Source organism: uncultured Marivita sp., from assembly GCF_947488135.1.
GTDB lineage: Bacteria > Pseudomonadota > Alphaproteobacteria > Rhodobacterales > Rhodobacteraceae > Marivita.
On the sequence record NZ_CANKYW010000007.1, the window covers coordinates 111,833 to 223,906 of the forward strand.

Annotated in this window: 109 protein-coding genes (2 of these 109 only partly in view); 31 read left to right on the forward strand and 78 right to left on the reverse strand. The window is 62.8% G+C overall.

Translation table 11 applies throughout. The features are described from left to right. Both Q1B16_RS17720 and Q1B16_RS17725 read left to right on the forward strand, forming a co-directional pair. Positions 1-749 carry the 3' portion of a phosphoglycerate kinase gene (locus tag Q1B16_RS17720; RefSeq protein ID WP_299791967.1) on the forward strand. It extends 427 nt beyond the left edge of the window, so only the last 749 of its 1,176 coding nucleotides appear in the window; its start codon lies beyond the left edge, outside the window; it ends in the stop codon at positions 747-749. Between the two features lie 140 nt (positions 750-889). Next, positions 890-1,192, forward strand: a complete 303-nt coding sequence (locus Q1B16_RS17725) for a septum formation initiator family protein (RefSeq protein ID WP_299791970.1) — start codon at positions 890-892, stop codon at positions 1,190-1,192. 60 nt (positions 1,193-1,252) lie between these two features. Here the strand turns inward: Q1B16_RS17725 and Q1B16_RS17730 are convergent, their stop codons facing one another. Next, positions 1,253-3,013: a type I secretion protein gene (locus tag Q1B16_RS17730; RefSeq protein ID WP_299791973.1), complete on the reverse strand. Its 1,761-nt coding sequence runs from the start codon at positions 3,011-3,013 to the stop codon at positions 1,253-1,255. A gap of 291 nt (positions 3,014-3,304) precedes the next feature. Here Q1B16_RS17730 and pdhA point away from each other — a divergent pair, with 291 nt between their 5' ends. From pdhA to Q1B16_RS17750, 4 genes are all read left to right on the forward strand, one after another. Next, complete coding sequence (gene pdhA / locus Q1B16_RS17735; RefSeq protein ID WP_299791976.1) at positions 3,305-4,318, forward strand: pyruvate dehydrogenase (acetyl-transferring) E1 component subunit alpha; 1,014 nt, start codon at positions 3,305-3,307, stop codon at positions 4,316-4,318. A gap of 334 nt (positions 4,319-4,652) precedes the next feature. Further along, positions 4,653-6,035: a pyruvate dehydrogenase complex E1 component subunit beta gene (locus Q1B16_RS17740; RefSeq protein ID WP_299791979.1), complete on the forward strand. Its 1,383-nt coding sequence runs from the start codon at positions 4,653-4,655 to the stop codon at positions 6,033-6,035. Beyond that, positions 6,032-6,286, forward strand: coding sequence for a hypothetical protein (locus Q1B16_RS17745; protein ID WP_299791982.1), 255 nt, complete (start codon positions 6,032-6,034; stop codon positions 6,284-6,286). The genes Q1B16_RS17740 and Q1B16_RS17745 overlap by 4 nt, the downstream gene beginning before the upstream one ends. Before the next feature lies 1 nt (position 6,287). Then, entirely contained in the window at positions 6,288-7,592 is a 1,305-nt protein-coding gene (locus tag Q1B16_RS17750) for a pyruvate dehydrogenase complex dihydrolipoamide acetyltransferase (RefSeq protein WP_299791985.1), read from the forward strand. Between the two features lie 112 nt (positions 7,593-7,704). Here the strand turns inward: Q1B16_RS17750 and cysE are convergent, their stop codons facing one another. After that, entirely contained in the window at positions 7,705-8,514 is an 810-nt protein-coding gene (cysE, locus tag Q1B16_RS17755; protein ID WP_299791988.1) for a serine O-acetyltransferase, read from the reverse strand. Between the two features lie 65 nt (positions 8,515-8,579). Here cysE and Q1B16_RS17760 point away from each other — a divergent pair, with 65 nt between their 5' ends. Continuing rightward, the gene (locus tag Q1B16_RS17760; RefSeq protein WP_366140170.1) at positions 8,580-8,936 is read left to right on the forward strand and encodes a TraR/DksA C4-type zinc finger protein; all 357 of its coding nucleotides are present in this window, start codon (positions 8,580-8,582) and stop codon (positions 8,934-8,936) included. Here Q1B16_RS17760 and Q1B16_RS17765 read toward each other — a convergent pair. From Q1B16_RS17765 to Q1B16_RS17870, 22 genes are all read right to left on the reverse strand, one after another. Then, positions 8,846-9,238: a hypothetical protein gene (locus tag Q1B16_RS17765; RefSeq protein ID WP_299792351.1), complete on the reverse strand. Its 393-nt coding sequence runs from the start codon at positions 9,236-9,238 to the stop codon at positions 8,846-8,848. The genes Q1B16_RS17760 and Q1B16_RS17765 overlap by 91 nt on opposite strands. Next, on the reverse strand, positions 9,211-13,164 hold the full coding sequence (locus Q1B16_RS17770) for a glycoside hydrolase/phage tail family protein (RefSeq protein WP_299791991.1): 3,954 nt from the start codon (positions 13,162-13,164) through the stop codon (positions 9,211-9,213). Before Q1B16_RS17770 ends, Q1B16_RS17765 begins: the two co-directional genes overlap by 28 nt. Before the next feature lie 5 nt (positions 13,165-13,169). Further along, on the reverse strand, positions 13,170-13,613 hold the full coding sequence (locus Q1B16_RS17775; protein WP_299791993.1) for an NlpC/P60 family protein: 444 nt from the start codon (positions 13,611-13,613) through the stop codon (positions 13,170-13,172). Next, on the reverse strand, positions 13,610-14,497 hold the full coding sequence (locus Q1B16_RS17780) for a DUF2163 domain-containing protein (protein WP_299791995.1): 888 nt from the start codon (positions 14,495-14,497) through the stop codon (positions 13,610-13,612). Before Q1B16_RS17780 ends, Q1B16_RS17775 begins: the two co-directional genes overlap by 4 nt. Further along, positions 14,497-15,129, reverse strand: a complete 633-nt coding sequence (locus Q1B16_RS17785; protein ID WP_299791997.1) for a DUF2460 domain-containing protein — start codon at positions 15,127-15,129, stop codon at positions 14,497-14,499. Before Q1B16_RS17785 ends, Q1B16_RS17780 begins: the two co-directional genes overlap by 1 nt. Before the next feature lie 12 nt (positions 15,130-15,141). Continuing rightward, entirely contained in the window at positions 15,142-15,792 is a 651-nt protein-coding gene (locus Q1B16_RS17790; protein WP_299791999.1) for a phage tail tape measure protein, read from the reverse strand. Then, positions 15,785-15,994, reverse strand: a complete 210-nt coding sequence (locus Q1B16_RS17795; RefSeq protein WP_299792001.1) for a rcc01693 family protein — start codon at positions 15,992-15,994, stop codon at positions 15,785-15,787. Before Q1B16_RS17795 ends, Q1B16_RS17790 begins: the two co-directional genes overlap by 8 nt. Then, positions 15,991-16,311: a gene transfer agent family protein gene (locus tag Q1B16_RS17800; RefSeq protein WP_299792004.1), complete on the reverse strand. Its 321-nt coding sequence runs from the start codon at positions 16,309-16,311 to the stop codon at positions 15,991-15,993. The genes Q1B16_RS17795 and Q1B16_RS17800 overlap by 4 nt, the downstream gene beginning before the upstream one ends. 2 nt (positions 16,312-16,313) lie before the next feature. Then, positions 16,314-16,730, reverse strand: a complete 417-nt coding sequence (locus Q1B16_RS17805) for a phage major tail protein, TP901-1 family (protein WP_299792007.1) — start codon at positions 16,728-16,730, stop codon at positions 16,314-16,316. A gap of 36 nt (positions 16,731-16,766) precedes the next feature. Next, positions 16,767-17,177, reverse strand: a complete 411-nt coding sequence (locus tag Q1B16_RS17810) for a DUF3168 domain-containing protein (RefSeq protein WP_299792010.1) — start codon at positions 17,175-17,177, stop codon at positions 16,767-16,769. Continuing rightward, positions 17,174-17,512 carry a head-tail adaptor protein gene (locus tag Q1B16_RS17815; protein WP_299792013.1) on the reverse strand — a complete coding sequence of 113 codons (339 nt, stop codon included), beginning with the start codon at positions 17,510-17,512 and terminating at the stop codon, positions 17,174-17,176. The genes Q1B16_RS17810 and Q1B16_RS17815 overlap by 4 nt, the downstream gene beginning before the upstream one ends. After that, positions 17,509-18,102 (reverse strand): head-tail connector protein, encoded by a 594-nt coding sequence (locus tag Q1B16_RS17820; RefSeq protein ID WP_299792016.1) that lies wholly within the window; start codon positions 18,100-18,102, stop codon positions 17,509-17,511. The genes Q1B16_RS17815 and Q1B16_RS17820 overlap by 4 nt, the downstream gene beginning before the upstream one ends. Positions 18,103-18,268: 166 nt before the next feature. After that, a complete protein-coding gene (locus Q1B16_RS17825; protein WP_299792019.1) occupies positions 18,269-19,450 on the reverse strand; it encodes a phage major capsid protein in 1,182 nt (393 codons plus the stop codon). A 29-nt stretch (positions 19,451-19,479) separates the two neighbouring features. Then, positions 19,480-20,022, reverse strand: a complete 543-nt coding sequence (locus Q1B16_RS17830) for an HK97 family phage prohead protease (RefSeq protein ID WP_299792022.1) — start codon at positions 20,020-20,022, stop codon at positions 19,480-19,482. Positions 20,023-20,033: 11 nt separating this feature from the next. Next, on the reverse strand, positions 20,034-20,261 hold the full coding sequence (locus Q1B16_RS17835; RefSeq protein WP_299792025.1) for a hypothetical protein: 228 nt from the start codon (positions 20,259-20,261) through the stop codon (positions 20,034-20,036). Beyond that, positions 20,254-21,429 carry a phage portal protein gene (locus tag Q1B16_RS17840; protein WP_299792028.1) on the reverse strand — a complete coding sequence of 392 codons (1,176 nt, stop codon included), beginning with the start codon at positions 21,427-21,429 and terminating at the stop codon, positions 20,254-20,256. Before Q1B16_RS17840 ends, Q1B16_RS17835 begins: the two co-directional genes overlap by 8 nt. A gap of 268 nt (positions 21,430-21,697) precedes the next feature. Next, complete coding sequence (locus Q1B16_RS17845; protein WP_299792031.1) at positions 21,698-23,065, reverse strand: terminase family protein; 1,368 nt, start codon at positions 23,063-23,065, stop codon at positions 21,698-21,700. After that, complete coding sequence (locus Q1B16_RS17850; protein WP_299792034.1) at positions 22,983-23,330, reverse strand: hypothetical protein; 348 nt, start codon at positions 23,328-23,330, stop codon at positions 22,983-22,985. The genes Q1B16_RS17845 and Q1B16_RS17850 overlap by 83 nt, the downstream gene beginning before the upstream one ends. Before the next feature lie 248 nt (positions 23,331-23,578). Beyond that, the gene (locus Q1B16_RS17855; protein WP_299792037.1) at positions 23,579-24,316 is read right to left on the reverse strand and encodes a sulfite exporter TauE/SafE family protein; all 738 of its coding nucleotides are present in this window, start codon (positions 24,314-24,316) and stop codon (positions 23,579-23,581) included. Positions 24,317-24,353: 37 nt separating this feature from the next. Next, positions 24,354-25,514: an endolytic transglycosylase MltG gene (gene mltG / locus Q1B16_RS17860; protein WP_299792040.1), complete on the reverse strand. Its 1,161-nt coding sequence runs from the start codon at positions 25,512-25,514 to the stop codon at positions 24,354-24,356. A 3-nt stretch (positions 25,515-25,517) separates the two neighbouring features. Continuing rightward, positions 25,518-26,780 carry a beta-ketoacyl-ACP synthase II gene (fabF, locus tag Q1B16_RS17865; RefSeq protein ID WP_299792043.1) on the reverse strand — a complete coding sequence of 421 codons (1,263 nt, stop codon included), beginning with the start codon at positions 26,778-26,780 and terminating at the stop codon, positions 25,518-25,520. 264 nt (positions 26,781-27,044) lie between these two features. Further along, a complete protein-coding gene (locus Q1B16_RS17870; RefSeq protein ID WP_299792046.1) occupies positions 27,045-27,851 on the reverse strand; it encodes a glycosyl transferase in 807 nt (268 codons plus the stop codon). A 218-nt stretch (positions 27,852-28,069) separates the two neighbouring features. On the opposite strand from Q1B16_RS17870, the gene rsgA reads away from it, so the two are divergent. Next, positions 28,070-29,104, forward strand: a complete 1,035-nt coding sequence (rsgA, locus tag Q1B16_RS17875; protein WP_299792049.1) for a ribosome small subunit-dependent GTPase A — start codon at positions 28,070-28,072, stop codon at positions 29,102-29,104. 138 nt (positions 29,105-29,242) lie between these two features. Here rsgA and Q1B16_RS17880 read toward each other — a convergent pair whose 3' ends face one another. Continuing rightward, positions 29,243-30,421, reverse strand: coding sequence for an MFS transporter (locus Q1B16_RS17880; protein WP_299792052.1), 1,179 nt, complete (start codon positions 30,419-30,421; stop codon positions 29,243-29,245). Continuing rightward, positions 30,421-30,834 (reverse strand): nuclear transport factor 2 family protein, encoded by a 414-nt coding sequence (locus Q1B16_RS17885; protein WP_299792055.1) that lies wholly within the window; start codon positions 30,832-30,834, stop codon positions 30,421-30,423. The genes Q1B16_RS17880 and Q1B16_RS17885 overlap by 1 nt, the downstream gene beginning before the upstream one ends. 184 nt (positions 30,835-31,018) lie before the next feature. Here Q1B16_RS17885 and Q1B16_RS17890 point away from each other — a divergent pair, with 184 nt between their 5' ends. Next, the gene (locus tag Q1B16_RS17890) at positions 31,019-31,825 is read left to right on the forward strand and encodes a LuxR C-terminal-related transcriptional regulator (RefSeq protein ID WP_299792058.1); all 807 of its coding nucleotides are present in this window, start codon (positions 31,019-31,021) and stop codon (positions 31,823-31,825) included. A gap of 269 nt (positions 31,826-32,094) precedes the next feature. Here Q1B16_RS17890 and Q1B16_RS17895 read toward each other — a convergent pair whose 3' ends face one another. The 5 genes from Q1B16_RS17895 to Q1B16_RS17915 all read right to left on the reverse strand — a co-directional run bounded on the left by Q1B16_RS17895 (position 32,095) and on the right by Q1B16_RS17915 (position 38,640). Next, positions 32,095-33,258 (reverse strand): M20 aminoacylase family protein, encoded by a 1,164-nt coding sequence (locus tag Q1B16_RS17895; protein WP_299792061.1) that lies wholly within the window; start codon positions 33,256-33,258, stop codon positions 32,095-32,097. Positions 33,259-33,335: 77 nt separating this feature from the next. Next, positions 33,336-34,685, reverse strand: a complete 1,350-nt coding sequence (locus Q1B16_RS17900; RefSeq protein WP_299792063.1) for an FAD-binding oxidoreductase — start codon at positions 34,683-34,685, stop codon at positions 33,336-33,338. Further along, the gene (gene argE, locus Q1B16_RS17905; protein WP_299792066.1) at positions 34,682-35,848 is read right to left on the reverse strand and encodes an acetylornithine deacetylase; all 1,167 of its coding nucleotides are present in this window, start codon (positions 35,846-35,848) and stop codon (positions 34,682-34,684) included. Before argE ends, Q1B16_RS17900 begins: the two co-directional genes overlap by 4 nt. 4 nt (positions 35,849-35,852) lie before the next feature. Continuing rightward, entirely contained in the window at positions 35,853-36,788 is a 936-nt protein-coding gene (locus Q1B16_RS17910; protein ID WP_299792069.1) for an endonuclease, read from the reverse strand. Between the two features lie 31 nt (positions 36,789-36,819). Continuing rightward, positions 36,820-38,640 (reverse strand): ABC transporter ATP-binding protein, encoded by a 1,821-nt coding sequence (locus Q1B16_RS17915; RefSeq protein WP_299792072.1) that lies wholly within the window; start codon positions 38,638-38,640, stop codon positions 36,820-36,822. Positions 38,641-38,900: 260 nt separating this feature from the next. Here Q1B16_RS17915 and Q1B16_RS17920 point away from each other — a divergent pair, with 260 nt between their 5' ends. From Q1B16_RS17920 to Q1B16_RS17935, 4 genes are all read left to right on the forward strand, one after another. Beyond that, positions 38,901-40,607: a peptide ABC transporter substrate-binding protein gene (locus Q1B16_RS17920; protein ID WP_299792075.1), complete on the forward strand. Its 1,707-nt coding sequence runs from the start codon at positions 38,901-38,903 to the stop codon at positions 40,605-40,607. A 112-nt stretch (positions 40,608-40,719) separates the two neighbouring features. Further along, positions 40,720-41,757: an ABC transporter permease gene (locus Q1B16_RS17925; RefSeq protein WP_299792078.1), complete on the forward strand. Its 1,038-nt coding sequence runs from the start codon at positions 40,720-40,722 to the stop codon at positions 41,755-41,757. Then, positions 41,750-42,730, forward strand: a complete 981-nt coding sequence (locus tag Q1B16_RS17930) for an ABC transporter permease (RefSeq protein ID WP_299792081.1) — start codon at positions 41,750-41,752, stop codon at positions 42,728-42,730. The genes Q1B16_RS17925 and Q1B16_RS17930 overlap by 8 nt, the downstream gene beginning before the upstream one ends. Positions 42,731-42,945: 215 nt before the next feature. Beyond that, entirely contained in the window at positions 42,946-43,998 is a 1,053-nt protein-coding gene (locus tag Q1B16_RS17935; protein WP_299792084.1) for a YeeE/YedE family protein, read from the forward strand. Positions 43,999-44,001: 3 nt separating this feature from the next. Here the strand turns inward: Q1B16_RS17935 and Q1B16_RS17940 are convergent, their stop codons facing one another. From Q1B16_RS17940 to scpA, 7 genes are all read right to left on the reverse strand, one after another. Continuing rightward, the gene (locus tag Q1B16_RS17940; RefSeq protein ID WP_299792087.1) at positions 44,002-44,367 is read right to left on the reverse strand and encodes a hypothetical protein; all 366 of its coding nucleotides are present in this window, start codon (positions 44,365-44,367) and stop codon (positions 44,002-44,004) included. 35 nt (positions 44,368-44,402) lie between these two features. After that, the gene (locus tag Q1B16_RS17945) at positions 44,403-45,434 is read right to left on the reverse strand and encodes an endonuclease/exonuclease/phosphatase family protein (protein ID WP_299792089.1); all 1,032 of its coding nucleotides are present in this window, start codon (positions 45,432-45,434) and stop codon (positions 44,403-44,405) included. A 10-nt stretch (positions 45,435-45,444) separates the two neighbouring features. Continuing rightward, positions 45,445-46,128, reverse strand: a complete 684-nt coding sequence (locus tag Q1B16_RS17950; protein WP_299792091.1) for a molecular chaperone DjiA — start codon at positions 46,126-46,128, stop codon at positions 45,445-45,447. A gap of 42 nt (positions 46,129-46,170) precedes the next feature. Beyond that, complete coding sequence (locus Q1B16_RS17955; RefSeq protein WP_299792094.1) at positions 46,171-46,650, reverse strand: GNAT family N-acetyltransferase; 480 nt, start codon at positions 46,648-46,650, stop codon at positions 46,171-46,173. Continuing rightward, on the reverse strand, positions 46,647-47,261 hold the full coding sequence (locus Q1B16_RS17960; RefSeq protein WP_299792097.1) for a VOC family protein: 615 nt from the start codon (positions 47,259-47,261) through the stop codon (positions 46,647-46,649). The genes Q1B16_RS17955 and Q1B16_RS17960 overlap by 4 nt, the downstream gene beginning before the upstream one ends. A gap of 12 nt (positions 47,262-47,273) precedes the next feature. Continuing rightward, positions 47,274-47,648 (reverse strand): nuclear transport factor 2 family protein, encoded by a 375-nt coding sequence (locus Q1B16_RS17965; RefSeq protein WP_299792101.1) that lies wholly within the window; start codon positions 47,646-47,648, stop codon positions 47,274-47,276. 167 nt (positions 47,649-47,815) lie between these two features. After that, positions 47,816-49,945, reverse strand: coding sequence for a methylmalonyl-CoA mutase (gene scpA, locus Q1B16_RS17970; RefSeq protein ID WP_299792345.1), 2,130 nt, complete (start codon positions 49,943-49,945; stop codon positions 47,816-47,818). Positions 49,946-50,046: 101 nt separating this feature from the next. Between scpA and Q1B16_RS17975 the strand changes: the two genes are divergently transcribed. Next, positions 50,047-50,532 carry a DUF4174 domain-containing protein gene (locus tag Q1B16_RS17975; RefSeq protein WP_299792104.1) on the forward strand — a complete coding sequence of 162 codons (486 nt, stop codon included), beginning with the start codon at positions 50,047-50,049 and terminating at the stop codon, positions 50,530-50,532. Between the two features lie 72 nt (positions 50,533-50,604). Here the strand turns inward: Q1B16_RS17975 and Q1B16_RS17980 are convergent, their stop codons facing one another. The 6 genes from Q1B16_RS17980 to Q1B16_RS18005 all read right to left on the reverse strand — a co-directional run bounded on the left by Q1B16_RS17980 (position 50,605) and on the right by Q1B16_RS18005 (position 56,067). After that, complete coding sequence (locus Q1B16_RS17980; RefSeq protein ID WP_299792107.1) at positions 50,605-52,605, reverse strand: acetyl/propionyl/methylcrotonyl-CoA carboxylase subunit alpha; 2,001 nt, start codon at positions 52,603-52,605, stop codon at positions 50,605-50,607. 132 nt (positions 52,606-52,737) lie between these two features. Then, a complete protein-coding gene (locus tag Q1B16_RS17985; RefSeq protein WP_299792110.1) occupies positions 52,738-52,953 on the reverse strand; it encodes a hypothetical protein in 216 nt (71 codons plus the stop codon). Positions 52,954-53,290: 337 nt separating this feature from the next. Beyond that, the gene (locus Q1B16_RS17990; RefSeq protein WP_299792113.1) at positions 53,291-53,650 is read right to left on the reverse strand and encodes a hypothetical protein; all 360 of its coding nucleotides are present in this window, start codon (positions 53,648-53,650) and stop codon (positions 53,291-53,293) included. Between the two features lie 63 nt (positions 53,651-53,713). Beyond that, on the reverse strand, positions 53,714-53,860 hold the full coding sequence (locus Q1B16_RS17995) for a hypothetical protein (protein ID WP_299792115.1): 147 nt from the start codon (positions 53,858-53,860) through the stop codon (positions 53,714-53,716). Positions 53,861-54,077: 217 nt separating this feature from the next. After that, positions 54,078-54,485 (reverse strand): DUF6497 family protein, encoded by a 408-nt coding sequence (locus Q1B16_RS18000; RefSeq protein WP_299792118.1) that lies wholly within the window; start codon positions 54,483-54,485, stop codon positions 54,078-54,080. A 49-nt stretch (positions 54,486-54,534) separates the two neighbouring features. Further along, on the reverse strand, positions 54,535-56,067 hold the full coding sequence (locus Q1B16_RS18005) for an acyl-CoA carboxylase subunit beta (protein WP_299792121.1): 1,533 nt from the start codon (positions 56,065-56,067) through the stop codon (positions 54,535-54,537). A gap of 176 nt (positions 56,068-56,243) precedes the next feature. On the opposite strand from Q1B16_RS18005, the gene Q1B16_RS18010 reads away from it, so the two are divergent. After that, the gene (locus tag Q1B16_RS18010) at positions 56,244-57,473 is read left to right on the forward strand and encodes a multidrug effflux MFS transporter (RefSeq protein ID WP_299792124.1); all 1,230 of its coding nucleotides are present in this window, start codon (positions 56,244-56,246) and stop codon (positions 57,471-57,473) included. 53 nt (positions 57,474-57,526) lie between these two features. After that, positions 57,527-58,924, forward strand: coding sequence for a helix-turn-helix transcriptional regulator (locus Q1B16_RS18015; protein WP_299792127.1), 1,398 nt, complete (start codon positions 57,527-57,529; stop codon positions 58,922-58,924). 186 nt (positions 58,925-59,110) lie between these two features. Here Q1B16_RS18015 and Q1B16_RS18020 read toward each other — a convergent pair whose 3' ends face one another. From Q1B16_RS18020 to bchE, 8 genes are all read right to left on the reverse strand, one after another. Then, the gene (locus Q1B16_RS18020; protein WP_299792130.1) at positions 59,111-59,929 is read right to left on the reverse strand and encodes an IS110 family transposase; all 819 of its coding nucleotides are present in this window, start codon (positions 59,927-59,929) and stop codon (positions 59,111-59,113) included. Positions 59,930-60,114: 185 nt separating this feature from the next. Further along, complete coding sequence (locus tag Q1B16_RS18025; RefSeq protein ID WP_299792348.1) at positions 60,115-60,705, reverse strand: N-acetylmuramoyl-L-alanine amidase; 591 nt, start codon at positions 60,703-60,705, stop codon at positions 60,115-60,117. 68 nt (positions 60,706-60,773) lie between these two features. Next, positions 60,774-61,532: a hypothetical protein gene (locus Q1B16_RS18030; RefSeq protein ID WP_299792132.1), complete on the reverse strand. Its 759-nt coding sequence runs from the start codon at positions 61,530-61,532 to the stop codon at positions 60,774-60,776. Between the two features lie 22 nt (positions 61,533-61,554). Beyond that, entirely contained in the window at positions 61,555-63,039 is a 1,485-nt protein-coding gene (gatA, locus tag Q1B16_RS18035) for an Asp-tRNA(Asn)/Glu-tRNA(Gln) amidotransferase subunit GatA (protein WP_299792135.1), read from the reverse strand. After that, positions 63,039-63,326: an Asp-tRNA(Asn)/Glu-tRNA(Gln) amidotransferase subunit GatC gene (gene gatC / locus Q1B16_RS18040; RefSeq protein ID WP_299792138.1), complete on the reverse strand. Its 288-nt coding sequence runs from the start codon at positions 63,324-63,326 to the stop codon at positions 63,039-63,041. The genes gatA and gatC overlap by 1 nt, the downstream gene beginning before the upstream one ends. Before the next feature lie 118 nt (positions 63,327-63,444). Next, positions 63,445-64,638 (reverse strand): GAF domain-containing protein, encoded by a 1,194-nt coding sequence (locus Q1B16_RS18045; protein WP_299792141.1) that lies wholly within the window; start codon positions 64,636-64,638, stop codon positions 63,445-63,447. Positions 64,639-64,827: 189 nt separating this feature from the next. Further along, positions 64,828-65,463 (reverse strand): bacteriochlorophyll 4-vinyl reductase, encoded by a 636-nt coding sequence (bchJ, locus tag Q1B16_RS18050; protein WP_299792144.1) that lies wholly within the window; start codon positions 65,461-65,463, stop codon positions 64,828-64,830. After that, positions 65,429-67,093, reverse strand: a complete 1,665-nt coding sequence (gene bchE / locus Q1B16_RS18055; RefSeq protein WP_299792147.1) for a magnesium-protoporphyrin IX monomethyl ester anaerobic oxidative cyclase — start codon at positions 67,091-67,093, stop codon at positions 65,429-65,431. The genes bchJ and bchE overlap by 35 nt, the downstream gene beginning before the upstream one ends. A gap of 136 nt (positions 67,094-67,229) precedes the next feature. Between bchE and Q1B16_RS18060 the strand changes: the two genes are divergently transcribed. Then, positions 67,230-67,922, forward strand: a complete 693-nt coding sequence (locus tag Q1B16_RS18060) for a metal-dependent hydrolase (RefSeq protein WP_299792150.1) — start codon at positions 67,230-67,232, stop codon at positions 67,920-67,922. A gap of 110 nt (positions 67,923-68,032) precedes the next feature. Here Q1B16_RS18060 and Q1B16_RS18065 read toward each other — a convergent pair whose 3' ends face one another. Together Q1B16_RS18065 and Q1B16_RS18070 are read right to left on the reverse strand one after the other, a co-directional pair. Further along, positions 68,033-69,976, reverse strand: a complete 1,944-nt coding sequence (locus Q1B16_RS18065; protein WP_299792153.1) for an OmpA family protein — start codon at positions 69,974-69,976, stop codon at positions 68,033-68,035. Between the two features lie 175 nt (positions 69,977-70,151). Further along, entirely contained in the window at positions 70,152-71,441 is a 1,290-nt protein-coding gene (locus Q1B16_RS18070) for an O-acetylhomoserine aminocarboxypropyltransferase/cysteine synthase family protein (protein WP_299792158.1), read from the reverse strand. A 226-nt stretch (positions 71,442-71,667) separates the two neighbouring features. Here Q1B16_RS18070 and Q1B16_RS18075 point away from each other — a divergent pair, with 226 nt between their 5' ends. Further along, positions 71,668-72,657, forward strand: a complete 990-nt coding sequence (locus tag Q1B16_RS18075) for an NAD(P)H-quinone oxidoreductase (RefSeq protein WP_299792161.1) — start codon at positions 71,668-71,670, stop codon at positions 72,655-72,657. A 69-nt stretch (positions 72,658-72,726) separates the two neighbouring features. Here the strand turns inward: Q1B16_RS18075 and Q1B16_RS18080 are convergent, their stop codons facing one another. The 11 genes from Q1B16_RS18080 to glpD all read right to left on the reverse strand — a co-directional run bounded on the left by Q1B16_RS18080 (position 72,727) and on the right by glpD (position 83,673). Further along, positions 72,727-73,320, reverse strand: coding sequence for a YeeE/YedE thiosulfate transporter family protein (locus tag Q1B16_RS18080; RefSeq protein ID WP_299792164.1), 594 nt, complete (start codon positions 73,318-73,320; stop codon positions 72,727-72,729). A 3-nt stretch (positions 73,321-73,323) separates the two neighbouring features. Then, on the reverse strand, positions 73,324-73,872 hold the full coding sequence (locus tag Q1B16_RS18085) for a YeeE/YedE thiosulfate transporter family protein (RefSeq protein WP_299792166.1): 549 nt from the start codon (positions 73,870-73,872) through the stop codon (positions 73,324-73,326). A gap of 127 nt (positions 73,873-73,999) precedes the next feature. Further along, positions 74,000-75,490: a glycerol kinase GlpK gene (gene glpK, locus Q1B16_RS18090; protein WP_299792170.1), complete on the reverse strand. Its 1,491-nt coding sequence runs from the start codon at positions 75,488-75,490 to the stop codon at positions 74,000-74,002. A 237-nt stretch (positions 75,491-75,727) separates the two neighbouring features. After that, positions 75,728-77,440 (reverse strand): ABC transporter substrate-binding protein, encoded by a 1,713-nt coding sequence (locus tag Q1B16_RS18095; protein WP_299792173.1) that lies wholly within the window; start codon positions 77,438-77,440, stop codon positions 75,728-75,730. A gap of 76 nt (positions 77,441-77,516) precedes the next feature. Further along, positions 77,517-77,789 carry a DUF2160 domain-containing protein gene (locus tag Q1B16_RS18100; protein WP_299792176.1) on the reverse strand — a complete coding sequence of 91 codons (273 nt, stop codon included), beginning with the start codon at positions 77,787-77,789 and terminating at the stop codon, positions 77,517-77,519. An 11-nt stretch (positions 77,790-77,800) separates the two neighbouring features. Next, positions 77,801-78,085, reverse strand: a complete 285-nt coding sequence (locus tag Q1B16_RS18105; protein WP_299792179.1) for a hypothetical protein — start codon at positions 78,083-78,085, stop codon at positions 77,801-77,803. A gap of 41 nt (positions 78,086-78,126) precedes the next feature. Beyond that, positions 78,127-78,999: a carbohydrate ABC transporter permease gene (locus Q1B16_RS18110; protein WP_299792182.1), complete on the reverse strand. Its 873-nt coding sequence runs from the start codon at positions 78,997-78,999 to the stop codon at positions 78,127-78,129. A gap of 3 nt (positions 79,000-79,002) precedes the next feature. Beyond that, positions 79,003-79,872, reverse strand: coding sequence for a sugar ABC transporter permease (locus tag Q1B16_RS18115; protein ID WP_299792184.1), 870 nt, complete (start codon positions 79,870-79,872; stop codon positions 79,003-79,005). Next, the gene (locus Q1B16_RS18120; protein ID WP_299792188.1) at positions 79,872-80,969 is read right to left on the reverse strand and encodes an ABC transporter ATP-binding protein; all 1,098 of its coding nucleotides are present in this window, start codon (positions 80,967-80,969) and stop codon (positions 79,872-79,874) included. Before Q1B16_RS18120 ends, Q1B16_RS18115 begins: the two co-directional genes overlap by 1 nt. Positions 80,970-80,978: 9 nt before the next feature. Continuing rightward, positions 80,979-82,067 carry an ABC transporter ATP-binding protein gene (locus tag Q1B16_RS18125; RefSeq protein WP_299792191.1) on the reverse strand — a complete coding sequence of 363 codons (1,089 nt, stop codon included), beginning with the start codon at positions 82,065-82,067 and terminating at the stop codon, positions 80,979-80,981. Between the two features lie 10 nt (positions 82,068-82,077). Then, on the reverse strand, positions 82,078-83,673 hold the full coding sequence (glpD, locus tag Q1B16_RS18130; protein ID WP_299792194.1) for a glycerol-3-phosphate dehydrogenase: 1,596 nt from the start codon (positions 83,671-83,673) through the stop codon (positions 82,078-82,080). Positions 83,674-83,913: 240 nt separating this feature from the next. Here glpD and Q1B16_RS18135 point away from each other — a divergent pair, with 240 nt between their 5' ends. Next, positions 83,914-84,675 (forward strand): DeoR/GlpR family DNA-binding transcription regulator, encoded by a 762-nt coding sequence (locus Q1B16_RS18135; protein ID WP_299792197.1) that lies wholly within the window; start codon positions 83,914-83,916, stop codon positions 84,673-84,675. Here the strand turns inward: Q1B16_RS18135 and Q1B16_RS18140 are convergent. After that, positions 84,672-85,700, reverse strand: a complete 1,029-nt coding sequence (locus Q1B16_RS18140) for a LacI family DNA-binding transcriptional regulator (protein WP_299792200.1) — start codon at positions 85,698-85,700, stop codon at positions 84,672-84,674. The genes Q1B16_RS18135 and Q1B16_RS18140 overlap by 4 nt on opposite strands. Before the next feature lie 144 nt (positions 85,701-85,844). On the opposite strand from Q1B16_RS18140, the gene Q1B16_RS18145 reads away from it, so the two are divergent. From Q1B16_RS18145 to Q1B16_RS18180, 8 genes are all read left to right on the forward strand, one after another. Then, on the forward strand, positions 85,845-86,030 hold the full coding sequence (locus tag Q1B16_RS18145) for a hypothetical protein (RefSeq protein WP_299792203.1): 186 nt from the start codon (positions 85,845-85,847) through the stop codon (positions 86,028-86,030). Positions 86,031-86,051: 21 nt separating this feature from the next. After that, positions 86,052-87,209, forward strand: a complete 1,158-nt coding sequence (locus tag Q1B16_RS18150) for a TRAP transporter substrate-binding protein (protein WP_299792206.1) — start codon at positions 86,052-86,054, stop codon at positions 87,207-87,209. Positions 87,210-87,320: 111 nt separating this feature from the next. Then, positions 87,321-87,833, forward strand: coding sequence for a TRAP transporter small permease (locus tag Q1B16_RS18155; protein WP_299792209.1), 513 nt, complete (start codon positions 87,321-87,323; stop codon positions 87,831-87,833). A gap of 14 nt (positions 87,834-87,847) precedes the next feature. Beyond that, positions 87,848-89,173: a TRAP transporter large permease gene (locus Q1B16_RS18160; RefSeq protein ID WP_299792212.1), complete on the forward strand. Its 1,326-nt coding sequence runs from the start codon at positions 87,848-87,850 to the stop codon at positions 89,171-89,173. Between the two features lie 12 nt (positions 89,174-89,185). Further along, on the forward strand, positions 89,186-90,493 hold the full coding sequence (hisD, locus tag Q1B16_RS18165; RefSeq protein WP_299792214.1) for a histidinol dehydrogenase: 1,308 nt from the start codon (positions 89,186-89,188) through the stop codon (positions 90,491-90,493). After that, positions 90,486-91,247 carry an SDR family oxidoreductase gene (locus Q1B16_RS18170; RefSeq protein ID WP_299792217.1) on the forward strand — a complete coding sequence of 254 codons (762 nt, stop codon included), beginning with the start codon at positions 90,486-90,488 and terminating at the stop codon, positions 91,245-91,247. The genes hisD and Q1B16_RS18170 overlap by 8 nt, the downstream gene beginning before the upstream one ends. Beyond that, complete coding sequence (locus Q1B16_RS18175; protein WP_299792219.1) at positions 91,244-92,224, forward strand: alcohol dehydrogenase catalytic domain-containing protein; 981 nt, start codon at positions 91,244-91,246, stop codon at positions 92,222-92,224. The genes Q1B16_RS18170 and Q1B16_RS18175 overlap by 4 nt, the downstream gene beginning before the upstream one ends. Positions 92,225-92,248: 24 nt before the next feature. Continuing rightward, positions 92,249-92,662: a universal stress protein gene (locus Q1B16_RS18180; RefSeq protein ID WP_299792222.1), complete on the forward strand. Its 414-nt coding sequence runs from the start codon at positions 92,249-92,251 to the stop codon at positions 92,660-92,662. Positions 92,663-92,674: 12 nt separating this feature from the next. Here Q1B16_RS18180 and Q1B16_RS18185 read toward each other — a convergent pair whose 3' ends face one another. From Q1B16_RS18185 to Q1B16_RS18200, 4 genes are all read right to left on the reverse strand, one after another. Continuing rightward, the gene (locus Q1B16_RS18185; RefSeq protein WP_299792225.1) at positions 92,675-93,604 is read right to left on the reverse strand and encodes a mechanosensitive ion channel family protein; all 930 of its coding nucleotides are present in this window, start codon (positions 93,602-93,604) and stop codon (positions 92,675-92,677) included. A gap of 184 nt (positions 93,605-93,788) precedes the next feature. Next, positions 93,789-94,556, reverse strand: a complete 768-nt coding sequence (locus Q1B16_RS18190; protein ID WP_299792229.1) for an ATP-binding cassette domain-containing protein — start codon at positions 94,554-94,556, stop codon at positions 93,789-93,791. Further along, positions 94,556-95,617 carry an ABC transporter permease gene (locus Q1B16_RS18195; RefSeq protein ID WP_299792232.1) on the reverse strand — a complete coding sequence of 354 codons (1,062 nt, stop codon included), beginning with the start codon at positions 95,615-95,617 and terminating at the stop codon, positions 94,556-94,558. The genes Q1B16_RS18190 and Q1B16_RS18195 overlap by 1 nt, the downstream gene beginning before the upstream one ends. A 94-nt stretch (positions 95,618-95,711) precedes the next feature. Continuing rightward, positions 95,712-96,731, reverse strand: coding sequence for a sugar ABC transporter substrate-binding protein (locus Q1B16_RS18200; protein WP_299792236.1), 1,020 nt, complete (start codon positions 96,729-96,731; stop codon positions 95,712-95,714). 194 nt (positions 96,732-96,925) lie between these two features. Here Q1B16_RS18200 and Q1B16_RS18205 point away from each other — a divergent pair, with 194 nt between their 5' ends. Beyond that, the gene (locus Q1B16_RS18205; RefSeq protein ID WP_299792239.1) at positions 96,926-98,125 is read left to right on the forward strand and encodes an ROK family transcriptional regulator; all 1,200 of its coding nucleotides are present in this window, start codon (positions 96,926-96,928) and stop codon (positions 98,123-98,125) included. A gap of 9 nt (positions 98,126-98,134) precedes the next feature. Here Q1B16_RS18205 and Q1B16_RS18210 read toward each other — a convergent pair whose 3' ends face one another. The 6 genes from Q1B16_RS18210 to Q1B16_RS18235 all read right to left on the reverse strand — a co-directional run bounded on the left by Q1B16_RS18210 (position 98,135) and on the right by Q1B16_RS18235 (position 105,919). After that, positions 98,135-98,398, reverse strand: a complete 264-nt coding sequence (locus Q1B16_RS18210) for a hypothetical protein (protein WP_299792242.1) — start codon at positions 98,396-98,398, stop codon at positions 98,135-98,137. 3 nt (positions 98,399-98,401) lie between these two features. Next, positions 98,402-101,194: a bifunctional [glutamine synthetase] adenylyltransferase/[glutamine synthetase]-adenylyl-L-tyrosine phosphorylase gene (locus Q1B16_RS18215; RefSeq protein ID WP_299792245.1), complete on the reverse strand. Its 2,793-nt coding sequence runs from the start codon at positions 101,192-101,194 to the stop codon at positions 98,402-98,404. 478 nt (positions 101,195-101,672) lie between these two features. Next, complete coding sequence (locus tag Q1B16_RS18220; protein ID WP_299792248.1) at positions 101,673-102,881, reverse strand: beta-ketoacyl-[acyl-carrier-protein] synthase family protein; 1,209 nt, start codon at positions 102,879-102,881, stop codon at positions 101,673-101,675. A 6-nt stretch (positions 102,882-102,887) separates the two neighbouring features. Continuing rightward, positions 102,888-103,148, reverse strand: coding sequence for a phosphopantetheine-binding protein (locus Q1B16_RS18225; RefSeq protein ID WP_299792251.1), 261 nt, complete (start codon positions 103,146-103,148; stop codon positions 102,888-102,890). A 39-nt stretch (positions 103,149-103,187) separates the two neighbouring features. Next, positions 103,188-104,279: a UDP-3-O-(3-hydroxymyristoyl)glucosamine N-acyltransferase gene (gene lpxD, locus Q1B16_RS18230; RefSeq protein ID WP_299792254.1), complete on the reverse strand. Its 1,092-nt coding sequence runs from the start codon at positions 104,277-104,279 to the stop codon at positions 103,188-103,190. Positions 104,280-104,308: 29 nt separating this feature from the next. Further along, positions 104,309-105,919, reverse strand: a complete 1,611-nt coding sequence (locus Q1B16_RS18235) for a L,D-transpeptidase family protein (protein WP_299792257.1) — start codon at positions 105,917-105,919, stop codon at positions 104,309-104,311. A 343-nt stretch (positions 105,920-106,262) separates the two neighbouring features. On the opposite strand from Q1B16_RS18235, the gene Q1B16_RS18240 reads away from it, so the two are divergent. Continuing rightward, the gene (locus Q1B16_RS18240) at positions 106,263-106,832 is read left to right on the forward strand and encodes a DUF882 domain-containing protein (protein WP_299792259.1); all 570 of its coding nucleotides are present in this window, start codon (positions 106,263-106,265) and stop codon (positions 106,830-106,832) included. An 85-nt stretch (positions 106,833-106,917) separates the two neighbouring features. Here the strand turns inward: Q1B16_RS18240 and Q1B16_RS18245 are convergent, their stop codons facing one another. Together Q1B16_RS18245 and Q1B16_RS18250 are read right to left on the reverse strand one after the other, a co-directional pair. Beyond that, positions 106,918-108,873, reverse strand: coding sequence for an autotransporter domain-containing protein (locus Q1B16_RS18245; protein WP_299792262.1), 1,956 nt, complete (start codon positions 108,871-108,873; stop codon positions 106,918-106,920). Positions 108,874-109,052: 179 nt separating this feature from the next. After that, positions 109,053-110,420, reverse strand: coding sequence for an aspartate aminotransferase family protein (locus Q1B16_RS18250; RefSeq protein WP_299792265.1), 1,368 nt, complete (start codon positions 110,418-110,420; stop codon positions 109,053-109,055). A 120-nt stretch (positions 110,421-110,540) separates the two neighbouring features. Here Q1B16_RS18250 and Q1B16_RS18255 point away from each other — a divergent pair, with 120 nt between their 5' ends. After that, positions 110,541-111,218 (forward strand): GntR family transcriptional regulator, encoded by a 678-nt coding sequence (locus tag Q1B16_RS18255; RefSeq protein ID WP_299792268.1) that lies wholly within the window; start codon positions 110,541-110,543, stop codon positions 111,216-111,218. Beyond that, positions 111,218-112,074 carry the 5' portion of a LysR family transcriptional regulator gene (locus tag Q1B16_RS18260; RefSeq protein ID WP_299792271.1) on the forward strand. The gene runs 100 nt beyond the window's last position, so 857 of the gene's 957 nt are visible here — the first part of the coding sequence; its start codon is at positions 111,218-111,220; the stop codon falls past the right edge of the window. Before Q1B16_RS18255 ends, Q1B16_RS18260 begins: the two co-directional genes overlap by 1 nt.

Consider the following 112,074-nt stretch of genomic DNA (forward strand, 5'->3'; position numbering starts at 1 on the left):
CGGCTGCGCACCGCGCCCATGCCTCGACCGAGGGTGTCGCGCATCTCCTGCCCTCCTGCGCCGGGCGGTTGATGGAAGCGGAACTCAGGGCGCTGGAGAAAGCGTTGGGACATCCCGAACGCCCTGTCGTGGCCGTGGTCGGCGGCGCCAAGGTGTCGACCAAGCTCGACCTTCTGTCGAACCTCGTGGAAAAGGTCGATATCCTGATCATCGGCGGCGGCATGGCCAATACCTTTCTCGCGGCAAGCGGCATCGACGTGGGCAAATCGCTCTGCGAGCATGATCTGGCCGACACCGCCCGGGCCATCGCCGAAAAGGCGACGACCACCGGGTGCGAGATGCTGTTGCCGCGCGACGTGGTGGTGGCGCGTGAATTCAAGGAAGGCGCCGAGGCGCAGGTGGTCAAGACCGAAGACTGCCCGGCCGACGCGATGATCCTCGACGCCGGGCCCGACAGCGTGGCGCATATCTGCCAGGCCTTCGACAGGGCCAGGACGCTGATCTGGAACGGACCGCTGGGGGCGTTCGAAATCCCGCCCTTCGACGCCGCGACCAATGCGGCGGCGGCTTATGCGGCCGGGCTCAGCCGGTCGGGCAAGCTCGTGTCCGTGGCCGGTGGGGGCGACACGGTTGCCGCGCTCAACAAGGCGGATGCGGCGGAGAGCTTTACCTATATCTCCACCGCCGGCGGCGCGTTCCTGGAGTGGATGGAAGGCAAGACCTTGCCGGGTGTCGCCTCCTTGGGCTGATCCACGCCGGACCGGCGGGTCCTGAAAGCCACACTGGGCGGTTTGCCGCGGAAAAACCGCGTGCGGGGAATTCCATCGGGGGTTGCCCTGTGCCATCGTCGCGGCACGCGCCCGACAAGAGGCGCGGTTCGAGGTAGCAGATGACGCAACACCGCACACGACCGGCGCTTGGCGCCCTTGTCTATTTCGCAGGCTCGTTCTGTATCGGGGTCTATTTCATCTTTGCCGCCGTGCAGGGTGATTACGGCGTGTTTCGCCGCGCCGAGATCATGAATGAGACCCGTCAGCTGGAGGCCGAGCTTTCGGAACTGCGCGCCGAGGTCGCCCGGATGGAGAACCTCACCCGTCGCCTGTCGGACACCTATCTCGATCTGGACCTGCTGGACGAACGCACGCGCGATATGCTGGGCATGATCCGCACCGACGAAATCGTAGTGCGCTAAGAGCGTAAGGAAATGTTCGGGGGCGCTGTAGCGCCGGAAAGCGTGTCTCACCCCCGTTTGTCACATGAATAGTGCCATCAGCCCCAAGATCGGCAGCGCCGCGATCAGATCGCCCAGCCCCTCCATGCCGCCCTCGTCGTCCTCGGCTTCGCTGTCTTCCAGCGCTTCGGCCTCTTCCATTGCCAGAAACTCATCCGTGCCCGCTGTTGCCGCCACTGTGGGGAACGGGAACTCCGTTTCCCCGTCTTCGACGGCGCTTTCTTCGAGGAACGGGTCGATCATCGGCTCGGGCAGCGCCTCGGGCGCGTCGTCCGAGATTACGTTCTGGAAGTCCTCTGACGGGGTGAAGCCGAACATGCGCACCTGCATGATCTCGCCCTCGTCCATCTGGACCGACAGCATCGTCCCATCCAGAAGCGTCGCCGGATCGATGTCTTCGACCACCGCGTCCGATGCGTTCGATCCGGCAGCAGCCCCTTCGGCAACGCCGAGCACTGAAATCTCGACCCGACCGGTGTCCGAGACCAGCCCCGAGAAATCGACGCTCGTATCCGCCCCACCCTCTTGTGTTGCCGCGACGTAGAACAAAAGCTCGTCCGGTTCCCAGAACCCGTGCACCGCGATCCCGTCTTCCTCCACCTCGGTATCGGCTCCGGCCTCCGGCGTGAGATCGAGCGCGACTTTGCCCGGCAGGGCCTCTTGCATCATGTTGAACATCGCGCCACCGGGTGTCAGGTCAGCCTGCCCGTCATCCACGCTCAGCGTGTTGGGGGTGTTCTGGATCAGCGGCCAGACATGCGCCTGTTCGACATCGTAGCGCAGAAACTCCTCCATGATGTTGATCATCTCGTGCGACTGGTAGAGCCCGTAGTCGGAGTTGCGGTCGAGAGACCCGGTATTGCCGGCGGTGTTCCATTCGGTCACGGCGATCTGCGCATCGGGCATCTGTTCGCCCCAGGTTTCGTCCGTGGTGTTGAGGAAAAAGCTGCGCTGCCCCTCGTTGACCTGACCGCGTGAATAGACATGCACCGCCACCTGATCGACCGCCTGTTGCTCGGCTTCGGTGTCGAATTCGGACAGGATCATTTCGTTCGCGACCTGGGTCCAGTTGACCTCGCCCGAGCTGAAGAGGCTGTCTTCCCCGAGGTTCAGACCGTAGCTTGCGTTGAGGTCCGCGATGATGTCCGCACCGCTCATGTCATCGCTGAATTGATCGTTCAGGCGCGCGAAATTGAAGTTGGCTCCGGACTGCACGATGATATCGGCACCCGAGCCTTGCGCGTCCAGTTCGTCATTGACGATCACCGCCATTTCGCTGGCGAGCCGCCCGTATTCGACCGACGACATCTGCCCGCTGCCCCAATATTCGTTGCCCAGCTCGAACGCTTCGATCTCGGCATCGCCATGCACGCCGTTCACCACGTCCCGCACGAAGCCGCGCAACGCATCCTCGTCAATGGCGGCGAAGCGATCACCATTGGCATCGGCCGTGTCGGACAGCAGGTTGCGCGTGGGGATGACGATGGTGACTGATAGCCCTTCTTCGCCTGCATAGGCCAGCGCCTCGTTCAACGGGATGAAGTCGCGCAGTTCCCCGGTGTCGCGGTCGGTGACCACGGAGGCATTGGGATCGGTGATGTCGAAATAGCGTTCGGTCAGCGACCCACCCGGATAGCGGAACGACCCGACACCCAGTTCCTCGATCAGGCGGTCGTAATCCCCGCCCTGTTCCAGCGAGGACCGTGTTGCAAGCACATTGGCGCCGAACAGCCCCTGTGACGCCTGAGAGCCCATAAAACCGAAGGCCGCGATTTCTGGCATAATTGTGTCCCTGATTGAGCAACGGCCTTAATCTCTCCTTATTTCCGCCCAGATGTCTGTAGATTTGGTTAAAACCGCCCGATTTGGGCCACAATTGTTCCAAACTTCGGAACAGTCCGCCCCGCCGCTTCGCCATTGTTTTGCCATATCCGCTAAGGGCCACTGCCGGAGGTGCCGAATCACCGTCGGCGTCCGCACCGGCTGCCAAGATCGCCTCTTGCCTTTGGGCAAATGTTGATCGTAGGCTTCGAGAAAAGGTTTAACACTAAACAGTTTCGCAGGGAGGCGCCCATGGCGGCACGGAAATCCAAGGCCGAGGCGGCACGCGTATCCAATGTCTCGTCAGAAGAGCTGACCGCCTATTACCGCGACATGCTCCTGATCCGCCGGTTCGAGGAAAAGGCGGGCCAGCTTTACGGCATGGGCCTGATCGGCGGCTTCTGTCACCTTTACATCGGGCAGGAGGCCGTCGTTGTCGGGCTCGAGGCCGCCGCCGAGGACGGCGACAAGCGCATCACCTCCTACCGCGATCACGGCCATATGCTGGCATGCGGTATGGATCCGAACGGCGTGATGGCCGAACTGACCGGGCGCGAGGGAGGCTATTCCAAGGGCAAGGGCGGCTCCATGCACATGTTCTCCAAGGAAAAGGATTTCTACGGCGGGCATGGCATCGTCGGCGCGCAGGTGCCGCTTGGCGCGGGTCTGGCCTTTGCCGACAAGTACAAGGGCACCGACCGCGTGACCTTTACCTATTTCGGCGATGGCGCCGCCAACCAGGGCCAGGTTTACGAGACCTTCAATATGGCGGCGTTGTGGGCCCTGCCGGTGATTTTTGTCATCGAAAACAACCAATACGCCATGGGCACGGCGCAGAAACGCTCCACCTCGACCCCCGATCTGCACACGCGTGGCGAGGCCTTCGGCATCCCCGGCGAGGCGGTGGACGGGATGGATGTGCTGGCAGTCAAGGCGGCGGGCGACAAGGCCGTGGCACACTGCCGCTCCGGCAAGGGGCCCTATATCCTCGAAGTGAAAACCTACCGCTATCGCGGCCATTCCATGTCCGACCCGGCCAAGTACCGCACCCGCGAAGAGGTCCAGAAGATGCGCGAGGAACGCGACGCCATCGAACATGTCCGTGAGATGCTGCTCACCGGCAAACACGCGACCGAAGACGACCTCAAGGCCATCGACAAGGAGATTAAGTCCATCGTCAACGCCAGCGCCGATTTCGCCCGCGAAAGCCCGGAACCGAGCTTGGATGAGCTTTGGACGGATATCTATGCAGAGGAGGCCGTGTGATGCGGACAGTTTTGACTGTCGCTTTTTGCGCTCTCGGCAACACAGTTGTAGCAGAAATGCCTAGGTATGACGTGGAAAGTCATTGTACCTCTGTGGCCTCATTCAGCGGCGACTACAGCGCATCCCTTTTCAACGGATGCATTGACATGGAGCAATCGGCTTATAATGCCCTGAAACAGAATTGGGAGAGACTGCCAGAGACGATGCAGTCTCATTGCAATTCGGTTGCCTCATTCAGCGGAGCAGGTTCTTACTCACTTCTCGAAGGCTGCGTTCGAATGGAATTGGAAGCAAGCAATTCGAGCAAAACCTTTAAGTATTAGGAGGCCGTGTGATGGCGACCGAAGTTCTCATGCCCGCCCTCTCGCCCACCATGGAAGAAGGCACGCTGGCCAAATGGCTGGTCAAGGAAGGCGACACCGTTTCGGCGGGTGACATCATGGCCGAGATCGAGACCGACAAGGCGACGATGGAGTTCGAAGCCGTGGACGAGGGCATCGTCGGCAAGATCCTTGTCGCGGAAGGCACCGAAGGCGTGCGGGTGAACACCCCCATCGCGGTGCTGGTCGAGGATGGCGAAAGCGTGGAAGACGCCGAATCGACCGCCCCGCCGCAGCAGCTTGTGGCCAAGGACAAGGCGCAAAGCTCGGAAGACCAGCCTGCCGCCGGCATGGACCACCCCGACCCCGCCCGCGTGATCGCCAAGGCCGAAGCGCCGTGGCCTGAAGGCACCAAGACCAAGCAGACGACAGTGCGCGAGGCGCTCCGCGATGCGATGGCCGAGGAAATGCGCCGCGACGAGGATGTGTTCCTCATGGGTGAGGAAGTCGGCGAATACCAGGGCGCCTACAAGATCAGCCAGGGTCTGCTGGACGAATTCGGCGCGCGCCGGGTGATGGACACGCCGATCACCGAACACGGCTTCACCGGCATTGCGGTGGGTGCCGCCTTTGGCGGTTTGCGCCCGATCGTCGAATTCATGACGTTCAACTTCGCCATGCAAGCCATTGACCAGATTATCAATTCCGCCGCCAAGACGCTCTACATGTCAGGCGGTCAGATGGGCGCACCAATGGTGTTCCGGGGTCCGAACGGCGCCGCCGCCCGCGTCGGTGCGCAGCACTCACAGGATTACGCGGCGTGGTACGCGCATATTCCGGGGCTGAAGGTGGTGATGCCCTACTCGGCCTCCGACGCCAAGGGACTGCTGAAGACCGCGATCCGCGATCCGAACCCGGTGATCTTCCTGGAGAACGAAATCCTCTATGGCAAAACCTTCGAGGTGCCCGAGCTCGAGGATTACACGGTGCCCTTCGGCAAGGCCCGCATCTGGCGCGAGGGCGCGGATGTCACCATCGTGAGCTTCGGCATCGGCATGACCTACGCGATGGACGCCGCCGAAAAGCTCGCTGGCGAAGGGATCGAGGCCGAGGTGATCGACCTGCGCACCCTGCGTCCGATGGATTACGACACGGTGATCGCGTCCGTCCAGAAGACCAACCGCTGCATCACGGTCGAGGAAGGTTTTCCCGTTGGCGCCATCGGCAACCATCTGTCGGCGGTGATCATGGAGCGCGCGTTCGACTATCTGGACGCGCCGGTGCTGAACCTGACGGGCAAGGACGTACCGATGCCCTATGCCGCAAACCTCGAAAAACACGCGCTGGTGACAACCGCCGAGGTGGTCGAGGCCGCGAAAAAGGTCTGCTACAAATGACCGACGCCCTGACCGTCCGCACCCGCGACGTCGCGCGCGAGGCCTACAGGGTGGAGACCCCGGCGGGGGCTGCCTTCGTGCCGGAATGCCTGATGGACAGGTTTCCGAACGAGGCCCGCCCGTCGCACCAGACGGCCTATGAATGGATCGGCGCACATCGGCGTCAGATCACTAGGGCCGTCGAAGCCCTCAACGCCGGCAAGACGCCGAAAGCCCCCTATGACCTCATCACCCTGATCGAGGAGACCTGACATGCCCATCGAGATACTCATGCCCGCCCTGTCCCCCACGATGGAGGAAGGCACGCTTGCGAAATGGATGGTCAAGGAAGGCGACACGGTGTCCTCTGGCGACGTCATCGCAGAGATCGAAACCGACAAGGCGACGATGGAATTCGAAGCCGTCGATGAAGGCGTGATCGGCAGACTTCTGGTCGACGAGGGCACGGCGGATGTGAAGGTGAACACACCCATCGCCATGCTGCTGGAAGACGGCGAAAGCGCCGACGACCTTGGCGCGCCGTCCGCGCCGAAAGAAGAACCGGCCTCGTCTCATGTCGCTCCTGCCGAGCCGTCGGAGGCGACAGCTCCCGCGCAAGGCTACGGTCGCGGCGGGGCACCAAAAACCGAAACCGCCTCTGGTGACCGCATCTTCGCCTCCCCCCTCGCCCGCAGGATCGCGGCCGACAAGGGCTTGGACCTGAGCCAGATAAAGGGCTCCGGCCCGCGCGGCCGCATCGTGAAGGCGGACGTGGAGACTGCATCGCCGCAGTCCTCCGCGCCGATATCCGCGCCAGCCGAATCCGCACCTGCCTCGGCCGGAAAACCGGTCGATGCCAGCGCCATTGCCAAGATGTACGAGGACCGCGCCTATACCGAAATCCCGCTCGACGGTATGCGCAAGACCATCGCCGCGCGGCTCACCGAGGCGAAACAGACCATCCCGCATTTCTACCTGCGCCGGTCCGTGACCCTCGACCCGCTTCTGGCCTTCCGGTCACAACTCAACACGCAGCTTGAAAAGCGCGGCGTGAAGCTGTCGGTCAACGATTTCATCATCAAGGCCTGCGCGCTGGCCCTGCAACAGGTCCCTGCGGCCAATGCCGTCTGGGCAGGCGACCGCATCCTGCAACTGGAGCCGTCGGATGTCGCCGTCGCCGTCGCCATCGAAGGAGGGCTGTTCACGCCAGTCCTGAAGGACGCACACCAGAAATCCCTTTCGGCCCTGTCGGCAGAGATGAAAGACCTTGCCACCCGCGCCCGCGACCGCAAACTGGCACCCAACGAATATCAGGGCGGGAGCTTTGCCATCTCCAACCTCGGCATGTTCGGGATCGAGAATTTCGACGCTGTCATCAACCCGCCCCACGGCGCGATCTTGGCCGTGGGCGCAGGGATGAAGAAACCGGTGGTCGCAGAAGACGGCAGCGTCACAGTCGCCACGGTGATGTCGATGACCCTTTCGGTGGATCACCGCGTGATCGACGGCGCGCTGGGGGCAGAGCTGCTGGAAGCCATCGTGGACAACCTCGAAAATCCAATGGCCATGCTCGCCTGACCCCTGGTTTCTTTGGGCTAAAAATACCTCGGGGGAGTCGCGAAGCGACGGGGGCAGAGCCCCCTGTTTCCGTCACCGGAAACTCCGCGATGCGTCAACGCATCGCCCCTCGTCAGGCCCCCGAGCGCAGGATCTGGTCCATGCTGATCGACGGCTGCGAACAGCCTGCTTCCCCGACGATGCGCGCCGGGACACCTGCCACGGTCTTGCAGGGCGGCACTTCTTCCAGAACAACCGATCCAGCCGCCACGCGCGAGCAATTCCCGACACGGATATTGCCCAGCACCTTGGCCCCGGCCCCGATCAGCACACCGTCACCGATCTTGGGATGACGGTCTTCCTCTTCCTTGCCGGTCCCGCCCAGCGTCACGGAATGCAGCATCGACACGTTGTCCCCCACCACAGCGGTCTCACCGATGACGATGGAGTGCGCGTGGTCAATCATGATCCCCTGCCCGATCTTCGCCGCCGGGTGAATATCGACGCCGAACGCCTCGGAACACCGCATCTGCACGAAATAGGCCAGATCGGTCCGCCCCTGCCGCCAGAGCCAATTGCCGACGCGGTAGCACTGCACGGCCTGGAAGCCTTTGAAAAACAATAAGGGTTGCAAGAACCGATGGCACGCCGGGTCGCGCTCGTAGACCGCCACGATATCGGCCCGTGCCGCCATGGCAAGGTCCGGATCGGACGCGAACGCCTCGTCGCAAATCTCACGCAGGATCTGCTCGGTCATCTCACCGTTGGCCAGTTTCAGCGATATCCGGTAGCTCAACGCGCGTTCGAGGCTGGGATGGTGCAACACTGAATAGTGGATCATTCCGCCGAGCAACGGCTCCTTGGCGACGGCCTCATCCGCTTCCTTGACGATGCGGCCCCAGACCGGGTCGACCGATGCGAGTTTCGCGCGTGTTTCCGCCATGCCTTCTCTCCTTTGACGCGTAGAACATAGCAGATAGGATGCAATATCGAAAACGCAAAGCTGTGATGGCGAGGATCACCGGTTTGAATGACGCCGAGGTTGAAGATTTCCGGAAACTGATCGTACAACGCCTGAGCGATCTCGATGCCGAAGACGCGCTTGGCCGCGAGGGGCAATCCGTCGTGTCATTGGACCAGCAGGCTGTTGGGCGCTTGTTCCGACAGGATGCGCTGCTGGGCCAGTCGATGGCCAAGGCAACGCAGGCCCGACGCGATGGGCACCGTAGGGCGCTGACGGCCGCGCTGGAACGATTGAACCGCGGGGATTTCGGTTATTGTGAGGAGTGTGGCGAGGACATCGCTGTCAAACGGCTAGAATTCGATCCTTCCGCACGCCGCTGCATCAGTTGCGCCTCCGGCTGAGACTGCCGCTCCAACAACGCCGAAAGCACACAGAGCCATGCCTCAAGACCGACCTGCGTCTGGAACGAGATGTGACCGTGCCGGTCGTATTGCAAGGCCGCGGCCATGAGGCTCCCATCTCCGTAAACCGGATGTGCGGCATGATGCGTAGCACGGTACCGCGCCGCCCGTTCGGCATCGGCGATCAAGCCGACCATGACCGCGTGCCGCCGCGACGGAACAACGCTGGCCACCACGGACACGGCGGCCAGCACATCGTTGTAGATGACCGGCGTCACGCGGACCACGCGATCCGCGCCCACGGTCCGGGTCCGAACCGGTCCGAAACCTGCGCCACCTCGAAGATCGCCGCGCCGGTGAAGCCGTCTTCGGCCTGCATGGCCGCCGTATAGGTCCAACCCGGCTGCATCACCTCCACGTCTCGCAAGACGCTGCCGCCGGACGTGACACGCACGCGATACGCCTCGCGATCCTCGCCCAGCGGAATGTCCGGCAAGTCCCACCCATCCGCTTCAATACGTGCGCGACGAATCCAGGTCAGACGCATATCGGGTCCGGTTGCCCTCAGGTTCAGGTGCACTGGGCTGAGAGGCCGCAATCCGTTGCCCGCAAAAGCCTGAACCACATGGCGATACGCCGCGTGATCATACGGCTTGTCCGCCGGTCCGATCCGGTAATGCCGCTCTTGCCCGCGCAAGGAAACTGGCATCGCGATCTGCCGGGGCGTGCCGTCCAAAAGGACGAAATACGCGCCCGCCGCCAATGTTGCCGGACTCAACGCATCGGTCCCGACCTGCCCGCGCAGCAAGTGGCTAAGACGCCAGACGCCGACGTCAATCAATTCGGCACTCTTGAACTGGATCACTTCCCACGCATCCGGATCACCCGTTCCGATTGCGGCAAGGTTCGCACCGCCCAGAAGCCCCGCTTCACTCACCGAGGACAGGCTGCCGGTGGTCAAGGAAACCTCCAACTGCGTGCCCAGATCGACCAGGCCGCTCGGAGCACGGTTCACCGCGGTCAGGGTGACTCCGACCGTAGAGGCCACCCCAATCAATGAATTGAGCCCATACCCCGTATCCTCCGCCGCGTCGTAGACTGCCACGTCTCCCGGCCATAGATCGGATGTCACCGCGAGATGCGGCGCATGGGGTACTTCGTCACCCCGGATGAGCGGCAAATCGAGGAACAACGGCAACACCGGACCGCTTGCGGTAAAGCGGCGCGCGGGCGTCGGATCGTCCGGGAAATCCGCCGGATGATAGACCTGCGGCTCGATCCGGACCGCTTCGATCAGCTGATGGGTCGTTTGCTCGACCCGGTCGATACGCACGGTCATGTCGCCCGCCTCGCCTGGCAATCGGACGACATCGCCCGCACCCAACGCGTGCTGCGACAGTGGAAGCGCGAACCGCACCCCGTCCCGTGCCACACGCGCCTCGCTGAGCCAGCGTTCGACGGCCTGCCGCCCCTCGGGCCGTGTCAACAGGATCGGCACTTCGCTCTCCGCCACCGCATGTGTGGCCTCGTCCGGCAGCACGGATTCCTCGGCGATATTGCGATAATCCCCGTCGGATTCGACAAAGTTCAACCGGACCCGCCCCGACATCTCGGCCTCGGAGCTGCGCGATTGCGCGACGTCCGACCCCAGATCGTCATGCAAGGCAAGCTGCGACATGTCCAGATCGACCACCCGCGCCGCGTTGCGGTTGCGGAACACGAGGACGCCGTCCCGTTCGATCGCGTCGAACCCGTAGGCGATCATCAAGGGCTGCAACGCGCGCCGCGCATCCGCCACATCTGGCGCAAGATAGCCGCGTACAAAGCCGTACAGCGCGCTGACATCATAGTCCCGCAGACCCGAACGCTCGCAAATCTCGGCCACGACCGACGCCAATGTGCGGCCCGACACCCGTCCATTGATCCAATGTCCGCGCCGGTAGTTCGGCCCGTCAGACCACATTTCGTCCACGTTCGGAAACCACGGGTAGGGTCGCGCGTCCCAGGCCCAGACGTAGACCCGCGCCATGTCGATCATCGGCTCGCCGTAGACGTCAGACACCGGATTATGTTCCGGATCGCCCCAGTATCCCAGCATCGCGCGCAGGTACTGATGCTGGATCAATTCGTCCCGCAACCCGTTGGAATACTCAGGCAGAGTGCTTTCCGAGCTTTTGGGATCGAGAAACTTGTTCGGCTCATTGGTGGCCTTGTCGACGGCGGCACAGCCGATCTCCGTGAACCAGATCGGCTTGCTTTCGGGCACCCACGCGGTTGGCATGGCTTCCCGGACACCGCCGACCCGATCGTGATGCGGTTGCGACCACCAGTTGCGAATATCCTTGTAGCGATAGACCCACGGCTCACCGTAGGCGCCATCCGTGATCGCCGCGCGCTGCTGAAGGTCCCGCGCCTCTTGCGACGGGTAGTACCAGTCGTACCCCTCACCACCCGCCACATTGGCGCGCAGATAGTCGAGATTGTAGATCGACCCCCATTCCGCATCGGCGTGATCCGCACCGTCCCGCCAGTCGGACAGGCGCATGTAATTGTCGATGCCGATGAAATCGATATTCGGATCGGCCCAAAGCGGATCGAGGTGAAAATAGACGTCCCCGCTGCCATCCTGCGGATGATAGCCGAAATACTCGGACCAGTCGGCGGCGTAGCCGATCTTCACATCCGGTCCGAGGATCGCCCGACAATCCGCCGCCAGGCTCCGCAACGCCTCGACCGCCGGGAATCCCGACACGCCCCGCAACTGCGTCAGGCTGCGCATTTCCGACCCGATGCAGAAGGCCGTCACGCCTCCCGCAAGCGCACAAAGATGCGCCTGGTGCAGGATGAACCGGCGATAGCCCCAATCCTGCGGGATCTCAGTGTCCTCGCCATCGTCATCACCCGGCAAATCATTGGTTTCGGCTGCAAACCGGATCACCCCGTCTTCCACGGAAAAATCCCCGATCTGCGCCGTTCCGAAAAACGCGGCAATCTGATCGTCCACGGCAGCTGTGCCGGACGGATCCCCAACCTGCCCCGGCGCCACGCTGGCCGTGATCCGCCCGCGCCAAGGCAGTTTCGGCTGACCGATCTCCCCCGTCCACGGATTAGGAAGCCCGTTGCCCGGCATCTGTTCCATCAGGATGAACGGGTAGTAAAGAACCTCCAACCCCTTATCCGTCATGTCCCGGATGGCCTGCACCACCGACGCGTCACAGGGTGTTCCTCCATACACCGGACGCCCGTCCTCGACCGGCACCAAACCAGCATCGGCGCGCTCCAATCCGCTGACCGTCCACGGCATGTCGGCGCTGTCACGCTGGGTCTGCTCCACCTTCGGCTGGATCACACACTCCCCACAGCGCAGATCGCTGCCGAACCAGCTCACCACCAGCGACGCCGACCCGCAATCCGGCACCTCGTCCTGCAAATGCTTGAGAGACGTCACGAAATCGGGCCGGTCCGACGGGCTGTTGACGTTTATGACGTCCGACTTGCCCGCACCGCCATCCAGCGCAACCGGCTCGGTCGCCAGCGCATACTCACCCGTCCCGGGGATCATCGCCACCCCGCGGATATTGAACGGCACGTCCTCGGGATCGTCCTGCACCGGCCGCGTCACTTCGAAGGAAAACTGCGGCACGCGGTTGCCGAACCGCTCCAGATCAAGGTCCTCAAAGACGACATACGCCGTGCCGCGATAGGCGGGCACCATGCCCACACCCTCAACAGCTTCCATCTTCGGATCCGGCTGTTGATCGCGCGATCCGGGATACATCCGCATCGTCACGTCATAGATCGAGATCTCGGCCCCATCCGCCCAGATCCGGTTCACGCTGGTGATCTCACCTTCGCAAAGTGCAACCGCGAGGCTGACCGAATAGCTATATTCCTTGATCGTCGGCTGCTGCGACGGCCCCTTTCCGCCACCGCCCGATTTCGACACCTTTTCCTTGAACTGCGTGGCCCAGATGATGTGTCCGCCGACCCGCATCCGTCCGTAGACCTGCGCGATCGGCTGGCCTTCCCCGGCGGTGCTCAATCGCAGCCGGTCCAGCCTCCCGGTCTCGATGGTGCGCCCGCCGGCCCCCAGTATACGCTGATCGATCGCACGACCCAGAGTAGCCCCCGCAAACCGCCCCACCGCCGTCATCGACAGCCCGAGCACCGATCCGCCAAGACTGCTGCCCAGCGCCGCGCCCGCAGCCGAAAGAACCAGTGTCGCCATTCCTCTTATCCTTCCTGAAGGTCCGCGAACGCAAACCGCGCCACGATACGCCGCTGCCACGGCGCGCTGAGCGAGGTCTCAAGAACCCCGTTCCCCGAATACGCGTGAACAAACCGCGCCAACGCGCCGATCCGCGTCTGTATCCCAAGATGTTTCGCGATCCCGCGATCCCGCATCCGGAACAGGATCACGTCGCCCTCGCTCTCGTCATCGACGTGTTTGGCCGCCATCCGTTGAGACAAAGCCTGCCAGAGAACCTCGTCCCCCTGCGGCTCACCCCAATCCTGCGTGTAGCTCGGAACGGACCCTGGCTCGCAGCCGTAAAGCTCGCGCCAGACCCCGCGCAGCAGGCCAAGACAATCAGCCCCGGCGCCGCGCAGGCTCGCCTGATGCACATAGGGCGTCCCGATCCATCCACGCGCCGCGGCCACGATCTCCAGCCGCGTCATCGCAAGCTCCCGCCGCCGCGCGACTTGGCCATCGTCGGATGGATCATGACCCATTCCTCTTGCGGAATATCGGGAAAACCCTGAAAATTGAGAACGTTGTCGAATTTGGCGCGACAGGTCTCGAACCGCTTGTCGCACCCGACAATCAGCTTGAGCCTGTCGCCCACAGCCAAACTGGCCCGCAAAGGCTCCCAAAGGTCGATCCCACGCGACCCATCATCGTAAAGCACGTCCCGCTTGATCGCCGCCCAAAGCCCTTCGGCGGCCCCACTGATCACCGTCATCCGCCCGCGCTGAAACCAGCCGGGCTCAAACCCGGACGCACCGACCACGGTCAGCGCCCCCGTGGCGCCGACCTCCGTCACCGTCACCTCGGCCCACATGCCATCGGCAGTGGTATCCACACCGCAAGACGCATCGCCCAGTACCGCCAGGCAAGGGGCCTGATACACCCGACCCACCGGACGGTTGAGCCATTCCGTCAGTCCACGCAGCTCTGCCGAAAACGCACCGCCGCTGCGCGTGATGTCCCCCAAGGATCCGCGAAACAGCAGCTTGCGTTCAGACACATCCGCCCAGTTCACCAGCCAGGCCGTTACCTCGGCCCCATCGAACCGCCCCGCGGCGATATCCGCCTCGGTGACACTGGCATCGCTCAAAGCGCCGATGGCCTCGGTATTGTCCACCGACAGCCCCGTGCCCTGCTGGATCGCCGCAGCGCTCATCCCGGTATCTGCCCGAAAGACGACACCGTCAAAACTCAGGTCGCGGTCGTGGTCCGTAAACCCGAAGCGCCGCCCGTCCTTGCGCGTCACCTCCCAGGCGCGCGCCACCGTCGTGACCCCCGTGGCCAGATGCGCGGCCAGCGCCTCAGCGCCCGGCATCAGACCCGAAGCTCCACGACAGGCACATCCGGAACGTCACCCGCCTGGAACGTCGCCGCACTGGTGTGAATGCGGTCCGTATCGAACCGCACCGGCACGTCGAATTCGAACCCGGCGGTGATCGACACCCCCGCCGGAGGGGCGACGACGAAAGTCACGACACCGGTCGCGGGCTCAACGTCGAAATCCGCCCCCTCGACCTGCGGAACGCCGTCAACGGCGACCATCACTGTTCCGGCCACCGGCTTGGCCACCGGTCGCGCATAGTCGGCCCCGCCCGAGGCATAGAGCTTGCTCAACTGAAACTCTGTCACCAATCCATCCCCGGTCCCGATCACCTGGTCCGTCGCCGCCACCTGTGCCGACGGCTTGCACGATTTGAAATCCGCCCAGTCCTTCCAGCGGAACCCGTACATCTGCCCGCGCCGCGCTTCGAAAAACGCGATCAGCGTGTCGATATCGTCCATCGACCGCAGCCCGATCCCCGCGTCATACCGCCTGCGCGAATGCGCCCACGGCGTATTGCGCTCTTCGAACCCGCTGGCCAGCGTGACCACGTCCGTCCGCCGCTCCGGCCCACCGATGGAGCCGAAACTCAAGGCCGTCGGAAACCTCACCTCATGAAACTGCATGACCAATCCTCCTCACAGGTTCCGCTGACCGGACCCAAGCACCCGGCCCATCTGCGCCGCGATCTGGCTTTGCGACCGCCGGAACCCCTGCACATCGGGCGTCGAGATATTCATGACCACGTTCACCGCCCGCCCGCCGCCGCCCGCGCGCACGCCCAGCTTGCCATCGGCACCCCGCGCCAACGGCATGATCGCCTCCGGTCCCGCCTCGCCCATCAGGCCGACACCGCCCCGCATCGGAAAGGTCGTCGGCCCATGCACGACACCGCCATCCGCAAAGGGCATCACCCGCGCTTGGGCAAAACTCCCGCCATTGGCAAAGGGCAGCAGGTTGCTGATTCCCTGCATCACCATCCCGCTCAGGTGCTCTTTCACCGGGTTCACTGCCGCGCGGTAACTCGCGCCGATCATCGACTGCGCAATCGTGCCCAGCGCATCCGACAGCTTCATCCCGTCGAACACGACCCCGTCGATGGCCTTGCTCAGCCCCCGGTTCAGCGCACCTTCGAGCTTCGACGCCCCCTTGCCCGTCTCCGAGAGCGAGTCGCGCACCTTGGCCATTTCGGCCTGGAAGCCGCCCGCCATCGTCGAGGCCCCCACCAGCGCCTCTTCCAGCGCACTCACCTGCGCCTCGAACCCGTCGATCCCGTCCAATTCAATCATTCTGTTCTCCCCGGTCGTCCGACCGATTGTCCGGATACGCCGCCATCAGCGCGTCCAACCCGCTCCGCCTCAAAGGGGCCGCACCACCGCCCCCCAAAAGCAGGTGCAGCTCCGCCGGTGTCAGCGCCCAGAACTCCTCCGGGCGCAGTCCTAACCCGCGCATCCCGGCGCGCATCAAACCGGGCCAGTCGAACCGGCTCACGCCTCGCCCACCGGCACAAAGGCCCGTGCCAGCAATTCCGCCGCCACCCGCGCCGCCATCAGTGGCCCGCCCTCGATCTCCGCTGCCAGCAGGTCCGCCGCCGTCCCGCGCCAACCACCACCGCGCAAACCCGCCACGATCAACGCCAATACATCCCGGCTCGAACAGGCGCTGCCCTCGAACCGCGCCACCAGATCAACCAGCGTGTCCGCCCCCAATCCGGCCTCAAGCTCCGCCAGCGCCCCCAGCGTGAGACGCAGCACATGCGGCTCGCCGTCGATCACCAGCGTCACCTCTCCACGCCAGGGGTTCGCCATGCTCAGACCGCCGCCGTGAAGGAAACCGCGCCCGCCGACGCCAGCGACAACTCGTATGTCGCCTCGCCATTATGAGACCCGGCATATTCCAGCCCCGTCACCTGGAACGGTGCCTGAACCACGCCGAAATCCGGGATGATGACCTGGAACGCAGGCGTCTGACTGTCGAAGAAAATCTGTCGCGCGCGCTCATCAGTGCTGGCATCCTTGAACACGCCCGCACCCGAGATCGCCACGCTGCGCACGCCCGCACCCGCCAGCAATTCGCGCCAGCCGCCCTCGCTTTCCAGCGACGTGACATCCACCGCTTCGGCATTGAAACTGATCCGCGTCGCCCGCAGCCCGGCCAGCGTTTCGAACGTGCCGCTGCCATCCACATCGACCTTGATCAAAAGGTCTTTTCCGTTCTGAGCACCCATCGCCCACACTCCCTTTTCCAAAAAACCAAGACGTCCTCAGACGTCGTCCTCGACCCGCGCCCGGAAGATCAGGTCGACCCGCCGCCGCCCCGCCTTTTCCCGCTGCGCCACGGCCCGCTTGAAGTTCAGCGCCACCAATCGGCCCCGCTCGAGCACCATTTCCGCGTCGATCAGCGCGTCACAGATCGCCGCCGACACTTCCTTGGCGGTCTGGAACCCCGCATCGTCCGAGATCACCGACACGACGAACTCGTGCCACGCCCCGCGCCCGGTCTTGTCGCTCGCATCCACCGCCCGCTCCGGGCCCAGCGCCACGTAAAGGTCCGGCAATCGCCCTTTGGGCACCGCGTCATAGACCCGGTTGCCGACCAGAACCGACAATCCCGCGTCGTTCTGCAATTCCTGGTACACCGCGCCCTGCAACGCTGCCGCCACCGCATAACTCATGTCGCCAACTCCTCGTCACAGATGCAGGACAGGAACCGCCCGCCGGGATCGGCCTCTGTCACCGAATTGATCCGAAACACCCGCGCCCCATCGCGGAACCGCTGTTCAGGCAGGGGCCGTGCCGAATGGCCCTGCGGTGCCGCGCGCACGGTGATCCGAAACCCGGTCACGGAAACCTGCCCGGCCTCGCCGACGCTCTCCCGACCCGAGCGGGGCTTCACCTCGCCCCAGATCACGCCCAGCGCGACCCAGCTCTCGTGCTGTCCGCCCGCGCCATCTGGCACCGCCTCCAGCCGTTCAAGCACAAGCTTCGAGGTCAGCCTCGGACCGCTCATGCGCCAAACCCCAGCCGCACCGGGCGATAGCGCGCGATCAGGCTGGTGACACCGAACGGCATACAGCCCTGCCCCAACGCGGTTTCGTCGCGGTACTCGTAGTAATGCGCGGCCAGCAGCATCACGGCCTGCGCCAGATCGGCGGGCAGATCGCCAAAGGCCTCCGCCATCCCCGCCCGGAACCGGACCTCCACGCTCCCATGTTCGGGGATCGACGGCAGGCACGCGCCCATCGGGCACAGCTTCGGGGCCTCGCCATCGGCGACCAGAACATACCGCGCCGGATCGACGACCGCGCCCGCGCCGAACGCATCGACCAGCGTGACCTGGCTCACCGCACGCACCGGCCCAATCGGCAACACCTGGCCCGTCACGTCCCGCCAGCGATGCAGGTTGCACAGGAAATCCCGCACCAACAGCGCCTTGCCGGTCCGCGCCTCGACCGCCGCAATCGCCGCGCGCAGAAACCCGCCCAGCAACCCGTCCTGAAGCCCGTCTTCCACGAACCCGCTGCCCAGTCGCAAATGGTCTCGCAAACGCGCCACCGGCAAAGCCGCTTCGGGTATCTGGCTTTCTTCAATCAAATACATCTTCAGTTCTCCGCAAACCTATCCCTCGGTGGGGCCGACCTGTTGTCGGACGCGCGCCGCCGCCGTTGCTCGGACGGAGGGGAGCGGCTAGACAACGCCGGCACTCCGGCGCGCGCCCCATGAGGAAGACGGCCCGCACCGCCTTCCCCATGTCCGCCATCACCGTTTAGGCAACGGCAAAGCGCAGCAGCTTGATCGCAGCGAAATCGCTCACGTCACCGCCCACACGCTTGGTCGCGTAGAACAGCACATGCGGCTTGGCGCTGAACGGATCGCGCAGCACGCGCAGATCGGGGCGTTCCGCGATGGTGTAGCCCGCACGGAAATCGCCAAAGGCAATCGCGTCAGCGCCTGTGCCGATATCCGGCATGTCCTCGGCAACCAGCACCGGATAGCCCAGCAGTCGCGCAGGCTCGCCCGACGTGAACCCGTCCGACCACAGATGACGGCCATCCGCATCCTTCAGCTTGCGCAGCGCACCGGCGGTCTTGGAGTTCATCACGAAGGCCGCATTCGCGCGGTATTCCGCCCCCAGCGCGTAGACCAGCTCGATCAGCGCATCGCCGTTGCCGATATCGCCGTCCACACCCGTCGGGATGTAGCCAAGGTTACCCCAGGTCCAGACATCGTTGTCCACCGCCCCGTGGTTCAGGATACCGCGCGGCTTGTCATTGCCGTCCCCAGTGATGAAGGCCCCCGCCTCGGCGCGGCTGAACGTGTCCGCGATCCGGCCCGCAAGCCAGGTCTCGATATCGAACGCCGTATCGTCCAGCAAACGCTGGCTGGCCTTGGGCATCGCGCTCAGCTCATGCAGCTTGATCGAAATGCGGTCGATGGTCGGCGTTCCGGTCTCGGTGCGCGCACCGATCTCGTCGGCCCAGCCCGCGCCGGTGTCGCCCTGGTCGATCAGAACGTCATAGCTCGACGCCTCGACATTGACGACCGACGCCACCGCCCGCAGCGACGCCGACGAATTCAGCACGCCGTGGATGGTCTCGGATGTCACCGGGTCGATCAGGAACCCGCCATCCCCGTTCACCACCGTGGACATGGATTTCACATCCATCTCCAACCCGCGCAGCGCATCGTCGTCGCCGGTGCGCAGATAGGCGTCGAACGCCTTGAAATGCATGTCTTGGGTGCTCACACCACCCGCCAGCGCAGGACGCCCCGCAAAGGCTGTCTTCTTGTCGATCTTGGTCATTCGCTCTTCCTGTTCCTGTAGCTTTCTGTCGAAGTCTTCCCGCTGGCGGCGCAGATCGCCCACCAACCCTGCCAACGCGGCACCCACCTGGGTGAACGGAGACACATCTTCCCCGCTCCGCGACGTTGTCCCGGTCTCACTCATCCCGATTTTCCCATCTCTGAAGGGTGGCCCTACCCGTCCACCAATATCCGGCGCGCCTCTTCGATCAGGCGTGCCATCTCCCGCAGATCCACCGCCTCCGGGGTCTCCCCCTTGGCCGCAACCCGCGCACTGGGCAGCATCGGAAAGGTCACAAGCGACACCTCCCACAGCTCCAGTTCCGTCAGAACCCTGCGGCCCTGCTTGTCCTTCGTCGCGGCTTTGGTGCGATAGCCGATCGACAACCCGTCAATCGCGCCCGCCGCCACAAGCGCTGCGGCCTCCCGGCCCCGCGCCACGCTGTCCAGCAACCGGCCCTTCACGTACAATCCCGTTGCGTCCTCTCGCACCTCGTCCCAGATGCCGATGGGCTGCGCCGGATCGTGCTGCCACAGCATCTTGACCGCGCGACCACTTTCGGCCAGCCGCTTCAACGACGCGCCGTAAGCCCCTGTTGCCACGACATCATTGCCCTGGTCGCACTGCCCGAACCGCGACGCGTAGCCTTCGATCACGCAGCCATCCGTCACGGTCACATCCGCATCGAACCGGCAAAACTTCCGTTCCAAATCCATCCTGTTCTCCCTCATGGCGTCACCTGAACAAATTTCAGGAACACATCCGCCAACACCGCGGCGGCGACGCCATAGACCGCCAGCCACATCCGCCGCTCCAGCCGCTCGATCGCGCCCTCGATCCGATCCAACCGCGACGAAATCCCCTCGAACCGCAAAACTGTCACCCGCTCATGCGCGTCCAACCGCAGCGCAGGCGCGCAATCGAACGGCTCGTACCCCCCGCGCGCGTCATTCATCGGCCAGCACCGGCAGACCCAACAGCGCCCGCTTCTCGGCATTCGTCAGGAACTCCGCCCCCGCGACCCGCGCCCATTGCGCATCCCGCTCCGCCGCCAGCGCAGGCACCTGGTCCAGATCGGGCTTGAGCACCACATCCGCCCCGATATGCCCCGACAGCCACACACTCACCGCCGCGGACACCCGCGACACCAGCGGCAACACTGTCAGCCGGTAAAACGCCCGATGCGCCTCGGCATAATTGGCAAACGTCGCCTCGCCCGGAATGCCCAAGAGCATCGGAGGCACCCCGAACGCCACCGCGATCTCGCGCGCGGCCGCTTCCTTGGTCTTCTGGAACTCCATGTCCGAGGGCGAAAACCCCATCGGCTTCCAGTCCAGCCCGCCTTCCAGCAGCATCGGCCTCCCCGCATTGCGCGCGCCCATGTGATGCGACTCGATTTCCTCGACCAGCCGCTCGTACTGGTCGTTGCCCATCCCCGACACACCATCCGTGCCGCGATAGACAATCGCCCCCGAGGGCCGCGCCGCGTTGTCCAGCAATCCCTTCGACCACCGCGAGGCCGCGTTATGCACGTCCAACGCCTGCGCCGCCGCCACCATCGGGCTCAGCCCGTAATGGTCGTCCTGCGGGTGAAACGCCTTCACGTGACAGACAGGTGCCGGGCCCTCACCCATCTCGAACCGATGCGCCTTGCCGCCAACACCGTACTCATAGGCCACAGGCCAACCATCTTGCCCCGGCACCAGCTTCATCCGGTCCGACCGCAGCACATGCAGCTCACCGGGAACACCACCGGCACCCACCGCTTCGAAATACCCGTCGCCAGACAACAAAAGCTGCCCGTAAAACGCCTCGAACAACTCCGCCTGCCCCTGCACGGGGTTCGGACGGCGCAACAGGTCCAGCACCGGATGAACCTCGTAGCGTTGCTGCGCATCCTGCAACACCAAGGGCACCGCCGCCGACGCTTCCGCGATCAGCTTGACCGCGCGAAACCCCACCGGGTTCCCGACAAATCCCGTGCGCGTTAGGGACGACGTATCCCGCGCCGACCACGCCACGCGGCCCATGTTCTGCCAGGCCACGACCGGCCCGGTGGCACTTGCCTTGGCCTCGACCCCGGCCTCTTGCTTGCGTCCTCGCCGAAAGACATCCCACACCATGCTGACCATGCTCCTCGCAATTCCATTTCGTTCCGGCACAGCCGGGACGGTCTCTCGAACCGTCCCGACCGGCCACCTGCCAAAGGCCCAAGCCCCCAAAGGCCCCTGGCGCCCCAGACACGGCTCCCTCGTCCGCAGCCCGCCGTATCGAAGGGCCCCGCTCCCAATTCACCGTTTCCGTCTAACCCTGCTGCGGTCCCACACCGCGTCGTTTTGATGAAACCAACCTACCGATCAAAGGTTAACGGCTGGAAACCATACCGTGCGCTCACCGTTGCAACGTCCGAACACGCGGCACACGCCATTCCGCCGCCCGTGCAATGACCAGATCGGTCAGCGCCCAGACCAGCGCATCCAGCCGGTCTGGCGATCCAGCGCCCTCGAAGCCCGTCCGCGTCATCCGGCACATTTCGTCCTCCAAAGCGTCGAACACCCCGTGATGCGCCACGCGCCCCTGCTCATACAAAGCCGCCACAGGCTCCGCTCGCGCGCCCTTGGATTTCGACGCGTGCACCCGAACCACCGGCACCAGCGGATCGACCTGCCGCAACACGGCTTCCACCATGTCGCCGCCCTGGTTGACCTCGGCCACCAGCGCCTGCGCCCCCCAGCGTTCCATCGCCGTAATCGCACGCCGCGCCCAAACCAAGGGCGACACCCCCTGCACCGACGCATCCTCCAGCACCACCGCCCGCCAATCCTGCGGCGGCCCGTCCGTCACAACGCCGGCCACCACGATCCCGCAGGCATCCGACCGCTTGGACGACCCCGCAGGCGGGTCCACCGCAACCACGATCCTGTCGAACTCCGGCAACGCTTCGCAACGCGACTGCTCCAAGGTCTCAAGCGACCACAACGCGCCATCCACCTGGTCCAGCAGATCACCGTCCAATTCCTGCCGCCCCAACCGCGTGCCCGCGTACCGTTCGCGCACCTCGTCCAGAAACGACGACGCCAGATAGGCCCGGTTCGCCTCGGTCGGCGCGTGCGTCACCACGGTCGAAGGCGACGCCAGCAAGGCCTTCAGAACCCCCACGTTGCGCGGCGTCGTCGTCACGCAAATGCGCGGATGCGACCCCAGCCGTAGCGTGAACTGCAACATGTCCCAGGCTTCCTGCGCACGCTTCCACTTGGCCAACTCATCCACCCAAGCCGCGTCGAATTGCGGCCCGCGCAAGCTTTCGGGGTCATGCGCCGAACAGGCCACCGCCTCCGCGCCATTGGGCCACCGCAACGTCCGTCGCGTTGCCAGCCACTCGGGTCGCCGGTCGGGCGGCGCACAGGCCATGATCCCGCTATCGCCGAAAATCATCACTTCGCGCACCTGGTCCAGTGTTTCGCCCACCAGCGCCACGCGCCGGGCCGCGCCCTTGTCCAAGGGCCGCGCGCCCTCGACCATGCTGCGCACCCATTCGGCACCGGCGCGGGTTTTCCCCGCGCCGCGCCCACCAAGGATCACCCAAGAACGCCAGTCCCCCTCTGGGGGCAACTGGTGCGGATGGGCCCAGAACTCGAACAGGTACGGCAACGCCAGAAGCGCCCCGTCCACCTCTTCAAGACTGGTCAGAAACGCGTGCCTCTCGGCAACACTTGCGGAGGCGATCAAGTCGGCACCCGACCGCAACCCGTGCCGCATCGAGGTCAAGCCCGTAGGCCCCCGCAATACCGGCATGTTCTCGGCGATGTCGTTCAATCTGAACCTCCGTTTCCTTGGCGTGTTTCAGCCAGGCACGCAGATCGGCAAGCGCCTTGGCCGCCTCACTCGACGTGCCGGTTTCCCCGGCCTCCACCTTTTCGCGCAGGTCCGCCACCATCTTGCGAATGGCCCGCAATTCCTGCGCGATGGCCTCGCGCTCGGTCTCGAGCGCGCTGCTCTCTTCTTCCGCAGTGATCAAAACCATGCGATCCTTGCCTCCTGTGCTGAATGGATCTCCGTCCATTGACGCACCGGCAGAGCACGAAGCTGTCGCCCGTGATCTGATGATGCCTAGCAGGCATGAAGCACATGACAGGAAAACCGGTAAGACGCGCCTAACGCCGCGCGCGACGGCTTAAGACTTCGACAAGATTTGCCGAAGTCCACCACTAAATCCATGAGAGAGCCACAAATTGAAGTGATTCAGCTTTGCTTAACCACAAAGCACGTCGCTCAGAACAACCCGCGCCGCAACAGGTTCAGCCCCAAAAGCAGGAACACGTAAAGCACCACCTTGCGGAATTTCTCGTTCGACATCCGCGTCCGCAACCGCGCCCCGAGTGAGAACCCAAGCAAGGTCGGAATGACCAGACCCAGCGACACCACCGCAAGGTCCGGCGTCAGAAACCCCTGCTGGATGTACGCCGTCACGAACGGCAAACTCCCGATGAACAAAAGCAATCCGGTGGCCCGCACGAACTCGTCCTTCGGCACCTGACGCGAACTCATATACATGATGACCGGCGCCACCCAGACACCGGACAAACCGCCCAGAATGCCCGAGATGGTCCCGAACCCAAGCTGTGCGACCCCGTCGAACCGGTCCGGGATCCGTGGCATGACAAACCGCAGGTTCAGCAGCGCAAAAGACACGATCGACAGACCGAGCGCCAGAAAAATCACCCGGTCGGACACCTCTGCCGACAAAGAGACCGTCAGAAAAACGCTCACCGCCAGGGCCAGCGCGAAAATCCAGTAGCGGCTGAACGCGCCCCGGATGTCGCCCATGCTCCAGACCTGCCAGGCGTTCGACACCACGATCGGCCCCAGCCCCAGCGCAATCGCCGTGCGCGGGTCGATCACCATGGTCAACATGCTGATCGCCGCCGTCGGCAATCCGATGCCCACAAGACCTTTGACCGAACCGGCGATCACGAAGACCACCGCTCCGATCAGCAGCAGCTCGGTCATGCCCATCGGGCAAGACCACGGTCAGGTGTGAAAAAGCTCAATTGTCCCGCTGCGCCTCAAGCGCTCGGTACGCCGCCACGTTCTCATTATGCTCCGCCAATGTGACCGCGAAATTGTGCCCATCCGCCGGATCGAGCGTCTTTGCCACGAAGAAGATGAAATCCGTGTCCTCCGGGTTCAGCGCCGCCTCGATGCTGGCCCGCCCCGGATTGGCGATCGGGGTGGGAGGCAGACCGTCGATCACATAGGTGTTCCAAGGCGTCTCGCGCCGCAACTCGCTCTGACGCAGACCGCGGCCCAGCACGCCTTCTCCGCGCGTGATCCCGTAGATCACCGTCGGGTCGGTCTGAAGCCGCATGCCCTGCTCAAGACGATTGTTGAACACGCTGGAGACAAGGAACCGCTCTTCCGGCGTGCCTGTTTCTTTCTCGATGATCGACGCAAGAATCAACGCCTCCTCCGGGCTGTCCAGCGGCAACCCGTCTTGCCGGTTCGCCCAGGCCTCGGCCAGAATGCGCTCCTGCGCCGACTCCATCCGCGCCAGCAACTCGGACCGGCTGCCGCCCGGCGTGATCTCATAGCTATCGGGCGCCAAGGACCCCTCGGCCGGGACCTCTTCGATCTCGTCCTCCAGAACGTCGATCTGCCCCAGCTCCTGCACGATCTGCCAGCTGGTCACACCCTCTGCCAGCGCCACGCGGTAGCGCGTATCCGCCTCCGCCTTCACCTCGGCATATTCCTCGGGCGCCGCGCCTTCCGCCGGATCGAACTCGGCAATCTCCTCGAACCGGCCCGTCGCCGGGTCAAGCTCGCGCACCTGCACGGTCGCGCTTGTGATGCCGATCCGGTAAACCACCTCGGTGCCGCAGGTGCTCGCCCCGCCGCGCGTGACGATATCGACGATCTGCTGCATCGACGCGCCTTCCGGCACCAGGAACGACCCGGCCTTTAGCTCCGATGTCTTGCCCGCGTACTCCGCCCCGATCCTGAGCAGCGCGGCACTCGACACCGCGCCATCGTCGGCCAGGCTCTCGGACACGCGGCGGAAATTCGATCCACGCTCCACCTGCACGCAGATCGGCTGTTCCAACGGCCCTTCCGAGACATAGGTGTTCTGCGCCCAGATCAGCGCGCCGCCGAACAGGAAAACGAGAACGACAAGAAAAGTCAGCGCGTTGGACGCGATGTGACGCCACATGATCTAGCGATCCATCCGACCGAAAACGACACTGGCATTGGTTCCGCCAAACCCAAAGCTATTGGACAGGGCATACCGGATCTCGCGTTCACGCTTGGCGTTTGGCGCCAGATCGACAGGCGTGTCCACCGCAGGCGTATCGAGGTTCAGCGTCGGCGGCGCCACCTGATCGCGGATCGCCAGGATCGAGAAAATCGCCTCGATCGCCCCCGCAGCCCCCAGCAAGTGCCCGGTGGCCGATTTGGTCGACGACATCGTGACCTTCGAGGCCGCATCCCCCATCATCCGCTCGACCGCACCCAGCTCGATAACATCCGCCATCGTCGAGGTGCCATGCGCGTTGATGTAATCCACGTCCTTGGGCTCGATGCCCGCATGCTTCAATGCCGCGCGCATCGACCGCTCGCCGCCTTCGCCGTCCTCGGAGGGCGCGGTGATGTGATAGGCGTCGCCCGACAGCCCGTATCCACAGACCTCGGCATAGATCTTGGCACCCCGAGCCTTGGCGTGCTCGTATTCCTCAAGCACCACGATGCCAGCACCTTCGCCCATGACGAACCCGTCGCGGTCCGCGTCATAGGGACGGCTCGCCGCCTGCGGATCGTCGCCCCGCTTGGTCGACAGCGCCTTACATGCGTTGAATCCGGCAATTCCGATCTCGGAAATCGCCGCTTCGGCCCCGCCCGCGATCATGACATCGGCATCGCCAAACATGATCAACCGCGACGCATCACCAATCGCGTGCGCGCCCGTCGAACAGGCCGTCACAACCGAATGGTTCGGCCCCTTGAAGCCGTACTTGATCGACACATTGCCCGAGATCAGGTTGATGAGCGCACCGGGGATAAAGAACGGCGACACCCGCCGCGGCCCCTTGTCCCGGATCAGAAGCGCCGTCTCGGCAATCGAATTAAGCCCGCCGATCCCCGATCCGATCATCACACCGGTGCGCAACCGGCTTTCCTCGTCCTTGGGCATCCAATCCGCATCGCGCACCGCCTGATGCGCCGCCGCCAGACCGAAGAGTATAAACTCATCCACCTTCCGCTGCTCTTTTTTCTCGAGGTAGGTGTCGGGGTTGAATGTCCCGTCGCTGCCGTCACCATAAGGCACTTCGCAGGCATAGGTCGTGGCAAGATGGCTTGCATCGAACTTGGTGATCGTGCCCGCCCCGGACTGCCCGTCCAGAATGCGGCTCCAGCTCGCCTCGACCCCGTCGGCCAGCGGTGTCACCAATCCCAAGCCTGTCACAACTACTCGACGCATGGTGTTGCCCTTCCCTCGAATGCACTTGCCCGCTCTTACCCCGTTCGCGCCGGAAGCCGCAAGAGTCGAGCCGACCCCGTGGACATTCTTCTCAGCCTCCGCCGCAGAGCCCCGATGTTTCCGTCAACGGAAACAGACGATGCGTCAACGCATCGCCACACCCCCAAACTATAGTGGAAAACCCACACGGCGCACCCCGACAAACCGTCCCCAAGACCCTGTTTCCGTCAACGGAAACACACGATGCGTCACCGCATCGTCGCGCTAGCCCCACCGCGCGCCCAGATCGGTCTTGGCCCGGTCCACCCAGTGCTCCTGCAACCACGGCGTCGGCTTGGCGTACCGGATAAACGACCCGCGATATCCCGCGATCGCTTCGGGCATCTTCGGTCGTCCATGGAAACAGACCACTTTCGCCTCTTCGGGCAGGCGCGCCGCGTGCAGGTAATTGCCCGGAAACGGGTTGCAGTCGTACTTGAAGCTCACCACCCAATTATCTGGGATATATGCGAAAACACCGTTTCCCATTGCCTTGTGCGACGTGTAGCGCTGCTCCGATCCCCGCGCGATTTCAACCTCGCGATAGGCGTCCGCCGCAAGATCGTCATAGAGGAACCCATGCACCGCCGGATCATACCGAAACACCGATCCGTGCCCCGTGGGCCGCCCCTTGCGCGCTTCGGTCCAGTCATGCCGCATGACCACATGCCCCGGTGCCAGCGTCAGGAGATCGTCCAGCGATCCGGTGATGACCACGTCCAGATCGAAGCCCAGAACCGGCCCCTCCAGATCCGGGATCAGCCCCGGCCTGAACAGCGAAACCTTGCGCATCGCCCCCTGCCGGTTGGCGACTTTCAGCGCGGCGGCCATCGGCTCGGCAAAGGGCTCCACCGGCAGGTCCAGCACCTCGACCTCCGGATGCAATCCCTCGGCATGGTCCGTCATGCACAGAAACCGCACCGGACAGGACAGGTTGCGCCGCACCCCGGAATAGAGCCGGTTCACGTATTCCGGCCCGAAAAGTGTGCCCCACTTGATGCAGGCGACTGTGGCGATGGATGGCATGGTCATGCGTCCGCTTAGCAACGGTTTGGCCGAATGACCAGATGCCGCTTGGCGCGGTTCAACTGCGCACGTATAATATCCCCCAATCGAAGCTGAGATGCAGGAGGACATGATGGAGATTGTGCGCACCCTGCGGGTGTCAGGCTGATCGCCGCACCCGGCCAGACACGAGGCCTGAACATATGCTCCACCGGGGCAGGTTTCTCAGCGACAGGAACAAAACCTTGACCACGTATACCCTCGCCGATCTTGGATGGTCGGACCATTTCGCACGTCAACTGACCGAAGACGACGCAGACCTCATCCCCGCCCGCATTTCCGAGGTGCATCGTAGCCAGCTCGTTGCCCTGACCGAAGCGGGCGAATTGCGATTGACCCCGGCCGAGGCCGCCGGTGCATATGCCGTAGGCGACTGGGTGCTGACCGACGGCGCTTCCGCGCTGCGGCGGCTCGATCCGGTGACCGACCTGCACCGCCGCGCCGCCGGTCACGCCGTCGGCAGTCAGCGCATCGCGGCCAATGTCGATACCGTCGGCCTGGTCACAAGTTGCAACGCCGATTTCAACGTCGCCCGCCTGGAACGGTATCTGGCTCTGGCGCTGGCCTCGAACGCATTGCCGCTGGTGATCCTGACCAAGGCCGACCTCTGCGACGACCCCGACAGCTTCAAACGACAGGCCGAACGCCTGTCACCACTTGTCACCGCGATCACGATCAACGCCAAGGATCCCGAGGACGTGAAGCGCCTCAACCCCTGGTGCAGCAAGGCGCAGACGCTGGCCCTGCTCGGCTCCTCCGGCGTCGGCAAGACCACCCTGCGCAACGCGCTGGCAGGTGAGACCGAAGCCACTCAGGACATCCGCGAGGATGACGCCAGAGGCCGCCACACGACGACACACCGCGCCCTGCGCCCCACCTTGGCGGGCGGCTGGCTCATCGACACGCCGGGGATGCGCGAATTGCAGTTGTCCGGCACCAGCGAAGGGCTGGAAGAGCTTTTCGACGACATCGAAACCCTCGCCGCCCAGTGCAAATTTTCGGATTGTGCGCACGAAAGCGAACCCGGTTGCGCCGTCAAGGCAGCCTTGGCTTCAGGCGCCCTCGACCGCGCCCGCTTCCTGCGCTGGCAAAAATTGAACCGTGAAGATCAATACAACTCCGAAACCATCGCGGCCGCCCGCGCCCGCCAGAAATCCTTTGGCCGCGTCGTCAAAGAAGCAATGGCCAAAAGCCGCCACAAGCGCGGGTACGAGGATTAAAAAGCAATCATTGGACCGCTGGGCTGGCCGAATTCATCTGACAGCATAATTGAAGTGTCGCTCACCCAAAGCGCGGTGCGCGCTTTGGGCCCAAGATGACACATGCTGCAATCTGAACGAATGTCGGCGTTTATGCGATCACGACGAGCCCGCCTTTCGCAAAACCATGCCGTAGTCTTCTCGGATGAATTTGAACGCAACCGCGAATGGAACGACGCTCGCGAAGAGGACCATGGCCAGCCAGATCGGACCTTGAGGTTGCCCCGTTGCATCCAGGATCGCTCCGGCTGTTGGTGGCGTGGCAAGCATGAAGGCGTAATAAATCGTGAAGAAGACCCCCATGCCAAAAGCGCGTACCTCTGACCGTAGGGCCAGACCGGCAAGCGCCATGATGACACCAGCGGGCGCCATCCCGATCAACCCGAAGAGCAAGCTTGCCGTAAGCCCGGCGCCAGGGTAACTCAGCAACCAAAGGGCGATCACTGCACCGGTCATGCATACCGACAAGACGAGATTGCGGCGGCCAAACCGATCAACAATCTGACCGCATAACGCCCCAGAGCCGATCATCAACCAACTCGCGATACTAATGACCGCCGCGGCGGCAATTGCCGTCTGTCCAAGGTCCTCCAAAACCTTTGGGCCGAAAGACAAGTACGTCACATAGGCCGCATTGAAAGCACCCCAAGCTCCACCAGCACAGAACACCAAACGCCACTCCTGCCGGGTCAATCGCGCCGCGCCGCCTGGTTTTGCGGTGGGCAGGTCGCCCGGCGCGCGATAGAAGAGATAAACTGCCGCCGCTGCGAGCAGGCAATAGGCGGATGCAATGTGGAACGGCACCCGCCAGCCATAAACTTCGCCCAGCCAGACATGCCCCACTTGTCCCATCGCGATGCCGAAAGGCCAGGACATGACGAGGATGCTCATTGCGGTTGCGATCTCGTGGCCTTCGAACCAATCGACGACCATCTTGGTGAGATAGAGATTGATGATGAGAAACCCGATACCAGCGACCACACGTCCGGCCCCGATTCCGGTGCTGCCACCCGCAAGCCCTGAGACGAGTCCCCCCACGGTCAAGGCCATCAGCCCCAGAACCGCCATCTCGCGATCCGAAATCAGCCGTCCAAGGTACCCCGCCGGAAGTGCGAGGATCAGCCCCGGAGCCATGAAAATCCCAATCAGCAGGCCAACGCTTGCGTAGTCAAGACCGAAGGCGATGGTCAGGCTATCGCCCACAGAGGCCAGCGTCTGGAACTGAAATCCAGTCCCGATCCGGGCAAGAAAGAGCAGAGCGAGGATGCGCCAGCGCATTACGCCCAACCGAGCCCACGCAGCGCCTGCACATCGTTCCAGATCTTGGTCATATGGCTGATCTTGTCGCCGTCGAATTGCATCACATAGGCATAGTCGGACACCACGGCCTTTCCGGTCGGCGCCGCTGGCCCGCCCGGTCCCGTCTGCGTGCCATGGAATTCGGCAGTTGCCACAGCGGTGGCACGCGCCTCATCCATCGCGAAGGACGTGAGCTTGTAGCGTCCATCAGGCACTGGGGTCAGCAACCCCTTCATCCACTCGCAATACTCTGCAAGCGTCCTGGTTTCGGCCAGAGAGTCAGCTTGGCACGCGAAAGTCGCGCCTTCTGTGCACCAGTCTTGGCAGACATCCCATCCTTTGCCGGTTTCGCAGGCATCAAAGAAAGCTTTTGCGGTATCGAACTGAGTCATCTGGGTATCCTCCAAGCTGGTTTTCCAGAAGCAGCTTAAGAGAAAGTCAGGCAGTCGAAGTATCGTGCAGATGCATTATTCTGCGAAGACGTGGTGCAGTATTTGACTACAGCATTTGCTGGATTGCGTGTTGTGTCGACACTGCTCACACTGTCTCTCAAGGATTTTTTGCAAGGCGGCGGCCATGTCAGCACAAATCGAATTAAGTCCACGGGAACTGGAAATCGCACAATCCTATGCAAGTGGTGCGACGTACCAAAGGATCGCAGACACCCTTTGCATTGCGCCATCCACGGTGCGCACGCATCTCGCGACGATCTACCGAAAACTCGAAGTGTCGTCCAAACAGGAACTGGCCACGCGACTGAGCGGCGAAGTCCCGCAGCCTCGCAATCAGTCTGAAATGGCTGCTGTCATCTCGGAACTGGCTCTGAGCCTCGAAGAAGCGATCAGTCGTGAAAAAGCACTCAGTGAGGTGCTACGGATCATCGGGGCAGCAAAAGGCAACTTGGACGCCGTGATGCCCTTGATCCTCGGCCATGCGCTTGAATTGTGTGACGCGGAATATGGCATCCTTTTCGAGTACGGGCAGAACGGGAAATTCCACGCAACATTCACGCTCGGGATTCCGTCTGATTTCGAGACATGGTTCGAAGATAAAGGCTGGTTCGCCGTGAGCCCTGAAACAGGCCTCGGCCGCATGGATGCCCAGCGTGACGTCATCAATATATTCGACGTGAAATCGGAGGCTGTCTACAAGACCAATGATCCCTTACGCCATGCAACCGCCGATTTGGGCGGTGCACGATCCTTCGTCGCCATACCGATGTTGGCCGCTGACGACCTGGTCGGTGCATTTGCACTGTACAGACAGACCGTCCGTCCATTCTCAGACGATGCCACCAGACTGGCGCAGCTTTTTGCAGCACAAAGCGTGATCGCGCTGGAGAATGCGCGGATGATCAGAACCATGCAGGACGCGAGCGATTGATACGGAAACCCTCAGAACCCCACAGTGATTAACGAGGCGCGCGCCCCTGACAAGCTTGCTGCCTTACTGGATGAAAGAGGACCGTGCGAAAGCGACCAATGCTTTCAGCCCAGCGAAAGTCTCGTGAGTCCGCCCAGCGGTCATTTTGTTTCCTAAACCGAAAACGATCTCGCGCGGTTAGGACTTTGAAAACAGCTCGCCAATCCAAACAAAATAAGCAATACGGCGGGCCACCACAGCCTGCCGTGCCAAAATCTCCGTCGCAAAGGTTAAGCCGCAGGCATCCGCCGCTCGACGATCTCGGCCCACCACGAGCAACCCGCCGGGATCGCCTCATCGTTGAAGTTGTACTCCGGGTGGTGCACCGCTGCCGTGTCGCCGTTGCCGACAAGGATATACGCTCCGGGACGCTCTTCCAGCATGAAGGCGAAATCCTCGCCGCCCATGACCAATGGCGCGTCGTCGCAGGCTCCCGATACCGATTTCGCCACCTCCGCCGCGAATTCCGTCTGTTCCTCGTGATTGACCATGACCGGGTAGCCCCGGTGGTAATCGACCGTCACGGACCCGCCGAAGGTGGATGCGATCCCGGCGCAGATGTCCTTGATCCGGCGCTCCGCCAGATCGCGCATCTCGGTGGACAGCGTGCGCACCGTTCCTTTGAGATGCACCCGCTGCGGGATCACGTTAAACGCCTTTGACGAGGTCTCGAACGACGTCACCGACACCACGACCTGGTCGATCGGATCGGCATTGCGGCTGGCGATGGTCTGAAGTGCCAGCACCGCCTGCGAGGCCATCACCGTCGTGTCCACGGTCTCGTGCGGCTTGGCGGCGTGGCCACCTTTGCCCTCGAAGGTGATGTCGAACTGATCGGTCGCGGCAAAGAACGCGCCAGGCCGGATCGAGAAACTGCCCACCGGATGGCCGGGCCAGTTGTGCATCCCGTAGACCTCCTGGATGCCCCAACGCTCCATCAGCCCATCCTCGCACATCTCGCGTCCACCGCCGCCGCCTTCTTCGGCGGGCTGGAAGATCACCACGACAGTCCCGTCGAAATTGCGCGTCTCGGCCAAGTACTTGGCCGCTCCCAAGAGCATCGCGGTATGCCCATCATGCCCACAGGCGTGCATCGCGCCATCGGTCTTGGAGGCATAGTCCAAACCCGTCTGTTCATGGATCGGCAACGCGTCCATGTCGGCGCGCAAGCCTATGACCTTGCCCGAAGAATCGGTCTTGCCCTTGATCACGCCAACGACACCCGTACGCCCGATGCCCGTCACGATCTCGTCGCAGCCGAACTCCTTGAGGCGATCCGCAACAAGCGCGCTGGTGCGGTGGGTCTCGAACAGGATCTCGGGGTTCTCGTGCAGATCGCGCCGCCACGCGGTGATTTCGTCCTGCAATTCGGCAAAGCGGTTCTTGACCGGCATTTTGGTCATCCTTGTTTCTGATGAGTGGAGTCTCTGCCCCAGAACGTGGCGCAGACCGCGCCGGGCTTCAAGGGGGACTAGAGCGCAGGGCCAAGCTCCATCCGGCTGCCATCGCTGAACCGCGTGAGCCGAAACCGCCGCAAGTCATGCCCCGGCGCGTCGCCGCAGACCAGATCGGCCAGCACGCGCCCCATGCCCGGCCCGATCCCGAATCCATGCCCGCTCATCCCGGTGCCGATGGTCAGGCCGGGAATCGCATCGACCCGGTCCACCACCGGAACCACGTCCGGCATCGTGTCGATCATCCCCGCCCACATCGCGCGGTAGCGGATCGGTCCGACCTCGGGGAACAGAGTTTCCACCTCCGCCGCCACCTTGCGCAGCTTCTTCGCATTGGGCTTGGGGTTCAGCACCCGCAGGCGCTCGAACGGGCTGACCTCGTCTTCGGCCCACTGCCGCTTGGTGCCCCAGGCATCTGGATAGCCCTTGGGGGCTGCCGGAAGCAGCCGGGTACCGAACGGATCGGCCATCAACTGCGTGCGGTATTTCGGCAAGGCGCGTACCGCGTCCGGCCCGACGAACAGTTCCCTGAACCCGCCCGGTGCCAGGGTTGCACCACCGTCGCCGCGGGTTCGAAACGCATAGGCTCCCCCCGCAGCCGCACCCGTATGCGGCAGATGCACAGCCTCCGTGGCCCCGACGCTCGACCGCACCGAAAGCTGCGGGATGTCGACCCCATGCGCCCGCAGGAACAGCGACGACCAAGCGCCACCGGCAACCACCACATCGGAGCAAGCGATCCGCCCGGCCTCGGTGAACAGGCCAGTGACGCGCCCGGCTGCGATATCCAACTTGCGCGCGGCAACACCCTCGACGATCACCGCCCCCTCGCGCACCGCGATCCCGGCCAGCGCGGGCACCGCGACCCAGGGTTCGGCCCGCATGTCCGAAGGTGTCGTGATCGCGCCGACATAGCCGCCCTTGGCCAGTTCCGGGAAGCGCGCCTTGAGCGCCGCGCGGTCCAGCAATTCCGTATCCACCCCCTGCGCCGAGGCATGAGTTAGCCAATCCGCATAGCCCTGAAGCTCTCGCTCGCTTTCGGCCAGATAGGTCACGCCCTGCCGCACCAGACCGATATCCACGTTGGTCTGGCTGGCAAGCTCGGTCCAAAGCCGGTTTGCCTCGACCATGATCGGCAATTCATGCGGGTCGCGCCCCTGCTGTCGGATCCAGCCCCAGTTGCGCGACGACTGCTCGCCCGCGACGCGCCCTTTTTCCAGCACGACCACCCGCCGCCCCTTGCGCGCGAGAAACAGCGCGGTGCAGACCCCGATCACGCCGCCGCCGATGACCACGACATCGGTCTCGTCCGGGAGAGGTCCGGGAAAGGCAATCGGCGTAGCCTCGGAAATCGGGAACGGGATCATGACGCGAGATGTTCCAGCAAGCGTTCCATGAACGCCTGCCCCTTGGTGAACTGATCGACCGTGATGTATTCATCCGGCTGATGCGCCACAGCGATATCCCCGGGGCCGCAGACCACGACCGAATATCCCGCATTCTGAAAATGGCTCGCCTCGGTCCCATAGGACACGTATTGTTTGCCATTATCGCCGGTCAGTTGCCGCACCAGTGTTTCGGCACTGCCTGCATCGTCCGACTTGAACGGCGGAAGGTCTGAATTTGGCGTCACCTCGATCCAGGTCTCGGGGCGAACCGCCTGCATCTGCGCCTCCACCTCGGCCACGGCGGCGCGCAGCTTGGCATCCCACGCTTCAACCGTTTCACCGGGAACAACGCGGATGCCCATGACCAACTCGCAATCCTTGGCTGTAATGTTGTGCGCCGTTCCGCCATGGATCTCGCCAACATGCACATTCGTGTAGGGCGGATCGAACATCGCAGCGACAGGCGCAGGTGTGGCGACGGCGCTTTCGGCGTTCATCCTGTTGGCCCATTCAATCAGCTTGGCACCATACATGATCGCACTCACGCCCGTGTGCAGAACCGAGGAATGCACCTCATACCCATGCACATGAATGTTGTATGTCACACTGCCCTTATGACCCGTCACCGCCTTGAGCATCGTCGGCTCACCCACGATGACCGTATCCGCCTTGGGCACCACGCCTTGCATCGCGTCGATCAAAGGCGGCGCGCCGGTGCAGCCGATTTCCTCGTCATAGCTGAGCGCGATCTGCAAAGGTCGGGTCACTCCGCGATGATGCGCCTCGACAAGCGTCCAGATGGCCAGCGCGTCAAAGCCTTTCATATCGGTGGTGCCACGGCCATAGAGCTTGCCGGCCCTTTCGGTCACGGTGAACGGATCGGTGGTCCACGGCTGACCATCGGTCGGCACCACATCCGTATGGCCCGAAAGCACCACGCCGCCCTCGACCTCTGGCCCGACATGGGCAAAAAGCCCCGCTTTCATCGGATCGTCGGATTTGACGTGCCGGTGGCTGGCGACTCCATGTTCCGATAGGTATCCCTCGACCCAGTCGATCAGCGGCAGGTTCGTATCACGGCTGACGGTTGGGAATTTTACCAAATGGTCAAGAATGTCGCGCGGGGTCAGACGGTTGTGCATAGGCTCACTGTTTGGCTGAGGGCAGCAGGTAATCGGCGTAGACCGGATGATGATCCGATGGCCATGCGCCGTCAAACCTCTCTTGCACGACCACCGGCCCGGCCACCAGATCGACATCTGGCGTGCGGCTTAAATGATCAATTGCCCCAATGAGATGCACACCCCTGTTCAAGTGATATGTGGCCCCGGGTGTGCGGTCGAACGTCACGCCCGCCTCTTCAAGAATTTCCATCGTCCGCGCGCCATGCAGCGCGTTCAGGTCCCCGACCAGGAACACCGTTTCTCCGGCATCGACCCAGGGCTTCAAGCGATCCCGAACCAGAGCTGCGGATTGCAACTTGTTGGACCTACTGGAATATTCGAAATGCACATTCGCCACGCGGAACCTGTCACCGGTGGTGCGATCCTCGAACTGCACCCAGGACGCGAAGGCCGGGAACGACCCGTTGAAAGTACGCGAATAGATCACGTCCGGCGTATCCGAAAAGAAAAACCATCCCTGATCAATGGGTTGTAGTCGGTTCTTGAGGTAGAATATCGGCTGCGTCGTCGGAAAGTTCCGCCAATCCCCCGTTGCGGCCACGCCATAGGCCGGGTTGCGCTCTACCAGGAAATCCCGCGTGAGGTTCACAGACCCGTCCGATCCCCGCGACCAGCTCTCCATCTCTTGAAACGCCACAAGATCGGCCTGTAATGCCTTGAACGCGCTGTCAAAAGGCCCTTTTCGACGTTCCCAATCGCCCACCGACCACGCACCGGTTTGCTGGTTCAGAATGATGTAGTGCACATTGTAGGTCGCGATTCGAAGCACACCGTCACCCGGGGCCTGCACCGCGACATCGCGTTCGGTGTTGGTCACGTGCAACGCGCAGGCCACGAGCGTCAGCAGTGCCAAAAGCCCTACGGCACCGCGAAACATCCACTGAAAGACTCGTTTCATACGGTCGTCATGACAGACGACAGAACCAAGGTCAGTAGCCGCTGTCGGTGATCAGCACTTTGTGACCGGGCTCCACCTCGCGGTAAACCGATGGCTCGGGTTCGTAGTCGAGACCGTGGATCGGCGACGGAATGGGTTTGAAATTCAAATCCTTCTCGGATTTGCGCTTGCGCGGATCGGCAATCGGCACCGCCTTCATCAAGGCCTGCGTGTACGGGTGCTGCGGGTTCTCGAACACCGCGCGGCGGGGGCCGAGTTCGACGATCCGGCCCAGATACATCACGCCAACTTGGTGGCTGACGCGTTCGACCACCGCCATGTCGTGGCTGATGAAGAGAAACGAAATCCCCAGCTCCGCCTGCAATTCCAGCATCAGGTTCAACACCTGCGCCTGCACCGACACGTCGAGCGCCGACACCGCCTCGTCCGAAACGATGAGCTTGGGGTTCAAGGCGAGCGCCCTCGCAATCGCGATCCGCTGCCGCTGTCCGCCGGACAATTCGTGGGGATAGCGCTGCATGAAGCTGCGCGGCAGTTCCACGCGATCGAACAGCATCTCCACGCGCTTCTGCATCTCCGCGCTGGATCCCATGCCGAAATTGCGCATCGGCTCGGACACCTGATCGGACAATTGCATCTGCGGGTTGAGCGACGCGAACGGGTCCTGAAACACCATCTGCATGTCGCGCCGCGCCTCGCGCAACTCGGACTGGTTCAGCGCCATGATGTCCTTGCCATCAAGGAAAATGCTGCCTGCCATCGGTTCGACCAACCGCAGGATCGACCGCCCGGCAGTGGATTTACCGCAGCCGGACTCGCCGACCAGACTCAGGGTCTGCCCCTTGTTGACCGAGAACGACAGGTCCTCCACCGCGTGCACATTGGCGACCGTCCGGCGGAAGAACCCGCCCTTGACCGGAAAGCGTGTCGTCAGGTTCTTGACCTCGAGCAGCACCTCTTCCGACCCGGTGATCGGCGGCACTTCGGACCCGTCCTTGCCCAAAAGGCGCATTGGTCGCGGCAGATCGGTGCCGGTCATCTCACCCAGCTTCGGCACCGCCGCCAGAAGGGCCTGCGTATAGGGATGCTGCGGGTTCTCGAAGATCTCCTCGACCGTGCCTTCCTCGACCTTGTTGCCGCGGAACATGACCACGACGCGATCCGCCATCTGCGCGACCACCGCCATGTCATGGGTGATGAACATGACCGCCGTGCCCGTCTCGCGCTTGAGCCGGTCCATCAGTGCAAGGATCTCGGCTTGAATCGTCACGTCCAGCGCCGTCGTCGGCTCGTCCGCGATCAGCAGGCGCGGCTCGCAGGCCAGCGCCATCGCGATCACCACGCGCTGCCGCATCCCGCCGGACAGTTCGTGCGGATACTGCTTGAGCCGCCGCTCGGGTTCGGGGATGCGCACCTGCCGCATCAATTCCAGCGCCCGCGCCTCGGCCTGCGATTTGGACATATTCTTGTGCAGCCGCAGCCCTTCGGTCAGCTGCTTGCCCACGGTGAAGACCGGGTTCAGGGCCGTCATCGGTTCCTGGAAGATCATCCCGATCTCGTTGCCGCGGATCGTCCGCATCAAATCCTGATCGGTATTCGACAGATCAATGGTCCCATCGTCCTTGCGATCGAAGAGCAGCCGCCCTCCGGCGATGTCCCCGCCGCCGTATTCAATGAGCCGCATCAGCGCGAGCGACGACACCGACTTGCCCGACCCGGATTCGCCCACGACGCAGACGGTTTCGCCGGGATTGATCTCGAAGGACACATCCTCGACACCCACGACAGTCCCGGATTTCGTCTGAAATTCGACCCGCAGGTTTTCGATTTTTGCGATGCTGCCATCGGGCATGGGCGAGATCCTTTTGCTGACCTTGCCCAAACGCTAACCACAGTTCCGCCAGAGTCAAACGGTGTCTCGACGTCGCAGATGTTATCGCTCCCACGGGACTTGCATTTTGCTCAAAAGCTGTTTCGATGCGCAATCAGGGGATAGTTCCGAGTGATTTTGACGTTGTGCCCGCTTCGACGGCATGAGGCGCACTTCAAGAACGCTGGACGGTCCGCCAATGACAACGACACGGGGAAACTGTGTCCAACAAGGAGAGACGAATGAAACTCACATCCCTACTCATGGGTGCCGCAGCAGCCGTGGCGCTCGCGCCCGCCGCGTTCGCGGAGCGCGGATCCGACGGCGAAGTCAGCATCATCTACTGGCAAGCCCCATCGATCATGAATCCGTTCCTTTCGGGTGGAACCAAAGACATCGAAGCCGCCTCTTTGGTGATCGAACCTCTTGCTCGTTACAACGAACGCGGCGAGCTCGTGCCTTGGCTCGTGGACGAAATTCCAACGGTCGAAAACGGCGGCGTCAGCGAAGACCTGAAGTCGATCACATGGAAGATCACACCGGGACTGGTTTGGTCCGATGGCACGCCTTTCACATCGGCAGATGTCGCGTTCACCCACGAATACTGCACGCATCCCGAAGGTGGTTGTGCCCAGATCACCAAGTTCGAAGGGGTGGAGTCGATCGAAACCCCGGATGACCTGACCGTTATCGCGCGTTTCTCGGAACCGATGCCCAATCCTTACCAATTTTTCGTCGGCGGTGAGAGCCCGATTCTGCAAAAAGCGCAGTTCGAAAGCTGCCTTGGTGCCGCAGCAACCACCTGCACCGACCAAAACTTTTATCCAATCGGGACGGGGCCTTTCGTTGTCGATGATTTCCGTCCCAACGACGTCATCACACTCTCGGCAAACCCGAATTATCGCGATCCAGCAAAGCCTGCTTTCGCCACGGTGAACTTCAAAGGCGGCGGCGATGCCCGCGCGGCCGGTCAGGCGGTCATGGAAACCGGAGAATTCGATTATGCCTGGAACCTTCAGCTTGCGCCCGACGTGATCGCGCAGATGGAAGCCGGCGGAAAAGGCGTGCCGATCGCGGGCTTCGGTCCGCTGCTCGAGCGCATCATGATCAACCAGACCGACCCGAGCCCTGACCTTCCGGAGGGCGAGCGCTCCACCGCGGCGCATCCGCACCCGTTCCTGCGCGAACCGGCGGTCTACAAAGCCATGTCCATGGCGATCGACCGCCCGCTGCTGGTGGAAATCGGCTACGGCCAGGCGGGTAAGATCGGCTGCTCCTGGGTGCCGGCACCCGAGGCCTTCGCCTCCACATTCGACGGCTGCGACACGCAGGACATCGAAGGCGCCAAGGCGCTGCTCGATGAGGCTGGCATCGTCGACAGCGATGGCGACGGCGTGCGCGAGCACAATGGCGTGCCGCTCTCGATCCTCTACCAATCCTCCACCAACGCCGTCCGTCAGGATTTCCAGGCGCTGATCAAGGAATGGTGGGAACAGATCGGCATGGAAGTCGAACTGCGCAACGTCGACTCCTCGGTGTTCTTCGGCGGTGATCCCGGTTCGCCCGACACCTTCCAGAAATTCTACGCGGACGTGGAAATGTACGCGAACACCTTCAACGGGACAGACCCGCAAGCGTATCTGGGCAACGGCCTGTGCGACAAGGCACCGCGTCCGGAAACACAGTGGCAAGGTGAAAACATCAGCCGCTTCTGCATGGAGGAATATGACGCGCTTCACGCCGAGCTGACACAGACCGCCGATATGGCCGAACGTCAGCGCATCGGTCGCGAACTCAGCGCCATGATGGTCGACAATGGCGGGATGATCCCGCTGGTGCACCGTGGCCGTCTGTCCGCACATTCCAACACCCTTGGCGGTGTGGTTCTGAACGTGTGGGACAGCGAGCTTTGGAACGTCGCGGACTGGTATCGCATCGAATCCAACTGATCCGACCTGTCCACGGGGTGCGTGATTTCACGCACCCCACCGCTTTTCGGCGGGGCACGCGTCTGATACTGCCCCGCCAGCCACCAAGACTCATGACCCGAGGCGCCATCCGATGCTGACCTTCGCCGTCCGACGACTCGTTCTTGCCGTTCCGACGCTTCTGTTCATCAGTTTTGTCATCTTCATGCTGCTCCAACTCGCCCCGGGCGATCCCATGGCGCAGGTTCCCCTGACCGTTCCACCAGAGGTCAAGGAAAAGATGCGCCAGGCGCTTGGCGTCGGAGAACCCGCGCTGGTGCAATACTGGAAATGGCTGGTGCAGGTCTTCTGGATCGAGCCCAAGGTCTTCATCGATTACCTCACCAATTCGAGCAGCTTGCTCGGCTGGTTGCCCGACACCCAGCTTTACCAGAACGAACTGCGCGTCATCTCCTGGCAGACCCGCAGCCCCGTCATGGACATCGTGATCCAGCGCATCCCGCAGACGCTCTGGGTTGTGGGCATGGCCTATGTGGTGGGCATCCTGATCGCCCTGCCCATCGGCATCTACTCGGCGTATCGCCAATATTCGGTGTTCGACCAAACCGGCACGTTCATCACCATGATCGGCTTTTCGATCCCGCCGTTCTTCACCGGACCGCTGCTGATCGTGATCTTCTCGGTCCAGTTGGGATGGTTCCCGTCGATCTATGACACGACCCATGTCGTGAACGACTGGGCCAGCTTCAAATACCAATTGTCGCAGATGATCCTGCCGGTCATGGTCCTGGCGCTGCAAACCACGGCGCAGATCAGCCGCTACATGCGCGCCTCCATGCTGGACAACCTCAACCAAGATTACGTCCGCACCGCCCGCGCCAAGGGTCTGGGCGAGGCGGTGGTTGTCACAGTCCACGTGCTGCGCAACTCGATGATCCCGGTCATCACGGTGATCGCGCTGAACGTACCGGCGATTTTCGGCGGTGCGATCATCACCGAAAACGTGTTCAAGGTGAACGGGATCGGACAGTTGCTGATCACCGCGCTTTTCGCGAATGACCTGCCGATGGTGATGACCCTGACCTTCATCTTCGCGGTGCTGATCGTTCTCTTCAACCTGATTGCCGATATCCTCTACGGCCTTCTCGACCCGAGGATCCGCTATGACTGAACCTGTCCCCGCAAGCCCCACCCCGATCGAAGCCCTGGCCGACAAGGGCCCGCTGGAGCCGCCGCGCAGCCAGTGGAAAGACGTCTGGGACCAGTTTCGCAAACACAAGGGCGCCATGTTCGGCGGAGGGTTCCTGGTGTTCATCACGCTGGCGGTCGTGCTTGGTCCGTGGATCTGGCAGGTGGACGCGCAAAAGCTCGATATCCGCAACAAGGACATGCGTCCGATCTGGACCGCGCTTTGGGACAGCACCGCCAAGGTCGGATGGAACCGCCCCTTCGGCACCGACCAGCTGGGCCGCGATCAACTGGCGCAGATCATCCAGGGGGGACGCACCTCGATGGCGGTCGGCTGGGCCGCCATGATCCTGAGCCTCATCATCGGCACGACCGTGGGCGTGCTTGCCGGGTTCGTCAGAAAAGCCGACGGGCTGTTGATGCGCCTCACGGATCTGTTCCTGTCGCTGCCGATCCTGCCGCTGCTGCTGGTCGCCGTGACCCTGTTCCGTCAACCCTTGCGCGAAGCCTTCGGGCCAGAAGGCGGCATGTTCGTCCTGATCGTCGGCATCATCGCGATCACAAGCTGGATGCCTACCGCCCGTATCGTGCGGGGCGATATCTTGGCCCTCAAGGAACGGGAATTCATCCTCGCGGCGCGCTCCATCGGCACCACACCGTTCCGCATCGTGCAACGCCACCTGCTGCCCAATGTGCTCTCGCCGATCATGGTCTCCGCGACACTGGGCCTTGCGACCGCGATCATCACCGAATCCGCGCTGAGCTTCCTGGGCGTCGGCTTCCCGTCGGACTTCCCGACCTGGGGCAAGATGCTGGCGGACGCGGTGCAGCGGATGCAGCAGTTCCCCGAACGCGTCTACCTGCCCGGCATCGCGATCTCGCTCACCGTGCTGAGTGTGAACTATCTCGGCGATGGCCTGCGCGACGCGCTCGATCCGCGCATCCGGGGGCGCTGACCACCGGGATTGGCAAATAAGATCATTCGGTTGGGGACTTGCCCACCCGACCGAACGCTCTGCGCGTCAGACCTTGGGAAACGAAACACCGTTCCACCGCCCTGCCGGATCCGCGAATACCGTCCCTCAAAGACGGCACCCGCCCGCCTTGATCTGGCTTGCCACAGGAACAATCTCCCTCCATCTGCGCTTGTGACAGATGGAAGGAGCGACCGATGTTCGAATCCCTTGGCTTTGAGAATTTCACCGCGCCGCAGGTTGCGGTCGGGCTTGCACTGATCCTTGGTGCCGCTTTCGGTCTTCTGGCCGAGCGCACGAAATTCTGCTTCCGTCGCGGCCTTGTCGGCGACGATCGCAAGCAGGCGATGGGCGTCTGGCTGACCGCGCTGGCCGTTGCCGTTCTGGGCACACAGGCAGGCGTCCTGTCGGGCCTCATCACGTTCGACGAGCATCGCTTCATGGCGGGCGACCTGCCGATCCTCGCCATCGTTTTGGGTGGTCTGATGTTCGGTGCTGGCATGGTGCTGACGCGCGGCTGCGTGTCCCGCCTCACCGTTCTGTCGGCAAGCGGTAACCTGCGGGCGGTCTTCGTGCTGCTGGTCTTCGCGATCACCGCGCATGCAACCCTCAAGGGCGTGCTGGCTCCCGTGCGGACGGCACTCGGCTCTGTCACCGTTCCTCTGGGCGACACCGTGTCCCTGGCTGGCCTGCCGGGCGGCGCGTTGATCTGGTCCGGACTGATCGCGCTTGCGGCGCTGATCGTTGCGCTGCGTTCGGGCAACCGCGCCTCAACGCTGGTCCTGGCGGCGCTGCTGGGCGCGTTGGTGCCTGCAGGCTGGATCGGCACAGGCTTTGTCCTCTTTGACGATTTCGACCCGGTCGCGCTGCAAAGCCTGTCCTTTACCTCGCCCTATGCGGACACACTGTTCTGGACGGTCGCCTCCACCTCGATCCCGGCCAATTTCGGCGTCGGCCTGATCGGCGGCGTGCTGATCGGCGCACTTTTGTCCGCCCTGATCTTCGGCAGTTTCCAGTGGCAATCGTTCCACGCACCGGCGGAAACCGGTCGCTACGCGAGCGGCGCGGTCCTGATGGGCGTCGGCGGCGTGCTGGCGGGTGGCTGCACGGTAGGCGCAGGCTTGGCGGGGGTTCCGACCCTGTCCTTCGCGGCGCTGCTGGCGATCCTGTCCATCGCGGCCGGGGCGCTCCTGACCAACGCGGCGCTCAAGCCGTCGCGGCAAACTGCCTACGCACAACCGGCCGAATAAGGCTCAGATGTCGATCTCGCCGTCCTCGCGCGGCGGGAGCCCCTCGAGCGGTGGCGCATCCTGTTTCCGCTTCAACAGGATGTCGCCATTCGGCAAGACGACCGGTGGCTCGTAGGCCGACCAATCCTCCACCTGCTCCATCAGGTCGCGCAAGGCGGGTCCCATCTCTTGGGCAAAACTACGAATGGCCGGTTCGATATCCTCGGCCAATCCTTCGAGCTCGCGCAAGGCGGGCTCCATCTCTTCCATCAGCCCCCGAAAGAAAAGCTTTGCGCCTTCCTCCATGAGGCTGGTGCCCTCACCCTCCTGCGCCATCGCGCCAGAGGTGGCCAAGCCAAGAGCCAGTGCAACTGCGGATATCTGTTTCATGGAGCCAATATAGGCGATCCCGCCACGAATTTCACCTACAGGTCGATATCGAGGCTGATCGGGAAATGATCCGACGCGGTCAACAGCGCCTCGCGCAGTTCAGGCGTCTTCCAACAAGCCGGGTCGTCGAACGGATGCCAGATGCGCCACCGCCGCGCCTTCGGCTTGAGATCGGGCGACACCATCACGTAGTCCAGAAGCGCCTGCAAGAACCGCTCTTCCTTGGGGATGTAGAAACGCGCCGAGGTGGGCTGCGGCCCGATCCGCCTCTGTAGCGCTCTGGAGGCGTGCGGATCGTAAAGGACCAGATCGGCTGTCCCCAGAATGATCTCGACCGAACTGCGACCGAACAGGTTTTCGTACTCGTCCAACCCCGGACCGTCGTTGAGATCCCCCATGACGATCAACGGATCGCCTGCGTCCAGATGCTCCGCCACCCGGTGCCGCAGCCAGATCGCCTGCGCCAACTGCTTGCGCCGGTTGGCAATGGATAGGCGCATCACCTCGTCCCGGTTCGTCGCGCCGTGCGGGGCCTTGGATTTCAGGTGGGCACCGATTAGGCGGATGACCTCACCGGTCGCCCGCACCGTCATCTCGATCTCCAGAGGTGGTTTCGAGAACACCACCCTGTCCTCGGTCGCGTCGATATCCAGATCGATGCGGAACGTCCCGTCGAACCGGGGCGCCGCCGTGGATTGCGGCGCGCCCGGCACCGGCGCCCAGCCGATCGGGTCGTGCCGCGCCGAGACCAGATCGGGATCGTAGAGCAACGCGATTTCCTGCTGGGTTTCGTTGCTGAATCCCATGACAGCCTTCCGGGCCCGCAATTCGAACGCCTCGGCAAAGGATTCGAGCGCCCGCACCGTGCTGCGCTGACGATTCGTGTCCGGCGCTTCGATCACCATGACCACATCCGCATCCAACGCGGTAAAGACGATCCCCAGCGCTTCGGTCTGCATGGCTTTGGTCACATCGTGCCGCGCCGACCATGACCCATCCGCGATCAGGTTCCCCGCATCGTCGAACAACGCATCGAACCATTCGACATTGTAGGTGGCCAATCTCATGCAGGACGCATCAGGCGTGTTCGCGGGCCGCGATCTGTTCCCACGCGTGATTGATGTCGATCAGGCGGCGTTCGGACAGCTTGACCGCTTCTTCCGGCACCCCGCGCGCAATCATCCGGTCAGGGTGACTGTCGCGGACCAGTTGCCGCCACGTCGCGCGGATTTCATCCAGTGGCGTATCCGGATCGACACCCAGAACATCGTAAGGATCGGGATCGGCATCCGGGACGAAGCGCGATTTCAACCGCCGGAAGGACCCCTCTGGCAGTTCGAAAATCTCGGCAACGCGCAGCAGGAACGCATCTTCCCCCGGATGATAGGAGCCATCCGCCATCGCGATATGGAACAGGCCTTCCATGAGGTCACAGAGCGTGCCCTGATCTTCCCCGAACATGGCACGGATGCGCTTGGCGTATTCCTCGAATCCGGCCACGTCCTGCCGGGCCAGGTTGAACACCCGCGCCGCACCGTCCTCGTCCTCGCGCGGAATGTGGAACACTTCGCGAAAGGCCATCACCTCGTCGCGCGTCACAAGCCCGTCGGCCTTGGCCATCTTGGCCGAGAGCGCGATCACCGCGATGGTGAAGGCCACCGTCTTTTCGGGCGGCGTGCGCAGCTTGTCGAACACCGCAGCAAGCCCTTCGCCCGAGGCGAGGGCCGACAGGGCATCCGTGATACGCGTCCAGATCGACATGCATGCAGTTTAAGCGAGATGCCCGAAATTGTCAGTGCGGCATCAGAGCTTTTTCTGCATCAAAACAAGGTCGATCCACCGGCCGAACTTGAACCCGACCTCGGACAGGGTCGCGATTTCCTCGAAACCGATGGCCGCGTGAAAGGCCCGGCCCGAGGGATTTTCGGCACTCACCCCGGCCCAGAGCGAATGCACCCCCTCACGGCGTGCCTCTGCCTCGAGCGCCGCCATCAGTGCGCGCCCTGCCCCTTTACCACGCGCACGAGGTGCAAGAGCGATCGAATGCTCCTTGGTGCGCGCATAGCCCGGACCGTTGCGGAACGGGAAGTAGCTGGCATATCCGGCCGCTTCGCCGTCAAGCTCCACAACTTGAAACGCAGCACCCCGCGCCGCGATGTCGTCGCGCAGGTACTGCGCGTTCTTGCGCTCGGACGTGAAGGTGATCGTGGTGTTGTCGATCACGTCGTTCAGGATCACGGTCAGAGGTTCCGCATCCTCAGGTCGCGCGGGCCGGATGATCACGCAAGCGTCCTTGCGCCGTCGGGGCCGTGGAACGCGGCCTGCAAACGTCGCTCCGGCCCCGTGACAAACCGCACGCGCGCATCCTCGAACGCAGGAGCAAGCCGCGCGGCAAGGTCTTGGGCGTCAGGTCCGTGAACCGTCAGCGTGTCGAGCCGCAAGCCGGCGCTTGGCAGCGCCTTGCCCGGCGGCGTGTCGGTGTGCCACTGGATGATCGCGGGGAACTGTCCGCCAAAGGGCAACCGACCGTCCGGCGGCACGAGCATGGTCCAACTGATCGCGCCACGCGTCAGATGCACAGGCGCCCCGGCCTCGGGAAAGGCCGCCTGCGCCGCCGCGATGTCGTCACAGCGCAAAATCCACTTGTCGAGCCGCGCAGGCCCCCGAAAATCATCCAACCCGAACCAGCGCGGATAGGACGGTTTCGGCTGCGACGGGTCCGGCGCGATGGCCTCGAAATAAAGCCCGTCGTCCAACCCCAGAAGCTGATTATGCGTGGCATAATGGGTGTGCTGGCCACCAGCCGCCAGCGGCACGCCCAACGCCGCCTCGCTGTGCGCGACCGCGTCGTCCAACGTCTCCCCGGCAACCGCGATATGATCCAGTTCGAACATGAGCTCCTCCTGTCAATCCGCCGCGACGCCCAGCATCCGCAGGTCCGCATAAACCCGCCAATCCGCGATCAATCCGTCCTCGAAGCGATAAATATCGGTGCAGGGCAACCTGATCCGCGCCCCGTCCGAGACCCGGTCGAACAGCGAAATCACCTCGATGATGGCGACGTCCTCCGCCTCAATCTCGAGCTGCATTTCATGTCCGACCCAGATGACGTGTCGTGCCTGATGTTCCATGTAGGCGCGCACCGCGTCGATGCCTGTGACCGCAGGCAGCGCCCCGACCCGGTAGCTGATGGCCGGATGCAGGTAGTCGTTCGCCGCCAGCCAATCGCCGCGCCCCAATGCGGCTTCCATCTCGGCCACGCGATCCACAAGCTGTCCCATGCAATGCCCCTTGCTGACACGCAGACACCGGGCCTGCACAATGCCTGATTATAAGCGCGTTCCGTAGATTGTCTCCGGAAAAGCCACGCAGCTTGCCCTGCGGACCCCGAACGCACTTGCCCGCGCGCGCAGCATCTTCCGTCAACGCGTCCGACGCCGCCCTGATATCACCCGCGCGCCTCACGGATAAGACGCAGGATATCCTGCGCCGCCTCGGGGATGTTGGTGCCCGGCCCGAAGATCGCCTTCACCCCCGCGTCATAAAGGAACTTGTAATCCTGCTGCGGGATAACGCCGCCGCAGATCACCAGAATATCCCCCGCGCCCTGCGCCTTGAGCTCCTGCACTAGTTGCGGCGCCAGTGTCTTGTGCCCCGCCGCCTGGGACGAGATCCCGATCACATGCACATCGTTGTCGATGGCATCCTGCGCCGCCTCGGCGGGGGTCTGGAAAAGCGGCCCCACATCGACATCAAAACCGATATCGGCAAAAGCCGTGGCGATCACCTTGGCACCGCGGTCATGCCCGTCCTGGCCCATCTTGACGACCAGCATCCGGGGCCTGCGCCCCTCGTCCTCGGCAAACGCCTCGACCGAGCGCTGGATGGCGGCAAAGCCCTCGTCGCCCTCATAGGCCGCGCCGTAGACACCGGCCAGAGTTTTCACCTCGGCCCGATGCCGCCCGAACACCTTTTCCATCGCCATGCTGATCTCTCCTACCGTTGCGCGGGCGCGGGACGCCTCGACGGCTGCTTCCAACAGATTGCCACCCTCGGCTGCACGTTTCTCCAACTCGGCCAGAGCCGCATCGCAGGCCGCCTGATCACGCGTCGCGCGGATCTTCTCCAGCCGCGCGATCTGGCTCTGCCGGACCTTGACGTTGTCCACATCCAGAATGTCGAGATCGTCTTCCTTGGCGAGCCGGTACTTGTTGACGCCCACGATCACGTCCTCACCCCGGTCGATCTGGGCCTGCCGCATCGCCGCCGTTTCCTCGATCCTGAGCTTCGGCATGCCGGAGGCCACCGCCTTGGTCATGCCGCCCATCTCGTCGACCTCTTCGATCAGCTTCCAGGCCTCCTCGGCCAGATCATGGGTCAGCTTCTCGACATAGTAAGACCCTGCCAGCGGATCGACCACTTTGGTCACGCCCGTTTCTTCTTGCAAGATCAACTGCGTATTGCGTGCAATTCGCGCAGAGAATTCAGTCGGCAGGGCAATCGCCTCGTCCAGCGCATTGGTGTGCAGCGACTGCGTGCCGCCCAGAACCGCGCTCATCGCCTCGTAGGCGGTGCGGATCACGTTGTTGTACGGGTCCTGCTCGGCCAGAGACACGCCGGAAGTCTGGCAGTGCGTCCGCAGCATCTTGGAGCGGTCATTCTTCGCGCCCAGATCGTCCATGATCCGATACCAGAGCATACGCGCCGCCCGCAGCTTGGCCGCTTCCATGAAGAAGTTCTTGCCGATGGCAAAGAAGAACGACAGCCGCCCGGCGAAACGGTCCACATCCATCCCCCGAGCCATCGCGGTCTTCACGTATTCCTTGCCGTCCGCCAGCGTATAGGCCAACTCCTGAACAAGGTTCGCGCCCGCCTCCTGCATGTGGTAGCCGGAGATCGAGATCGAGTTGAACTTCGGCATGTTGTCCGAGGTGTATTCGATGATATCCGCGATGATCCGCATCGACGGCTCCGGCGGGTAGACATAGGTGTTGCGGACCATGAACTCCTTGAGGATGTCGTTCTGGATCGTGCCCGACAGCACCGACCGGTCATGGCCCTGCTCTTCCCCCGCCACGATGAAATTGGCGAGGATCGGAATGACCGCGCCGTTCATCGTCATCGACACGCTGACCTGATCGAGCGGGATTCCATCGAAGAGGATCTTCATGTCCTCGACGGAATCAATCGCCACACCGGCCTTGCCTACATCGCCGACAACCCGTTCGTGATCGCTGTCATAGCCCCGGTGCGTCGCAAGATCGAAAGCGACCGACACACCCTGCTGACCCGCCGCCAGGTTGCGGCGGTAAAACGCGTTCGATTCCTCTGCCGTCGAGAACCCCGCATATTGCCGGATCGTCCAGGGACGCCCCGCATACATCGTCGCCTTCACACCACGCGTGAACGGCGCTTCGCCGGGGATCGTGCCGAGATGCGGCAGGTCCTTTACATCCTCTTCGATGTAAAGCGGCTGCACATCGATGCCTTCAAGCGTTTTCCATGTCAGCGCCTCGAGCGGTTTGCCACGCAATTCCTTTTCGGCCAGTGCGCGCCACATGTCTTTCTTGGCTGTCATTGTCTTTGTCATCCTTTTGTCTTCACGACCCGGCCGCGCAGGCGGTCACTTTTTTGCAATCCGACGCGCTTCGTACCTTCGCAATGGGCAGAACGCGCCCTATGTTTCGACGTATGAACAAGCTTTTACCCGCTCTTCTCGCCGCGCTGATGCTGAGTTTCCCCGTCACCGGGCATACACAGGACGACACCGCGACGATCGACGATCTGTCGGTGGACATGATCCGATCGGCCGAGGACGTGACCCTGAACGAATTTCTCTGGATCAAACGGCCCATCGTCGTCTTCGCCGACAGCCCCGCCGATCCGAGATACGTGCAGCAGATGCAGTATCTGCTCGGCGATCTGAAATCGCTCGACCTGCGTGACGTGGTTATCCTGACCGATACGGACCCATCGGCCCGGTCCGCAGCCCGCATCGCCCTGCGCCCACGCGGCTTCATGCTCGCCGTGATCGACAAGGACGGGCAGGTCAAACAGCGCAAACCGCTGCCGTGGTCCGTCCGCGAAATCAGCCGTGCCATCGACAAGATGCCGACGCGCCAGCAGGAAATCGAGGACCGCACCGACGGCCTGCCCCGCGGATAACGCGGGACAGCCACGGCGGAACCAATGCCCGCCGGGCCGATTTGCGATATCGTCGACGCAGCGGTCACGGGCTTACTCGAACTCCATGATCACATCGTCCACGGCAAGGCTGTCGCCCGCCGTCGCGTTGATCTTGGACACGGTGCCCTTGCGTTCGGCGCGCAGGATGTTCTCCATCTTCATCGCCTCCACGGTGCAGAGCGCCTGACCTTCCTGCACCTCATCGCCTTCGGCCACATCGACCTTCACGATCAAGCCGGGCATCGGGCAGAGCAGCAGTTTCGACGTGTCGGGCGGCACTTTCTCGGGCATCTTGCGGGCCAGTTCGGCCTGACGCGGCGTGCGCACATGCACCTTGAGATCGGCCCCACGTGTGCGGATACGGAAACCGCCCGACACCTTGCCGACCTTCATCACCAATGGCGTGTCGTTGATGGTCATGCGCGCCAGTTGGTCGCCCGGTGTCCAATCGCCGCTCACCCGCATTTCGATTCCGTCGGCAAAGCGCACGGTGGATCCATCATGATCGGCTGCAATCGTCACGTCGAAATCGGCCCCCTGCAAGGCGACGTTCCAATCCTCGCCAACATGGCGCTCGTGGTTGTCGAGCGTGCCGGAAATCCGCGCGCGCCGGATTTCGGCCACCCGGTTCATCGCGGCACAGGCCGCAGCCACGCGTTTCAGCGCGTCTTCGCCAAGCGTCACACCTTCGAACCCGTCCGGGTATTCCTCTTCGATGAAGGCCGTCGTCATCTCGCCCGCGATGAATTTCGGGTGATCCATGACGGCCGCGACGAAAGGCAGGTTGTGACCGATGCCCTCGACCTCGAAACTGTCCAGGGCGTTGCGCATCACCTCGATCGCCTCACCGCGTGTCGGGGCCCAGGTGCAGAGCTTCGCGATCATCGGGTCGTAATACATGCTGATCTCGCCGCCCTCGAACACGCCCGTGTCGTTGCGCACGATGCCCGCGCCCAGCTTGCCCTCTTCCGGCGGGCGGTAGCGGGTCAGACGGCCAATCGACGGCAGGAACCCGCGATACGGGTCTTCGGCGTACAGCCGGTTCTCAATGGCCCAGCCGTTGATCTTCACATCGTCCTGCGTGATCGACAGCTTTTCGCCATTGGCGACCCGGATCATCTGTTCGACCAGATCGACGCCGGTGATCAGTTCAGTGACCGGGTGTTCCACCTGCAAACGGGTGTTCATCTCGAGGAAATAGAAGTTGCGATCGCCATCGACGATGAACTCAACCGTGCCCGCGCTGGTGTACCCAACCGCCTTGGCGAGCGCGACCGACTGCTCGCCCATCGCCTTGCGGGTCGCCTCATCCAGAAAAGGCGACGGCGCTTCCTCGACAACCTTCTGGTTGCGGCGCTGGATCGAACATTCGCGTTCGTTCAGGTAAATCCCGTTACCATCGGCATCGCAGAGCACCTGGATCTCAATGTGGCGCGGCTGAGTGACGAATTTCTCGATGAAAATGCGATCATCCCCGAAAGATGACGCCGCCTCGTTCTTGGACGACTGGAATCCCTCGCGCGCCTCGGCGTCGTTCCACGCGATCCGCATGCCCTTGCCACCGCCCCCGGCGGAGGCCTTGATCATCACCGGATAGCCGATCTCGTTCGAGATCTTCACCGCCTCGTCCGCGTCCTCGATCAGGCCCATGTAGCCCGGCACCGTGGACACATCCGCCTCCTGCGCGATTTTCTTGGAGGTGATCTTGTCCCCCATCGCCTCGATGGCGCCTTTGGGTGGTCCGATGAACGCGACACCGGCGGCCTCCAAAGCCTCGGCGAATTTCGGGTTCTCCGACAGGAACCCGTAGCCCGGATGCACGGCCTGTGCGCCGGTCAACTTGATCGCCTCCATCACCTTGTCGATGACGATATAGGACTGGTTGGCGGGCGGCGGGCCGATATGCACCGCCTCATCCGCCATTTCGACATGCAACGCGTGTTTGTCGGCGTCCGAATAGATCGCCACCGTCTTGATGCCCATCTTGCGGGCGGTCTTGATCACCCGGCAGGCAATCTCGCCCCGGTTGGCAATCAGGATCTTGTCGAACATGGATGTCCCTTTCCGTCAGTCTTTTCTTGGCCCGGGACGGATCCCGCAGCGATGGCATAAAAAAGACCGCCCCGGCGCGTGGCCCGGGCGGTCGAATTCCGTGAGTGGAAATGGTAGGTGCGGGTCGCTGCGTCAGCAGCGTTCCGGATAGGTCTGGCAATAGGCAACGTTGCCTGCGGCACCAACCGCGGCGCCCGTGACGAGATCGCCGCCCGTTGCGGCCGATACGCCCGCGCCGACGACGCCGCCGCCAAGCGCTTGTTCGCCAAGCGTGTCGCCGCAGGCCGAGAGCCCGAGGATGGCGATAAAGCCGAATGCCACTGCCGGTTTGATCCTGATCTTGTCCATGTGTCTGCTCCTTCTGAGGTAAATGACCTTGGGAAAGTAACACCCCGGAACCGCGCCGGGTTCCAGCCATAAGCAAAAACCACACGGTTTTGGGCAAAACCCCGCCCGTGGCTGCAACACTCTGACCGACAAAAGAAAAAGTCGGGCCCTTGGCATGGGGTATGACCAAGGAGCCCGACAGGGGAAGGGTAACGGTGAACAAATGGCGCAATCTGCCAACGCCAAGTCACTAGGAACATCTGCACAGTCGCACAATCGGAAGAGGCGTCAATCGCGGGATGGATACAACCCACGGTATCGGCCTTTTCCCGCGCATCTTGACGTTGAGTAAGCGGTATCATGCCCAATCTCCGTCCTCGAAGGCCTCTGGAAAGGCTGCGCGGGCGGCAATTTCGTCAATGACCAGCAGCGACTCATAGCTTTTGGGATCGAAGGGATCGTCATAGGGCAGCACCTCGCGCCCGAAAAGCCAGCTCAGACGCCCGGCATCGAGATTGCCGCGCTCGAAGGGTTCGGTTCCGAAATGTTCCCACAGCGCCGCCATGAACGCGGCATCCGCCCGCTTGTCCGCAGGTCGGCGGTCGCGGTAGCGGTCGCGCCGGATCAGCGGGGTCACGCCCTTGGGGTTGGGCCTGCGGATGACGAACTGGAAATCGGTGCCCGGGAGACGGCCCGGAAAGCCGCGATGCTTCAGCATGGGACACCCCCGCGAAGCATAGGGCAAAAGGGGGCGGGCGCCTCGGCCCGCCCCGTTTTCAGTTTACTTGTACTTGCCTGTATGCATGGGCTCGTGGCTGATCGGCTCAGGGTCGATAACCACAAACTCTTCTTCGGCCTGCTTCTGTCCGCACGCGGACAAGACTGCAAGAAGACCGAACGCGGCAAGAAGCTTGATGCTCTTTGACATCTAGTTCTCCTGTCAGGTTCAAAAAAGGACCCAACAAGACCTGCTGGTCCTGCCTGTCCTCGTTTCGAGGTAGTGACTGCTTGGGTGCAGTCCGTCCCAGAATACCCTGAATCCAAGGCGAAAAGATATCCACAGCCGCCAACATCGCGGTCCTGTGACGCAAAAGACTCAACCCCGATTTGGCCGATCCCGGCGCTCGCAACATATTGTGGACGCATCAAAAAAACTCCAAGATGCAGGTCTCGTCTTCGATGCGATAGGCCTCGAAAAACTGGATGACGTCTTCATTGGCGACGCCGAATTCGGTCTCTTTCTGGCTGAAGGAAATCACGATCTGGCTGGGCTGCGGCCCGGTGTCGGCAACCCGCGGGATCGCGAAGGATTCGCACAGAAACTGCATATCCACCTCCACATCCTGATACTCCCGACCCTCCTGCCCGATCTCGGGCGCGACAAAGCGGAAGCGGTACATCAGCCCGTTGGCCGTCGTATCCGAAAGCATCTCCAGGAAGGTCACGGGCTGCTCAGAGGGAACAGCAAGAAGGTCACCAGAGGCGAACGCGGCTGTCCCGCAAAGCGCACACGCGCCCGCTGTCAGACACCGCCAAGCTCCACCTCTCGCCACTGATGACCTCCTCTCGCTGGATGCGTGCGCACACGCACTGGTGTTCCGATCAAAGCGGAATGTTGTCGTGCTTCTTCCAGGGCATTTCCTGCTTCTTCGACCGCAGCGCGGCAAAGGCGCGGGCCACCCGTTTGCGCGTGCTGCGCGGCTGGATCACCTCGTCGATGAACCCGCGCTCTGCGGCCACGAAGGGGTTGGCGAAACGGTCCTCATATTCCTTGGCATGCGCCGCGATCTTGTCCTCATCGCCCAGATCGGCGCGGTGGATGATCTCGGTCGCGCCCTTGGCCCCCATCACGGCGATCTCGGACGTGGGCCAGGCATAGTTCACATCAGCGCGCAGATGCTTGGACGCCATCACGACATAGGCCCCACCGTAGGATTTACGGGTGATGACCGTGACCTTCGGCACCGTCGCCTCGCCATAGGCAAAGAGCAGTTTCGCGCCGTGCTTGATGACGCCGTTATATTCCTGTGACGTTCCCGGCAGGAAGCCCGGCACGTCCACCAGCGTCAGGATCGGAATGCCGAAGCAGTCACAAAACCGCACGAAGCGCGCGGCCTTGCGCGCTGAGTCGATGTCCAAAACCCCCGCCAGCACCATCGGCTGGTTCGCCACCACGCCCACGGTCTGTCCTTCGAGGCGGATGAACCCGGTGATGATGTTCTTGGCGAAGTCTTCCTGAATCTCGTAGAAATCGCCCTCATCCGCCAGCTTCAGGATCAGTTCCTTCATGTCATAGGGCGTGTTGGCGTTTTCCGGCACCAGCGTGTCGAGCGATTCCTCCAGACGGTCCACATCGTCGAAGAACGGCCGCACCGGCGCGGGCTGGCGGTTGTTCAGGGGAAGGAAGTCCACCAGACGCCGCACCTCGGCCAGCGCCTCCACATCGTTCTCGAACGCACCATCGGCGACGGAGGACTTGCGTGTGTGGGTCGTCGCTCCGCCCAGTTCCTCGGCCGTCACGTGTTCATTGGTCACGGTCTTGACCACGTCGGGCCCGGTTACGAACATGTAAGAGCTGTCCTTCACCATGAAGATGAAGTCGGTCATCGCCGGACTATACACCGCCCCACCTGCGCAGGGCCCCATGATGACGCTGATCTGCGGCACCACGCCCGACGCCATGATGTTGCGCTGGAACACCTCACCATAACCGGCAAGGCTGTCGACGCCTTCCTGGATGCGCGCGCCGCCTGAATCGTTGATCCCGATCACCGGCGCGCCGTTCTGCATCGCCATATCCATGATCTTGCAGATCTTCATCGCGTGGGTCGCGCTGACCGACCCGCCCAACACGGTGAAGTCCTGTGAGAACACATAGACCATGCGGCCGTTGATGGTGCCCCAACCGGTGACGACCCCATCGCCCGCGGGGCGGTTTTTCTCCATCCCGAAATCCGTGCAGCGATGCGTGACGAACATGTCGTATTCTTCGAAACTGCCCTCATCGAGCAGCAGTTCGACCCGTTCGCGCGCCGTCAGCTTGCCGCGCGCGTGCTGCGCGTCGATGCGTTTCTGCCCACCACCCATGCGGGCATCGGCGCGGCGGGTCTCCAACTCTTGCAGAATATCTTTCATGGACCGTCCCTTTGTCGCTTTGGCGCGAACATACTGCGGTGCGGCACTGGCTCAAGCTCTAAAGAGCAAATTTGCAAACCATGAAAATTAATGCACTTGCAAACTGCAAAACTGCAAATTGTACCGTTACACCTGTGAATATGGACATTCTTCAACCGCAGGCGTAGCGATTGGCAATGAGTTACGCCTCCAAGGTCCGATTTCTCGACCGCTCCACACCGCCGCATATTGTCACACTGATCCTGCTCGCAGGGCTTTCGGCGTTGGTGATGAACATCTTCCTGCCGTCGCTGCCCAACATGACCGCGTATTTCAACACGGAATACTACCTCATGCAGCTGTCGGTGGCGGTCTACCTCGGCGTGAACGCGGTGCTGCAACTGGTGATCGGTCCGATCTCGGACAAGATGGGCCGCCGCCCGGTGATCCTCTGGGGGATCGCGGGATTCTGCGTGGCGACGCTGGGCTGCATCTACGCGCCCGATATCTACACCTTCCTCGCCTTCCGCATGGCGCAGGCGGTGATCGTGACCGCGATGGTGCTGTCCCGCGCGGTGGTGCGCGATTGCGTGCCGCAGGATCAGGCGGCGTCGATGATCGGTTACGTGACGATGGGCATGGCCGTGGTCCCGATGATCGGCCCTGCCTTCGGCGGTGTGCTGGACCAGTATTTCGGCTGGCAGGCGAATTTCTGGCTGCTGCTGATCCTGGGCCTTGGCCTCTTCTGGCTCACCTGGACCGACCTTGGCGAAACCGCGCGGGTCAGCGGACTGCGCTTAAGCGAACAGTTCGCCCAATACCCCGAGCTTCTGACCAGCCCGCGCTTCTGGGGCTACGCGCTGGCCGCCGCGATGTCGTCGGGCGCGTTTTTCGCCTATCTCGGCGGCGCGCCCTTTGTCGGCACCGAAGTCTTCGGCATGTCGCCCGCGGTTCTGGGCTTCTTCTTCGGAGCACCGGCCATCGGCTATTTCCTCGGCAACTTCATCTCGGGCCGCTATTCGGCGCGGATCGGGGTGAACCGGATGGTCTTCGTGGGCACGCTGATCAATTGCACGGGGATCGTGCTGTCGATGCTGGTTTTCTGGCTGGGCCTGGGATCGGAATGGACCTTCTTCGGCTTCATGACCTTCGTGGGCCTGGGCAACGGCATGACCATCCCCAACGCCACCGCCGGGATGCTGTCGGTGCGCCCACATCTGGCGGGTACGGCGTCGGGCCTGGGCGGCGCGATCATGCTGGGAGGCGGCGCGGGTCTTTCGGCGCTGGCGGGCGCGCTGCTGGTTCCGGGATCCGGTCCCTGGCCGCTTTTGTGGATCATGCTGGCCACCGCCGTTTTTGCCGTGATCGCCATCCGTCTCGTGATCTGGCGCGCGGCGCAGTTGGCGGGGCTGGACAGCGCCGGGTGAATTTGCAAACTCGATCCTGACAGATTGCAAAGCTGCAAACACCCGAGGATCCGATGGCCACCCAAAAACTCTATGCAGGCGCCAAACTGCGCGAGATCCGCACCCGACTTGGCATCACACAGCGCGATTTCGCGGGCAAGGTGAACGTCTCCCTGCCCTATCTGAACCAGATGGAGAACAACAAGCGCCCGCTTTCGACCACGGTCGTGCTGGCGCTGGCGCAGGAGTTCGGCGTCGATGTCACCGAGCTGGGACAGGGCGATGCAGAACGGATGATCTCGGACATGCGCGAGGCGCTGGCCGACCCGGTTTTCGCCGATGCCGCCCCACCCATCGCCGACCTGCGCCTGACGGCCTCGAATGCGCCCGGCCTCGCCCGCGCGTTTCTTGAGCTGCACCGCGCCTACCGTCAGACCCACGAACGGCTCGCCTCGCTCGACGAGGCGTTGGGCCGCGAAGGCGCGCAGTTGCAACCGTCCCCCTGGGAAGAGGTGCGCGACTTCTTCCACTACTGCGACAACTATATCGACGCCGTGGACAAGGCGGCCGAGCGCGTGGCGACCAAGCTGACCGGCTCGGACCGGGTGCGCGCCGCCATTCGCGGGCTGGAGAACGAGGGCCTGCATGTGCGCTTCGCCAACGTGCCTGACCTGCGCCGCTTTGACGAGCTGCGTCAGGAACTGACCCTGTCCTCCCTCGCCGCACCCGAAACGCAGACCTTCCAGATGATGCTGCAATTGGCGCTGGCGCGGCACGGCAAGCTCTTGGATGCCACGCTCGATCTCGGCCGGTTCCAGTCCGACGCCGCCCGCGACATCGCGCGGTTGGGTCTGGCCAATTATTTCGCCGGAGCCGCCGTGATGCCCTATGGCCAGTTCCTTCAAGCCGCGCATGACACGCGGCACGATCTGGAGCTGATGGCCCGCCGCTTTGGCGCGTCCATCGAACAGGTGGCGCACAGGCTGTCCACGTTGCAGCGGCCCGGTGCCAAGGGCATCCCGTTCTTCTTCGTCCGTGTCGATCAGGCGGGCACCATCACCAAGCGCCACTCGGCGACGCGGCTTCAATTCGCCCGCTTCGGCGGGGCCTGTCCGCTCTGGAACGTGCACCGCGCCTTCGAGACGCCGGGCCGGTTCCTGCGGCAACTGGCGGAGACGCCGGATGGGGTGCGGTATATTTCACTGGCCCGCGACGTATCCAAAACCGGCGGCCATTTCGGCGCGCCGGTGCGGCGCTACGCGATTGCGCTGGGATGCGAGGTGAAACACGCAGGCGCCTTGGTTTACGCCGACGGGCTGGACCTGACCCGTGACGGCGCGTTTGAACCCATCGGGATTTCCTGCCGCATCTGCGAGCGGGCGAATTGCCACCAGCGGTCCGTGCCACCGCTGGAGCGCAAGCTGACGATCCAGACCCACCGGCGCGGGGTTCTTCCCTACGAATTGAGTTGAGCGCGGGGCGATGCATTGACGCATCGCATGTTTCCGTTGACGGAAACACTTGGGGGTTCCACCCCCAAACCCCCGAGGCAAGTGTGTTTATGCGTTTGTCGCATATGGGCGGTTTTCTCGGATCATCGCGTTGAGAATGATGACGAGTTTGCGCGTGACAGCAATGATGGCTTGCTTTGGAGCCTTTCAGTTCTCCTTCAGTCGCTCAGCGAAGGCTCGTAAACCGGGATCAGATCGAGAGGCACTCAAGCCGGCCATATACAGGGCATCTCGCAGGCTTTTGCGGCCGCCGCCGATACGCCGTTTGCCGATGCGCGTTCCGCTATCACGGGCCATCGGCGCGACGCCCACAAGGGCTGCGACCTGGCGGGGTGAGAGCGCACCCAGTTCAGGCAATTCCGTCAGCAGGGCGGTGGCCACGACCGGCCCGACCCCGGGTGCACCCCGCAGCAAGTGCGCGCGCTCTGACAAGTCGCGGGACGCTGCGATGCACGCCTCGATCTGCCTGGAAAGCACAGCCACTTCCTCCTTCAAAACGTCCAACACGCGTTGGATCGAACGCCTCGTCTGTGGATCTGTGGTCTGCGTCCAGCGGACCTTCTCGCGTTTTGCATCCTCGACCAATTGTCGGCGGCGCAGCTGCAAAGCCTTGAGATGCAACATCTCTTCGCTGTCGGGTGGACATTCCGGCAGGTCCAGTCGCTGCCCCATCTCGCGCAGAACCTGCGCGTCGACCTTGTCCGTCTTGGCCAGCCGCCCGAGCGAGTTGGCAAACGCGCGCGACCGACGCGGATTGACCCGGATCGCGGGCACACCCACCGTCCCAAGAGCCGTCCGCAAAGGCGTTTCACATCCGCCAGACGCTTCAAAAACCACACCCCCGTGCACCGCGCGAACCGCTTGCGCGAAGGCGGTGAGGTCCTTGTTTGAAACACGCTGGTACCCATCTGGACCAGCCACATCAATCCAGGCCTTTGCAACGTCGACACCGAATACATTTTCCATCATACTTCCCCTGTTCCAGTCATACGGGATCGGCGGCAACCGTCCCAATCAAGTGTGCAGGACATCCGTAAGCGGGCGGGGCTCAAGCCTCGGGGCGATGTCAGACCATCAGGTATTTAACGAGCTCCCGCCCGCGACCAAAATACACCAATGCAAACAGACTCGTATTTTCAGCCCAAAGAAGCCTAGGTTGTGGCGACGGGCCAGCGCTTTGCGAGATTGGCCATGATCGCGCGGTCGGTGTCATCGAGCGGTCCGGTGGCGCCGGGGCGGAAGCGCAGGCGGAACGCGGCCAGCAGCGTGTCGCGCGGCACGTCGGCGGTGTAGCCAAAGGCGCGGACATTGTCCGTGAAATCGCCCTCCCCCTCTGGCTCCGGCCAAATGGCAAGGCCCTGCCGCGCGAGGCGGCGCCAGTCGAACCGCGCGCCGGGATCGATCTTGCGGCCTGGCGCCATGTCGGAATGGCCGATGACCCGTTCGGGCGGGATCGCGTGGCGCGCCATGATCGCCGCCACCAGCGTGTCGAGCGCGTCCATCTGTTTCGCGGCAAAGGGCGTGCTGCCGGTATTGGCGATCTCGATCCCGATAGATCGGGAATTCACATCCGTGACCGGCCCCCACGCCCCCGCCCCGGCGTGCCAGGCGCGGTCGGCTTCATCCACCAACTGCCAGACCGTGCCATCCGGGCCGATGACATAATGCGCCGAAACTTGTGCCTCATCGTGGCACAGCCAATCGCGCGCCTTCTCTGCGCAGTCCATCGCGGTGTAGTGCAGGACGATCAAGTCAGGCCGCGCGCCGTCGCGCCGCGGCCCGCAATTGGGGGATGGGTGCCAGACCGGCGTCAGTTGCGCACCGCGCGGAACGGGGCCGGATCCCAGTCGCAGGCAAAACCGTCACCGTCGGGGTCAAGGTTCTGACGATCCCGCTCCGGCCCGCCATTGGCGAGGAATTCTTCCTGTGCGAGATCGGCGGAGGTGAAGGCCGCGCAATTGCGCAGGTGACGGTTTTCCGACGCGAAGGACGACCGCCGGTAGATCGGCGCGCCCTTGGGGTTGGTCGTCTGCAACGCGTAAGCCACGATGTTGGGCGTGTCAGTGCCGGGCCGTGTCGGCAGGGCTTCGGGTTGGATGATCTGGTAGCGCGCGCGGTTCTGCGCGATCAGGGCGGCGTCGCCTTCGATGCTGCGCGTGTTGGACACGGCGTCGAAATCGTTCTCGGCCGAAATGCCGGCATCGTTTTCGACGATCTGCGGTGCCGGATTGCCCGGTGAGGCGTTCACCGGGTCGACCCCCGAATTCGCGCGCCGCGCTTCCAGCGCCACGTCATCCAGAGGGCCTGAGGGCGTGATTTGCGCACCCGACTGCGCCGCCGACACCGGCCCGGTCGCGGAAAGCGGCGCGCCCGTGACGGTGGGTGGGGCGCCAATCGTCGTCGAGGCCGCACGGCCTTCGAGAACCGCATCGCGGCGCTGCTGGTATTGATCGTAATTGTCGAAGCCGACGCCGCGGGCGCTGTCAGGCACCTGCGTGGTGCAGGCGGTCAGGGCCACGATCAGGCTGCCTCCGGCCAGCATACGGATGGAACGGTGTGTCTTGGTCATGTCCTGCCTCGTTCGGCGCGTTTTACCACCATTGGGAGGGCTTCGCCACAAACCCGGCCGCCTGCTCAAGCGCGTAAGCGGTATTCAGCAAATCACCTTCTTCCCACGGATGCCCGATCAGTTGGAGCCCCAGCGGCAGCCCCTGCTTGTCGAGACCGGTGGGCACCGAGATGCCCGGGAGCCCCGCAAGGTTGACTGTCACGGTGAAGACATCGTTGAGATACATCTCGACCGGGTCGGTGTGCACTTTGCCCAGCTCGAACGCCGCCGACGGCGTGGCGGGCGTCAGGATCGCGTCGATCCCTTCGGCGAAGACATCCTCGAAGTCTTTCTTGATCAAGGTGCGGACCTTGCGTGCGCGGTTGTAGTAGGCATCGTAGAAACCCGCGGACAGCACATAGGTTCCCACCATCACGCGGCGCTGCACCTCGGCCCCGAAGCCTTCCGCGCGGGTTTTCTCGTACATCTCGGTGATGCCGTCGCCCTGGGACAGTTTCGCGCGGTGGCCATAGCGCACGCCATCGTAGCGGGCGAGGTTCGAGGACGCCTCGGCGGGGGCGATCACGTAATAGGCGGGCAGCGCGTATTTGGTGTGCGGCAGGCTGATGTCGCGGATCACGGCGCCGGCATCTTCGAGCATCCGGCGCCCCTCGGACCAGAGCGCCTCGATCTCGTCGGGCATGCCGTCCATGCGGTATTCGCGCGGGATGCCGATCACCTTGCCCTTGATGTCGCCGGTCAGCATCGCCTCGAAATTCGGCACGGCCAGATCGGCGGAGGTGCTGTCTTTCGGGTCGTGGCCGCACATCGCTTCAAGCATGATGGCGGCGTCGCGCACGTCCTTGGTCATCGGACCCGCCTGATCCAGCGAGGACGCAAAGGCGACGATGCCCCAGCGCGAGCAACGACCGTAGGTCGGCTTGATCCCGGTGATGCCTGTGAAGGCGGCGGGCTGGCGGATGGAGCCGCCGGTATCGGTGCCGGTGGCGGCAAGGCAGAGATCGGCTGCCACGGCGCTGGCCGAACCACCGGAGGACCCACCGGGCGTCAGCGCCGCATCGTCATTGCCGCGCCGCCACGGGTTAATCGCGTTGCCGTAGGTCGATGTCTCATTAGACGAGCCCATGGCAAACTCGTCCATGTTGAGCTTGCCCAGCATGACCGCTCCTGCGCCGAAAAGCTGGCTGGTGACGGTGCTTTCGTATTCCGGCTTGAAGCCGTTGAGGATCGCGCTGGCGGCCTGGCTTGGCACGCCTTTGGTGCAGAAAAGATCCTTGATCCCCAGCGGGATGCCACAGAGGTCCGGCGCGTCGCCGGCCTTGATCCGGTCATCGGCGGATTTCGCCTGACCCATCGCGACCTCGGGCGTCTTGTGGACAAACGCGCCCAGCGCATCGGCTTGGTCGATCGCGACAAGGCACGCCTCGGTCAGTTCGACGCTGGTCACCTCGCCCTTGCGCAGCGCGTCGCGGGCTTCGGAGATTTTGAGCTTGGTCAGATCGGTCATTATTCCACCACCTTCGGCACGGCGAAAAAGCCCTCGCGGGCGTCGGGCGCGTTGGACAGGATCTTGCCCTGCATGCCGCCATCGGTCACGCCGTCCTGACGCCGCTTGAGCCGCATCGGCTCCACGCTGACCATCGGCTCGACACCGTCGACATCGACCTCGTTCAATTGCTCGATGAAACCGAGAATGTTCGAGAATTCCTGCGCCAGGGCGGGCAACGCATCGTCTTCGACGCGGATGCGCGCGAGCTTGGCCACGCGGGCGGCGGTTTCGATGTCGATGGACATGCGCGGACTCCCCTGAGGTTGGCGGACGTGAGATCTGTGGCAGCGTTTAGCGATACCTTGGGGTGGGTTCAAGTGGCGCGACCGACGCCTCAACGCGGCGTGAACGCGGGCCTCGGGATCACTCGGCAGCCGCCGGGCCGATACCGTCCGGCAGCACGAAAAGCGATTGCGGAAGTGTCAGCGCGTGTTCGACACCGCCCGGGTGCCAGTCCGTGTCCAGCGTCCCGCTCATTTGCTGCGTCACACTTGTTTCGATCAGCCTGCTGCCGAACCCCCGTTCGGTCGGCGGCGCGGAAATGGCGGGCCCCCCCGTTTCGCGCCAGACAAGGGTCAGGATATCCCCCTCCAGACGAGCGATCAGATCGACACGGCCGTCGGGAAGTGACAAGGATCCGTATTTTGCGCCATTCGTCGCAAGCTCGTGGATCACCAGCGACAGATCGGTGACGGCCTGTCCGACAACCGCCAGATCGGGCAGATCGAGCGTCACCTGCCCCCATCCTTTGGACAGATGCGGTGCGAGAAGCTGCTCGACCAGCGGGCGCAGGCCGACGCTCTGGCGATCTGTTTCCCCCTTGGCAATCGCCGGGCTGATCAGCGAATGTGCCACGTCCAGCGCCGCCAATCGTCCTTGCAGGATCTGGGCCATGTCCGTTGACGTGTCGGTGGACCGGGCCGTGAACGCGATCATGCCCCCGACGATCGAAAACAAGTTCTTCACCCGATGATTCAATTCGCGGGCCAGTGTTTCCATCGTGTCCCGCTCGTGTCGCAGCTTGAGTTCGGTCTCCAGCATCGCGGTCAGATCGGTCAGAAGCGCGACATCACTTTGTGTCCAGTCGCGGGGCTTGGTGTCGATGGCGCAGAAAGATCCGATGGTTTCGCCGGTCGGCGCGTGGATCGGGACACCCAGATAGGCAATGACGCCAAGGTCTGCGATGGCGAGGTTGGCATGCAGAAGCGGATGCGTTCGCGCGTCCGACACGGCCAGCGTCGTGTCATGGGCGACGACATATTGGCAGAAGGAATGCGACAGGGGCGTTTCACGCAGATCACCGTGGACATCGGACAAACCGCATTGCGCTTTGAAATACTGCCGTTCGTCATCGACGAAAGAGGCAAGTCCGACTGGAACACCCAGCATCGCGGTGGCCAGACGCACGGTCCGGTCGAACGGCTCTTCGGGTGGCAAATCCATCACCCCCGTCTGGCCCAGCGCCTTGAGGCGATCCGGGTCCGTCAGACGTGCGCGCGCATCGGCCCCGCTCTCGGACGGAAACTGCGTTATCTGCTCTGGCTCGTGCGCACTCAAACCCAACCACTCCCTTACCGCGACCCGGCAAGGGCCGGGATGTGCGACCTGATGTACCCACCCCAGAGCACGGTCGCCAATTCACGTCCCAATCGGGTGTGAATACCGACCGGTTAGGGGCCGCAAATTAGTTGGGAATTCGCTGCGCGCAACGGGAAAATGTTCGCCGCATCTGAAAATCTATTGTTATCAATGAGTTCCGACTGTCAGCTCAAATCGACATTGACTTTGCGCGTGCACGGCGCAGCACGTGTTTTCGACGCAGATCGCCTGTGGATGCACCAAGACCTGATAGAGTCGGGCGAAAACGGCCACATGCCAGTGACACAGCGGGATCCCGCTGCGTTCACCGCGCACGATCGGGTTGTGCGCGATCTCGAAACACCACGGCGACACGACCCGGAACGCACCCGATCCCGCGAAGGTCCAGGCGTGTTTTGCGATGGCTTTGGACAGAAGGCGGGCGGCAAGGGGCGCAGGCAAAACCTTGAGCACCGCCTGCACCGGCGTCGGGATGCGGTGGCCGAGGATGTATTCCGCTGTGCCGCGCCCTGCCCGGGCGGCGAGTTCCGGCGCGAGCATCGGCTCTTTCCGGCGCAAAAGCTGGTGCAGGCGTGCCGCGTCGCCCTCCGGGATCATCCTCGACCCGTCGGGTACCTCGAACACCCTCGCTTCGGCCAGCATCTGCGCCACCCGCGCCTCACCGCCGAGCCGTTCGATCTGCGGCAAGAGCTGGAGAATGGCGTTCGGTCCGATCAGCGCGCCGGAAGGCCCTTCGTGGCGGACATCCTTAGACGTCCTCCATTTGCTGCGACCCTCCCCCACAGGCCTTGATCTCGGCCCCGTTGGGCAGTTTGAAGTCCTGCGTCCGGATGGTGGCGCGTTCCTTCATCTGCGCCTTCACCGCCGCGCGGCGTTCCTTGGCCGCGGCGGCCTTGTCGGCGCTGGCCTCCCAATCCTCCATCTGCGCCTCGGCGATGGTGCGGGTTTCGTCAAAATGGAAGTCGAGCTTGTTCTTCGATTGCGGGCCGGTGTAGCCGACCTTGCCCAGATCGTAGAACGTCCGGCCCACGCCTGCCTTCAGGAAGGCGTAGAGACAGCCCAGAAGGTACCGCCGCCGGAACCCTGTGCCGCGCCATGGGTAATGGAACAGGGCTTTTTTCATGTAGAAGCGGCGGTAATTGTTCATCACGCCGTCCAGCAACTCCCCCCGCTCCATCGCGGCGGGCTTCATGATCGGCGTGACGAAGTTATAGCGACTGAAATCAAAGACCTCGACCTGATCCTTCATCTCCTGAAAAAGCGGCGTAAAGGGCCAAGGCGTATACATCGACCAGTTGGCAAGATCGGGTTGCCAGTCCCACGCCATCTTGTAGGTTTCTTCCAGCGTCTCGGGCGTTTCGTTGTCCAAACCGACGATGAACTGCGCCTCGACAAGGATATCGGCCTCGCGCAGAAGGCGGATGGCTTCCTTGTTTTCCTCGACCTTTGTTTCCTTGTTGAAGATGTCGAGTTTCATCTGCGCTGCCGCCTCGGTGCCCAAGGACACATGCACCAGCCCCGCCTTGCGGTAGAACTTAAGCAAATCGCGGTCGCGGTAGATGTCCGTCACCCGCGTGTTGATGCCCCATTTCACCCGTTTCGGCAGGCCCCTGTCGATCAATTCCTGACAGAAGGCGACAAATTTCTTCTTGTTGATGGTGGGTTCTTCGTCGGCAAGGATGAAGAACCCGACGCCGTGGTTGTTCACCAGATCCTCGATTTCGTCCACCACGTCCTTGGGATCGCGCACGCGGTAATCACGCCAGAACTTCCACTGCGAACAGAACGAACAGGTGAACGGACAGCCGCGGGCAAGGTTCGGGATGGCAACGCGGGTGCCCAGCGGGATGTAGATGTATTTCGACCATTCCAGCACGGTCCAGTCCGGCTTGATCTTGGACAGGTCCTTGACCGTGCTGGCGGCCGGGGTCGCGACGATCTGGTCGCCGTCGAGGAAGGCCAGACCTTTAATCTTGTGCTTGTCGGCGGGCCAGCGCCCGTCTTCGATGGCCAGCATCAGCTCGGTGCAGATCTCTTCCCCCTCGCCGCGCACGATCACGTCGATCCAGGGCGCCTCGGACAGCACCTGTTTGAACATGAAGGTCGCGTGTACGCCGCCCATGACGCGCACGGCATTCGGAACCACCTCGCTCGCGATCTTGAGCACATCTTCGGCGCGGTAGATCGACGGGGTGATGGCGGTGACGCCCACCACGTCGGGATTGATCTCTTCCATCCGACGGGCCACTTCGGCGTCGTCGAGATTGTCGGTCATCGCGTCGATGAATGCGACATCGTCGAACCCGGCCTGGCGCAGATGCCCGGTCAGGTAGGCGACCCAGGCCGGGGGCCATGTCCCAGCGATCTCGGCCCCGCCAGAGCGGTAATTTGGATGAACGAACAAGATGCGCATGGCGAGTCTCCCTATGTGTAAACTCATCCTGACACCTTATGCGTCAGAAATATTTGACACAGATCAAAATGACGCGCCCCTTTTCCTGCACCCCCCATGTGCTAGCCTGCGTGCGAACAGCGAAGGGGAGACAGACATGAACATCATCTGGCTGGGACATGGATCGTTCCGCATCGAAATCGGCGACCAAATCCTGCTTATCGATCCTTGGATCAACGGCAATCCCATGATGGACGGTCAGGATACCGAGGCCGCCATCGCGGGGGCGACGCATATCCTCGTCACCCACGGCCACTTTGACCACACCGCCGACATCGTGGAGATCTCGGACAAGACCGGCGCGCCGGTGTCCGGGATGGTCGAACTGGCGCAGCACCTGCACGGGCTTGGCGCGAAAGAGGGCCATGCCTTCAACAAGGGCGGGACGATCACGCTGGGCAATGTCGCGGCGACGCTGGTGCCCGCGTCGCACTCGTCCTCCATGCAGGTCGGCGACGACAAGCGCTACATGGGGATGGAGACGGGCTTCATCCTGCGCGGCGATGGCAAGACGCTCTATTTCTCGGGCGATACGTCGATCATGGCCGACATGGAGTGGATCGGGGATTACTACAAACCCGACATCGGCATCCTGTCAGCGGGCGGATACTATACGATGGACATGGCAGGTGTGGCCTATGCTGCGAAGCGGTATTTCGACTTCAAGACGCTGATCCCTTGCCACTACCGGACCTTCCCGGCGCTGGAGCAATCGGCCGAAGGGTTAATCCGCGCCCTGCCCGACGTGGACGTGATCGAACCGCAGGTGATGCAGGCGATCTCGATTTGACCGCACAGGATCTCAATCACGCGCACACGGGTTGCGTTGTCGAATAAGAATGGCCGGGGAACAGTGCTCCCCGGCCACTTTCGTTTTGGCAATTTGTAAGTGTGAGCCGATCAGCCGCCTTGCAGTAGCGGCGTGATCCGACGAATGGCGGCGCGGCGATTGGCACGTTCCGACACCTGCGTTTCGATCAGAAGGTCGCTTTCACCGTAGCCCTGAAGCACCATGTTCTCGGGAGGCACGTCGAAATATTCGGTCAGGGCAAGCGCCACCGATTCCGCCCTGCGGTCCGAGAGCGCGAGGTTGAATGCGTAGCTTCCAACCGCGTCGGTATGGCCTTCGATCAGGAACACCTCACCCGGATTGCGTTCGATGGCAGCCCGCATCGCGAGGCCCAAGGCGCGCAATTCCTCGGCTTCCTCGGCACGGATGGCGGCGCTGCCGGATTCGAAGTTGATGTTGTTGACGGTCACTTCCGGCACGAGCTCGCGCACGCGGTCGATGTTGCGCACCTGGTTGAGCGAAAAGCGACGATTGACCGGGGTTTCGGCCTGTGCCGCCAGCGCCCGTTCCAGTTCATCTGCGTCCGACCCACCCTGGTAGATCACGCGGTTCCGGGTCCCGGCGTCTGTGGCTTGCGGCAATTCGTTGACCACCACCTGTTCGGTTTGCTGCGTGTCGTCGAACAGGACGACTTCTGTCCCATCCTGAAGGGTTCGCGTCCGGCGTAGAACCTGACCGTTGGCGGCGCGCACGGTTTCCACAACAGTGCCATCATCGTAGCTGACGACGTTACGGGTCGATCCGTCGTTGTATTCATATGTCGTGATTTCGGCACCGGGACGACGCAGAAGCACATCGTCATTGCGCAGAACACGGTACTGGCCGTTGTTTTCGATGACCACCCGATCTCCGCTGTTCGAGACCACCTCGTCATCGCCTTGCAGGATATCGGCAAGAACAGCGGCACCGAAGGCCACGGCACCGGCGGCAAAGATCGGGTCGATGCCGTCGTCATCGTCGTCTTCAGAGCGCGCCTCTTGGGTTTCCGCGCCAGTCTCTGCATCAGGGGCCTGAGTGACGTCTGTGTCGAAATCTTCCGTGGACTGCCGCACGTTCTCTTCCGTCACGGTTTCCTGTTTGGCCTCGGGAGAGTCTTCGTCACTTGCGGATGCCGCAGCGGCGCTTTGCATGACCCTGTTTTCGCTTTCAGCCACAGCCGCAGCCTGCGCTTCGTCGTCAAGTTCGGGCACTTCCGGCGCGTCAGAAGCAGCGGTGTCGGACGCTTGATCGGCGGGCTGCTCCGCAGTCGCGTCACTTTCCGAATTCTCCGCCTGCTCGAGAGCCTGCGCCAAGTCGTCATCGGCGTTTTCCGCTTCTGCCTCGGCGGTCGGCTCTGTAGGCTCGACCGTCTCTTCAGCGGTCTCTTCTTCTGCCGGCGCATCGACCGGAGCCTCCGCAGTCGCGTCCTGGTCAGTGGCGCTTTCCGCCTCTGCCTCGGCGGTCGGCTCTGTAGCCTCAACCGTATCTTCAACGGTCTCCTCTTCTTCTGGCGCCTCGGCCGGAGCCTCCGCAGTCACGTCCTGATCAGCCGCGTCTTCCTCAGGCGCTTGTTCTTCAGGCGCTTCGGCAAGCTCTTCGGTTTCTGGCGACGCAGAGTCAGCTTCCGGCGTATCCGCTTGCGGGTCCGCGGCGTCAGCCGCCTCCGGTGCCGGGGACGCATCGCCGCCCGCCACATTGTCTTGAGCGTCCGTACCGCGTGCCAGGACTTGTTCCAGATCCACACCGGGCAATTCAACTCCCGCCTCAACCATGGACTCGGCCATGGTCACGACCTGCGCTCCCAGCGAAGGGTCGGACGTCGCAGCGGTCACGAGCGTGCAGTTGAGCGTGTCCGGCTGTTCGGCATCGGTTTCACACTGGTCTGCCAGCGCGTCCAACAATTGTTTCATTTGCCCCGGCGGCAGCGTATCGTCGGCCTGTTGGGCCGCTATTGGTCCGCTCAGGGCGATGGTCAGTGCTGTGGCCGAAGCCGTCATCAGTTTGACCGGTGTCATGGCAATCTCCTTTGAAATGTCCAATCGGACTGGTTCAAAGAACGTGGGACCGGTCTGATTTGTTCCGCGTTGGAGGCGGAACAAAAGCAACAGGCCCCGCCTGCCGTGGCAGAAAGGGGCCTGTTTTTCTCTTCATAATAGACGCGTCTTTGGCCCTGAAAGCCTGAACGCAGTCTTACTTGACCGCGTTCAGCGCCTTGTTCAGATCGGCGATCAGATCCGTCGGATCCTCGATCCCGATGGAGATCCGCACCACGCTGGGCCCGGCACCCGCCGCTTCCTGCTGTTCCGGCGTCAATTGCCGGTGCGTGGTCGAGGCCGAGTGAATGACAAGGCTGCGCGTGTCGCCAAGGTTCGCGACGTGGCTGAAAATCTCGAGCGAGTCGACGAATTTCACGCAGGCGTCGTAGCCGCCCTTGAGCTTGACCGTGAACAGACCACCCGCGCCCTTCGGGCAGATTTTCTCAACCCGGTGATTGTAGGGCGACGACGGAAGGCCCGCATAGGTCACGGCCTCGACCGCATCATGGGTTTCGAGCCAGGACGCCACTTCCATCGCGTTCTCGACATGGCGTTGCATCCGCAGGGACAACGTCTCGATCCCCATGAGCGTGTAATGCGCCGCCTGCGGGTTCAGCGTCATGCCCAGATCGCGCAACCCGATGGCGATGCCGTGGAAGGTAAAGGCGAGCGGGCCGAAGGTCTCGTGGAACTTGAGACCGTGATAGGCCGGTTCCGGCGCGCTGAGCGACGGGAACTTGTCCGACGCGGACCAGTCGAACTTGCCCGAATCCACCACGACGCCGCCGGTGACGGTGCCATTGCCGGTCAGGAACTTGGTCATCGAATGCACGACCAGCGTAGCCCCATGTTCGATGGGGCGGCACAGGTACGGCGTGGCCGAGGTGTTGTCGACGATCAGCGGGATACCTGCGTCATCGGCCACGGCGGCAATCGCATCGAGATCGGTGATGTAGCCACCCGGATTGGCGATGGATTCGCAGAACACCGCGCGGGTGTCGTCGTTGATCGCGGCCTTGACCGCGTCCAGATCGTCGAAATCGACAAAGGTCGCGGACCAGCCGAACCGTTTGATCGTGTGGCTGAACTGCGTGACCGTGCCGCCGTAAAGCCGCGTCGAGGCGACCACGTTCTTGCCCGGCCCCATCAGCGGGAAAAGCGCCATGATCTGCGCCGCGTGGCCCGAGGAACAGCAGACAGCACCTGCCCCGCCTTCGAGCGTCGCCATGCGTTCCTGAAGCGCGGCGACGGTCGGGTTGGTCAGGCGGGAATAGATGTAGCCCACTTCCTGAAGGTTGAACAAAGCCGCCGCGTGATCTGCATCGCGGAACACATAAGCCGTGGTCTGGTAGATCGGCACCTGCCGTGCGCCGGTCGCCGGATCGGGCCGTGCGCCCGCATGGATCTGAAGCGTGTCGAAGCCGTAGTCGGGTCCGTCGGTCATGGATATCTCCCCCATTGGTATGTCTGGTTGCGCACAGGATTAGGGCATCGCGACGAGGCTCACAACTGCCGCTGTTCGGGAAAGAACGCAGGTCCAGAAACGGATCGTCCGAACAGGACCGACGTTTCGCATGCCCACGCCCCGGCAGAACTCTGTTTTCCCGGGCTTGCGGTGGACCGGCAATCTGCGACACAAGGAGACCATCCAGACAGGAGACCTGATCGCCATGACCCGCCCCAGCACCATGACCGCCGTTGAAATCAGCACGCATGGCGGGCCGGAGGTACTCAAACCCGTGAGCGTTCCGGTGCCAATCCCAAAGGCGGGGGAAATTCTGATCAAGGTGGACTATGCCGGGGTCAACCGTCCCGATGCCCTGCAACGGGCCGGGCTCTACAACCCGCCGCCCGACGCGTCGCCCCTGCCCGGACTCGAAGCCGCTGGCACCGTAGCCGCGGTGGGCGCAGGTGTCTCGCGTTGGGCCGAAGGCGACGCGGTGACGGCGCTGTTGCCGGGGGGCGGTTACGCGGAATACGTGACCACATTTGCCGATCACGCCTTACCGGTGCCCGACGGCATGCCGATGGACCGGGCAGCCGCGCTCTGCGAGACGTTTTTTACCGTTTGGTCAAATGTGTTCCGGCGCGGCGGGTTGCGGGCTGGCGAGCGGTTTCTCGTCCATGGCGGATCAAGCGGCATTGGCACAACGGCGATCCAATTGGCCGCGTTGCGCGGAGCGCGGGTGTTCACCACCGCCGGGTCCGAGGACAAGTGCACCGCCTGCCTCGCGCTTGGCGCAGAGGCCGCGTGGAACTACCGCGAGGTGGATTTCGTCGACCTCATGCAGGCCCAAGGCGGTGCGGATGTGATCCTCGACATGGTGGGCGGCGATTACATCCCGCGCAACCTCAAGGCGCTGGCCGAAGACGGGCGTCTGGTGCAGATCGCCTTCCTGCAAGGCCCCAAGGCCGAGGTGAACTTCGCGCCGCTGATGATGAAGCGGCAGACCATCACCGGATCGACCCTGCGCCCGCAATCTGTCGCGGCGAAGGCCGCCATCGCCCGCGATCTGGAGACCGAGATCTGGCCGCATCTGGCCTCTGGCCGCATCGCGCCGGTGATGGACAGCGAGTTCGCACTGGCCGACGCCGCGAAGGCCCACACGCGCATGGAAAGCTCGACCCATATCGGCAAGATCGTGTTGAAGGTCGCCTGAACGCGCCTCCGCCATAAAAAACGCCCCGGCGTGCGTCGGGGCGTTTTCGTTTCCAGACAGAGGTCGGACCTACTCGGCCGGCACCTCGACGGCATCGCCTTCGCCCACAAGGCTGTCCGGCAGCGCAAAGGCCACCAGCACGAAAACAGCGCCCAGAACGATGCCCAGAACGTCCCCCGACATCGACATGAGACCGTCATAGGACGATCCCGGCACGGTCCCGAGCGTCACCTTGCCGCCTGCGACATCGTCCAGCAAACCGCTGGCTTTCCATGCCGGATAGGTCGCCATATACGCCGCAGCACCCAGCAAGCCGCCCGCGATGAAAAAGAGCGCGTCCTTGCGCCCTGTCGCCGCCGCGGCAACGCCGGTGCCGGGACAATAGCCCGACGCGGCCCAGCCAGCGCCCAGCATCAGCCCACCGATGAACACACCGACATAAGCGGCCTTGACCGACATATGGCCCACATCGACCAGCCCCAGCATCTGACCGCTGAACATCAGGATCGACCCGACCCCGATGGCCAGAAGGATGGTTTTCATCAGGTGCAGCCGCCGCAGCGTCAACATCCCGCCGATCCAGTTGGGGTTCGTCGCCCCGATCCGGTCCAGCACGGCCCCGAAAGCCGCACCGATCACGATCGCAAGAAGAATGGAGGTCATGGTTCAGCCCTTTCTATACATCAGCATGGCGGTGGGAATCGCGGCAGCAAAGGCGCCCGCGGCGAAGATGTAGCCCGACAGCGCGGTCTGCATCATGCCCGACATCATGTGGCCAGAGGTGCAGCCCCCGGCCAGTCGCGCGCCGTAAAGAACGATGAAGCCACCAAGAAATGCGACCGCGTATCGCGCCACCGGCGTGTCGCCGTAATTTGCCCGCCAGATCGCGGGGACGACGCGTTCGACCGCGTCGATACCTCCACGCAGACTGGCCGAGGCAAAGGCCCCCAGCGCCATCGCGAGAACGAAAATAAAGCTGTAGTTCAACGGGTTGGCGGCGCTCTTGGCGTAGCTGCCATTCGACTTGGCCATATAGGCGTTGGTCGAGGTATACCCGTCGTCGGTTTGGGTGATGAAATCGGGGGTCACGACGTCCGCAACGATCCCGTCAAGGATCACGAACTGCGTCGACACCCCGATGGGCTTGACCAGCAGCACGGCGGCGAAAAACACCAGCCCGAGCAGCAGCCCTCCGGTTTTCCAGTTGAGTACCATGTGTTGCGCTCCTTCATATTCTTCTTTCAGAATATCAAAAGAGCAGCTTTCCCGACTTGATCTGCGTCAAACACATGCGATTTGCCGAATTTATAGGAAGTGGGGCAGCTCATCGCGCCCAGCCCGATCACCCCGCAAAGCCGATCGTCGCGTCGATCGCCCGCTTCCAGGCGCCGTATTTCCGGTCCCGCAGATCGGCCGCCATGTCCGGCTCGAACCGGCCATCCACGGCCCATTGCGCGGCAAAAGCCTCCATGTCGGGCAAAACACCGGCCTTGTACCCAGCGAGCCAGGCTGCCCCCATCGCGGTGGTCTCGAGCACTTTGGGCCGTTCGACCGGGGCGTCGATGATGTCGGACAGGAATTGCATCGTCCAATCCGACGCGCTCATGCCTCCGTCCACGCGCAACGCGGTTTCCGAAGTGCCGGACCAGTCGGCCTTCATCGCGTCAAGCAAATCGCGGGTCTGGAAGCCGACGCTTTCCAACGCCGCACGGGCGAACTCCTCGGGCCCTGAATTGCGGGTCAGGCCAAAGATCGCGCCACGGCATTCGGCGTTCCAGTAGGGTGCGCCGAGGCCTGTGAACGCCGGCACGAGCACCACCTCCTGGCTGGGGTCGGCCCGTTCAGCGAGCGGCTGGGTTTCCTTGGCCTCGCGGATGATCTTCAACCCGTCGCGCAGCCATTGCACCACCGCGCCCGCGATGAAGATCGAGCCTTCGAGCGCATAGGTCGGTTTGCCATCGAGTTGATAGGCGATGGTCGTAAGCAAGCGATTGGTCGAGGTCACGGGCGTGTCGCCGGTGTTGAGCAGCGCAAAACACCCCGTGCCATAGGTCGATTTCAGCATCCCCGGCTTGAAACAGGCCTGCCCCACGGTCGCCGCCTGCTGATCGCCTGCGATGCCCAAGATCGGGATCGGGCGGCCAAACAGATCAGCGCGGGTTTCGCCGAATTCGGCAGCGCAATCCTTGACGTCGGGCAACATGGACATGGGAATACCAAGCTTGTCGCAGATCGTCTTCGACCACCGGCCCTTGCGGATGTCGTAGAGCATCGTGCGCGCGGCATTGGTGGCGTCGGTGACATGCACCTTGCCGCCCGTCAGGTTCCACACCAGCCACGTATCAACCGTGCCGAACGCCAGTTTCCCCGCCTCGGCCCGCGCACGCACGCCGTCGACATTGTCGAGGATCCACGCAAGCTTCGTGCCGCTGAAATACGGGTCGAGCAAAAGCCCGGTGCGGTCGGTCACGACGTCCTCGAAGCCTTCGGCCTTGAGGCGCTTGCACATCTCCGAGGTGCGCCGGTCCTGCCAGACGATGGCATTGAACACCGGTTTGCCTGTGGCGCGGTCCCAGACCAGTGTGGTTTCGCGCTGGTTGGTGATGCCGATGGCGGCGATGCCATCGGTGCCTGCGCCTGCCTTTTCGATGGCGGCGCGGCAGGTGGCGGCGGTGGTGGACCAGAGGTCCGAAGGGTCATGTTCGACCCAGCCGCTTTGCGGGTAATGCTGGTCGAATTCTTCCTTCGCCGAGGCAACGACGTTTAGTGTTTCGTCAAACAGGATGGCGCGCGTCGAGGTCGTGCCTTGGTCGATGGCAAGGATATGGGTCATGTGCGGCGGGCCTCCCTTGGTCTTTGGTCAAAGGACCACCCGATTTCACCGGGTGGTCCGTTATTTTGGTGCGTCATCACCGGGACTTTGCCGATGATCCCTGCATTCAGAGGTCCTCGGGTCAAGCCCGAGGACGACGAGCGCCCCTCTATCCTCATGTCATCACCGGGCTCGCCCCGGTGATCTCTACGGTCAGAGGTCCTCGGGCCGAGCCCGAGGACGACGTGGTATAAAGGCTTACTGCCAGGACTGGATCAGCTCGTCATAGGAGACGGTCTGCGGTTCCTCGTCCTCGTTCTCCAGCTTGGGATACGGCGCACCCGGCTGGTCGAACCAGTACTGCGCATCCCGCTCTTCGTTGAGAACCGGGCCAAGATCGCCCTGGACACCTGCGCGCTCAAGACGTTCGAGTACGCGTTCCTGGTCTTCGCACAGTGCATCGAGCGCTTCCTGCGGGGTTTTCGCACCGGACATTGCGTCGCCGATGTTCTGCCACCACAGCTGTGCCAGCTTCGGGTAATCCGGAACGTTGGTACCGGTCGGAGACCATGCGACACGGGCCGGGGAACGGTAGAATTCCACCAAACCACCCAACTTGTCCGCACGCTCTGTGAAGCTGTCATGCTGCACGGTGCTTTCGCGGATGAAGGTCAGACCCACATGGGACTTCTTCACGTCCACGGTCTTGGAGGTCACGAACTGCGCATAGAGCCAGGCCGCCTTGGCACGGTCCACCGGGGTGGATTCCATGAGCGTCCACGACCCTGCGTCCTGGTAGCCAACCTTCTGGCCTTCTTTCCAGTAAACGCCATGCGGGCTGGGGGCCATGCGCCACTTCGGCGTGCCGTCTTCGTTCATCACCGGCAGATCAGGCTTCACGGTGTCCGCGGTGAAGGCGGTGTACCAGAACATCTGCTGCGCGATGTTGCCCTGCGCGGGGATCGGGCCCGCTTCGGAGAAGGTCATGCCAGCCGCTGCGGGCGGCGTGTACTTCTCAAGCCATTCGATCGCCTTGGTCACGGCGTAGACCGCTGCGGGCGAGTTCGTCGCACCGCCACGATCCACACAGGACCCGACCGGCTGGGACTGTTCGTTCACGCGGATGCCCCATTCGTCGACCGGGAGGCCGTTGGGTTCACCCACGTCACCCATGCCAGCCATCGACATCCACGCGTCGGTGTAACGCCAGCCAAGGCTCGGGTCTTTCTTGCCGTAGTCCATGTTGCCAAAGACTTCGCCTTCGACGCCCATATGGCTCAGGTCACGACCGGTGAAAAACTCGGCGATGTCCTCGTAGGCGGACCAATTCACCGGAACGCCCAGCTCGTAACCAAACTGTTCCTGGAAATCGGCCTTGTTCTTTTCGTCGTTGAACCAGTCGTAGCGGAACCAGTAGAGGTTCGCGAACTGCTGGGTCGGCAGCTGGTAGACCTTGCCATCGGGACCGGTGGTAAAGCTAAGACCGATGAAATCGTCGAGGTCCAGCGTTGGCAGGGTCACATCGGCGCCCTCGCCCGCCATCCAGTCGGTCAGGTTGCGCACCTGCTGATAACGCCAGTGGGTGCCGATCAGATCGGAGTCGTTGATATAGGCGTCGTAGATGTTCTCGCCCGACTGCATCTGCGTTTGCAGCTTTTCGACAACGTCGCCTTCGCCGATCAGGTCATGTGTGACGTTGATCCCGGTGATGGCCGTGAAGGCCGGGGCAAGCACCTGGCTTTCGTATTCATGCGTGGTGATCGTTTCCGAGACCACCTTGATGTCCATGCCCTGGAACGGCTGCGCCGCGTCAATGAAGAACTGCATCTCGGCTTCCTGCTCTTCGCGCGTGAGCGACGACAGGTCTCCGATCTCTTCGTCCAGGAACGCGCGGGCCGCGTCCATGTCAGCGAAGGCTGGACCCGCAAGGATCAGCAACGCTGCGGTTGAGGATTTAAGGTTCAAGTTCATTATGTTCCTCCCGGTTATTGAGAACTTGGATTAAGAGGGGCGCTTCCCCGAATTCGGGAAAACACCGGGGTATCGATTACACCCAGCGGAACACCGCCGCGGCGTAGAGCGCGCAGACCGCCAGGGCCCAGGGCTGGTTTTCTCCGACCAGTCCAAGCCAGGCAAGGTTGATGAATGCGCTGCCCAGAAGCGTGATGAACAAACGATCACCCCGCGTCGTTTCGATCCGCAAGATGCCGGTGCGCGGCGTCTCGGGGAACTTTATGGCCAGGATCGTAAAGACGATCAGCAGGCTCGCGATCACCATGAAGAAGATCGCGGTGGGCCATGTCCATGCCATCCATTCCATTTATTCACTCCTCACGGGATCATTTCGCACCAGCCGGTGTGAAACCAGCCGGTTTGGTTCAGGCGTTGGCCGTTCTTCCTAATGCTTTCGGCAAAGCACCATTTCCCTTGGCACTTGCGGGTGTCGATCGGCATCGAGTCACCGTTTCGGACGCGTGTGACCTCGCGATATTGCGAACCGGGGCCCGTGCGGATGGATAAAAATCCATCACCGTTTGGGTCAAGGTGCCGCATGATACACGCCGCTTCCCATGGCTCCGCCGCCTGCGCCGCGACGGTCACCGGGATGACGGCCATAAGGCAGGTCAGAAGTGTGACAGTCTTGAAAAAAGTTCGCATCATACCCTCCCCAAGGCAAAGCCCTTGGCAATGTAGTTCCTTACGAAGTAGATCACGAGCGCGCCCGGCACGATGGTCAGCACCCCGGCGGCGGCCAGCACGCCCCAGTCAATGCCCGAGGCACCCTGTGTGCGGGTCATGATTGCGGCGATGGGCTTCGCGTCCACTGTGGTCAAAGTCCGCGACAGCAGCAACTCCACCCAAGAGAACATAAAGCAGAAGAACGCCGCAACACCGATCCCGCTCGAGATCAGCGGCATGAAGATCCGCGTGAAGAAGCGGCCGAAGCTGTAGCCATCAAGATAGGCGGTCTCGTCGATCTCTTTCGGCACGCCACGCATGAAGCCTTCCAAAATCCACACCGCCAGCGGAACGTTGAAGAGACAATGCGCCAAGGCAACGGCGATATGGGTGTCGAACAATCCGACCGAGGAATACAGCTGGAAGAACGGCAGCGCGAAAACGGCGGGCGGGGCCATGCGGTTGGTTAGCAACCAGAAGAACAGGTGCTTGTCGCCCATGAAGTGATAGCGGCTGAACGCATAGGCGGCGGGCAAGGCCACGGCCAGCGAAATCACCGTGTTCATAACCACATAGATCAAAGAGTTCACGTAGCCCATATACCAGCTCGGATCCGTCAGGATCGTCCGGTAATTGTCCAGCGTCAGGTCGCGCGGCCACAGCGTGAAGGAATTGAGGATCTCGGTATTGGTCTTCAGGCTCATGTTCAGCAGCCAGTAGATCGGCAGCATCAGGAACAAGAGGTACAGCCCCATCACGATGGCCGACCCGTTGACCTTCACGCGCTTCTTCGTGCCGCCTGCGGTCAGGTCGCCGGGAATGCGCTTTGTGTCTGCGGTTGCGTCGGTCATGTCTCAGCCCTCCCGCTTATCGAGGTTGACCATCACGGTATAGAACACCCACGAAATCAACAGGATGACGAGGAAATACATCAGGCTGAACGCCGCCGCCGGTCCGAGGTCAAACTGTCCCAGCGCCATCTTCACAAGGTCGATGGACAGAAGCGTCGTGGTGCTGCCGGGACCACCTCCGGTGACGACGAAGGGCTCGGTATAGATCATGAAACTGTCCATAAAGCGCAGCAGGATCGCGATCATCAGAACGCCCATCATCTTGGGCAGTTCGATGAAGCGGAACACTTTCCAGCGTGACGCCTGGTCGATCTTGGCCGCCTGATAGTACGCGTCCGGGATGGATTGCAGACCGGCATAAGCCAAAAGCGCCACCAGCGAGGTCCAGTGCCAGACATCCATCACGATGATCGTGACCCACGCCGCGAAGGGATCGTTGGTGTAGTTGTAGTCGATCCCCAGCGCATCGAGCGTGTGCCCCAGAAGGCCGATATCGACGCGTCCGAAGATCTGCCAGATCGTGCCGACCACGTTCCACGGAATGAGCAGCGGCAGGGACATCACGACAAGGCAGAAGCTGGCCCAGAAGCCCTTTTTCGGCATGTTGAGGGCCACGAATACGCCCAGCGGGATTTGGATCAGCAGGATGATGCCCGAGAACATCAACTGCCGCCCAAGCGCGCCCCACATGCGGTCGTCGTTCAACATCTCCTCGAACCACTCAAGGCCCGCCCAGAAGAACTGGTTGTTTCCGAACGTGTCCTGCACCGAGTAATTCACAACGGTCATCAGCGGGATCACCGCCGAGAACGCCACGAGGATCAGCACCGGCAGGACAAGGAACCAGGCCTTTTGATTGACTGTCTTTTCCATCAGGCGGCCTCCCCCACGTTTAACGGTTGATCGGGTGCGACGCGCCAATCGTCGACATAGACATTCACCTGCGCCGGATCGAAGGTGACGCGGGTCATGTCGGCGCTGACGGCATCGTCCTCCCCGGCGATGATGTTGATATCATGCCCCTCGAACGTGGCGCGGATGATCTTGTGTCGGCCGACATCTTCGATCCGGCGGATCGTGACAGGCAGGCCTTCGGACTGGCTCAGCCGCGCGAATTCCGGGCGCACGCCAATCTCGACCTTGCCGCTCACCGGTTTGTAGCCGCCCGCCAGTTGCAGGGTCTGCGAACCGACTTTGGCGGTCGTGCCCTCGACCTGCGCAGGCAGGACGTTCATGCCCGGCGAGCCGATAAAGTATCCGACAAACGTGTGCTCGGGCCGTTCAAACAATTCCTCCGGCGTGCCGATCTGCACGACGCGGCCGTCATACATGACCACAACCTTGTCGGCGAAGGTCAGCGCCTCGGTCTGGTCGTGGGTGACGTAGATCATCGTGTGGCCGAACTCGTGGTGCAGCGATTTGAGCTGCGTGCGCAATTCCCACTTCATATGCGGGTCGATCACCGTCAGCGGTTCATCGAACAAGAGCGCATTCACGTCCTTGCGCACCATCCCGCGCCCCAGCGAAATCTTCTGCTTGGCATCCGCCGTCAGGCCCCGCGCCTTTTTCTTCAGCATGTCCTCCATGCCGATCATGCGCCCGATCTCCTGCACCCGCGCCGCGACATAGGCCTCGTCATGGCCGCGATTGCGCAGCGGGAAGGCCAGGTTGTCCTGCACCGTCATGGTGTCGTAGACGACCGGAAACTGGAACACCTGCGCGATGTTGCGTTCCGCGGTGGGCGCGTGGGTCACGTCCTGCCCATCAAAGAGGATGCGGCCCTGCGACGGATGAAGAAGGCCCGATATGATATTGAGAAGTGTGGATTTTCCGCACCCAGACGCCCCTAAAAGAGCATAGGCTGCGCCATCGTCCCAATCGTGGTTCAACTCCTTGAGCGCATAGTCGTCCTCAGAGGTCGGGTTGGGCAGGTAGGAATGTGCCAGGTTATCAAGTGTGATCTTTGCCATGTCCGTTCCTCAAGCCGCCAGCGCGTAGGACGCGGGCGCAATCATCTTGCCCTGTTCATCGAAGACATAGACATGCCGCGGGTCTAGCCACACGGTCAGATCCTCGCCCAATGCCAGGTTGTGCACCCCGTGGATCAGCCCGACCCAGCGTTCCCCGTGGTGGTCGAGATGCACGAAGGTTTCCGATCCGGTTAATTCGGTGACGGTCAACCGCGTGGTGAAGGACATCGCGTCCGCCGCGTGTTGCCCGATCTCGAGGTGGTTCGGGCGGAACCCGGCTGTGTATTTGCCGTCGGGCAGTTCGGCCAGGCGTCCTTTTGCCTGTGTCGATTGGTTGTTGCCGAAGGTCAGTTGATTGCCCGACTTGGTCAGGTCCAAGAAATTCATCGGCGGATCGCTGAACACCCGCGCCGTGGTCGCATCCACGGGCTGTCGATAGACCTCGGGCGTGGGACCGAATTGCGTCACGCGGCCTTCCCAAAGCGTGGCCGTATTGCCGCCCAGAAGCAGCGCCTCTTCGGGTTCGGTGGTCGCGTAGACGAAGATCGACCCGGACGCTTCGAAAATCTTCGGGATCTCGATCCGCAACTCTTCACGCAGCTTGTAGTCAAGGTTCGCCAGCGGCTCGTCCAGCAACACCAACCCCGCGTTCTTCACCAAGGCCCGCGCGAGCGCGCAGCGTTGCTGCTGCCCGCCGGACAATTCCAGCGGCTTGCGGTTCAGCATCGGGGTCAGCTTCATCAACTCGGCGGATTCGCGAACGCGGCGGTCGATCTCGGCGCGGTCCACGCCCATCAGCTTCATCGGAGAGGCAATGTTGTCGTAGACGGTCATGGACGGGTAATTGATGAATTGCTGGTAGACCATCGCCACCTTACGATCCTGCACCCGCATCCCGGTCACGTCCTGGCCCTGCCAGATGATCCGGCCGGTCGCGGGCACATCGAGACCTGCCATCAGCCGCATCAGCGACGTCTTGCCCGACAGGGTCGGCCCCAGAAGCACGTTCATCGTGCCTTTCTCAAGTGTCAGGTCCGTCGGGTAAATATGGGTCTGCCCCTCCACCACCTTGGACACGCCTTTGAGTTCGAGTGTCATGCCGCGCCCCCTATTCTGCCGCTTTGGACAGGGACTGACGGTAATCCGCCATCCAGCTGTCCAGCGTCTTGATCTGCTCGGCGCTCAGTCGCAGGCCCAGCTTGTTGCGCCGCCAGACGACATCTTCAGCCGTCCGCGCGTATTCCTTTTCGATCAGCCAGATCACCTCGGCCTCGGTCAGCGTCGCGCCGAAATCTTTGCCCAAGTCCTTGGCCTCTAGCGCGGTGCCAAGGATCATCGGCGCTTCGGTCCCGTAGGCGCGCACCAGCCGCCGCGCCCAGAACGCGTCAAGAAACGGAAAGCGCTTCTGCACATCAGCCACCAGCGCGTCGAATCCGTCCACCGCGAAATCGCCGCCGGGCAATGTTACGCCAGCCGTCCACGGGCTTTTGACGTTCGGCAACTGCTCCGCGATCTTCTCCAGCGCGCTTTCGGCAAGGCGACGATAGGTCGTGATCTTGCCGCCAAAGATATTCAGCACCGGCGCGCCGCCATTGGCATCGACCTTGAGCGTGTAATCCCGCGTCGCCGCCGTGGCGCTGCTTGCCCCGTCATCGTAGAGCGGTCGGACACCCGAATAGGTCCAGACCACGTCGTCGTCGCTCAAGTCCTGCTTGAAATACTGGTTCGCGAAATTGAGCAGGTAGGATTGTTCCTTCGGCGTGCAGACGGGCGTGTTCGACGGATCGTCATGCTCTGCATCGGTGGTGCCGATCAGGGTGAAATCGGTCTCATAGGGAATGGCGAAAATGATCCGCCCGTCGGTGCCCTGGAAGAAGTAGCACTTATCATGATCATAGAGCTTGCGCGTGACGATGTGAGACCCACGGACAAGGCGCACGCCCTCTTTCGAATTCAGCCGCACCTTCGTCTGGATGATGTCGCCGACCCACGGACCACCGGCATTCACCAGCATTTTCGCGTAATACGTGACGGTTTCACCACTTTCGGAATTTTGCGTTTCCACGCGCCACAGATCGCCTTCGCGCGCGGCGGACAACACCTTGGTGCGCGGCAGGATCGTCGCCCCGCGCGCCTCGGCATCGCGGGCGTTCAGAACGACCAGCCGCGAGTCCTCGATCCAGCAATCCGAATACTCGTAGGCCTTGACGAAACGGTCGTCCAAAGGCGCGCCTTCGGGCGCGTCTTTCAGGTTCAGGGTCGAGGTGCCGGGCAGGATTTTGCGACCGCCCAGATGGTCGTACATGAAAAGCCCCAACCGGATCAGCCACGCCGGACGCCGCCCCTTCATCCAAGGCATGACAAAGCTAAGCAACCGGGATGTCGGTGTGTCGGATTCGAACCGCATATCCTCATGATAAGGCAGGACAAACCGCATCGGCCAACTGATATGCGGCATCGCCTTCAAAAGCACCTCGCGTTCGACCAGCGCCTCGCGCACAAGCCGAAACTCGAAGTATTCGAGGTACCGCAATCCGCCGTGAAACAGCTTGGTCGAGGCCGAAGAGGTCGCGGAGGCCAGATCGTTCATCTCGGCCAGTGTCACGGACAGGCCACGGCCCGCCGCATCACGCGCGATACCACACCCGTTGATACCGCCACCGATGATGAAAAGATCTGTAGGTTCGACAGTCTGGTCGATCACCGCGTGCCACCTCCCCATGCCACGAATTCACTCGAAATGTATGCGGATCAGAGGGCCACCACGCAAGGCGAATTTTTTCGTTTATGTTCGTTTTTTCGCATCCCTCTGAAAAGAAACGAAATTTGGCAGTAGGATTCCGGGCGCCAAGCCCGCTATCATGCCCGAACCGGGTCCAAATCCGGGGTGACGTAGCGGAATCGCCGTCACACGATCCTGAACGAACACAGACCGAGACCGCCCATGTCACACGCCTTTCGCCACAGGGACATTCTGGAAATCGCGCGGAGGGACGGCAAGGTGACGGTCGAAGGGCTCGCCCAGCATTTTGGCGTCACGCTTCAGACGATCCGGCGCGATCTGTCGGACCTCGCCGATGATGGCCGACTCGAGCGGGTTCATGGCGGGGCTATGCTGCCGTCGAGCACGATCAATATCGGATACGAACAGCGTCAGACCCTGAACGCCAAGAGCAAGGCCGCGATGGCAAAGGCCTGTGCCGCGCGCATTCCCAACAATATCTCGCTGTTTCTCAATATCGGAACCAGCACGGAGGCTGTCGCGAAAGAGCTGCGCAATCACAAGAACATGCTCGTGGTGACGAACAATATGAACGTTGCCAACATCCTTGCCGAGACGCAGGAATGCGAGGTCGTGGTCACAGGCGGCAACCTGCGCCGCGCGGATGGCGGTTTGGTGGGCAAGCTGGCGACGGAAACGATCCTGCAATTCAAATTCGATCTCGCCATCATCGGCTGCTCCGCGTTGGACCGCGACGGAGACCTGCTCGACTTCGACATTCAGGAAGTGGGCGTCAGCCAGGCGATCCTGCAACAATCACGCAAGACCTACCTTGTTGCCGATGCGTCCAAGCTCAAACGCAACGCCCCGGCGCGCATCGCCTCTCTCGCCGCGATCGACACGCTGTTCACCGACGCCCCCCTGCCCGCCGACCTGCCGCAGAAATGCGCGGAGTGGGAGACCGAGGTCGTGATCGCCTCTTAGGGCTTTGCCCGAAGATCCTTCAGCGAGTCCCTGATTTGCAGGCTTGCCGTTAACTCAACCGACGCGCCCGCGCTGCGTTTTTCCACCATGTCGATCAGGGCCTCGGCGGCTTTGCGCCCCATTTCGCGATGCGGGACGTGGACCGTGGTGATCTGCGGCGTCACGATGCGTGCCAGTTCGATATCGTCGAACCCGGTGATCGACACGTCCTCCGGCACGCTCAGCCCCATCTCGCGCGCACCGCGCAACGCGCCGACCGCAAGCACGTCGTTGCCGCACATCACGACGCTGGGCGGACTGGGCGCGTCCATCAGCGACTGGAACGCAACCGCACCGTTCTCGATCTCGTAGGGCGTTTCGATGATCGGCACCTGATCCGCATCCAACCCATTGTCGTGCATCGCATCGCGCAAGCCGGCGACCCTCTCGGCCGCACGGTCATTGCCCTGGGTGATGCCCGAGATCATGCCGATCCGGCGATGCCCGAAGTCGATCACCTGCTGCGCCAACGCCCGCATGGAGCGTCGATTGTCGAAGCCAACGGTCGGTTGATCGCCACCCGCCATGTAGACCCAGGCCGACAGAACCGGAACAGAGCGCGCGCGGAGGTAGTCGTACACCGCCGGATCGCGGTCCTGACCGATCAGCAACAACCCATCCGCACCACGCGCCACCAGAGCCTTGATCTGCTCTTCCTCGATCTTCGGCTGGTAGGCAGAACTGGCGACAAGCAATGTATAGCCCCGCGCGTGCAACGCTTCCTGAAAGGCTTGCAGCCCGCGCGCGAAGATGGCGTTTTCCATCGTCGGGATGATCGCACCGATGGTGAAGGTGCGCTTGGCTGCCATCACCCGCGCGCCGAAATTCGGTGTGTAGCCAAGCTCTTCCACCGCTCTCATCACGCGTTTGCGGGTCTTTTCGACCACCCGTTCCGGCGAGTTGAGACAGCGCGACACCGTCGCCGTCGACACGCCCGCCGAGCGGGCGACATCGTCGAGTGTCGGCACGGAAGGCTGGTTGTTCATCTCGATCCTCTCGCGGTCTCTTCTGTGCTTCAGCGCTTGGTTGCACGAGTTTAAATCAGCTCGCTGCAAAATGTAAGCGCTTGCACGGATTGAATGTAAGCGCTTACACTAAACGTAGAATCAAGCCGCATATTGGGGTTCGCCATGTTTCTTGCAGCATCCGCCATCGTTTTCGTGGTGTTTTTCGCCAACGTTGCGCTGGGTGCATTCGCAGGCGCCGCGTTCCTGTCGGACATCGGGGAGATGTTGGTTCTGTTTGCCGCGTCGATCTTGTTCGTCGTGGCAATTCTAAAGAAAGAGGCTGACCGAAAGAACAAAAACGGCAGCTAGGGTCAATTGGGAGGAGACCAGATGATTGATCATTACAAAGACGCGCAAAACGAGCTTGCCTCGGAAGAGCGCCGCAATTTCCTGAAACTCATGAGCACCGGCAGCGTCACCGCGGCCATCGTCGCCGGGGCGACCGGCGCGCTCTGGTCCTCCGAGGCCGCAGCCCAGACCGCCAACGAGGAACGCGAGCGCGAAGCGGCCGCAGACCACGTGATGACGCTCGCCACCGAATACGTGATCGGCACGACGCGCAGCTATCCGATGATGCAGCTCGACGTGAAGGAAAACCTCCAGAACGCCTCGAACGGCAAGATCTATGTCAAGCTCGCGCCGGGCGGCCAGCTGGGCACCGGATCGGCCCTGGCGCAGAAGGTACAGGGCGGCACGGTGAATGCCGGTCAGTTCTCGCTGTCGAACTTCGCCCCCTTCGCCCCGGCGGTCGATCTGATCAACATGCCCTATTTCTGCGGCGCCAATCAGCGTTTCGTGAACCTTGTCACCTCGGACATCTGGAAGACCGAGGTCAACGCGCTGGTCGAGGACCGTGGCTTCAAGCCGATGTTCTATTTCTGCATCGACCCGCGCGTCATGGCGGTGCGACAGGGCGGCAACGCGATCATCACCCCCGCCGACCTGCAAGGCGTCAAGTTCCGCGTGCCCGGATCGCAGATGCTGCAACAGTTCTACCGCATGGGCGGCGCGAATCCGACGCCGGTGGCCTGGGGCGAAACCCCTTCGGCGATCAAGCAGGGCGTGGCAGATGCGCTCGATCCGGCCGTTGGCGCGCTATATGCTTTCGGCTTCAAGGACATCCTGAGCCACGTCACCTTCACGCAGGCCGTGCCTGACAGCCAGTGCTACGCCTGCAACCTCGAATGGTACAACACCCTGCCAGCGGACGTGCAGGAGGCGATCGAGTGGGCGTCCGAGATGAGCTTCCATCAGAACCTCGCCAAAGTGCCGTCGGCGCGCACCTACGCAATGGCCGAGATGCGCAAGGCCGGTGTGGAGTTCCATTCGCTGACCGAGGATCAGCTTGCCGAATGGCAGGACACCGTCGGGTATCAGCGCTCGGAATGGGACAACTTCAAGACCGAACTGGCCGGCTCGATGGAGACCTTCGACAAGCTTGTCGAGGCCGCGGGCACCCAAGGTCGGTACTACGTCCACGACGCCTGATCGCCTGTCTGCGGGCGCCGCTTTCCGGTGCCCGCCCCCCTTTTCACCACGCACGCCATGCGCCCGGTCCGCCGGACCGGGTGTCGGCTGCCGTGACGCCTTGAGGATCCCATGGAAACTCTGCGAAAAATCGACCGCGATGCCGAGAGATGGCTGCTTCTGGTCTTCTACGTGATGCTCGTCATCACGATGGCAATCGAGGTGCTGCGGCGCGAGATCTTTTCCTATTCGTCGATCTGGGGCGAAGAGATCGTCCGCTATTCCTTCATCTACCTCGCCTGGATCGGGGCTGCGGCGGCGGTCAAGGAACGCGCCCATATCCGCATCGACGTGCTGATGCACTACCTCGGTCCGCGCGCAAAGGCGCTGCTCTACATCATCGGCGACATCGTCATGTTCCTCGTGGCCATCGTGGCGCTCTACTGGTCGATCGAAACGGTGCATGTGTCGCTGAATTTCGGATCGGTGACGGCCGGGCTGCGGATTTCGCAGGCGTGGTTCCTGATGGCGGTTCCGGTCGGGTTCACGCTCATTATCTGGCGGCTTCTTCAATCGGTCTATCGCGACATCAAAGCGCTTCGGGACGGCACGGACGTCTACGAGGGCGACAAGCTGTTTGACTGAGGGACCCTGACCCCATGTGGCAACAAATCAATCAAACGGTCGAGCTTGGTTGGGATTTCTACGTCCCGGTGATCCTCTTCGTGTCGCTCATCGCGCTGGCGGTTCCGGTCTGGGCGGCCATCGGCGCGGCGGCGATCATAATGCTGGTGATGTCGGGCGACCTGCCTTTGAGTGCGGTGGGCGAAAGCCTGTTCACCGGCATCGACGCCTTCGCACTGACGGCGGTTCCGCTGTTCATTCTGACCGGAGACGTGTTGGTTCGAACCGGTCTCAGCCGAAAATTCCTGGATGTGGCCGAGGCGCTGACGCAATTCGCCAAGGGCGGGTTCGGATCGGCCACCGTGTTGGTCTGCGGCATGTTCGCCGCCATCTCGGGCTCTGACGCGGCGGGGGCTGCGGCGGTGGGGCGGATGACGATCTCGCGGCTGGTGGAGTCGGGCTATCCCCGTCCCTACGCCTGCGCACTTGTCGCGGCGGGTGCCTGTACCGGCATCCTGATCCCCCCGTCCATCGCCTATATCATCATCGGTCTCGTTCTCGGGATTTCGGCCTCGACCCTGTTCTTGGCCGCGCTGATCCCCGGTCTTGCAATCCTGGTCTCGATCCTCGTCACCAACGTCATCGTCAACCGCATCCACGGCTACGAAGGCGGCGGCAACATTTCGATGGGCGAGTATTTCGCAAATCTTGCCAAGGCGCTCAAATCCGGCTGGTACGCTTTCATCGTTCCGGGGATCATCTTCTACGGCATCTTCTCGGGCCGCCTGACCCCGACCGAGGCCGGCGCAACGGCGGTGGTCGTGACCATCATCATGGGCTTCATCCTGCGCACGCTCTCTTTCGCGGACTTCCCGGCGATGCTCGTCAGCTCGGCCAAGGTGAACGGGGTGATCCTGCCCATCATCGCCTTCTCGGCCCCGCTTGCCGAAGCGCTGGCCATCATGGGCGTGCCGCAGGGCTTTGTCACCGCCGTGACCGGCATGACGGACGAGCCGTGGTTGCTGATCCTGCTGATGATCGGCATCCTGATCGCCGCCGGTTGCGTGATGGAGACGACGCCCAACATCGTTATCCTTGCGCCCATTTTGAAGCCACTCGCCGACAATATCGGCATGAACGAGATCCAGTTCTGCATCATGATGATTACCGCGCTGGGTGTCGGCTTCATCACACCTCCCTTGGGGCTTAACCTTTTCGTCGTGTCCGGCATCACAGGGGAATCCATCCTCAAGATTGCCGCCCGCGCCGTTCCGTTCGTTCTGGGCATGTTCGTCGTGGTTCTGCTGATCGCATATGTGCCGGCAGTCTCCACCACGCTCTTGCCCGATATCTACAAGTAGGATGTCCTGACCATGACCCGTGAGTACCTGAAGAAAGCCACACTGACCGCCAAGTCGGACGCATCAGAAGTGCATGAGACCGTGAAATCCATTCTTGCCGATATCGAGAAAGGCCGGGACGCCACGGCGCTGGACTACGCCAAGAAGTTCGACAAGTATGAAGGCAACGTGCTGCTGACACAGGAGGATATCGACGCGGCCTGTGCGCTCGTGCCGGAAAAGCTCAAGCGCGACATCCAGTTCGCCCATGACAACGTCAGACGCTTTGCCGAGGCACAGAAGGCAACGGTGTCCGACGTCGAGGTCGAGATCGTGCCCGGCATGATCGCCGGTCAAAAGGCGATCCCGGTGGACGCGGCGGGCTGCTATGTACCCGGCGGGCGCTACAGCCACATCGCCTCGGCCATCATGACCGTGACCACCGCCAAGGTGGCTGGCTGCCATCACATCACCGCCTGCTCTCCGCCCCGCCCCGACACCGGCGTGAACCCGGCCATCGTCTACGCCGCGCATATCTGTGGCGCGGACAAGATCATGGCGATGGGCGGCGTGCAGGGCGTGGCCGCGATGACCTTTGGTCTGTTCGGTCTGCCCAAGGCCAACATCCTTGTCGGCCCCGGCAACCAGTTCGTGGCCGAGGCCAAGCGCATCCTCTTCGGACGTGTCGGCATCGACATGATTGCCGGCCCCACCGACAGCCTGATCCTTGCCGACAAGACTGCCGATCCGCATATCGTGGCGACTGATTTGGTGAGCCAGGCAGAGCACGGCTACAACTCGCCCGTCTGGCTGGTCACGGATGACCGGGATCTGGCCGTCACCGTGATGGACATTGTCCCCGGCCTGATCGACGACCTGCCCGATCTGAACCGCCAGAACGCCGAAGCCGCGTGGCGCGACTATGCCGAGGTGATCGTCTGTGCCGACCGCGAGGACATGGCCGCCTGTTCCGACGAATACGCGCCCGAACATCTCACCGTGCAGGCCGAGGATCTGGATTGGTGGCTGGACCGGCTGACCTGCTACGGGTCGCTGTTTCTGGGCGAGGAAACCACCGTGTCCTATGGCGACAAGGCGACCGGAACGAACCACGTTCTGCCGACCTCGGGGGCCGCAAGCTACACCGGCGGGCTGTCGGTGCACAAATACATGAAGATCGTCACCTGGCAGCGCGCCACCCGCGAGGGATCGAAAGCCGTGGCCGAGGCAACCGCCCGGATCTCGCGGCTCGAAGGCATGGAAGGCCACGCGCGTGCGGCGGATGTGCGTCTGGCCAAGTACTTCCCCGGCGTGAATTTCGACCTGACCGCAGATGGCTAACACCTCCCGACTGTTCGACCTGACGGGCCGGGTCGCGCTTGTGACCGGGGCCAGTTCCGGGCTCGGACGCCGCGCGGCTGTGACCCTTGCGGCAGCGGGTGCGCAAGTGATCGGCGTCGCGCGGCGCGAAGAGGCCTTGGCCAGCCTCTGCGACGAGATCGGACCCGCCGCCAGCTACGTGGTCGGAGACGTGACCGACCGCGCCACCCTGCCCGCATTGGTTGACGCGGTGTCGACCCCGTTCGGCGCGCCGGATATCGTGGTCCATGCCGCCGGGATCAATACGCGCGAAGCGGCGGATGATGTCACACCCGAAGGCTGGGACACGACGCTGGCGCTGAACCTGTCGGCACCGTTTTTCCTGACGCAGGCGCTGGCTCCGGCGATGAAGGACACGGGCTGGGGCCGGATCGTGAATTTCGCCTCGCTCCAGACCACCCGCGCCTTTCCGGGCGGCATCGCCTATGGCGCCACGAAAGGCGGCATCGCGCAACTGACCCGCGCCATGGCCGAGGCTTGGTCGCGCCACGGCATCACCGCCAATGCCATAGGTCCGGGCTTCTTTCCGACCGAACTGACGCAGGCCGTGTTCTCGGACCTCGACCGCGCGGCACGCAATGCGGCGCAGACCTGCATCGGGCGCAACGGTCGGATGGAGGATATCGACGGGCCGATCCTTTTCCTCTGTTCGGACGCATCGGCCTATGTGACGGGGCAGGTTCTGATGGTCGACGGGGGGTATACGGCGAAATGAAAGCCTTGGTGTATGACGGCGTCGAAACGCTCACCTACCGCGACGTGCCCGACATCACCGCGCGCGACGGCGAACACCTGATCCGCATCGAGGCGGTGGGGATCTGCGGGTCCGACATGCACGCCTATCTTGGCCACGACACCCGCCGCCCCGCCCCGTTGATCCTTGGCCACGAGGCGGCGGGCGTGGTTCAGGGCGGCCCGATGGATGGCACCCGCGTGACGGTGAACCCGCTTGTCACCTGCGGCACCTGCCCAGCCTGCACCAGCGGTCGGGAAAACCTGTGCCCGACCCGACAGATCATCTCGATGGAGCCGCGACCGGGCGCGTTTGCGCAATACGTCTCCATGCCTGCGTCGAACCTCGTGGAAGTACCGGATCACGTACCGCTCGACAAAGCGTCGCTGGCCGAACCGCTGGCGGTCAGCTGGCACGCCGCGCGGCTGGCGCTTGAGGCGTTGCACCCGTCGATGGAGCGCAGCGCGCTGGTGCTGGGTGGCGGCGCGATCGGGCTGGCGGCATCCCTTGCGCTCAAGGCGATGGGCGTCGAGAGCGTGACGATGGTGGAGCCGAACCCGACCCGCCGCGCCTACCTGACCGACACCTGCGGAGAGACCGCCAGTGCCGAGGCCGAGGGCGCTTTCCCCGTCATCATCGACGCGGTGGGCTACGCCGCCACCCGCGCCACGGCCTCGGCCCATGCTGCACCCGGCGGGGTGATCGCGCATGTGGGTCTGGGTGAGGATACCGGTGGTCTCGACGTGCGCCGCATGACGTTGCAAGAGATCACATTCATCGGCACCTACACCTACACCGCGCAGGATTTCCGTGACACCGCGGCGGCGATCTTCGACGGACGGCTTGGACCGCTGGACTGGTTCCAGACCCGGCCGCTGTCAGACGGCGCCGATGCGTTCCGCGCGCTGCGCCAAGGCGCTGTCGCCACACCTAAAATCGTCCTCGACCCCTGGGCCTGACACATCCCCGATTGGAGAGCTTCCATGTACAAGAAAATCCTCGTCCCCATGGCCCTGGATCACGGCATTTCACCGCAGACGCTCGAGATCGCTCGAGTGTTGCGCGGGACCAAAGGCGAGATCATCGCGCTGCATGTCTACGAGGCCCCGCAAGGCGCGGTCAGCGCCTATCTGGACGAAGAGGTCGTGAAGGCCGGGTACGACAGCGCCCGCGCGCGGATGCAGGAAAAGCTGGCCGGGATCGACGGCATCACGCCAGCCTTGGTCAAAGGACATTCCGCACGCACGATCATCGATTATGCCGCACAGCACGGTGTCGATTGCATCGTGATCGGATCACACAAGCCGGGGCTCAAGGATTTCTTCCTCGGCTCGACTGCCGCGCGGGTCGTGCGCCACGCCAACTGCGCGGTCCACGTGTTCCGCGAGCAGGATTGAACCCCTTAGAGGTTACTGTGCCGCCAAGGTGGCGCTGTCGGCGTCGCCATCGCCGCCTTCGCCCTGCACAAAAACCGTGCGTGTGGGGAACGGGATATCGACACCGGCCGCATCCAGCGCTTCCTTGACCTTGCGCTTCATATCCGCCTGATACTGGAAATAGTCGCTCGACGCGCACCACACCCGAACGAGGAAATCCACGCTGCTGGCGTTGAGGTTGTTGACCTGGATGAACGGCTCCGGCTCGGAATGCGACCGGGGGTCCGACATGATCGTGTCGCGGATCACCTGCTCGGCCTGCGCAAGGTTGGCGCCGTATCCAACCCCGAACTCCCACTCGGCGCGGCGGGTCTTGTAGCCGGAATAGTTCTTGATCGTATTGCCCCAGACTTCGGAATTCGGCACCACGACCTTCACGTTCCCAAGATCGGCGATTTCGGTATAATTAAGCGTGATCTCTTTCACGGTCCCGACCACGTCATTCACCTGAACGAAATCCCCGTTCTTGAGCGGCCGGAACAGAATCAACATGACCCCCGCCGCGACGTTGGACAACGTGCCTTGCAGCGCCAGACCGATCGCCAGACCGGCCGCACCGATGACCGCGACGATCGAGGTGGTTTGCACCCCGAACGTGTTGAGGACGAAAAGCGCGGTAAAGCCGAGGATGATATAGCGGGCGATATTGCCGAAGAACACGAACAACGTGTCGTCAAGGCTTGCATGCATGGAGCCGATTTTGGAGATTCGACGGCTGACCACCCCGGAGATGATGAAGCCAAGGATTAGGATCAGCGCGGCCCCGACGGCGCTCCCTAGCAGCGACAGAAGCGCCTCGAGCGTCAGCAGATCGGCCAGCGATTTGCCGTTGTAGATTTCCATCGTCAGAACCCCGGTGATCTGGTCCCAAACGGTGTTTGCAACGGTTTCGACTTCTTCCATGCTATCCTGCCCCATATTCACGACTTTTGCGCGGCTGACACCGCGATAACACCGGCGCAACACGCAAGTTAAAAAAAAGTTCCATATTTTCTATAAAAATTCGGGTTTTGCGATGCAAAGCTCATTTGCGCAACACAGCCCGGCGCAGGGGCCGGGCTGTATGACTTGTGCAATTATTTCGTCGCTACGCCGCTTCGGGCGCCTCTTTTGCGCCGGTCATGAAGGCCACGGCGTCGGACATGGTGTAGTCCTTGGGGTCGATCACGCAGAGCCGCTTGCCCAGACGGTGGACATGAATGCGGTCCGCCACCTCGAACACGTGAGGCATGTTGTGACTGATCAGGATGATCGGGATGCCGCGCGATTTGACGTCCTGGATCAACTCCAGAACCTTGCGGCTTTCCTTCACACCCAGGGCGGCGGTCGGCTCATCGAGGATGATGACTTTAGACCCGAACGCTGCCGCGCGGGCCACGGCGACCCCCTGACGTTGCCCCCCCGAAAGGGTCTCGACCGCCTGATTGATGTTCTGGATCGTCATCAACCCAAGGTCCGACAGCTTGTCGCGGGCCATCCGCTCCATCGCCTGACGATCCAGTTGCCGCAGCCACTTGCCACGCCAGCCGGGTTTGCGGATCTCGCGGCCCATGAACATGTTGTCCGCGATGGACAGCGCCGGCGACATGGCGAGCGTCTGGTAGACGGTTTCGATACCCGCCTCCCGTGCCTCGATTGGCGAGGTGAAGCGCACCTCTTTGCCTTCCAGCGTCACGGTGCCCTCGTCCGGGATGACCGCACCCGAGATCGCCTTGATCAAAGAGCTTTTGCCCGCCCCGTTGTCGCCGATCACCGCCAGGATTTCCCCTGGCATGAGATCGAAGTCGCACTGGTCCAACGCGGTCACGCGACCGTAGCGCTTGACCAGTCCGCGTCCTGTCAAAATCGGTTCCATCAGGCTGCCACCTTTCTGATCCATTGGTCCACGGCCACGGCGGCGATGATGAGCACGCCGATGAGCAGGTAGGTCCATTGCGCATCCGCTCCGGCCAGGCGCAGGCCGAGGGTGAAGACGCCGACGATCAGCGCCCCGAAGAACGTCCCGAGGATCGACCCCCGGCCGCCAAAGAGCGAAATACCCCCGATCACCACCGCAGTGATGCTTTCGATATTGAGCAATTGTCCCGAGGTCGGCGACACCGACCCGATCCGTCCGATCAGGGCCCAACCGGCGAAGGCGCAAATCAGACCGGCCAGCGCGTAGACCGAAATCAGCGTGCGTTTGACGTCGACGCCCGACAGCTCTGCCGCCTCGGGGTCATCGCCCACGGCGTAGACATGCCGTCCCCAGGCCGTGTGTTTGAGCACGTAAGCCAGGACCAGCACCAGAACCACCATGAAGACGACACCTATGGTGAACACGGCCCCGCCGATATTAAACTTGTTGCCCATGAGTTGCAGCAGCGGCGCCTGCTCCGCGATCTCCTGCGACCGGATGGTTTCGTTCTGCGAATAGAGGAAATTCGCCGCCAGCACGATCTGCCACATGCCAAGTGTCACGATGAACGGCGGCAGTTTCATCCGCGCAACCAGCCAGCCGTTCAGCGCGCCGATGGCGGTGCCGAAGGCCAGTCCGCAGGCCACGGCGATGCTGGGCGGCAGACCGTAGCGGAAGGTGAATTGCCCCATCACCACCGACGATATCACCGCGATGGCCCCGACGCTGAGGTCGATGCCCGCGGTCAGAATGACCAGCGATTGCGCGGCGGCGACGATGCCGACGATCTGCACCTGTTGCAGGATCAGCGTCAGCGCGAAGGGCGAAAAGAACCGCGATCCCAGCGCAAGGCCGAAGATGATGATCGCGCTGAGCAGGACGATCAGCGGCACCAGCGCGGGTGTGGTGTGCAAGGCGTGGTGAAACCGGTCGATCAGGCCTTTGTTGCGCCCGGCAAAGGATGCGATGTCCGCATTCGCCTTGCCGACGACCGTTTCGTAATTGTCCGATGGTGGCATGAGAACCCTCCCTCACGAAGAAGCTGGCCGTTCTTGTGAAAAGGGCGGGTCGACCCCGCCCTCTCCACGACTGTTCCGTCTCGGGCGAGTCGGTTCAACCCCAGCAGAGCTCCATGCCTTCGTCGGTGTCGATGGACTCGACCCCGTCGACCGGCTGATCGGTCACAAGGGCGACACCGGTGTCGAAGAAATCCTTGCCCTCGGTCGCGGATGGCTTGGTGCCGTCTTCGGCCCATTTCGCGATCGCCTCGATGCCGAGCGATGCCATCAGCAGCGGGTATTGCTGCGAGGTGGCGCCGATCACGCCGTCCTTGACGTTCTGCACGCCGGGGCAGCCGCCATCGACCGACACGATCAACACGTCGTTTTCACGACCGATGGACTTGAGCGCCTCGTAGGCCCCCGCCGCCGCCGGTTCGTTGATCGTGTGCACGACATTGATGGTCGGGTCTTTCGCGAGCAGGTTCTCCATCGCGCGGCGTCCGCCCTCTTCGTTGCCGTCGGTCACGTCAGAGCCGACGATGCGCGGATCGCTTTCGTCCCCGATCACGTTCGGATCGTTGAGATCGATGCCGAAGCCCTGAAGGAAGCCCTGGTTGCGCAGCACGTCCACGGTCGGCTGGCTGACATTCAGGTCGAGCGTGGCGATGCGGGCGTTCTCTGCCTCGTCACCCAGTGCGGCGGCGGCCCATTGGCCAATCAGCTCACCGGCACGGAAGTTGTCGGTGGCGAAGGTCATGTCGGCGGCATCGATCGGATCGAGCGGCGTGTCGAGCGCGATCACGAGAATGCCCGCATCACGCGCCTGCTGGACGACCGGCACGATGGAAGATGTGTCGGATGGCGTGAGCAGGATGCCCTTGGCACCGCTGGCGATGCAGGTTTCGATTGCTGCGACCTGGGCTTCGTGGTCGCCGTCGATCTTGCCGGCGTAGCTGTTCAGCGTGATGCCAAGTTCTTCTGCCTTTGCAGCCGCACCTTCACGCATCTTCACGAAGAACGGGTTGGTGTCGGTCTTGGTGATCAGGCACGCGCTGACGCCGTGGGATTCGGCAAAGGCGGCACCGGACATGGAGGCCAATGCGATGGCCGAGCTCAACAGTAGTTTCTTCATGGTTTCCTCCCAGAAATCCTTGATTTGCAATCTTTCGGACCAAAGTCGATCCGCTCCCCCCTGCCTGCGTGAGCGCTACAGGTTGGGCTGAAAAGGCCAGATATCCGCGCGCCTGTCAATAAATAAATAAACTTTATTTATTAAATAATCTCTGCCATCTTACCTTCGAAGGCTTCGCGGGATAACGTCGCGCCATGGATGGTGGAAAGATCAGAACGGCCAGTGGCGGCGTGAACCAGAGCGGGGTGCGCAACCACAACGAACGCCTGCTTCTGTCGATGCTCCAGCGCCGTGGCCCGATGCCCGGAATTGAACTCGCTCGACTGACCGGCCTGTCGCCGCAAACCGTGTCGGTTATCTTCCGAAAACTCGAACAGGACGGCTTTTTGCGCCGTGGCGAGCCGATGCGCGGCAAGGTCGGCAAACCATCGATCCCGATGGAGCTTTCGCCGGATGGCGTGCTGTCCCTGGGTCTCAAGATCGGTCGGCGCAGCGCGGATCTGCTCTTGCTGGATTTCACCGGCAATGTGCGCGCGCAGGTCTCCACCGCCTACTCCTACCCCCTGCCCGACGAGGTGTTTTCCTTTCTCGAAACGGGCATGGCAACGCTCCTCAGCGATCTGGACTCGGAGGCGCGCGACCGCGTGTGCGGGATCGGCATCGCCGCTCCGTTCGAGCTTTGGAAATGGAACGACCTGATCGGCGCGCCGTCGCAGCGGTTCAAATCCTGGAAGGATCTCGACTACGCCGAGATGGTGGCCCCCTTCAGTGACCTGCCCGTGTTCCCGGTCAATGACGCCACCGCCGCCTGCCGGGCCGAACATCTTTACGGGCGCAATCACGGGTTTCGGGATTACGCCTATTTCTTCATCGGCTCTTTCGTCGGCGGCGGCGTCGTGGTCAACGATACGGTATTCGAAGGCAACCAGGGCAACGCCGGCGCGCTGGGGTCTCTGCGCAGCACCGGACCTTTGGGCGAAAGTCAGCAACTGATCGACGTGGCCTCGATCCATCTTCTGGAAGAGCGCCTTGTGCAGGCGGGCATCGACCCGCGCGTGTTGTGGAATCAGCCACAGGACTGGCGCGACCTGGCCCGCTATGTCGATCCGTGGATCGGTGAGACGGCACAGGAGTTGGCCAAGGCGTCGCTCTCGGTCTGCGCCGTGATCGATTTCGAGGCCGTGCTGATCGACGGCGCCTTCCCTGAACCCGTCCGCACCGAGTTAGTGGAAAGGGTCCGCCGCTACCTCGTCAATCAGGACACGCGCGGCCTGATCCCGCCGTTGATCGAACCGGGGAGCATCGGCGGCAACGCCCGCGCCATCGGAGCCGCCAGCAGCCCGATCTTCACGCAGTTCCTGCTCAACACCAATGCGGGGCTTGCAGCCGTCTGATCCGGCGCCTCAACTCCGCCGACCTTTCCAACCGCCGCGCCGACGCGGTGCAGTCGCGGAGGTCCGTCCTTCGGTCAGCACCTCCGTCATCGGGTGGCCCTCGACGCCGTGCCGCTCCAACAGCGTTCCGATCAGCACCGCCGTATCCGCGTCCACCGGCACCGCGAGTGCCCAGTCAAGGAAGATCGACCGGCATTCCTCGTAGGTGATCCCGTCGATCTTGTACGCCTCCGCGATCAGACCCTTGGGATCGGTGGCATCCCCCTTGCGCATCGCCTAGGCCTCCTCGGTCACGTCGGGCAGCACACGGCGGATCACCTCGGCGGCGTGACGCGTCTTCTGGTCCAGCAGCTCCTGCAACCCGTCGATGCTGTCCGTGCCGGTGATCCGGCAAAGGAATTCCGACGCCGCGCTGGTGTCGCGTTCGGGCGTCACCGTGGTTTCCGAGATCAGCCGCGACCCGATTTGCAGCGACCAGCACAGCCGATACGCTTCTGACAGCGCCTCCGCGTCCTCGGACGTCAACCATCCGCAGTCCGCGCCGCGCGCCAGCGCATCCGGCACGGTGCCCAAGGGCTGGCCCGCAAGTACCGCCGCCGCCTGCGCCACAAGTTCGATGTCCTGCAACCGCCCCTGCCCCAGCTTGGCATCCCACGGATCGCCGCCCCCCTTGGCCGCCGCGATCCGGTTGCGCATGATCGCCACCTCGCGCAAGACGGCGTCCTGTTCGGTCGGGGCCAACAGGACCTCTGCCTGCACCTGCGCCACATCGCGCGCCACGGGACCAGGCCCGGCAACGCAGCGCGCGCGGGTCAGGGCCAGATGTTCCCAGACCCAAGCGTCGTTCTTCTGGTAGGTGCGGAACGACGCCAGACTGGTCGCCACCGGCCCCTGATTGCCCGAAGGACGCAGGCGCATGTCGATCTCGTAGATCCGCCCCTCGGCCATCGGCGCGGTCACGGCGGTGATCAACGCCTGCGTCAGTCGCGCGTAATAGGGGCGTGTCGCCAGCGGGCGTCGGCCCTCGGACATCTCGGCCTCGCCGGGATCGTAGATCACGATCAGGTCCAGATCGGACCGCGAGTGCAGCCGCCGCGATCCGAGACTTCCCATGCCCACGACGACCGCCCCGCGCCCCGGACAGGGGCCGTGCTTGCGGGCGAATTCGGTATGGACCTCGGGGGCCAGCGCGCCCAGCGTCGCATCGGCCAGATCGGCATATTGCGCGCCGGCCTCCTCGGCCCCGATCAATCCGCGCAGCAGGTGGACGCCGATACGGAAATGCCATTCCTTGCCCCAGCGCCGGGCAGTGTTCAGCTTGTTCTCGTAATCGCCCTCGCGCGCCAGAAGATCGCTCAAGGCGCCGCGCAACACCTCCTGCCCCGGCCAGTCGGCAAAGAAATCCCCGCCGATCACCGCGTCGAACACCGACGCATTGCGCGACAGGTATTTCGCCAGTTCGGGAGACACGCCGACAATGTCGATCAAAAGGTCGATCAGCTGCGGATTGGCCTCGAAGAGCGAGAACACCTGCACACCGGCAGGCAGCCCGCTCAGGAAGCCGTCAAAGGCCGAAAGCGCATCCATCGGGTGCGAGGTCTTGGCGAGCCGTCCAAGGATCTCGGGCTTCAGCCGTTCGAAAATGCCGCTTCCCCGCGCCGACCGCAGCGCGGGATAGGTGCGCCAACGGCTGACGATCTCGGAGTTCTCGAGCTCATCCGGCACGGCGCTCGCCCGCGATGGGGCACTGTCTCCGCCGAAGAACCCTTCGGTCAACGTGTGCACCTCTTCCAGCCGCTCGGTCAGGCTCCGCTGGAGCGTGTCGCGATCGGTGCCCATGAAGGCCGCAAGCCGGTCAAAGCCAGCTTTGGATTTGGGCAGGTCGTGCGTCTGCGCATCGCGCAGCATCTGCACCCGGTGTTCCACCTCGCGATGCGCGCGGTAATGTGTGGTCAGGGTCTCGGCCACGTCCTGCGGTACCCAGCCCTTGTCGGCCAGAACCGCCAGCCCCGGCACGGTGCCGCGCACCCGCAGGTCGGGATCGCGGCCGCCCGCGATGATCTGCCGGGTCTGGGTGAAGAACTCGATCTCGCGAATGCCGCCGCGTCCGAGCTTCATATTGTGTCCCGGCAACGTGATCGGCCCTGCCAGCCCCTTGTGATCGCGGATCTTGCGCACCATGTCATGCGCGTCTTCGATGGCGGCGAAATCCAGATGCTTGCGCCAGACGAAGGGTGTCAGCGTCTTGAGAAACTTCTGCCCCGCCACGGTATCCCCGGCGCAGGCCCGCGCCTTGATATAGGCGGCGCGTTCCCATGTCCGACCGAGGCTTTCGTAATACCGCTCCGCCGCCTCCATGGCGAGGCATACTGGCGTGACCGACGGATCAGGCCGCAGCCGCAAGTCGGTGCGGAACACGTAGCCTTCGCCGGTGATGTCGCTCAGCATCGCACACATCTTGCGGGTGGCGCGGACAAAGCTGGAGCGGGCCTCGTGATAGTCATCTGGTTCGAACCGGGTTTCGTCGAAAAGACAGATCAGGTCCACGTCCGAGCTGTAATTCAGCTCTCCCCCGCCCATCTTGCCCATCGCGAGCGCCACCATGCCGCCTGCCACTTCGGCGTCGTCTTCGGTCTGGCCCGGCAGCTTGCCGCGCTTGATCTCGTGGCGGATGGTGGCGCGCAGGGCCAGATGCACCGCGAGGTCGGCAAAATCGGTCAGCGCCTGCGTGACCGTCTCGAGCGGCCAGACACCGGCGAGATCGGCCAACCCGGTCAAGAGCGCCACGCGCCGCTTGGCCTGCCGCAGCCGCGAGGGCAAGGCATCGGGCGCGGTACCTCGCAGCCCCGTATGTTCATCGGTCAGGGCGGTTTCGGGATCGTCGAGCGCCCGCTCGAGCCAGTCGCTTTCCTTTTCGGTCAGGGACTTGAGATAGGGGCTGCACCCGCACGCCCCGTCGATCAGATTGGCCACATCAGCGGTGGCCCAGGGTGCCGCGGCAAGCGCATCGGCGCCCTGCTCAGGATCAAAGGCATACGGAAGACGGGAGATGCGGCTGGCAAAGGTCATGACCGCAGATGGCCACGGGTTTCGGCAAAGTGCAATGGGGCGCAACGGACACGCGTCTGCGTCGTCCTCGGGCTTGACCCGAGGAACTGTTGGACACGTTTCATCGTCATCCTCGGGCTTGACCCGAGGATCTCTTCGGCTTGCGGTCCTCGGGTCAAGCCCGAGGATGACGGTTGATTTGAAGAAGAAGCGGCGCCGCTCTGTGGCCTGACCGTTCTCTCATTCTGCCGGGGCTGCCCCCGTGACCTGTGCCCCTTTCGGGGCCTTCGTGAAACCGGTTTCTCATGGTCGCCCCGATTAGGGGATCAAGAGAGGGTCAGTTCTGTGGTGTCGCGGCATGGGAGTGACCCTTCCCGCTCAAAAGCTTTTGTGCCGGGGAAGGTGCGTCACGGCCGTTAATGACATGGAAATCCGGCGTTCGCTACGTGACCAGAGCCTTCGAAGGCTCTCGCCTGCATTTTCGAAAATGCAGGTCCGCTCAGACCCGCCGCAGCGCCAGAACCGCGTTGAGCCCGCCGAAGGCGAAGGCGTTGGACAGGGCCACGTCCACCTTGGCGTCGCGCGCAACGTTGGGCACCACGTCGAGCGCGCATTCGGGGTCCGGTTCCTCGTAACCGATGGTGGGCGCCACCACGCCATCGCGCAGGGCCATGATACAGGCCAGAAGCTCGATCGCGCCGGTGCCGCCGATGCAATGGCCGTGCATGGATTTGGTGGACGAGATCATCAGCCGGTCGGCATGGGCCCCGAACACGTCCGCCACCGCCGCGCATTCGGTCTTGTCGTTCGCCGCCGTGCCGGTGCCGTGGGCGTTGATGTAGCCCACGTCCTCGGGGTTCAGCTTCGCGTCGTGCAACGCCCCGGCAATGGCGCGCGCGGCGCCGTTTTTGGATGGCATCACGATGTCCGACGCGTCCGAGGTCATGGCGAACCCGACCACCTCGGCCAGGATATCCGCGCCGCGCTTGCGGGCATGCTCGTACTCTTCGAACACGAAAACGCCTGCCCCTTCGCCCTGTACCATGCCGTTGCGATTGGCGCTGAAAGGGCGGCAGGCGTCCTTGGACATGACGCGCAGCCCTTCCCACGCCTTCACACCGCCGAAACACAGCATGGATTCCGACCCGCCCGTGATCATCACCGGCGTCGATCCGCCATGCACCATCTGAAACGCCTGCGACATGGCGTGATTGGAGGACGCGCAGGCGGTTGAGACGGTGAAGCTTGGCCCTTTGAGGTTGAACTCCATCGACACGTGGGACGCGGCGGCGTTGTTCATCAGCTTCGGGACGACAAAGGGATGCACCCGGTTCTTGCCGTCCTCGTAGACGCTGCGGTAATTCTCATCCAGCGTGGTCATCCCGCCACCGGAATTGCCCAGCACGACACCCGAGCGCGCGGCCAATTCGCCCGAGAACTCCAACCCGGCTTGCGCCAGCGCCTCGCGTGCGGCGATCAGGGTGAACTGGGTGAAGCGGTCGTACAGCGACAATTGCTGCCGGTTGAAGAGCTTGGTTTCGTCGAAATCATGCACTTGCGCGCCGATCTGGATGGCCAGACGCTCCACGTCCTGAAACGACAGCGGCCCGATCCCGCAGCGCCCTTCGCGCATCGCCTCCAGCGTGTCCGGCACGTTCAGCCCCAGCGCGTTGACGGTGCCTGCCCCGGTGATGACCACGCGCTTCATGGGTGATCAGCCCTTTTGCCGGGCGATGAGGCCCTCGACCCCGGCGACAACGGAGGCCACGGAGGAGATGTCGAAATCGCTCTTGCCCGGTTCATTGGCGTTGAACGGCACGTCGATGTCGAACTCTTCTTCCAGCGCGAAGATACATTCCACGAGCCCCATGCTGTCGATGCCCAGATCCTGCATCGTATCCGTCATGGACACGTCCGACGGTTCGATCATGGCCTGTTCCGCAATGATGCGTATGACCCTGTCCTGCACGCTCATCTGCTTATCCCGGAAGCTGGTTGCGTTTCCGCCCGTGATTTAGTCACTCGGGTCGTTCTTTGAAACCGCTTTCTTAAGCGCCGCCACATCGGCGATCAGACGCGGCAGACGGCGAAGCTGTTTATAAAGGTCCAGCTGCGTCTCCATCTTCATCGCCGGATAGCCCAGCATGACGCGGCCCGCGGGCACGTTGGACAGCACCTTGGTGGCCCCGCCGGTTATGACGTTGTCGCCGATGAACAGGTTGTCGCTGACACCGGTCTGACCGCCCAGCACCACGTTGTTGCCGATGCGGCTCGACCCGGCGATGCCGACCTGCGCGCAGATCAGACAATCGTTGCCGATCACCACGTTGTGGCCGATCTGGGCGAGGTTGTCGAACTTGCAGCCATTGCCGACTTGCGTGGCACGCACTGTGCCCCGGTCGATGCAGGAATTGGCGCCAAGCTCCACATCGTCGCCGATGGTGACACCGCCCAGCGAATGGATGCGGGCATAGGGTTGCGCGGTGGCGCCGGACTGATTGCCCAGCGTTTCACGTACCTTTTCGGCAGCAGACGGTTCGGGTGTGACAAAGGAAAATCCGTCCGCGCCCACGGCTGCGCCGAAATGCGCGATGAAGCGGTCGCCGATGGTGACATTGTGGCCGATCTTCACACCGGGATGCAGCAGCGCGCCCTGCCCGATCTGCGCGCCCTGCCCGATGAAGACCTGCGCGCCGATGACCGATCCTGCGCCGATCACTGCGTCCGCACCGATCACGGCGAAGGGGCCGACCGACACATCGTCGGCGAGGGTCGCGGTCGGGTCGATCACCGCCGTTTGGTGAATGCCTGCGGCATACCCCGCGCCGGGATCCATCATCGCGGACAAACCCGACATGGCGTAGCGCGGGCGCGGTGCAAGCAAGGCTGCGGCAAGTCCGTAGGATTGCCAGTCCGCACCATCCCAGAGCATCGCCGCTTTGGCCTGACAACCGGCGAGGTGCTCGGCGAATTCGGGTTTCATCGCGAGCGCCAGATCCGACGGACCGGCCGTGGCGGGTTCGGAAACAGCGTCGATGGTCAGGGACAGGTCGCCCTCGGCACGGATGCCAAGGGCGTCAGCGATTTGCGCAATGGTAAAGGGCATGTCCGCCTCCGGCCTGGATGGCCGCAGGTTTAGCTGCGAACGCCGCCGATCTCCACCCCTGCCGCGCTCAGTGCATCCCAGATCGCGGCGTCACGCCCGTAAACGTCGCGGCGGAACTGGGTGTGACCCTTCGCCGTGGTGAACGCGGTCCGATAGATCAGGTGCACCGGGACGGGCTGGTCCAGATTGACCCGGGTCTCACTTCCCGTGCGCAGCCGCGAATGGAAAAAGCCCACGGGATCAGAGGTTTGCCGCGCCAGCAGGGCATAGGCAAAATCGTGCGGATCGTTCAGTCGGACGCAGCCATGACTGTAGGTTCTGACCTCGCTCGAAAAAAGATTTTTTGCAGGTGTATCATGTAGATAGATGTTGTACTTGTTAGGGAACATGAACTTCACGGTCCCCAGCGCATTGCGCGGCCCCGGAGGCTGGCGCATGGCAAACGGAAAGGTGTTTGCAGTATAACCCGCAAAGCTGCGATTGCGCGAAACCACGCGGCCCCGGCTGTCGGTGATCTGAATATGAGACACGGCACCGGGATTGCTGCGCAGCTTGGGCAGGTATTCCCCGACGATGATCGACCGCGGGACGTACCAGCTTGGGTTGATGACCATGTGGTCCATCTCGTCCGAAAATTCAGGCGTCTGCCGATCGCGGTCCTGATGGCCGACGACCGAGCGCGTCTCGAAGGTCAGCTTGCCATCGTCGAAAATGCGCGCTTGGAAATCCGCGATATTGACGAGGATGTGCCGATCACCCAGCCCGTCGGGCATGTTCAACCAGCGCTCACGCTCCATCGCGACGATGACCGATTTCAGCCTGTCCTGCGGCGTGGTGTTGATCTGGTCGAGCGTCACACCTCCGACCACGCCGTCCACGGTGAGGCCGTGATCTTCCTGGAACTGCCGCACCGCATCGGTGATCGCGCTGTCGTAGCGGGCGGTGACGGTGCGGGTGAGATAGCCCATGGCGATCAGTCGGTCGCGCAGCGCAACGACGCCCGCTCCGGTATCGCCCGGTTCGTACTTGCCGCCCGGAACTGTCGCGCCCCATCCGCCATGCGCGATCGTGTGCTCAAGACGCATCTTCGCCTTCATCAGGCGGGCATATTCCTGCGATTGCGGAGCCAGCGACGCGAGAAACGCGCGCGGGTTTTCGGACAGCAATCCGGTGAGGTAATAACTTGTTTCGCGCTTGGGGATCTCGCGGACGATCTCGCTGCGCACGCGGCGCGGCGTGTCGATCACACCGGTTTGCAAGTCGCGGGCGAACTCCAAGTAGAGATCGGTCAGAGCGACCTCCAGTGATCCACGCTCGAACCCGCCGCGCACCGAGGCCATGCGGGACAAGAGCGCCTCGGCATCGTATTTCGACGCCGGCAAACCGTGATAGGAGGCCATGCTCAACGCTTCAAGCAACGCGGTGCGCCGTTCGAGATCCGCGTCTGTGCCGCCGGTCCAGATCGGCTCGAACCCGCGATCGCGGTAGAAGGCTGCGACCTGATCGTCGCCGGACATGCTTTCGGCGACGGCCTGCTGGAATGCCGTGACCTGCACCGCGCCTGCCGCCTGTGGCGACGCGTAACTTGCGACAACAATCGCCATTGCCGTCGCGCCGCGCAGGAATTTCCGGTAGGTCATCAAGTGCTCTCCTCAGTCAGTCTTAACAATAACATATCACTCGTCTTTTGGTTCAACGTTCTTGCCGCTTCGAGGGGAGTGTCCATTCACAAAGGCGTTTTTCGCAGCTTTTCTGACGCATATGCGGCATGGCTGCATCGCCCGTCGGAGGTGTAGCGTAAAGTTAACACAAAAATGTTTCTTAAGCAGGATTTTGCCGAAAACTCTTGATCAAAAATTTTTCTGGGAACTTTAGGTTTTTTTGAGATTCGTGTTGTGTCATAGTGCTGAGACAATCAGGCATTCGGCAGTTTTGCGGAACGACGCAAACATTCGACAGTGAACACGGGACAGGCACTTCACTATGACTGACATGGTATCTGGCGGCTTAACGCGTCGCGGATTGCTGGCTGCATTTGCAGCGACAGCAGTCAGCGCGGCGCCAACCTTCGCAAATGCAGCAGGCTTCCTGCGAGGTGGGGGGGATATCCGACGGATCAAGATGTATTCCGGCCGTACCGGCGAACGCATCGACATGATATACTGGATTGAAGGCAATTACATCGAGGACGCTGTTCGGGAAGTCCACCACTTCATGCGCGACTGGCGCACGAACGATGTCAAATCCATCGACCTGCGCGCGATCGACATCATGGCAGCGGCGCACAACCTGATGGACGCATCCGAACCTTATATGCTTCTCAGCGGCTATCGCAGCCCGAAGACCAACGCAATGCTGCGTGCGCGCAGCTCTGGCGTGGCGAAGAACTCGCTGCATCTCAAGGGCCAGGCTGCGGATCTGCGGCTCAACTCGCGCTCGGTCAACCAGATGGCGCGCGCGGCGGCGGCCTGCAAGGCAGGCGGTGTCGGTCGCTACTCCGGTTCCAACTTCGTGCACATGGATTGCGGTCCCGTCCGGTCCTGGGGGCGGTAAGCCCCTCCAACCCGAAAGAAAAAAGGCTGCCCCTCCGGCAGCCTTTTTCTTTTGCGAGAGGCGTGGGGCAAAACTCCCCTGCCCGTCAGAACGTCATTTTGTACCTCACCGCACCAGTGAACCCGCGCGATCCATCCAGTCCGACAGAGCTCGCGCCCGTCAGACTGAGGAACGACCCTGACCCGAATTCCTTGATCACCGATCCCGAGATATAGCCCCAGGTCTGGTCCGGGCGCGGTGCGGAGACGCTGCCCAACGTATCGGCATCCGGGCCGAGCGACACTTCGAGCGGATCATCGTTGAAATCATGTTCGACCGAGCCGCGCAGGTTGAAGAGCCAGCCATCCATGTTCTCGGGCGCAAAGATCGCCGACAGACCTGCCGTGATCCGGCGCGATTCGTATTCGGTGTCCCCGAAGGACAGGCTTGCCGCGCCGTTGGATTCGTTAAACCCGTCGATCGACACCTTTTCCCATGTGTAATGCGCAAACGGGTTCAGCCGAACCTGATCATTCAGCGAATAAAGCGCCCCGCCACCGATCCGGGCAAAGCGATAGCTGCCTTCGGTGTCGGCGGTATAGCGTTCCGTCGCGGGGCCAAGCGTGAAGCTGCGGGTGATGTCATCGACATCGATCCGCCCGCCGCCAAAGGCCGCGTTCAGGTAATATTTGGGCGACAGCGCGATCTGGCCGAACACGACACCGATCACCAGATCGCTGTCGAAGCCGCCCGCGTCATTGTCGAAATCGACTTCGCCGTAGTCGAGGCTGATCCCGGCACCGATGGTGGCATTGGGCGCCACGGCGATATCGGCACCCGCTTTGAGCACCTTGGTCGACCCTTCGATGCCCGGAGTGACTTGCTGCGCGTCGGCTTCGAACCGCCCGATATCGAGGCTGGCGTAGACATCGACCTCGCCCACTTCGCGGCGGCGTGCGTTGCCGTTCTCGTCGGTGGTGCGCAGGACCGTGGGGTTCATCCGGTTCTCGATGGACAGTCCGTGCTGGCGCAGTGCGGTCATCGTCGCCACGGAAATCGCCCCGGTCTGGGTCGCGGCTTGAAGCCCGGCGAAAGCGGCCTGGCCGAAGATCTGATGCGCCGCCGTGGTCGGGTGAACGCCATCGGCAAACACCCGGTCCTCGCTGTCGGCGCTGGCGTTGAAGCCCTGCACACAGCTCAGCGCCGTGTCCGGACAGGCCGGAACAACCGCGGCGTTCGGAGCGGTGAAGCCGTATTTCGCCGGGTCCGCCTGCACCGCGCCCAAGAGCTTCTGGCTGTCCACGATCACCGCGCGATCGCCGATCGAGGCCAGAAGGGTGTTGTTGAACGCATCGGTCAGCGCCGTTTGCAGACCGGCCCCCTGCGGCCCGGATGCGATGCCGAACGGGGTGGTGCCGATATCGGGGATGGTGACGACGATCACCGATTCAGCGCCTGCATCGCGGACGCGTTCGACCAATCCGACAAGTTCGCTCGCGGCCTGCGCCATGTTGGCCGCCGCGTCCTGCGGTGCGATCAGACCGCCGCCGACGGCACCGGCCTGCGCGAACACGTCGTTGGCCCCGCCCCAGAGGATCACCAGATCGTTGTCGCCGAATTCCGCACGGTCTGCGAGCAGGCGATCCACCTGCTCGGACAGCGACCGTGTCGTAATACCCAGCGATGGATTGAACCCGATGCCCTGCGGATCGGTCACGCGCGATCCGCCTTCGGCGTAGATCGTTCCGCCCAGCGCAACCTCGCCCTGCCCTGCCGCGGGTACGCCCGAATAGACGTTCGGACCAAGGGACAGCCCAAGCTCTTGTCCCAGAACTTCGCCATAGGTCAGGGAGGATCCGTCCGGCGCGTTGGTCAGGAATTTGTAGTTGATAACGGGCAGCGCACCCATCCCGCCCGCGATCACCGATTGCGAATAGGCGCCCGCATCGCTCAGAGAATCGCCGATGATGTAAAGGTCATCGAAGCGCAGTTCTTCGGCCGTGGCCAAACCTGCAAGGCCCGTAAGCATGGTGCTCGCGAAGGCGAGTTTCTTCAAAGTCATAGGGTGTCCTCCCGTCGGCGGTTTTTTGCTGCCATTATGTTGACGTAACTGAACAGAGGGGATGGGCTTCAAGTCAACGCCAAAGTGGCCCGCGCGTCCGAAATGACGTCAGGTGATCTGTGGTTTTTCGGGCGTGTTGTGCCCTTGGCCCTGCATGGGGCCAAGGGATTGAGATCGGTTCAGGCGGCCAGTTCGGCCGAGAAACCGTCGAGGCTTTGCTCGACCGCCGAGAGGATCGCCTTGATCTGGTCCGCCGTGACGATCAGAGGCGGGCAGAAGGCCATCGCGTCCATCATGTTGCGCGAGATCAGGCCGTTTTTCAGGAAATGCGCGTTCAGCGCCGCTCCGAGTTTGCCGGGGGCGAAGTCCTCGGCACGTCCCTCGGGTACTACGATTTCCAGCGCCGCAATCAGCCCGACACCGCGTGCTTCGCCCACGAGCGGGTGATCGGTGAACTTGGCCAGACCGGCCTGCAATTCGGCACCGCGTTCGGCGGCATTTGTCACCAAATCGCGTTCCTCGATGATCTTGAGGTTCTCCAGCGCCACCGCCGCGCCCACCGGGTGCGCCCCGGCGGTGTAGCCGTGACCCAGAACCCCGATGCGACCGGATTCGTCGGCGATGGGGGCATAGACCTCTTCGGTCATCATGAAGGCGGAGAACGGGAAGTAGGACGAGGTGATCTGCTTGGACATGGTCATGATGTCGGGCTTCATGGCGAAGGTTTCCGAGCCGAACATCTTGCCGGTGCGTCCGAAGCCGCAGATCACCTCATCGGCGATCAGCAGGATGTCGTACTTTCCCAGAACCTTTTGGATTTTGTCCCAATAGGTCTTGGGCGGCACCACGACCCCGCCCGCACCCATCACGGGCTCTGCAATGAAGGCGGCGATGGTGTCGGGGCCTTCGGCCTGGATCATGGCGTCCAAATCCTCGGCGCAGCGCGTCGCGAACTGCTCCTCGCTTTCGCCCTCCTGCCCTTCGCGCCAATAGTGCGGACAGGTGGTGTGCAGGATCCCCGGAAGCGGCAGGTCGAAGGACTTGTGGTTGTAGGGCAACCCGGTCATCGACGCGGCAGCTATCGTGACGCCGTGATATCCCCGAATGCGCGAGATCACCTTTTTCTTTTCCGGCTTGCCGAGGCTGTTGGACCGATACCACAGCATCTTGAGGATGGTGTCGTTCGCCTCGGACCCGGAATTTGTGAAAAACACCTTGCTCATGGGCACCGGCGCCATGCCGATCAGCTTTTCGGCCAGATCAATGGCGGGCCCGTGCGAGCGGTGGGCGAAGTTGTGATAGAAGGGCAGCTTCTGCATCTGCGTCGTTGCGGCGTCGATCAGCCGTTTCTCGTTGAACCCGACAGCGACGCTCCAAAGCCCCGCCATGCCTTCGATGTAGCGTTTGCCCTGCGTGTCGAAGACATAGACGCCCTCGCCCCGGTCCATGATCATGGGACCGTTCTGTTCGTGCACACGGGCGTTGGTGTAACCGTGGAAGTGGTAGGCGATGTCGCGGGCTTCGTCGGAATTGGGGCGCAGGTCCATGGGGCACATCTTTCGCAATGTCGGTGAGTCTGTTTCAACTGCTAACGGGTGAAGGGCTGGCGTGGCAAGGGGTTTTGATGCATCATACATCAAAGAGCGCATGACGGGGCAGGACCTGCAATGGATATCATCGGACGCAACCCTTTGGGCCAACAGGTCTATGACCGGATCGCGAAGGCCCTGCTGACGGGGCAGATGCGGCCCAATGACCGGCTGACGATCCGAGGGCTGGCCGATCAGCTTGGCGTCAGCAGCACCCCCGTGCGCGACGCGGTCAAGCAGTTGACGCAGGAAAACGTGCTCGAGCACCGGTCGCCCAAGGATGTCCGGGTTCCCGTGATGACCGAGGCCAATTATCTGGAAATCCTGGAAATTCGCCTGTCTCTGGAAGGGCTGGCGGCAGATCGGGCCGCGCAGAACGCCACCGCCGAGCAAATCCGCGCGTTGCGCCGCCTTCTGGAGCGGAACGACCGGGCGATCGAGAAACGCCGCTGGGCCGATGCCACCGAGGGCAATCAGGAGTTCCACCTCGCGCTGAGCACGCTGGCAGGGATGCCGACATTGCAGAACATCCTCAAGGGATTGTGGCTCCAGATGGGACCGCTGGTCGCGTGTTACTACGACACCGAACCAGCCGGTTTGAACGCGCATCACCACGCGCTCGTGCAGGCATTGACCGATCGGGACGGCCCCGCCGCGCGGCGCGCCATTGAGGCGGACATCGTGTCGGCCAAACCGGCGATGCTCGACCAGATCGCAGAACTGCGCAAACGGCTCGTCACGAGCGAGGCCGCCTAATGAACAAGGCACTTCCCCCGACGCTCGACGCGACCGGGTCCTGTGACAATTGGGGCCTTTTGCGCAGCTTTTACTACGTCGCCTCGCAACGGGGTGTCACCCGCGCGGCCAAGGCGCAGGGCGTGACGCAACCGTCGGTCAGCGCGTCCTTGCAGCGGTTGGAAAAGGCTTTGGGGCAAACCCTTGTTCAACGCGGTCAAAGAGAGTTCGAACTGACTGCCGCCGGACAGGTCCTATTCAGCGAAGTGGAAAAGATGTTCGAGGCCTCGCTGCGCGCCGAGGAGAAACTCAAGGCGCTGCATTCGGGGCTTGTTGGAACGGTCAAGGTGCAGGTTGTCACCGGCGCCCGCAGCGATCTCTTCGACGAAATCCTGCGGCTCATGCATCAGCGGCATCCGTCGGTCGTGCTCGATATCCAGATCGCGTCGAGCCATACGATCCTGCACAATGTCGCGTCGGGGATCGTGCCCTTTGGCGTCTGTCTCATGCAGCGGCCCCTGTCGCGCCTGACCTGTCACCTGCTGCTGCGGGCGCGGTATGGCGTGTTCTGCGGGGCCGAGCATCCGCTGTTCGGGCAGACCGATGTGTCGCTCACCGAATTGCGCGACATGCCCTTCATTTCGTTTTCCTGCGACGCCGAAGGCCGCGCGCCGGAGCCGATGATCGCCCTGCGCGACAGCACCGGCCTGGGGCGCAACATCAGCGGAACAAGCGGCGATTTCGCCGAGGTGTGCCGCATGATCATCGCCGGGCTTGGTATCGGCGTGCTGCCGGTGCATGCCGTCGCGCGGGAATTGCAGGACGAGGCGCTTTGGCAGCTCGATCTGCCGGGGCCCGATCTTATGGCGGATATGTA

Excerpts from the sequence above, each read along its gene's own strand:
- Q1B16_RS17725 (WP_299791970.1), top strand. The coding sequence starts at position 890 with ATGACGCAACACCGCACACGACCGGCGCTTGGCGCCCTTGTCTATTTC.
- Q1B16_RS17730 (WP_299791973.1), bottom strand. The coding sequence starts at position 3,013 with ATGCCAGAAATCGCGGCCTTCGGTTTTATGGGCTCTCAGGCGTCACAG.
- pdhA (WP_299791976.1), top strand. The coding sequence starts at position 3,305 with ATGGCGGCACGGAAATCCAAGGCCGAGGCGGCACGCGTATCCAATGTC.
- Q1B16_RS17740 (WP_299791979.1), top strand. The coding sequence starts at position 4,653 with ATGGCGACCGAAGTTCTCATGCCCGCCCTCTCGCCCACCATGGAAGAA.
- Q1B16_RS17745 (WP_299791982.1), top strand. The coding sequence starts at position 6,032 with ATGACCGACGCCCTGACCGTCCGCACCCGCGACGTCGCGCGCGAGGCC.
- Q1B16_RS17750 (WP_299791985.1), top strand. The coding sequence starts at position 6,288 with ATGCCCATCGAGATACTCATGCCCGCCCTGTCCCCCACGATGGAGGAA.
- cysE (WP_299791988.1), bottom strand. The coding sequence starts at position 8,514 with ATGGCGGAAACACGCGCGAAACTCGCATCGGTCGACCCGGTCTGGGGC.
- Q1B16_RS17760 (WP_366140170.1), top strand. The coding sequence starts at position 8,580 with ATGGCGAGGATCACCGGTTTGAATGACGCCGAGGTTGAAGATTTCCGG.
- Q1B16_RS17770 (WP_299791991.1), bottom strand. The coding sequence starts at position 13,164 with ATGGCGACACTGGTTCTTTCGGCTGCGGGCGCGGCGCTGGGCAGCAGT.
- Q1B16_RS17775 (WP_299791993.1), bottom strand. The coding sequence starts at position 13,613 with ATGACGCGGCTGGAGATCGTGGCCGCGGCGCGTGGATGGATCGGGACG.
- Q1B16_RS17780 (WP_299791995.1), bottom strand. The coding sequence starts at position 14,497 with ATGCCGGGCGCTGAGGCGCTGGCCGCGCATCTGGCCACGGGGGTCACG.
- Q1B16_RS17785 (WP_299791997.1), bottom strand. The coding sequence starts at position 15,129 with ATGCAGTTTCATGAGGTGAGGTTTCCGACGGCCTTGAGTTTCGGCTCC.
- Q1B16_RS17790 (WP_299791999.1), bottom strand. The coding sequence starts at position 15,792 with ATGATTGAATTGGACGGGATCGACGGGTTCGAGGCGCAGGTGAGTGCG.
- Q1B16_RS17800 (WP_299792004.1), bottom strand. The coding sequence starts at position 16,311 with ATGGCGAACCCCTGGCGTGGAGAGGTGACGCTGGTGATCGACGGCGAG.
- Q1B16_RS17805 (WP_299792007.1), bottom strand. The coding sequence starts at position 16,730 with ATGGGTGCTCAGAACGGAAAAGACCTTTTGATCAAGGTCGATGTGGAT.
- Q1B16_RS17810 (WP_299792010.1), bottom strand. The coding sequence starts at position 17,177 with ATGAGTTATGCGGTGGCGGCAGCGTTGCAGGGCGCGGTGTACCAGGAA.
- Q1B16_RS17815 (WP_299792013.1), bottom strand. The coding sequence starts at position 17,512 with ATGAGCGGTCCGAGGCTGACCTCGAAGCTTGTGCTTGAACGGCTGGAG.
- Q1B16_RS17820 (WP_299792016.1), bottom strand. The coding sequence starts at position 18,102 with ATGTATTTGATTGAAGAAAGCCAGATACCCGAAGCGGCTTTGCCGGTG.
- Q1B16_RS17825 (WP_299792019.1), bottom strand. The coding sequence starts at position 19,450 with ATGAGTGAGACCGGGACAACGTCGCGGAGCGGGGAAGATGTGTCTCCG.
- Q1B16_RS17830 (WP_299792022.1), bottom strand. The coding sequence starts at position 20,022 with ATGGATTTGGAACGGAAGTTTTGCCGGTTCGATGCGGATGTGACCGTG.
- Q1B16_RS17835 (WP_299792025.1), bottom strand. The coding sequence starts at position 20,261 with ATGAATGACGCGCGCGGGGGGTACGAGCCGTTCGATTGCGCGCCTGCG.
- Q1B16_RS17840 (WP_299792028.1), bottom strand. The coding sequence starts at position 21,429 with ATGGTGTGGGATGTCTTTCGGCGAGGACGCAAGCAAGAGGCCGGGGTC.
- Q1B16_RS17845 (WP_299792031.1), bottom strand. The coding sequence starts at position 23,065 with ATGCGGCACGGGTTGCGGTCGGGTGCCGACTTGATCGCCTCCGCAAGT.
- Q1B16_RS17850 (WP_299792034.1), bottom strand. The coding sequence starts at position 23,330 with ATGGTTTTGATCACTGCGGAAGAAGAGAGCAGCGCGCTCGAGACCGAG.
- Q1B16_RS17855 (WP_299792037.1), bottom strand. The coding sequence starts at position 24,316 with ATGACCGAGCTGCTGCTGATCGGAGCGGTGGTCTTCGTGATCGCCGGT.
- mltG (WP_299792040.1), bottom strand. The coding sequence starts at position 25,514 with ATGTGGCGTCACATCGCGTCCAACGCGCTGACTTTTCTTGTCGTTCTC.
- fabF (WP_299792043.1), bottom strand. The coding sequence starts at position 26,780 with ATGCGTCGAGTAGTTGTGACAGGCTTGGGATTGGTGACACCGCTGGCC.
- Q1B16_RS17870 (WP_299792046.1), bottom strand. The coding sequence starts at position 27,851 with ATGACCATGCCATCCATCGCCACAGTCGCCTGCATCAAGTGGGGCACA.
- Q1B16_RS17880 (WP_299792052.1), bottom strand. The coding sequence starts at position 30,421 with ATGCGCTGGCGCATCCTCGCTCTGCTCTTTCTTGCCCGGATCGGGACT.
- Q1B16_RS17885 (WP_299792055.1), bottom strand. The coding sequence starts at position 30,834 with ATGACTCAGTTCGATACCGCAAAAGCTTTCTTTGATGCCTGCGAAACC.
- Q1B16_RS17890 (WP_299792058.1), top strand. The coding sequence starts at position 31,019 with ATGTCAGCACAAATCGAATTAAGTCCACGGGAACTGGAAATCGCACAA.
- Q1B16_RS17895 (WP_299792061.1), bottom strand. The coding sequence starts at position 33,258 with ATGCCGGTCAAGAACCGCTTTGCCGAATTGCAGGACGAAATCACCGCG.
- Q1B16_RS17900 (WP_299792063.1), bottom strand. The coding sequence starts at position 34,685 with ATGATCCCGTTCCCGATTTCCGAGGCTACGCCGATTGCCTTTCCCGGA.
- argE (WP_299792066.1), bottom strand. The coding sequence starts at position 35,848 with ATGCACAACCGTCTGACCCCGCGCGACATTCTTGACCATTTGGTAAAA.
- Q1B16_RS17910 (WP_299792069.1), bottom strand. The coding sequence starts at position 36,788 with ATGAAACGAGTCTTTCAGTGGATGTTTCGCGGTGCCGTAGGGCTTTTG.
- Q1B16_RS17915 (WP_299792072.1), bottom strand. The coding sequence starts at position 38,640 with ATGCCCGATGGCAGCATCGCAAAAATCGAAAACCTGCGGGTCGAATTT.
- Q1B16_RS17920 (WP_299792075.1), top strand. The coding sequence starts at position 38,901 with ATGAAACTCACATCCCTACTCATGGGTGCCGCAGCAGCCGTGGCGCTC.
- Q1B16_RS17925 (WP_299792078.1), top strand. The coding sequence starts at position 40,720 with ATGCTGACCTTCGCCGTCCGACGACTCGTTCTTGCCGTTCCGACGCTT.
- Q1B16_RS17930 (WP_299792081.1), top strand. The coding sequence starts at position 41,750 with ATGACTGAACCTGTCCCCGCAAGCCCCACCCCGATCGAAGCCCTGGCC.
- Q1B16_RS17935 (WP_299792084.1), top strand. The coding sequence starts at position 42,946 with ATGTTCGAATCCCTTGGCTTTGAGAATTTCACCGCGCCGCAGGTTGCG.
- Q1B16_RS17940 (WP_299792087.1), bottom strand. The coding sequence starts at position 44,367 with ATGAAACAGATATCCGCAGTTGCACTGGCTCTTGGCTTGGCCACCTCT.
- Q1B16_RS17945 (WP_299792089.1), bottom strand. The coding sequence starts at position 45,434 with ATGAGATTGGCCACCTACAATGTCGAATGGTTCGATGCGTTGTTCGAC.
- Q1B16_RS17950 (WP_299792091.1), bottom strand. The coding sequence starts at position 46,128 with ATGTCGATCTGGACGCGTATCACGGATGCCCTGTCGGCCCTCGCCTCG.
- Q1B16_RS17960 (WP_299792097.1), bottom strand. The coding sequence starts at position 47,261 with ATGTTCGAACTGGATCATATCGCGGTTGCCGGGGAGACGTTGGACGAC.
- Q1B16_RS17965 (WP_299792101.1), bottom strand. The coding sequence starts at position 47,648 with ATGGGACAGCTTGTGGATCGCGTGGCCGAGATGGAAGCCGCATTGGGG.
- scpA (WP_299792345.1), bottom strand. The coding sequence starts at position 49,945 with ATGACAGCCAAGAAAGACATGTGGCGCGCACTGGCCGAAAAGGAATTG.
- Q1B16_RS17975 (WP_299792104.1), top strand. The coding sequence starts at position 50,047 with ATGTTTCGACGTATGAACAAGCTTTTACCCGCTCTTCTCGCCGCGCTG.
- Q1B16_RS17980 (WP_299792107.1), bottom strand. The coding sequence starts at position 52,605 with ATGTTCGACAAGATCCTGATTGCCAACCGGGGCGAGATTGCCTGCCGG.
- Q1B16_RS17985 (WP_299792110.1), bottom strand. The coding sequence starts at position 52,953 with ATGGACAAGATCAGGATCAAACCGGCAGTGGCATTCGGCTTTATCGCC.
- Q1B16_RS17990 (WP_299792113.1), bottom strand. The coding sequence starts at position 53,650 with ATGCTGAAGCATCGCGGCTTTCCGGGCCGTCTCCCGGGCACCGATTTC.
- Q1B16_RS17995 (WP_299792115.1), bottom strand. The coding sequence starts at position 53,860 with ATGTCAAAGAGCATCAAGCTTCTTGCCGCGTTCGGTCTTCTTGCAGTC.
- Q1B16_RS18005 (WP_299792121.1), bottom strand. The coding sequence starts at position 56,067 with ATGAAAGATATTCTGCAAGAGTTGGAGACCCGCCGCGCCGATGCCCGC.
- Q1B16_RS18010 (WP_299792124.1), top strand. The coding sequence starts at position 56,244 with ATGAGTTACGCCTCCAAGGTCCGATTTCTCGACCGCTCCACACCGCCG.
- Q1B16_RS18015 (WP_299792127.1), top strand. The coding sequence starts at position 57,527 with ATGGCCACCCAAAAACTCTATGCAGGCGCCAAACTGCGCGAGATCCGC.
- Q1B16_RS18020 (WP_299792130.1), bottom strand. The coding sequence starts at position 59,929 with ATGGAAAATGTATTCGGTGTCGACGTTGCAAAGGCCTGGATTGATGTG.
- Q1B16_RS18030 (WP_299792132.1), bottom strand. The coding sequence starts at position 61,532 with ATGACCAAGACACACCGTTCCATCCGTATGCTGGCCGGAGGCAGCCTG.
- gatA (WP_299792135.1), bottom strand. The coding sequence starts at position 63,039 with ATGACCGATCTGACCAAGCTCAAAATCTCCGAAGCCCGCGACGCGCTG.
- gatC (WP_299792138.1), bottom strand. The coding sequence starts at position 63,326 with ATGTCCATCGACATCGAAACCGCCGCCCGCGTGGCCAAGCTCGCGCGC.
- bchE (WP_299792147.1), bottom strand. The coding sequence starts at position 67,093 with ATGCGCATCTTGTTCGTTCATCCAAATTACCGCTCTGGCGGGGCCGAG.
- Q1B16_RS18060 (WP_299792150.1), top strand. The coding sequence starts at position 67,230 with ATGAACATCATCTGGCTGGGACATGGATCGTTCCGCATCGAAATCGGC.
- Q1B16_RS18065 (WP_299792153.1), bottom strand. The coding sequence starts at position 69,976 with ATGACACCGGTCAAACTGATGACGGCTTCGGCCACAGCACTGACCATC.
- Q1B16_RS18070 (WP_299792158.1), bottom strand. The coding sequence starts at position 71,441 with ATGACCGACGGACCCGACTACGGCTTCGACACGCTTCAGATCCATGCG.
- Q1B16_RS18075 (WP_299792161.1), top strand. The coding sequence starts at position 71,668 with ATGACCCGCCCCAGCACCATGACCGCCGTTGAAATCAGCACGCATGGC.
- Q1B16_RS18080 (WP_299792164.1), bottom strand. The coding sequence starts at position 73,320 with ATGACCTCCATTCTTCTTGCGATCGTGATCGGTGCGGCTTTCGGGGCC.
- Q1B16_RS18085 (WP_299792166.1), bottom strand. The coding sequence starts at position 73,872 with ATGGTACTCAACTGGAAAACCGGAGGGCTGCTGCTCGGGCTGGTGTTT.
- glpK (WP_299792170.1), bottom strand. The coding sequence starts at position 75,490 with ATGACCCATATCCTTGCCATCGACCAAGGCACGACCTCGACGCGCGCC.
- Q1B16_RS18095 (WP_299792173.1), bottom strand. The coding sequence starts at position 77,440 with ATGAACTTGAACCTTAAATCCTCAACCGCAGCGTTGCTGATCCTTGCG.
- Q1B16_RS18100 (WP_299792176.1), bottom strand. The coding sequence starts at position 77,789 with ATGGAATGGATGGCATGGACATGGCCCACCGCGATCTTCTTCATGGTG.
- Q1B16_RS18105 (WP_299792179.1), bottom strand. The coding sequence starts at position 78,085 with ATGGCCGTCATCCCGGTGACCGTCGCGGCGCAGGCGGCGGAGCCATGG.
- Q1B16_RS18110 (WP_299792182.1), bottom strand. The coding sequence starts at position 78,999 with ATGACCGACGCAACCGCAGACACAAAGCGCATTCCCGGCGACCTGACC.
- Q1B16_RS18115 (WP_299792184.1), bottom strand. The coding sequence starts at position 79,872 with ATGGAAAAGACAGTCAATCAAAAGGCCTGGTTCCTTGTCCTGCCGGTG.
- Q1B16_RS18120 (WP_299792188.1), bottom strand. The coding sequence starts at position 80,969 with ATGGCAAAGATCACACTTGATAACCTGGCACATTCCTACCTGCCCAAC.
- Q1B16_RS18125 (WP_299792191.1), bottom strand. The coding sequence starts at position 82,067 with ATGACACTCGAACTCAAAGGCGTGTCCAAGGTGGTGGAGGGGCAGACC.
- Q1B16_RS18135 (WP_299792197.1), top strand. The coding sequence starts at position 83,914 with ATGTCACACGCCTTTCGCCACAGGGACATTCTGGAAATCGCGCGGAGG.
- Q1B16_RS18140 (WP_299792200.1), bottom strand. The coding sequence starts at position 85,700 with ATGAACAACCAGCCTTCCGTGCCGACACTCGACGATGTCGCCCGCTCG.
- Q1B16_RS18145 (WP_299792203.1), top strand. The coding sequence starts at position 85,845 with ATGTTTCTTGCAGCATCCGCCATCGTTTTCGTGGTGTTTTTCGCCAAC.
- Q1B16_RS18150 (WP_299792206.1), top strand. The coding sequence starts at position 86,052 with ATGATTGATCATTACAAAGACGCGCAAAACGAGCTTGCCTCGGAAGAG.
- Q1B16_RS18155 (WP_299792209.1), top strand. The coding sequence starts at position 87,321 with ATGGAAACTCTGCGAAAAATCGACCGCGATGCCGAGAGATGGCTGCTT.
- Q1B16_RS18160 (WP_299792212.1), top strand. The coding sequence starts at position 87,848 with ATGTGGCAACAAATCAATCAAACGGTCGAGCTTGGTTGGGATTTCTAC.
- hisD (WP_299792214.1), top strand. The coding sequence starts at position 89,186 with ATGACCCGTGAGTACCTGAAGAAAGCCACACTGACCGCCAAGTCGGAC.
- Q1B16_RS18170 (WP_299792217.1), top strand. The coding sequence starts at position 90,486 with ATGGCTAACACCTCCCGACTGTTCGACCTGACGGGCCGGGTCGCGCTT.
- Q1B16_RS18175 (WP_299792219.1), top strand. The coding sequence starts at position 91,244 with ATGAAAGCCTTGGTGTATGACGGCGTCGAAACGCTCACCTACCGCGAC.
- Q1B16_RS18180 (WP_299792222.1), top strand. The coding sequence starts at position 92,249 with ATGTACAAGAAAATCCTCGTCCCCATGGCCCTGGATCACGGCATTTCA.
- Q1B16_RS18185 (WP_299792225.1), bottom strand. The coding sequence starts at position 93,604 with ATGGAAGAAGTCGAAACCGTTGCAAACACCGTTTGGGACCAGATCACC.
- Q1B16_RS18190 (WP_299792229.1), bottom strand. The coding sequence starts at position 94,556 with ATGGAACCGATTTTGACAGGACGCGGACTGGTCAAGCGCTACGGTCGC.
- Q1B16_RS18195 (WP_299792232.1), bottom strand. The coding sequence starts at position 95,617 with ATGCCACCATCGGACAATTACGAAACGGTCGTCGGCAAGGCGAATGCG.
- Q1B16_RS18200 (WP_299792236.1), bottom strand. The coding sequence starts at position 96,731 with ATGAAGAAACTACTGTTGAGCTCGGCCATCGCATTGGCCTCCATGTCC.
- Q1B16_RS18205 (WP_299792239.1), top strand. The coding sequence starts at position 96,926 with ATGGATGGTGGAAAGATCAGAACGGCCAGTGGCGGCGTGAACCAGAGC.
- Q1B16_RS18210 (WP_299792242.1), bottom strand. The coding sequence starts at position 98,398 with ATGCGCAAGGGGGATGCCACCGATCCCAAGGGTCTGATCGCGGAGGCG.
- Q1B16_RS18215 (WP_299792245.1), bottom strand. The coding sequence starts at position 101,194 with ATGACCTTTGCCAGCCGCATCTCCCGTCTTCCGTATGCCTTTGATCCT.
- Q1B16_RS18220 (WP_299792248.1), bottom strand. The coding sequence starts at position 102,881 with ATGAAGCGCGTGGTCATCACCGGGGCAGGCACCGTCAACGCGCTGGGG.
- Q1B16_RS18225 (WP_299792251.1), bottom strand. The coding sequence starts at position 103,148 with ATGAGCGTGCAGGACAGGGTCATACGCATCATTGCGGAACAGGCCATG.
- lpxD (WP_299792254.1), bottom strand. The coding sequence starts at position 104,279 with ATGCCCTTTACCATTGCGCAAATCGCTGACGCCCTTGGCATCCGTGCC.
- Q1B16_RS18235 (WP_299792257.1), bottom strand. The coding sequence starts at position 105,919 with ATGACCTACCGGAAATTCCTGCGCGGCGCGACGGCAATGGCGATTGTT.
- Q1B16_RS18240 (WP_299792259.1), top strand. The coding sequence starts at position 106,263 with ATGACTGACATGGTATCTGGCGGCTTAACGCGTCGCGGATTGCTGGCT.
- Q1B16_RS18245 (WP_299792262.1), bottom strand. The coding sequence starts at position 108,873 with ATGACTTTGAAGAAACTCGCCTTCGCGAGCACCATGCTTACGGGCCTT.
- Q1B16_RS18250 (WP_299792265.1), bottom strand. The coding sequence starts at position 110,420 with ATGGACCTGCGCCCCAATTCCGACGAAGCCCGCGACATCGCCTACCAC.
- Q1B16_RS18255 (WP_299792268.1), top strand. The coding sequence starts at position 110,541 with ATGGATATCATCGGACGCAACCCTTTGGGCCAACAGGTCTATGACCGG.